105 protein-coding genes and 1 tRNA gene (1 of these 106 cut by a window edge) are annotated in these 101,127 nt (G+C 69.8%); 45 read left to right on the top strand and 61 right to left on the bottom strand.

Features of this window, described 5'->3' with window-relative positions:
* Positions 1 to 141: 141 nt before the first annotated feature.
* From PIJ49_RS02655 to PIJ49_RS02635, 5 genes are all read right to left on the bottom strand, one after another.
* On the bottom strand, positions 142 to 1,731 hold the full coding sequence (locus tag PIJ49_RS02655) for a GMC family oxidoreductase (protein ID WP_271825646.1): 1,590 nt from the start codon (positions 1,729 to 1,731) through the stop codon (positions 142 to 144).
* Positions 1,728 to 3,065 carry an alpha/beta fold hydrolase gene (locus PIJ49_RS02650; protein WP_271825645.1) on the bottom strand — a complete coding sequence of 446 codons (1,338 nt, stop codon included), beginning with the start codon at positions 3,063 to 3,065 and terminating at the stop codon, positions 1,728 to 1,730. The genes PIJ49_RS02655 and PIJ49_RS02650 overlap by 4 nt, the downstream gene beginning before the upstream one ends.
* A 73-nt stretch (positions 3,066 to 3,138) precedes the next feature.
* Positions 3,139 to 3,735 (bottom strand): TetR/AcrR family transcriptional regulator, encoded by a 597-nt coding sequence (locus tag PIJ49_RS02645; RefSeq protein ID WP_271825643.1) that lies wholly within the window; start codon positions 3,733 to 3,735, stop codon positions 3,139 to 3,141.
* A 38-nt stretch (positions 3,736 to 3,773) separates the two neighbouring features.
* Positions 3,774 to 3,977 carry a hypothetical protein gene (locus PIJ49_RS02640; protein ID WP_066653993.1) on the bottom strand — a complete coding sequence of 68 codons (204 nt, stop codon included), beginning with the start codon at positions 3,975 to 3,977 and terminating at the stop codon, positions 3,774 to 3,776.
* The gene (locus tag PIJ49_RS02635) at positions 3,974 to 4,171 is read right to left on the bottom strand and encodes a hypothetical protein (protein ID WP_066653991.1); all 198 of its coding nucleotides are present in this window, start codon (positions 4,169 to 4,171) and stop codon (positions 3,974 to 3,976) included. The genes PIJ49_RS02640 and PIJ49_RS02635 overlap by 4 nt, the downstream gene beginning before the upstream one ends.
* Positions 4,172 to 4,412: 241 nt before the next feature.
* Between PIJ49_RS02635 and PIJ49_RS02630 the strand changes: the two genes are divergently transcribed.
* Positions 4,413 to 5,381 carry an AraC family transcriptional regulator gene (locus PIJ49_RS02630; RefSeq protein ID WP_251160079.1) on the top strand — a complete coding sequence of 323 codons (969 nt, stop codon included), beginning with the start codon at positions 4,413 to 4,415 and terminating at the stop codon, positions 5,379 to 5,381.
* Here the strand turns inward: PIJ49_RS02630 and PIJ49_RS02625 are convergent.
* From PIJ49_RS02625 to PIJ49_RS02610, 4 genes are all read right to left on the bottom strand, one after another.
* Positions 5,369 to 6,379 carry a putative endonuclease domain-containing protein gene (locus PIJ49_RS02625; RefSeq protein ID WP_271825638.1) on the bottom strand — a complete coding sequence of 337 codons (1,011 nt, stop codon included), beginning with the start codon at positions 6,377 to 6,379 and terminating at the stop codon, positions 5,369 to 5,371. The genes PIJ49_RS02630 and PIJ49_RS02625 overlap by 13 nt on opposite strands.
* A gap of 54 nt (positions 6,380 to 6,433) precedes the next feature.
* A complete protein-coding gene (locus PIJ49_RS02620; RefSeq protein ID WP_144411287.1) occupies positions 6,434 to 7,402 on the bottom strand; it encodes a helix-turn-helix transcriptional regulator in 969 nt (322 codons plus the stop codon).
* 156 nt (positions 7,403 to 7,558) lie between these two features.
* The gene (locus PIJ49_RS02615) at positions 7,559 to 9,043 is read right to left on the bottom strand and encodes a reverse transcriptase family protein (RefSeq protein WP_066653981.1); all 1,485 of its coding nucleotides are present in this window, start codon (positions 9,041 to 9,043) and stop codon (positions 7,559 to 7,561) included.
* Between the two features lie 82 nt (positions 9,044 to 9,125).
* On the bottom strand, positions 9,126 to 10,088 hold the full coding sequence (locus tag PIJ49_RS02610; protein ID WP_066658122.1) for an SDR family NAD(P)-dependent oxidoreductase: 963 nt from the start codon (positions 10,086 to 10,088) through the stop codon (positions 9,126 to 9,128).
* Between the two features lie 98 nt (positions 10,089 to 10,186).
* Here PIJ49_RS02610 and PIJ49_RS02605 point away from each other — a divergent pair, with 98 nt between their 5' ends.
* From PIJ49_RS02605 to PIJ49_RS02595, 3 genes are all read left to right on the top strand, one after another.
* Complete coding sequence (locus PIJ49_RS02605; protein ID WP_066653980.1) at positions 10,187 to 10,450, top strand: hypothetical protein; 264 nt, start codon at positions 10,187 to 10,189, stop codon at positions 10,448 to 10,450.
* A gap of 138 nt (positions 10,451 to 10,588) precedes the next feature.
* Positions 10,589 to 11,899 (top strand): PP2C family protein-serine/threonine phosphatase, encoded by a 1,311-nt coding sequence (locus PIJ49_RS02600; protein ID WP_271825634.1) that lies wholly within the window; start codon positions 10,589 to 10,591, stop codon positions 11,897 to 11,899.
* A 132-nt stretch (positions 11,900 to 12,031) separates the two neighbouring features.
* Positions 12,032 to 12,910, top strand: a complete 879-nt coding sequence (locus PIJ49_RS02595; RefSeq protein ID WP_271825631.1) for a glycoside hydrolase family 16 protein — start codon at positions 12,032 to 12,034, stop codon at positions 12,908 to 12,910.
* A gap of 55 nt (positions 12,911 to 12,965) precedes the next feature.
* Here PIJ49_RS02595 and PIJ49_RS02590 read toward each other — a convergent pair whose 3' ends face one another.
* Both PIJ49_RS02590 and PIJ49_RS02585 read right to left on the bottom strand, forming a co-directional pair.
* Positions 12,966 to 13,175: a hypothetical protein gene (locus PIJ49_RS02590; protein ID WP_058729470.1), complete on the bottom strand. Its 210-nt coding sequence runs from the start codon at positions 13,173 to 13,175 to the stop codon at positions 12,966 to 12,968.
* 46 nt (positions 13,176 to 13,221) lie between these two features.
* The gene (locus tag PIJ49_RS02585) at positions 13,222 to 13,563 is read right to left on the bottom strand and encodes a DUF3140 domain-containing protein (RefSeq protein WP_066653974.1); all 342 of its coding nucleotides are present in this window, start codon (positions 13,561 to 13,563) and stop codon (positions 13,222 to 13,224) included.
* A gap of 150 nt (positions 13,564 to 13,713) precedes the next feature.
* On the opposite strand from PIJ49_RS02585, the gene PIJ49_RS02580 reads away from it, so the two are divergent.
* From PIJ49_RS02580 to PIJ49_RS02560, 5 genes are all read left to right on the top strand, one after another.
* Positions 13,714 to 14,937, top strand: a complete 1,224-nt coding sequence (locus tag PIJ49_RS02580; RefSeq protein WP_209682923.1) for a zinc-dependent alcohol dehydrogenase — start codon at positions 13,714 to 13,716, stop codon at positions 14,935 to 14,937.
* Positions 14,934 to 15,842, top strand: coding sequence for an SDR family oxidoreductase (locus tag PIJ49_RS02575; RefSeq protein WP_271825628.1), 909 nt, complete (start codon positions 14,934 to 14,936; stop codon positions 15,840 to 15,842). Before PIJ49_RS02580 ends, PIJ49_RS02575 begins: the two co-directional genes overlap by 4 nt.
* 106 nt (positions 15,843 to 15,948) lie before the next feature.
* Positions 15,949 to 16,089: a hypothetical protein gene (locus tag PIJ49_RS02570; RefSeq protein WP_158407748.1), complete on the top strand. Its 141-nt coding sequence runs from the start codon at positions 15,949 to 15,951 to the stop codon at positions 16,087 to 16,089.
* Positions 16,090 to 16,227: 138 nt separating this feature from the next.
* Positions 16,228 to 17,145, top strand: coding sequence for a methyltransferase family protein (locus PIJ49_RS02565; protein WP_066653968.1), 918 nt, complete (start codon positions 16,228 to 16,230; stop codon positions 17,143 to 17,145).
* A 191-nt stretch (positions 17,146 to 17,336) separates the two neighbouring features.
* The gene (locus PIJ49_RS02560; protein ID WP_158407747.1) at positions 17,337 to 17,492 is read left to right on the top strand and encodes a hypothetical protein; all 156 of its coding nucleotides are present in this window, start codon (positions 17,337 to 17,339) and stop codon (positions 17,490 to 17,492) included.
* Positions 17,493 to 17,511: 19 nt separating this feature from the next.
* On the opposite strand, the gene PIJ49_RS02555 is transcribed toward PIJ49_RS02560, so the two are convergent.
* Entirely contained in the window at positions 17,512 to 17,805 is a 294-nt protein-coding gene (locus tag PIJ49_RS02555; protein ID WP_209682927.1) for a hypothetical protein, read from the bottom strand.
* A 141-nt stretch (positions 17,806 to 17,946) separates the two neighbouring features.
* Between PIJ49_RS02555 and PIJ49_RS02550 the strand changes: the two genes are divergently transcribed.
* Genes PIJ49_RS02550 through PIJ49_RS02540 form a run of 3 tightly spaced genes read left to right on the top strand, consistent with a single transcriptional unit; the run spans position 17,947 to position 19,548 of the window.
* Complete coding sequence (locus tag PIJ49_RS02550; protein WP_066653961.1) at positions 17,947 to 18,504, top strand: RNA polymerase sigma factor; 558 nt, start codon at positions 17,947 to 17,949, stop codon at positions 18,502 to 18,504.
* Entirely contained in the window at positions 18,501 to 19,079 is a 579-nt protein-coding gene (locus tag PIJ49_RS02545) for an Asp23/Gls24 family envelope stress response protein (RefSeq protein ID WP_144411286.1), read from the top strand. Before PIJ49_RS02550 ends, PIJ49_RS02545 begins: the two co-directional genes overlap by 4 nt.
* Positions 19,080 to 19,137: 58 nt before the next feature.
* Positions 19,138 to 19,548 (top strand): hypothetical protein, encoded by a 411-nt coding sequence (locus tag PIJ49_RS02540; protein ID WP_271825624.1) that lies wholly within the window; start codon positions 19,138 to 19,140, stop codon positions 19,546 to 19,548.
* Positions 19,549 to 19,778: 230 nt separating this feature from the next.
* Here the strand turns inward: PIJ49_RS02540 and PIJ49_RS02535 are convergent, their stop codons facing one another.
* The gene (locus PIJ49_RS02535) at positions 19,779 to 20,072 is read right to left on the bottom strand and encodes a hypothetical protein (RefSeq protein ID WP_271825623.1); all 294 of its coding nucleotides are present in this window, start codon (positions 20,070 to 20,072) and stop codon (positions 19,779 to 19,781) included.
* Positions 20,073 to 20,097: 25 nt separating this feature from the next.
* Between PIJ49_RS02535 and PIJ49_RS02530 the strand changes: the two genes are divergently transcribed.
* The gene (locus tag PIJ49_RS02530) at positions 20,098 to 20,703 is read left to right on the top strand and encodes an HD domain-containing protein (RefSeq protein ID WP_066653955.1); all 606 of its coding nucleotides are present in this window, start codon (positions 20,098 to 20,100) and stop codon (positions 20,701 to 20,703) included.
* A 46-nt stretch (positions 20,704 to 20,749) separates the two neighbouring features.
* Positions 20,750 to 21,718, top strand: a complete 969-nt coding sequence (locus PIJ49_RS02525; protein ID WP_066653953.1) for a helix-turn-helix transcriptional regulator — start codon at positions 20,750 to 20,752, stop codon at positions 21,716 to 21,718.
* A gap of 9 nt (positions 21,719 to 21,727) precedes the next feature.
* On the opposite strand, the gene PIJ49_RS02520 is transcribed toward PIJ49_RS02525, so the two are convergent.
* A tRNA-Val gene (locus PIJ49_RS02520) sits at positions 21,728 to 21,814 on the bottom strand.
* Positions 21,815 to 22,154: 340 nt separating this feature from the next.
* On the bottom strand, positions 22,155 to 22,865 hold the full coding sequence (locus PIJ49_RS02515) for a hypothetical protein (protein ID WP_066653951.1): 711 nt from the start codon (positions 22,863 to 22,865) through the stop codon (positions 22,155 to 22,157).
* 637 nt (positions 22,866 to 23,502) lie between these two features.
* On the opposite strand from PIJ49_RS02515, the gene PIJ49_RS02510 reads away from it, so the two are divergent.
* The gene (locus tag PIJ49_RS02510) at positions 23,503 to 25,707 is read left to right on the top strand and encodes a phospholipase A2 (protein ID WP_066653949.1); all 2,205 of its coding nucleotides are present in this window, start codon (positions 23,503 to 23,505) and stop codon (positions 25,705 to 25,707) included.
* A gap of 489 nt (positions 25,708 to 26,196) precedes the next feature.
* Complete coding sequence (locus tag PIJ49_RS02505) at positions 26,197 to 26,841, top strand: hypothetical protein (protein ID WP_144411285.1); 645 nt, start codon at positions 26,197 to 26,199, stop codon at positions 26,839 to 26,841.
* Between the two features lie 1,178 nt (positions 26,842 to 28,019).
* Here PIJ49_RS02505 and PIJ49_RS02500 read toward each other — a convergent pair.
* Both PIJ49_RS02500 and PIJ49_RS02495 read right to left on the bottom strand, forming a co-directional pair.
* Positions 28,020 to 28,235, bottom strand: a complete 216-nt coding sequence (locus PIJ49_RS02500; protein ID WP_271825619.1) for a hypothetical protein — start codon at positions 28,233 to 28,235, stop codon at positions 28,020 to 28,022.
* Positions 28,236 to 28,857: 622 nt separating this feature from the next.
* Positions 28,858 to 29,487, bottom strand: a complete 630-nt coding sequence (locus PIJ49_RS02495; protein ID WP_271825617.1) for a DUF4145 domain-containing protein — start codon at positions 29,485 to 29,487, stop codon at positions 28,858 to 28,860.
* Between the two features lie 919 nt (positions 29,488 to 30,406).
* Here PIJ49_RS02495 and PIJ49_RS16965 point away from each other — a divergent pair.
* A complete protein-coding gene (locus tag PIJ49_RS16965; RefSeq protein WP_442874587.1) occupies positions 30,407 to 30,922 on the top strand; it encodes a GntR family transcriptional regulator in 516 nt (171 codons plus the stop codon).
* On the opposite strand, the gene PIJ49_RS02490 is transcribed toward PIJ49_RS16965, so the two are convergent.
* Positions 30,919 to 31,665 (bottom strand): hypothetical protein, encoded by a 747-nt coding sequence (locus tag PIJ49_RS02490; protein ID WP_271825615.1) that lies wholly within the window; start codon positions 31,663 to 31,665, stop codon positions 30,919 to 30,921. The genes PIJ49_RS16965 and PIJ49_RS02490 overlap by 4 nt on opposite strands.
* 209 nt (positions 31,666 to 31,874) lie before the next feature.
* On the opposite strand from PIJ49_RS02490, the gene PIJ49_RS02485 reads away from it, so the two are divergent.
* A complete protein-coding gene (locus PIJ49_RS02485) occupies positions 31,875 to 32,591 on the top strand; it encodes an SDR family oxidoreductase (protein WP_271825614.1) in 717 nt (238 codons plus the stop codon).
* Positions 32,588 to 33,700, top strand: a complete 1,113-nt coding sequence (locus tag PIJ49_RS02480) for a hypothetical protein (RefSeq protein ID WP_271825613.1) — start codon at positions 32,588 to 32,590, stop codon at positions 33,698 to 33,700. The genes PIJ49_RS02485 and PIJ49_RS02480 overlap by 4 nt, the downstream gene beginning before the upstream one ends.
* Position 33,701: 1 nt before the next feature.
* Here the strand turns inward: PIJ49_RS02480 and PIJ49_RS02475 are convergent, their stop codons facing one another.
* The 4 genes from PIJ49_RS02475 to PIJ49_RS02460 all read right to left on the bottom strand — a co-directional run bounded on the left by PIJ49_RS02475 (position 33,702) and on the right by PIJ49_RS02460 (position 37,678).
* Complete coding sequence (locus PIJ49_RS02475) at positions 33,702 to 34,682, bottom strand: 3-oxoacyl-ACP synthase III family protein (RefSeq protein ID WP_271825611.1); 981 nt, start codon at positions 34,680 to 34,682, stop codon at positions 33,702 to 33,704.
* 195 nt (positions 34,683 to 34,877) lie between these two features.
* On the bottom strand, positions 34,878 to 35,630 hold the full coding sequence (locus PIJ49_RS02470) for a hypothetical protein (RefSeq protein ID WP_271825610.1): 753 nt from the start codon (positions 35,628 to 35,630) through the stop codon (positions 34,878 to 34,880).
* A 147-nt stretch (positions 35,631 to 35,777) separates the two neighbouring features.
* Positions 35,778 to 36,602, bottom strand: coding sequence for a hypothetical protein (locus PIJ49_RS02465; RefSeq protein WP_271825609.1), 825 nt, complete (start codon positions 36,600 to 36,602; stop codon positions 35,778 to 35,780).
* Positions 36,599 to 37,678 carry a hypothetical protein gene (locus PIJ49_RS02460; RefSeq protein ID WP_271825607.1) on the bottom strand — a complete coding sequence of 360 codons (1,080 nt, stop codon included), beginning with the start codon at positions 37,676 to 37,678 and terminating at the stop codon, positions 36,599 to 36,601. Before PIJ49_RS02460 ends, PIJ49_RS02465 begins: the two co-directional genes overlap by 4 nt.
* Positions 37,679 to 37,852: 174 nt before the next feature.
* On the opposite strand from PIJ49_RS02460, the gene PIJ49_RS02455 reads away from it, so the two are divergent.
* On the top strand, positions 37,853 to 38,416 hold the full coding sequence (locus PIJ49_RS02455; protein WP_271825606.1) for a hypothetical protein: 564 nt from the start codon (positions 37,853 to 37,855) through the stop codon (positions 38,414 to 38,416).
* 51 nt (positions 38,417 to 38,467) lie between these two features.
* On the opposite strand, the gene PIJ49_RS02450 is transcribed toward PIJ49_RS02455, so the two are convergent.
* From PIJ49_RS02450 to PIJ49_RS02430, 5 genes are read right to left on the bottom strand one after another with little or no spacing between them, the layout of a single operon-like run.
* Positions 38,468 to 41,128, bottom strand: coding sequence for a hypothetical protein (locus PIJ49_RS02450; RefSeq protein WP_271825604.1), 2,661 nt, complete (start codon positions 41,126 to 41,128; stop codon positions 38,468 to 38,470).
* Positions 41,129 to 41,140: 12 nt separating this feature from the next.
* Complete coding sequence (locus tag PIJ49_RS02445) at positions 41,141 to 41,767, bottom strand: hypothetical protein (protein WP_271825603.1); 627 nt, start codon at positions 41,765 to 41,767, stop codon at positions 41,141 to 41,143.
* 3 nt (positions 41,768 to 41,770) lie between these two features.
* Positions 41,771 to 42,142 (bottom strand): hypothetical protein, encoded by a 372-nt coding sequence (locus tag PIJ49_RS02440; RefSeq protein WP_271825602.1) that lies wholly within the window; start codon positions 42,140 to 42,142, stop codon positions 41,771 to 41,773.
* Between the two features lie 34 nt (positions 42,143 to 42,176).
* Positions 42,177 to 43,181 (bottom strand): hypothetical protein, encoded by a 1,005-nt coding sequence (locus tag PIJ49_RS02435; RefSeq protein WP_271825600.1) that lies wholly within the window; start codon positions 43,179 to 43,181, stop codon positions 42,177 to 42,179.
* 43 nt (positions 43,182 to 43,224) lie between these two features.
* On the bottom strand, positions 43,225 to 43,686 hold the full coding sequence (locus PIJ49_RS02430; RefSeq protein WP_271825599.1) for a hypothetical protein: 462 nt from the start codon (positions 43,684 to 43,686) through the stop codon (positions 43,225 to 43,227).
* A 65-nt stretch (positions 43,687 to 43,751) separates the two neighbouring features.
* On the opposite strand from PIJ49_RS02430, the gene PIJ49_RS02425 reads away from it, so the two are divergent.
* The 4 genes from PIJ49_RS02425 to PIJ49_RS02410 all read left to right on the top strand — a co-directional run bounded on the left by PIJ49_RS02425 (position 43,752) and on the right by PIJ49_RS02410 (position 46,224).
* Positions 43,752 to 44,618, top strand: a complete 867-nt coding sequence (locus tag PIJ49_RS02425) for a hypothetical protein (protein ID WP_271825597.1) — start codon at positions 43,752 to 43,754, stop codon at positions 44,616 to 44,618.
* Positions 44,619 to 44,710: 92 nt separating this feature from the next.
* Positions 44,711 to 45,214, top strand: coding sequence for a hypothetical protein (locus PIJ49_RS02420; RefSeq protein WP_271825596.1), 504 nt, complete (start codon positions 44,711 to 44,713; stop codon positions 45,212 to 45,214).
* Between the two features lie 55 nt (positions 45,215 to 45,269).
* A complete protein-coding gene (locus PIJ49_RS02415; RefSeq protein ID WP_271825594.1) occupies positions 45,270 to 45,692 on the top strand; it encodes a helix-turn-helix transcriptional regulator in 423 nt (140 codons plus the stop codon).
* The gene (locus PIJ49_RS02410; protein WP_271825593.1) at positions 45,682 to 46,224 is read left to right on the top strand and encodes a hypothetical protein; all 543 of its coding nucleotides are present in this window, start codon (positions 45,682 to 45,684) and stop codon (positions 46,222 to 46,224) included. Before PIJ49_RS02415 ends, PIJ49_RS02410 begins: the two co-directional genes overlap by 11 nt.
* A 274-nt stretch (positions 46,225 to 46,498) precedes the next feature.
* Here the strand turns inward: PIJ49_RS02410 and PIJ49_RS02405 are convergent, their stop codons facing one another.
* The gene (locus tag PIJ49_RS02405; protein ID WP_271825590.1) at positions 46,499 to 48,652 is read right to left on the bottom strand and encodes a DEAD/DEAH box helicase; all 2,154 of its coding nucleotides are present in this window, start codon (positions 48,650 to 48,652) and stop codon (positions 46,499 to 46,501) included.
* A gap of 9 nt (positions 48,653 to 48,661) precedes the next feature.
* Entirely contained in the window at positions 48,662 to 49,258 is a 597-nt protein-coding gene (locus PIJ49_RS02400; protein WP_271825588.1) for a hypothetical protein, read from the bottom strand.
* 39 nt (positions 49,259 to 49,297) lie between these two features.
* Here PIJ49_RS02400 and PIJ49_RS02395 point away from each other — a divergent pair, with 39 nt between their 5' ends.
* Positions 49,298 to 50,056, top strand: a complete 759-nt coding sequence (locus tag PIJ49_RS02395) for a helicase associated domain-containing protein (protein ID WP_271825587.1) — start codon at positions 49,298 to 49,300, stop codon at positions 50,054 to 50,056.
* Here PIJ49_RS02395 and PIJ49_RS02390 read toward each other — a convergent pair.
* A complete protein-coding gene (locus PIJ49_RS02390; RefSeq protein ID WP_271825586.1) occupies positions 50,053 to 50,436 on the bottom strand; it encodes a hypothetical protein in 384 nt (127 codons plus the stop codon). The genes PIJ49_RS02395 and PIJ49_RS02390 overlap by 4 nt on opposite strands.
* Before the next feature lie 132 nt (positions 50,437 to 50,568).
* On the opposite strand from PIJ49_RS02390, the gene PIJ49_RS02385 reads away from it, so the two are divergent.
* The gene (locus tag PIJ49_RS02385; RefSeq protein ID WP_271825584.1) at positions 50,569 to 51,654 is read left to right on the top strand and encodes a hypothetical protein; all 1,086 of its coding nucleotides are present in this window, start codon (positions 50,569 to 50,571) and stop codon (positions 51,652 to 51,654) included.
* Between the two features lie 8 nt (positions 51,655 to 51,662).
* Here PIJ49_RS02385 and PIJ49_RS02380 read toward each other — a convergent pair whose 3' ends face one another.
* The 18 genes from PIJ49_RS02380 to dnaE form a co-directional block, all read right to left on the bottom strand.
* Positions 51,663 to 52,457, bottom strand: coding sequence for a hypothetical protein (locus PIJ49_RS02380; protein WP_271825582.1), 795 nt, complete (start codon positions 52,455 to 52,457; stop codon positions 51,663 to 51,665).
* Positions 52,458 to 52,514: 57 nt separating this feature from the next.
* Positions 52,515 to 53,726 carry a WGR domain-containing protein gene (locus tag PIJ49_RS02375; RefSeq protein WP_271825580.1) on the bottom strand — a complete coding sequence of 404 codons (1,212 nt, stop codon included), beginning with the start codon at positions 53,724 to 53,726 and terminating at the stop codon, positions 52,515 to 52,517.
* 101 nt (positions 53,727 to 53,827) lie between these two features.
* Complete coding sequence (locus tag PIJ49_RS02370) at positions 53,828 to 54,244, bottom strand: SLOG family protein (RefSeq protein ID WP_271825578.1); 417 nt, start codon at positions 54,242 to 54,244, stop codon at positions 53,828 to 53,830.
* Positions 54,241 to 54,747 carry a phosphatase domain-containing protein gene (locus PIJ49_RS02365; protein WP_271825577.1) on the bottom strand — a complete coding sequence of 169 codons (507 nt, stop codon included), beginning with the start codon at positions 54,745 to 54,747 and terminating at the stop codon, positions 54,241 to 54,243. Before PIJ49_RS02365 ends, PIJ49_RS02370 begins: the two co-directional genes overlap by 4 nt.
* A gap of 237 nt (positions 54,748 to 54,984) precedes the next feature.
* Positions 54,985 to 55,278 carry a hypothetical protein gene (locus PIJ49_RS02360; RefSeq protein WP_271825574.1) on the bottom strand — a complete coding sequence of 98 codons (294 nt, stop codon included), beginning with the start codon at positions 55,276 to 55,278 and terminating at the stop codon, positions 54,985 to 54,987.
* Positions 55,275 to 55,595 carry a hypothetical protein gene (locus PIJ49_RS02355; RefSeq protein WP_271825573.1) on the bottom strand — a complete coding sequence of 107 codons (321 nt, stop codon included), beginning with the start codon at positions 55,593 to 55,595 and terminating at the stop codon, positions 55,275 to 55,277. The genes PIJ49_RS02360 and PIJ49_RS02355 overlap by 4 nt, the downstream gene beginning before the upstream one ends.
* The gene (locus PIJ49_RS02350) at positions 55,592 to 56,116 is read right to left on the bottom strand and encodes a GntR family transcriptional regulator (RefSeq protein WP_271825572.1); all 525 of its coding nucleotides are present in this window, start codon (positions 56,114 to 56,116) and stop codon (positions 55,592 to 55,594) included. Before PIJ49_RS02350 ends, PIJ49_RS02355 begins: the two co-directional genes overlap by 4 nt.
* A gap of 305 nt (positions 56,117 to 56,421) precedes the next feature.
* Entirely contained in the window at positions 56,422 to 57,201 is a 780-nt protein-coding gene (locus tag PIJ49_RS02345; protein WP_271825570.1) for an HNH endonuclease family protein, read from the bottom strand.
* 8 nt (positions 57,202 to 57,209) lie between these two features.
* A complete protein-coding gene (locus PIJ49_RS02340) occupies positions 57,210 to 57,629 on the bottom strand; it encodes a hypothetical protein (RefSeq protein WP_271825569.1) in 420 nt (139 codons plus the stop codon).
* Between the two features lie 78 nt (positions 57,630 to 57,707).
* Complete coding sequence (locus tag PIJ49_RS02335) at positions 57,708 to 58,376, bottom strand: hypothetical protein (protein ID WP_271825568.1); 669 nt, start codon at positions 58,374 to 58,376, stop codon at positions 57,708 to 57,710.
* Between the two features lie 26 nt (positions 58,377 to 58,402).
* A complete protein-coding gene (locus PIJ49_RS02330) occupies positions 58,403 to 60,178 on the bottom strand; it encodes a hypothetical protein (RefSeq protein ID WP_271825567.1) in 1,776 nt (591 codons plus the stop codon).
* A complete protein-coding gene (locus PIJ49_RS02325) occupies positions 60,175 to 60,636 on the bottom strand; it encodes an HNH endonuclease (RefSeq protein ID WP_271825566.1) in 462 nt (153 codons plus the stop codon). Before PIJ49_RS02325 ends, PIJ49_RS02330 begins: the two co-directional genes overlap by 4 nt.
* Positions 60,637 to 60,667: 31 nt before the next feature.
* Positions 60,668 to 61,468: a hypothetical protein gene (locus PIJ49_RS02320; protein ID WP_271825565.1), complete on the bottom strand. Its 801-nt coding sequence runs from the start codon at positions 61,466 to 61,468 to the stop codon at positions 60,668 to 60,670.
* A 248-nt stretch (positions 61,469 to 61,716) separates the two neighbouring features.
* On the bottom strand, positions 61,717 to 62,484 hold the full coding sequence (ssb, locus tag PIJ49_RS02315; RefSeq protein WP_271825564.1) for a single-stranded DNA-binding protein: 768 nt from the start codon (positions 62,482 to 62,484) through the stop codon (positions 61,717 to 61,719).
* 67 nt (positions 62,485 to 62,551) lie between these two features.
* The gene (locus tag PIJ49_RS02310; protein WP_271825563.1) at positions 62,552 to 63,349 is read right to left on the bottom strand and encodes a hypothetical protein; all 798 of its coding nucleotides are present in this window, start codon (positions 63,347 to 63,349) and stop codon (positions 62,552 to 62,554) included.
* The gene (locus PIJ49_RS02305) at positions 63,346 to 64,170 is read right to left on the bottom strand and encodes an exonuclease domain-containing protein (protein ID WP_271825561.1); all 825 of its coding nucleotides are present in this window, start codon (positions 64,168 to 64,170) and stop codon (positions 63,346 to 63,348) included. Before PIJ49_RS02305 ends, PIJ49_RS02310 begins: the two co-directional genes overlap by 4 nt.
* Positions 64,171 to 64,344: 174 nt before the next feature.
* Positions 64,345 to 65,532 carry a hypothetical protein gene (locus PIJ49_RS02300; protein ID WP_271825560.1) on the bottom strand — a complete coding sequence of 396 codons (1,188 nt, stop codon included), beginning with the start codon at positions 65,530 to 65,532 and terminating at the stop codon, positions 64,345 to 64,347.
* A gap of 44 nt (positions 65,533 to 65,576) precedes the next feature.
* Positions 65,577 to 69,431, bottom strand: coding sequence for a DNA polymerase III subunit alpha (gene dnaE / locus PIJ49_RS02295; protein WP_271825559.1), 3,855 nt, complete (start codon positions 69,429 to 69,431; stop codon positions 65,577 to 65,579).
* A gap of 472 nt (positions 69,432 to 69,903) precedes the next feature.
* Here dnaE and PIJ49_RS02290 point away from each other — a divergent pair, with 472 nt between their 5' ends.
* Together PIJ49_RS02290 and PIJ49_RS02285 are read left to right on the top strand one after the other, a co-directional pair.
* Complete coding sequence (locus PIJ49_RS02290) at positions 69,904 to 73,068, top strand: hypothetical protein (protein WP_271825558.1); 3,165 nt, start codon at positions 69,904 to 69,906, stop codon at positions 73,066 to 73,068.
* A gap of 69 nt (positions 73,069 to 73,137) precedes the next feature.
* Positions 73,138 to 73,536 carry a hypothetical protein gene (locus tag PIJ49_RS02285; protein WP_271825557.1) on the top strand — a complete coding sequence of 133 codons (399 nt, stop codon included), beginning with the start codon at positions 73,138 to 73,140 and terminating at the stop codon, positions 73,534 to 73,536.
* Positions 73,537 to 73,558: 22 nt separating this feature from the next.
* On the opposite strand, the gene PIJ49_RS02280 is transcribed toward PIJ49_RS02285, so the two are convergent.
* Positions 73,559 to 73,945, bottom strand: coding sequence for a hypothetical protein (locus PIJ49_RS02280; RefSeq protein ID WP_271825556.1), 387 nt, complete (start codon positions 73,943 to 73,945; stop codon positions 73,559 to 73,561).
* Positions 73,946 to 74,050: 105 nt separating this feature from the next.
* Here PIJ49_RS02280 and PIJ49_RS02275 point away from each other — a divergent pair, with 105 nt between their 5' ends.
* The 3 genes from PIJ49_RS02275 to PIJ49_RS02265 are packed head-to-tail and all read left to right on the top strand — an operon-like array spanning position 74,051 to position 75,007.
* Positions 74,051 to 74,353: a hypothetical protein gene (locus tag PIJ49_RS02275; protein ID WP_271825555.1), complete on the top strand. Its 303-nt coding sequence runs from the start codon at positions 74,051 to 74,053 to the stop codon at positions 74,351 to 74,353.
* A complete protein-coding gene (locus PIJ49_RS02270) occupies positions 74,332 to 74,655 on the top strand; it encodes a hypothetical protein (protein ID WP_271825553.1) in 324 nt (107 codons plus the stop codon). Before PIJ49_RS02275 ends, PIJ49_RS02270 begins: the two co-directional genes overlap by 22 nt.
* Position 74,656: 1 nt before the next feature.
* Entirely contained in the window at positions 74,657 to 75,007 is a 351-nt protein-coding gene (locus PIJ49_RS02265) for a hypothetical protein (RefSeq protein ID WP_271825552.1), read from the top strand.
* A gap of 8 nt (positions 75,008 to 75,015) precedes the next feature.
* Here the strand turns inward: PIJ49_RS02265 and PIJ49_RS02260 are convergent, their stop codons facing one another.
* From PIJ49_RS02260 to PIJ49_RS02250, 3 genes are all read right to left on the bottom strand, one after another.
* Positions 75,016 to 75,291 (bottom strand): hypothetical protein, encoded by a 276-nt coding sequence (locus tag PIJ49_RS02260; protein ID WP_271825551.1) that lies wholly within the window; start codon positions 75,289 to 75,291, stop codon positions 75,016 to 75,018.
* A 182-nt stretch (positions 75,292 to 75,473) separates the two neighbouring features.
* Positions 75,474 to 75,866: a hypothetical protein gene (locus PIJ49_RS02255; protein WP_271825550.1), complete on the bottom strand. Its 393-nt coding sequence runs from the start codon at positions 75,864 to 75,866 to the stop codon at positions 75,474 to 75,476.
* 8 nt (positions 75,867 to 75,874) lie between these two features.
* Positions 75,875 to 76,015 carry a hypothetical protein gene (locus tag PIJ49_RS02250; protein WP_271825549.1) on the bottom strand — a complete coding sequence of 47 codons (141 nt, stop codon included), beginning with the start codon at positions 76,013 to 76,015 and terminating at the stop codon, positions 75,875 to 75,877.
* A gap of 103 nt (positions 76,016 to 76,118) precedes the next feature.
* Between PIJ49_RS02250 and PIJ49_RS02245 the strand changes: the two genes are divergently transcribed.
* Positions 76,119 to 77,237 (top strand): hypothetical protein, encoded by a 1,119-nt coding sequence (locus PIJ49_RS02245; protein ID WP_271825548.1) that lies wholly within the window; start codon positions 76,119 to 76,121, stop codon positions 77,235 to 77,237.
* A 27-nt stretch (positions 77,238 to 77,264) separates the two neighbouring features.
* Here PIJ49_RS02245 and PIJ49_RS02240 read toward each other — a convergent pair whose 3' ends face one another.
* From PIJ49_RS02240 to PIJ49_RS02210, 7 genes are all read right to left on the bottom strand, one after another.
* On the bottom strand, positions 77,265 to 77,735 hold the full coding sequence (locus PIJ49_RS02240) for a hypothetical protein (protein ID WP_271825547.1): 471 nt from the start codon (positions 77,733 to 77,735) through the stop codon (positions 77,265 to 77,267).
* 35 nt (positions 77,736 to 77,770) lie between these two features.
* Entirely contained in the window at positions 77,771 to 78,076 is a 306-nt protein-coding gene (locus PIJ49_RS02235) for a hypothetical protein (RefSeq protein ID WP_271825545.1), read from the bottom strand.
* Positions 78,077 to 78,106: 30 nt separating this feature from the next.
* Positions 78,107 to 78,646 (bottom strand): hypothetical protein, encoded by a 540-nt coding sequence (locus PIJ49_RS02230; protein ID WP_271825543.1) that lies wholly within the window; start codon positions 78,644 to 78,646, stop codon positions 78,107 to 78,109.
* Positions 78,643 to 79,053 carry a hypothetical protein gene (locus tag PIJ49_RS02225; protein ID WP_271825540.1) on the bottom strand — a complete coding sequence of 137 codons (411 nt, stop codon included), beginning with the start codon at positions 79,051 to 79,053 and terminating at the stop codon, positions 78,643 to 78,645. The genes PIJ49_RS02230 and PIJ49_RS02225 overlap by 4 nt, the downstream gene beginning before the upstream one ends.
* A complete protein-coding gene (locus PIJ49_RS02220) occupies positions 79,050 to 79,235 on the bottom strand; it encodes a hypothetical protein (RefSeq protein WP_271825538.1) in 186 nt (61 codons plus the stop codon). Before PIJ49_RS02220 ends, PIJ49_RS02225 begins: the two co-directional genes overlap by 4 nt.
* 99 nt (positions 79,236 to 79,334) lie before the next feature.
* Positions 79,335 to 79,784, bottom strand: a complete 450-nt coding sequence (locus PIJ49_RS02215) for a hypothetical protein (protein ID WP_271825535.1) — start codon at positions 79,782 to 79,784, stop codon at positions 79,335 to 79,337.
* 101 nt (positions 79,785 to 79,885) lie between these two features.
* The gene (locus PIJ49_RS02210) at positions 79,886 to 82,696 is read right to left on the bottom strand and encodes a PspA/IM30 family protein (RefSeq protein WP_271825533.1); all 2,811 of its coding nucleotides are present in this window, start codon (positions 82,694 to 82,696) and stop codon (positions 79,886 to 79,888) included.
* Positions 82,697 to 82,901: 205 nt separating this feature from the next.
* Here PIJ49_RS02210 and PIJ49_RS02205 point away from each other — a divergent pair, with 205 nt between their 5' ends.
* Positions 82,902 to 83,225 (top strand): cytidine deaminase family protein, encoded by a 324-nt coding sequence (locus PIJ49_RS02205; RefSeq protein ID WP_271825531.1) that lies wholly within the window; start codon positions 82,902 to 82,904, stop codon positions 83,223 to 83,225.
* Between the two features lie 33 nt (positions 83,226 to 83,258).
* Positions 83,259 to 83,768 (top strand): hypothetical protein, encoded by a 510-nt coding sequence (locus PIJ49_RS02200; RefSeq protein ID WP_271825529.1) that lies wholly within the window; start codon positions 83,259 to 83,261, stop codon positions 83,766 to 83,768.
* Between the two features lie 30 nt (positions 83,769 to 83,798).
* Here the strand turns inward: PIJ49_RS02200 and PIJ49_RS02195 are convergent, their stop codons facing one another.
* A complete protein-coding gene (locus PIJ49_RS02195) occupies positions 83,799 to 84,443 on the bottom strand; it encodes a hypothetical protein (protein ID WP_271825527.1) in 645 nt (214 codons plus the stop codon).
* Between the two features lie 114 nt (positions 84,444 to 84,557).
* Here PIJ49_RS02195 and PIJ49_RS02190 point away from each other — a divergent pair, with 114 nt between their 5' ends.
* From PIJ49_RS02190 to PIJ49_RS02150, 9 genes are all read left to right on the top strand, one after another.
* On the top strand, positions 84,558 to 85,274 hold the full coding sequence (locus PIJ49_RS02190) for a hypothetical protein (RefSeq protein WP_271825525.1): 717 nt from the start codon (positions 84,558 to 84,560) through the stop codon (positions 85,272 to 85,274).
* Positions 85,275 to 85,374: 100 nt separating this feature from the next.
* A complete protein-coding gene (locus PIJ49_RS02185; protein ID WP_271825523.1) occupies positions 85,375 to 85,842 on the top strand; it encodes a hypothetical protein in 468 nt (155 codons plus the stop codon).
* A gap of 950 nt (positions 85,843 to 86,792) precedes the next feature.
* The gene (locus PIJ49_RS02180) at positions 86,793 to 87,530 is read left to right on the top strand and encodes a hypothetical protein (RefSeq protein WP_271825521.1); all 738 of its coding nucleotides are present in this window, start codon (positions 86,793 to 86,795) and stop codon (positions 87,528 to 87,530) included.
* A gap of 532 nt (positions 87,531 to 88,062) precedes the next feature.
* Positions 88,063 to 89,970 carry a type IV secretory system conjugative DNA transfer family protein gene (locus PIJ49_RS02175; protein WP_271825519.1) on the top strand — a complete coding sequence of 636 codons (1,908 nt, stop codon included), beginning with the start codon at positions 88,063 to 88,065 and terminating at the stop codon, positions 89,968 to 89,970.
* Positions 89,967 to 91,358: a hypothetical protein gene (locus PIJ49_RS02170; RefSeq protein WP_271825517.1), complete on the top strand. Its 1,392-nt coding sequence runs from the start codon at positions 89,967 to 89,969 to the stop codon at positions 91,356 to 91,358. The genes PIJ49_RS02175 and PIJ49_RS02170 overlap by 4 nt, the downstream gene beginning before the upstream one ends.
* 510 nt (positions 91,359 to 91,868) lie before the next feature.
* The gene (locus PIJ49_RS02165; protein ID WP_271825516.1) at positions 91,869 to 92,030 is read left to right on the top strand and encodes a hypothetical protein; all 162 of its coding nucleotides are present in this window, start codon (positions 91,869 to 91,871) and stop codon (positions 92,028 to 92,030) included.
* Entirely contained in the window at positions 92,030 to 92,623 is a 594-nt protein-coding gene (locus tag PIJ49_RS02160; protein ID WP_271825515.1) for a nuclease-related domain-containing protein, read from the top strand. Before PIJ49_RS02165 ends, PIJ49_RS02160 begins: the two co-directional genes overlap by 1 nt.
* Complete coding sequence (locus PIJ49_RS02155; RefSeq protein ID WP_271825514.1) at positions 92,623 to 96,630, top strand: hypothetical protein; 4,008 nt, start codon at positions 92,623 to 92,625, stop codon at positions 96,628 to 96,630. The genes PIJ49_RS02160 and PIJ49_RS02155 overlap by 1 nt, the downstream gene beginning before the upstream one ends.
* Before the next feature lie 74 nt (positions 96,631 to 96,704).
* The gene (locus PIJ49_RS02150) at positions 96,705 to 97,460 is read left to right on the top strand and encodes a metal-dependent hydrolase (RefSeq protein ID WP_271825513.1); all 756 of its coding nucleotides are present in this window, start codon (positions 96,705 to 96,707) and stop codon (positions 97,458 to 97,460) included.
* Between the two features lie 562 nt (positions 97,461 to 98,022).
* Here PIJ49_RS02150 and PIJ49_RS02145 read toward each other — a convergent pair.
* A complete protein-coding gene (locus tag PIJ49_RS02145; RefSeq protein WP_271825510.1) occupies positions 98,023 to 98,337 on the bottom strand; it encodes a hypothetical protein in 315 nt (104 codons plus the stop codon).
* Between the two features lie 226 nt (positions 98,338 to 98,563).
* Here PIJ49_RS02145 and PIJ49_RS02140 point away from each other — a divergent pair, with 226 nt between their 5' ends.
* Together PIJ49_RS02140 and PIJ49_RS02135 are read left to right on the top strand one after the other, a co-directional pair.
* Positions 98,564 to 99,202: a hypothetical protein gene (locus tag PIJ49_RS02140; protein ID WP_271825508.1), complete on the top strand. Its 639-nt coding sequence runs from the start codon at positions 98,564 to 98,566 to the stop codon at positions 99,200 to 99,202.
* 608 nt (positions 99,203 to 99,810) lie between these two features.
* On the top strand, positions 99,811 to 101,127 hold the 5' portion of the coding sequence (locus PIJ49_RS02135; protein ID WP_271825506.1) for a RecB family exonuclease. Its footprint extends 426 nt past the window's final position; only the first 1,317 of its 1,743 coding nucleotides appear in the window; its start codon is at positions 99,811 to 99,813; the stop codon falls past the right edge of the window.

Here is a 101,127-nt window from a genome sequence, read left to right as displayed (position 1 = left end):
GGGGGGGGGGGGGGGGGGGGGGGGGGGGGGGGGGGGGGGGGGGGGGGGGGGGGGGGGGGGGGGGGGGGGGGGGGGGGTGGGGGGGGGGGGGGGGGGGGGGGGGGGGGGGGGGGGGGGGGCGCCCCCCCCCCCCACCTCGGGTCAGGCCGCTGCGGCCGTCGCGCGCTGCCGGTCTGCTGCCGGGTCGTCCCGCAGGAATCGGTCGGCGGTGCGCAGGGACAGCGCCATGATCGTGAGCGCGGGGTTCGCGATGACGGCACTCGGGAACACCGAGTTGTCGCACACCCACAGGTTCGGCACGTCCCACGACCGCCCCGCCGGGTCGACGACGGACGACCCGGCGTCGGAACCCATGCGCGCCGTGCCGATCGTGTGGGCGGTGCGTTCGAGCACCCGGACGTCGGTCCCGCCGGCGGCCTCGACGATCGCGGTCATGGTGCGGACGGCGTGGGCGCGGATCGCGTCCTCGTTCGAACCCGGCGAGAACGTCACGCGGGCCCGGGGCACGCCGTGCTCGTCGAGGTCGTCGGAGAGCACGAGCCGGTTGTCGTCGTACGGCAGGCACTCGGCGTTGATCCCGACGCCGGCCGTCCGCGGGTAGTCGCGCATGGCCTTGACGAGCTCGGCACCGCGCAGCCCTCCGCCGCGGACCAGCGTGGTCGCGAAGGTCAGCGGCTGGACGCCGAGGCTCTGGATCAGGTACCCACCGGCGAAGTCAGCGTCCGCGGGCCGGACGAAGTCCTCGGTGATGATCGACGACGGGTAGCCGCGGTACGACCGCATCGACTCGTCGAAGGTCGCCCACACCTGGGTCGCCCCGTGCGCCGTGAAGTTCCGACCGACCTGGCCGCTGCTGTTGGCCAGCCCGGTGTGCAGGAGCAGACGCGGCGTCTCCACCCCGCCCGCGGCCAGCACGAGGGACCGGCACCGCTGGCGGCGCTCACGGCCGTCGCGCGTGTAGAGCACGGCGCACACCCTGCCGTCGGCGTCGAGCTCGATGCCGTGCACGAACGACTCCGGACGGATCTCCGCGCCGAAGGCGACGGCGGCGGGCAGGTAGGTCGTGTCCATCGACACCTTCGCCCCGTTGCGGCAGCCCTGGTGGCACGACCCGCAGGACACGCACGCCTGGCGCAGCCCGTGGTGCTCCTGCACCCGGTCCTCGGTGGTCAGGGCGACCGGTGCGTCCGTCGCGGTGATGCCGAGCGCCGCGGTGCCGCGCATCATCATGTCCGACGAGGCGTTCCGCGCGGGCGGACCCATCCGGTACCGGCGGTCCGGGTCCCACGGGTAGTGCGCGGGGCCGGCGACGCCGACCTCGTGCTCGACGCGCTCGATGTACGCGGTGAGCTCGGCGTGGTCGATCGGCCAGTCCTCGCCCTGCCCGCTCTCGGTGCGCAGACGGAGGTCGTGCGTGCTCGGGCGCGGGGTGAAGGCACCCCAGTGCAGGGTGGAGCCGCCGACGCCGGTCCCGCTGTTGTTCGGACCGAAGGCCGTCGGAGCGGCACCACCGCTGATGCGTTCGTCCATCCAGTTGATGTCCGCCGGTGCCTCGACCTCGTCGGGCGTGTGGTCGCCGGGCTCGGTGTTCCGACCAGCCTCGAACGCGACGACGCTCAGGCCCTCGCGGGCGAGGCGAGCGGTCAGCGGGGCGCCGCCGGCACCCGTCCCGACGACGACGACGTCGACGACCTCGTCGTCCTGGTGGTGGCGCTGTACGTCGAGTCTCATCGTCCTGCTCCCTCGGGTTCCCACGCTTCCCGCTGCCCGGCTCCGAGCAGCTGGAAGCCCTGCTTCCGGACGCCGTCGCCACCGTTGGCGAAGCCGTCGTAGTCGATCTCGGACATCGTGGCGGGGTGGGCGAGCCACTGCTTCACGAGGTCCACGCTGGCGTCCTCGAACCAGACGCGCAGCTGTTCCGCCCCGAGCGGGCCGTCCGACCGGTACCGGCCGGCGGCGACGTCCTCGAGCACCGCGGGCAGGTCGTCGGAACCGACCGTCGCGAGCACGTCCAGCGCGCCGCGGTAGGCGTCGGCGTCCTCCGGCATCCCGTCGGGCCGCCATCCGTCGCCCTGCCCGGCGGCGAGCTGACGGTCGACACGGAGCGCGACGTCCACCTCTCCAGGCCCTGCCTGCGGGACGACGATCCGAGCCACCGCCCGGAGCACGTCGAGCTGCTGCGGGGACAGGGCGTCCGGCGTCGCGGCGGGGTCGTCGGGCAGCGCACGCACCGCGAGCACGCCCCGGGTCCGAGCACTCACCCGCGGCGAGGCGATCACCCGGGCCTGGTCGGCGGGGACGACCGGTCCGTGGGCGACACGCCGCTCCCAGAAGCTGCGCACGAGCGCGGCGACCTCCTGCGGGCGCTCCCACGGCAGCAGGTGCGCGGCGCCGAGTACCTCGTGCAGCTCGGCGGCGGGCCAGTGCGGCATCGTGAGGCGACGCTGCGCTCCGGCCGCCAGGTCGCCGTCCTCGGCGCCGGCGAGCACGAGCGCCGGGACGGGGTTCGGCTCGGCCGTGGTCGACCAGTCCTCCCGACTACCGCGGAGCAGCCAGTCGCGCCAGGCGCGCGGGTCGGTGCGGCGCACGTCCTGGACGGCCTGCTCGTGCCGGTCCGGGGGCAGCACGTCGGCGGTGTTCGCGTCGACGAACTCCGCCGCGTGGTCCGGCTCGATCGGCCCGTCCGCGGCCCACGAGAGCATCCCGTCGCGGCGGTCCTCGTCCATCGGCTCGGGAGCGAGGGGCGAGGCGGCGAGGAGGACGACGGCGCGGAGTCCGAACAGGCCGTTCGCGCCCGAGACCGTGCGGTCGGCGACGACCGTCGCGACCTTGCCGCCCATCGAGTGGCCCACGATCGCCCACTCGGTGGCGCCGCTCGCCCCGATCGCCCGCTCGACGAGCACGGCCATCTCCTCGACGGTCGTGCCACCGGAGGCGGGGCTCCGCCCGAAGCCCGGCAGGTCGATGCCGACGAGGTCGAGGGTGCCGGCGAGCTCGGAGCGGAGGAGGGCGAACTCCTCCGAGCTCGAGCCCAGCGCGTGCAGGCAGAAGGCGGTCGCTGTCATCCTTCGTTCCTACCGTCCGGATCGCGCGGGACCCAGGCTCCTGTACCCCTGCGACGTACCCCGACGGGCGGTGTCAGGAGGACGTGCGCGGTTCGTAGACCGAGAGGAGCATCGCGGCACCCAGGCGAGCCACCCGTGCGGGCTGCGCCGACCGCTGCACGGCGGACTCCACCCGGGCACCCTCGACGAGCAACGAGAGCGCCTGCGCCACGTGCGACGGCACGCCGGCACGCGCGCAGAGCTGCGTCAGGTGTGCCTCGACGTCGGCGAAGTGCGCTCGCGCGAGCTCGGCGATCGCCGGGTCGGTGCGCCCGAGTTCCGCGTGCCCGTTGATGAACGCGCAGCCGCGCCAGCCCTCGTCGGCGAAGCACTGCTCCAGGTACCCGAACACCCCGAGGACCTCGTCCCGCGGATCGTCGGCGTCCCGAGCGATGCCGTCGAGTGCCCGTCGCCACGCGCCGTGCCAGCGCTGGAGCACGGCGATGACGAGCTCCCGCTTCGACGGGTACGCGGCAGTGAGCTCGTCGCGCGTGAGTCCGGCCTCGTCCGCGACGTCGTCGAGCGTCACCGGGGTGACGCCGTGCCGTGTGAACAGGGTGTCCGCCGCGGTCGACGCCCGGCGTTGTGCCGGGGACTCACGGACGGTGGGGGTCAGGGTGAGGAGGGTCATGTGCCTTCTGCAGGGTCGGGACCGCGGGTGGCGCGAGCCTACTGGCCCGACACGCGAGCGGCGTCGAGGGCCTCGGCGAGCAGGGCTCGCATGTCGATCGGCTGCGTCGGTGCGTCGGCGGCGGCCGACCGTCGGACCGGCAGCACGGTGTCGGCGACCGAGTGGTCCGCCCCGGGCAGCGCGCGGGTCCCGCGGGAGAGCCGCGACCCGCGGATGCCGAGTTCGTTGCGCGGGATGCTCATGCGGACAGTCCCAGCAGGATCGCTGCGGACGCGGCGACGGTCACCGAGAGCAGACCGGTCGACACCGCGGCGATCTGGAGGCCACGCTGTCGGCGGGCCTCCACCACCTCGGCGAACCGCGGGGTCGTGCGACCGATCCCGGCGGCGCGGGCGGTGGTGGGTCCGGTGTCCAGGTCGGTGGCGATGATGGTCACGGTCGTCGTCCTCGGGTCTCCGGGGGGCCGGCCGATCCGGCACCCGTCCACCGAGGACGCTAGGAGACCGCGGCGCCGGGCGGACGCCGACCGGGCGACGACGACGAAAGACGGACGTCCGGCAGTCCTCGTCCGACGATCTCCGGACATCCCTGCTGTGCGGACCACGTCGTCCACCCCCGGACCGGGGACACCGGTGTCCGGACAGCGCCGCGTCCGGCGGACAGAATGCACGGGACCCATGAACCCGATCACGCCGCCACGCATCGACGTCGAGACCCAGAGCTCCGACCTCGACGAAGCCCGCGACTTCCTCGCGACCGCCTACGCGGGGAACGAGTGGAGCGCCGACGCGACCGGACAGCCGTTCGCGTTCCGCTACTCGGCGGTGGGGGACGCCGCGATGTCGCTGCGGTCGATCCGCTTCGACGGCCACCTCGAGGGCGTCATGACGCCGTCCGACGACTTCGTGGTGCAGTGGACGACCCGCGGCACCGCTGCGATCGGGTCGGGAGACGCCCGGATCGTGATGGAGCCCGGTCGACCGCAGCTCTGGCCGCAGCAGGGCGCCGCGTTCTCGTACGACGACTACGACCAGCGCATCGTCCAGGTCAACCGGAGCGCCCTCGAGGAGGTCGCCGGTGAACGCGGGACCGCGCCCGGGCAGCTCGTGCTCGACCACACCGTCCGACCGGACGAGCGGGCGATGCGCGTCTGGCGGAGCAGCGTCCAGCTCATCTCGCACACCGTCCTCGACCGCCGCGCCTCCCCGCTGCTGCAGGCCGAGATGGGTCGGCTCGGGGCGCTGGCACTGCTGGAGCTGTACCCGATCGTCAGCGCCTCGCTGCCGGACGAGCTGCTGCTCCCCCGCAACGCGCACGTCCGACGAGCCGTCGAGTACGTCCACGAGCACGCGCACCTGCCGATCACGAGCACCGACCTGGCGCGGGTCGCGTCACTCAGTCTCCGCGCCCTCCAGACGGCGTTCCAGCGGACCTTCGAGCTCTCGCCGAACGCGTACATCCGACAGGTCCGGCTCGACCGCGTGCGCGAGGCGCTGCTCGCCGGCGACCCGGCGACGACGAACATCGCCGAGGTCGCGCGCGAGTGGGGGTTCGCCCACGCGGGCCGCTTCTCCGCGACCTACCAGCAGCGCCACGGCGAGTACCCGCGTCAGACCCTGCGCCGATCCGGCCGTCAGCGCGCGTAGGCGTCGACGAAGAGCGCTCCGCGGAGGTCCCGCAGGGTGTCGACGAGCCGCTCGATCGTGCGCCCGGAGATGCCGGACACCTCGAGGTCGTACGGACCGAGCGCCGGCAGGCGGCCGGTGCGGATCCGTACGACCTCCCACCCGACGGCGCGGACGGCACGGTCCTTCCGCCGGTCGGTCTCCTGCCGGGGTCCGACGTGCTCGAGCCCGTGTCGGCCCGTGCTGTCGTACTCGATCGCGACGCGCAGCTCCGGGAGCACGATGTCCGGCCAGGCCTCGACGTGGTCGAAGAACGGGCGGTCGAGCCGGATGGCCGTGTGGTCGAACGTGAAGGCGAACCGGTCGCGCAGCGCCTGCCGCAGGTCGGCCTCGACCGCCGACGCCGGCGCGGGGGCGCACACGCTCGTGAAGGAGTCACCCGACGGGACCCTCGGGGTCTTCGGGCAGATCGACCGCGGGACCGGCTGCGACGACCGTGCACCGCTCGCCCGTGTCGAGCGTGCGCCCGACCGTCCCGCAGCACGAGCCCCCGATCGGGACGACGCCACCGCACCGGTCGGCACCCGGCCCACGCCGGGGACCGGGCCTCGCCCCGGAGCCGACGGGAGCGTCCGGCGGCCGCTGACCCGCTCCGCCCGCTGCGGCGGCGGGACCGCTGCCGGCCAGTCCTCGGGGAGCACCGGCCACCGCTGCGGTGCCGCCTGCAGGTGGCACTCGGGGCACCAGACGGACCGTCGGCGCTCCCGCCCGGGTCGCGACCGCTGCTCGGCAGGCGTTGCGACGAAGACGTGACCGACGTCGCACTCCCACGTCAGCAGCACCTCGGCCGCGGGCGGCACCTGCGTGAGCACCACGCCGTGGTTCCACTCCGGGTGGTACTGCCGCACGAGCACCGGGTACGACGCCCACGCCGAGCGGAACTCGCCGACGGCGTACGGTACGGCGGTGCCCCGCGACCACTGTCGCCGTCGCCACCACGCGTCCACCGGTTCGACCACGCCGTCACCGTAGGGAGCACCACCGACACCGGCACGTGCTCGACGGCCGTGGCCTCAGCGGAACCCGTCGTCCCGCCGGCTGCGGTGCAGGGTGTCGCTCGGGTGCTCGCCGAAGCGGTCGGCGTACGCGGCGGCGAACCGACCGAGGTGCGCCCACTGCCACCGGCGCGCGACGTCGGCCACCAGGAGGTCCCCGCCGGACGTCTCGAGCTCCCGTCGGGCACCGTCGAGCCGCTCCGCCCGGAGCCTGGCCATCGGCGACTCCCCGAACCGACGGTGCATCGCGTTCTGCAGTCCCCGCTCGCTGATCCCGACGGCGTCCGCGATGTCCCGGAGCGTGACCGGCTGGTCGGCGTGCGCGCGGATCCACTCCGCTGCGCGCGCGGCGGAGCCACGGCCGGTCGGCGCGACGGCCGGCAGGACCGGGAAGGCCGCCACGACGGCGTCGGCGATCTCCGCGTTGATCGTCTGTCGGACGGCGTCGGCGAGCGCGGCGTCCATGACCGGTCCACCGTGCGCACGGATCACGGCACGCAGGGCCCGCCGCGCGGACTCGTCCGGGGACTCCGGCGCGAGGACCACCGGCCCGGTCGGCAGGTGTCCCCTGCGCACGAGCGCGCGACGGAGCACGCGGTCCGACAGGTGGACCATCGTGATCGTGCGGACGTCCGCCGTGAAGGCGTAGCGACGCGAGGCGGTGAGCAGGACCGGTGCACCCGGCTGCACGGCGAGCGGGTCGCCGCCGTCGAGGTCCTCGATGGTCGCACTGCCGTCCCCGATCCAGAAGACGATGTGCTCGTCGCGCGGCTGCATGACGCCGGCCCGCGTGCCCTGGACCTCGGCCCGGCGGACCGAGACCTCGGCGTCGCCCGCGCCGAGGTAGCGGAAGGTGTCGAGCGCGCTGTCGATCCCGCCGGCGGTCCCGTAGATCTCGTCGAGTTCGTCACCCCGGTGCTCGCTGACCGCCTCCACCCGGAAGCGTCGGAACGTGGGGTGCTCCGTCCCTCGTGCCTGCCCAGTCACGATCGCATGGTCTCAGGACCGGCGGCCGGTGTGCGCTTCCCGGACAGCGTGTCCCGGTGTCGGAGTCGCCGTCCGTGCACCTCCGGACGGCCGAGGGCGGACGGCGGACGGCGGACGGCGGACGGCGGACGGCGGACGGCGGAGCGTGCGGACGGGTCACCACCGGATGCGGGCGAACTCCTCGCGCAGTCGCCGCGCGCGACCGGGGTGCACCTGCTCGACCCAGCCGATCCGGCCGAGCAGGTGCGCGCGGAGGTCGGGGTGCCCGGCGCGGTCCTGCGATGCCGGGCCGTGGACGACGCAGTTGTGCAGGACGGCGTGCAGCCGGTCGACCTCACGGCGACCGGGCGACGGCCGCTCGTTGACGACGACCCCCGTGACCGACTGCCGGCTCCCCCGCCTCCGGACCCGGCTCTTGCGGGGGTTGAGCCGGTACCCCTGCTCGGTCACGATCCGCTCGACGCCGCGCAGGAAGGCGTCGGGTCGGGCGGCCAACCGGTGGTCGCCGCTGAAGGTCAGGTCGTCGGCGTAACGGGTGTACCGGGCACCGGTCGCTCCCGCCCAGCCGGCGAGGCGGGCGTCGAGGTGCCGCAGCGCCGTGTTGGCGAGGGCCGGCGACGAGGGCGCGCCCTGTGGCAGGTGGGCGACGGCGAGGGCCTCGCGCAGCGCGGCTCGTTCCTCGGGACTCCCGCCGGCGGGCATCGCGGTGAGGACGTGGGGCGGGACCCGGTGGGTGCAGAGCCCGGTCAGGACGTGCGCGAGCGGTTCCGCGTAGCCGGCGGACCGGAACACGCCGTAGACCGTCGGGGCGGTGACGCTGGCGAAGAACGTGGTCAGGTCGGCGCTGAGCACGACGTGCTGCCCGGTGTGCACCGCGGCGCCGGTGACGACGCTCCGTCCCGCCACGAACCCGTGGGCGGCGTCGTGCACCGGGAGCCGGACCAGCAGGCCGTCCAGGACGGTGCGCTGCGTCCGGCGGAGCAGGTCCATCGGCTTCTCGAGCAGGCGCGGTACCCGTCCGGGCCGGACCACCCACTCGTGCCGGACGTGGTGGAGCGGACTGCCCGCCGGGGCGTGCCGGTTCCACGCCCGGGTGTCGGCGAGCCAGAGCAGCCGACCGACGGTGACGTCGAGCGCCCGGGCGAGCTCCGGGAGCGTGTCGACGAGCAGCGGGCTCTCGGTTGCGGGGCGTGCGCGGACGGCGGTGACCGGACGGGCGAGCACGCGGACCGGACGCCGGGCCTCGCGGGAGCGGTGCAGGGCGGCGAGCCGGGGCGCCGCGGCGAGCACCCGGGCGAGCTGGCGGGGTGCGTCGACGGGCGGTCGCGGGTAGGTGTCGAGCGCCGCCCCGACGGCTCGTCCCACGTAGGCGCGGTCGACGCCGACCACGGCGTAGCCGGCGGCGGTCAGGTCGTCGACGGCCCACGAGTCGGCGGTGAGGAAGGCGTCGGCGAGCGCCGTCGCCACGACCTCGAGGGGCGTGGGGTTCCCGGAGGACCCGTCGGTGCCTCCGTGCGGCGTCGCGCGCGGAGCGCGCCGTCCCGCTCGGGGCGTGTCGTCCTGCTGGTCCTGCGTGCCCCGGGGTGACCCCGGAGAGGTCGACGCGTCGCGCGCGTCGGCCGCCTCCCCCGGGAACTCCACGCGGTCACCCTACGGTGTGCGACCGACGGACGGGAGGCGCGCGGCCGGACCGCCACGCGCCTCCCGTCCGGCTCCGGTCCCGCTAGCGACGTGGGCGGCCGAGCAGGACCGTGCCGACCACCGCGGCGATGCCCGCCCAGACGAGCGGACGCGTCACGCGGCGGCGCTTCGCCACCCAGCCGCCGTCGGTCGCGTTGTGGGCGTCGGCGGGCTCGTACAGGTTGCCGTCGCTCGGCACGCCCTTGCCCCGGAGCGCGAACGTCTCCACCATCGGCTTGGTGATCTTGTGGAACAGTCCCGGGAACACGTACTGCAGCGGCACGAGCGACGCCTGGATCCGCCCGACGAAGCGGTAGCGCTTCGGGTGCAGCGCGGCGCGGACGACGGCCCGACCGGCGCGCTCGACCGACACGGTGGGCGGCAGGGGGTGCGAGGTCTTGCCGGTGTAGTTCGCCCCGTTCTGGTAGATCGGGGTGTCGATCGTCGAGGGGAGCAGGGCGGTGAACCGGATCCCGGTGCCCGCGTACTCGTCGCCGAGGACGTCGACCAGACCGAGTGCGGCGTGCTTGCTCGTCACGTACGCCGACTGGTACGGCGCGGAGAGCAGCGACTGGATCGACCCGACGAGCACGTACGTCCCCGTGCCGCGCTGCTTCCAGTGCGGCAGCAGCGCGGAGATCGCGTGGAGGTGCCCGTACAGGTTCGTGTCGACGACGCGCTTGAACGCCTTCGTCGGGGTCTGCTCGAAGAGCCCGTAGACGAAGAGCGCCGCGTTGCCGACGAAGACGTCGATCCGGCCGAACCGTGCGGTGGTGGTGGCGACGAGGTCGCGCACGGCGTGCTCGTCGGCGACGTCGGTGGGGATCGCGACCGCCTCGGCGCCGAGTGACCGGCACTCGGCTGCGGCGGCCTCGAGGCTGTCGTGGCTGCGAGCGGCGAGCACGAGGGTGGCCCCCTGTCGGGCGAACTCGTGCGCCGCGGCCCTCCCGATGCCGCTCGATGCTCCGGTGACGACGACGATCTTCCCGCGGAACCGTTTGGTCATGACCTCGTTGCTACCCGCGACCGGCTGCGACGACGCCCAGGCCGGGTGCGGTCGCCCCACGGCTTCCCGGACGTGCCCGGGGGTGCGACGATGGGCGCATGCCGAAGGACGAGCTGACGGTCGAGGAGGCGACGGCGATCGCCGAGCACGCCCGGTCCGGGGCGCTCCCGCTCGAGGACCCCGAGGTCCGCCGCGTCGTCGAGCAGGCGAACCGGACGCTGGTCCGCGCGCAGATGTGGGGCGAGGACCGCAGCCCGAGGCTCCGCCGTCGTCGGCGGTGGCTCGCCGCGGGCGCGCTGGTGATGGTGCTCGTCTGGGTCGCCGGGCTGCTCGTCCCCCTCGCCTTCCGTCTCGGCCTCTGAGACCTGCGGTCGACCGTCGCGCGAGCGCAGGAGCGACGACCGATCGTCGTGTGAGCCGCGTCGCGTGAGCGCGGCTCAACACGCCCGGCCCTCGGAGTGGGGTTGCCCGGAACACCCCGTCCGGGTTGACTCGACCGCGTGACGAGCACCGCGGACCGCCCCTCGTCGACGCCGACGTGGACGATCAGCGTGCGCGACGACACCGGTCCGATCGTGCTCGGCGGCCTCCGGACGTCGTGGGCTCCGCTGGCGAAGCAGACCATCATCGCCGCGCTGATCGTCGGGGCTGCCGTGGGGAGCACCTTCTCCCCGTGGCTCGAGGTCACCGACGCCCCGCTGATGTGGAGCGGGGTCGCGATCGCCCTCCTCGGCCTGGTCTTCGCCGCCGTGGCCGTGCGCTCGTCCGCGGCGATGCGGGTCGAGCTGCTCGTCCCCGCGATCGACTTCTTCGCGGTCGGCTTCCTGCGCTTCGGCACCGGCGACGCCGCCTCGGTCTTCACCGCGATCGTGGTGCTGCCCGTGGTGTGGGTCGCCGCGAACCCCGGGCGACGGCACGTGGTGTGGCCGGTGCTCGGCACGACCGGCACGCTGCTGCTGTCCTACGCGATCTCCCCGACCGAACCGCGGCCGAGCGAGCTCGTGCGGCTGTTCATCGTCGTGTTCGTGTTCGGGGCGACGGCTGCCGTGACGAACGAGCTCGCGCGGCAGGCCGGCCTCCAGCTCGCCGCGGTGCAGCGCCGGCGTCGGGTGGCCGAGGGCGAGATCGACCGCGCGGCCCTCGTGCAGCAGTCGCTCCTGCCGACGACCGCCGCGGGGCTGCCCGGGGAGCTCCGCGCGGTGGGCGTGTGCATCCCCGCGCGGACGGTCGGCGGCGACTTCTACGACTGGTTCCCCACCCCCGACGGCGCCGCCTTCACCCTCGGCGACGTGATGGGCAAGGGCGTCGGCGCCGGCATGATCGCCGCCGCCGTGCGCTCGCTCATCCGCAGCACCGTCGACGAGTCCGACCCCGCGGTCGCCGTCCGCCGCGCCGCGACCGGGCTCGCGACCGGGACGTCCGACCTGACCAGCGGACAGTTCACGACGTGCTTCCACGTGCGGGTCGACCGTGACGGGCACGCCCGGTGGGTGGACGCCGGGCACGGGCTGACGGTGCTGCGGAGCGTCGACGGCACCGTCCGCCCGCTGCGGTCGGCGCACCTGCCGATCGGTGTCGGCACGAGCTGGACCGCCGAGGACACCTCCCTCGAGCCCGGCGACGTCATCGTGGCCGTGAGCGACGGCGTGCTCGACCTGTTCGGCGGCGACCTCGACTCGCTCGACCGCTTCGAGGCGTGGGTGGCGGAGCGGGACCACCCGCAGCAGGTCGTCGACGGCATCGCCGAGCTCGCGCACGCCGACGAGCACCCCGACGACGTCACCGTGCTGTGCGTCGGCTACGTCCCCTGAGCGGACCGACCCCTCGTCGCGACCGCGGTCCGGCGCGCGTGTCCCTCGAAGTGTGGACTGGTCACCGGACCGATCACGGGGGATGATCGTGCGTCCCGTCCACCGACGGGCACGAGGACAGGGATCCCCCGGATGCTGCACGACCACACGCCGACCGACGCCGCCCACACCGTCGACCGACGCCGCTTCCTGGCGCTCGGGCTGGGCAGCGCCGCAGCCACGACGGCCGCCGTCGGAGCGGCACTGACGCCGGACGACCACGCCGCGGCGGCCACCACGACGTCGTCCGGAGGGGTGCTCCTCGCCGCTGACGAGTTCGACGGCGCCGCCGGCAGCGCCCCGAACCCGGGGATCTGGCGGTTCGACACGGGCGCCGGCGGGTGGGGGAACGCCGAGCTGCAGACCTACACCGACTCGCGACGGAACAGCGCGCTGGACGGCGCGGGCAACCTCGTCATCACCGCGCGACGCGAGGCCGACGGCACGTACACCTCCGCGCGGCTGAAGACCGAGGGCACCTCCACCGCGCAGTACGGCCGGATCGAGGCACGCATCCGGATCCCGCGCGGGCAGGGGATCTGGCCCGCGTTCTGGATGCTCGGCGCGGACATCGGGCAGGTCGGATGGCCGGCCTGCGGCGAGATCGACGTGATGGAGAACGTCGGGTACGAGCCCGGCGCCGTGCACGGCACCGTGCACGGACCTGGCTACTCCGGAGCGCAGGGGCTGTCGGCCGCTGCGACCCTGCCGAACGGTGCGGCCTGGGCGGACGCCTACCACGTCTTCGGGGTCGATTGGCGCCCGGGATCGGTCACGTGGCTCGTCGACGGCGTCGCGCAGCGCACGGTCACCCGGGCCGACGTGGGGACGTCGCCGTGGGTCTTCGACAAGCCGTTCTTCGTGCTGCTCAACGTCGCCGTGGGCGGCACCTGGCCCGGGTCGCCGGACGCGACCACGCGGTTCCCGCAGCAGATGCTCGTCGACTGGGTGCGGGTCTGGCAGCAGGCCTGACGGCGAACGGGACCCGCGGGGCGAGCCCGCCACGCTCCTCCCGTCCGTCCAGTGCTCAGCGCCTCGCGCGTGCCAGCAACCAGAGGTACGTCGCGTGGCCGACCAGCGCCAGGCCGAAGAACACCGCGGCGACCGCGTAGACGCGGTCGAGCTTCCCCTGGCCGATGACGAGCATCACGACGCAGAACACCACGGCCGCGGCGAGCACGCCGACCTGGATCGTCGACCAGATGCGGCGGAAGCGGGGCATGCCGGAGTCGTCCACGACCCCATTCTGCCCGACCGGCATGACGGTCCCGGGTCGCCGCGGCCTACTTCTCCGGGTCGTGGCCCCAGTTCATGAGCGAGTACCGCCACTTCGAGTCGTGGGAGTCGCCCTTCGGCTCCTGCTTCGAGTGCCGCGCCACGTAGCCGACGACCTTCCGCATGTGGGCGTAGTCGTCGTCGGTGTAGTCGCCCTGCTTCTTCTCGAGGATACGGACGATGTGCCGCCCGCTCTCGTGTCCGGTGGACTCGCCGCCGCCGTCGGACTTCTGTCCGACCTCCTTCGACTCGTCCGTGTCGAGCCACTTCCGCAGTTCGGACGCGGTCATGTTCACCGCGTCGGCGAAGTCGTCGCGCGTCTGCTTCTCGTCGTGCTGGTCGTCGCTCATGGCGGCCAGCGAACGCGCCGGGCCTGGGTGTCCACGCAGCGCTGCGTGTCCCCCGTTCCGGTGCGCTGATCGGACGCCGCTCCGCGTCCGTCCAGCACTGGTCGGGTTGTGTGTCCCCCGAACACCCCCACGACAGGAAGCGAGAGCAACATGCGCGCAGTGGTCTGGCACGGCATCGGGGACATCCGTCTCGACGAGGTCCCGGAGCCCACCATCCAGCACCCGGAGGATGCGATCGTCCGGATCACCCGCAGTGCGATCTGCGGCACGGACCTGCACTTCGTCCGCGGCACCATGGCACCGATGGAGGAGGGCACCATCCTCGGGCACGAGGCCGTCGGCGTCGTCACCCAGGTCGGTGACGCCGTCCGCGGGTTCAGCGCCGGGGACCGCGTCGTCATCAACTCGACGATCTCGTGCGGCGCATGCCGGTACTGCCGGATGGGCAAGACCGCGCAGTGCGACGTCGCGAACCCGAACGGCCCGCAGGCCGGCACGAGCTTCTTCGGCGGCCCGCAGTCGACCGGGCCGGTGAACGGTCTGCAGGCGGAGTACGTGCGCGTGCCGTACGCCCGCAACACGATGCACCCGCTCCCCGAGAACGTCAGCGACGAACAGGCGATCCTGCTCTCCGACATCTTCCCGACCGGCTGGTTCGGCGCCGAGCTCGCCGGGGTCACCCGCGGCGACGTCGTGGTCGTGTTCGGCGCCGGCATCGTCGGCCAGTTCGCCGCCGCCTCCGCCTACAAGCTCGGCGCAGCCCGCGTGATCGTCGTCGACGGCGAGGAGACCCGGCTCGCCGCGGCGCTCGCGCAGCACTGCGAGGTCGTCGACTACAACCGCGAGGACCCGGTGCAGGCGATCATGGACCTGACGAACGGCATCGGCGCGGACGCCGTGATCGACGCCGTCGGGGTCGACGCGGAGCGCCCGAAGCAGGGCCCCGCAGCAGTGTCCGACGAACAGGCCCAGCAGTTCGACGCCGAGGTGCAGCAGGTCGCGCCCGACGCCTCGCCGGACGGCTTCGGCGAGCAGCAGCAGTGGAAGCCCGGTGACGGCCCGTCGCAGGTCGCACAGTGGGCGGTCGCGTCGGTCGCGAAGTACGGCCGCATCGGCATCATCGGCGTCTACGGTCCGACCGCACAGTCGTACCCGATCGGCGAGGCGATGAACAAGAACCTGACGATCCGGATGGGCAACTGCGACCACCACTCGGTCACCCCGCCGCTCATCGACCTGGTGGCATCGGGGCAGTTCGACCCGACCGCGCTGATCACCGAGCACGAACCCATCGGCGACGCGATCGCCGCGTACGAGGCCTTCGACCGCCGCGAGCCCGGCTGGGTCAAGGTCGAACTGGAGGCGACACGATGACCACCGCACCGAGCGACCAGTACGCCTTCGGCGACCCGCGCAGCCGCTACCCCGACGTCTCTCCGGAGCCGCAGACCCAGGACGAGCCAGGCCTGCAGTCGCAGATGACCCCCGTCCCCGACCTCGGCGAGTCCAGCTACCGGGGCACGGGGCGCCTCGAGGGCCGGAAGGCCCTCATCACCGGAGCCGACTCGGGCATCGGCGCCGCCGTGGCGATCGCCTTCGCCCGCGAGGGGGCCGACGTCGTCCTGGCCTACCTGCCCGAGGAGCAGTCCGACGCCGACCACGTGATCGAGCAGATCGAGGCGGCCGGGCGGAAGGCGGTCGCGGTCCCCGGTGACCTGCGCGACAAGGCCTACGCGGGGCAGCTCGTCGAGCGCGCCGTCGCCGAGCTCGGGGGCATCGACGCGCTGGTCAGCGTCGCCGGCAAGCAGCGGTGGCAGCCCGACCTGCTCGACATCACCGACGACCAGTTCGAGGCGACGTTCGACGTCAACGTGTTCGGGCTCTTCCGCCTGGTGAAGGCAGCCCTGCCGCATCTGCAGCCGGGGTCGACGGTCACGACGACCGCGTCCATGGAGGCCTACCAGCCCGCGCCGGACCGCCTCGACTACGCGGCGTCGAAGGGCGCGATCAACAACTTCTCCAAGGGGTTGTCGCAGCTGCTCGTCGAGCGCGGCATCCGGGTCAACATCGTCGCCCCGGGTCCGACCTGGACCGTCCTGCAGCCGAGCGGCGGCGTCGACCCGCAGTCGCTGCCCGAGTTCGGCAGCAGCGAGTCGCCGATGGGCCGCGCGGCCCAGCCCGCCGAGCTCGCGCCGGCGTACGTGTTCCTCGCGTCGCAGGAGTCGAGCTTCGTGGCCGGCGAGACCCTCAACGTCAACGGGGGCATGGTCACGCCCTGACCCCGGACCGCCTCGGCTCGTGGAGCGGACACGCTGCTCCCCGAGCGGGAATGCCCGCGCAGCCGCCGACGTCGAACCATCCACACACCACGCGAAGGAGCACACCATGACCCTCGACCTCCACAAGGGGAACAGCGTCGACACCGAGCGTCACTGCCTGCCGACCAGCACCCTGCACGCCCTGCACGACGACCAGCAGGAGCAGACGTTCGGACGCTGGCTCGGCCAGATCAACGGACAGCGCTGAGCGCGTTCGCTGCGCGCTGACGGACGGGAGGCGCGGTGCCGGCTGGCACCGCGCCTCCCGTCCGTTCGTGGTCATGCCGGACGCCGCCGGTCACGGCGAGACGCCGTCACGTCGGCGCGGCGCTGCTAGGTTGCAGCTGTGTCGTGGGGTCGGTGGTGGTTCGCGCTGCAGGCGTCGGGCGGCGCCGTCTGGTGGCTGCTGGTCCCCACCGTGCCGATCGTCCGGACCGCGACGCTCGGCTCGCTCGACCCCGTGCCGGTCGCCGCACTCGACGTCCCGCTGTTCGTCGTCGCCTCGGCACTGGCCGCCGCGGGCCTCCGCTGGTCCGCCGTCGTCGCCACGGGGTGGACGGTGCTCGTGCTGCTCGGGACGGCCGCCTGGGCGACGGTCACCCGTGAGGCGGGCTGGGGTGTCGTCGCGATGACCGCAGCGACCGTCGGCTCCGTCCTCGCGCTGTGCCACGTGCTGCTCGGGCGGGTGCCGACCGAACTCGTCACGTCGGGTCCGCTGCGCTTCCGGACCGCCGACCCGGACGCGGGACCCGTCCGGCACCTCCTCGGGACCGCGGTGCAGATCGTCGTGTTCTGGGGGCTCTTCCTCGGCGTCCTCCCGCTGCTGATCGCCGCCGCCGAGACCCGGTGGCGGCTCCGTCCCCCGCTGCCCGACGCCGTCGTGCAGGTGGTCAGCGGGACCGGTCTCGTCGTCTTCGTGCTGGCGAGCCTGCTCGGCCTCGCCTCGGCGGTGTCGATGTCGACGCGTGGCGGCGGGACCCCGTTGCCGTCGGCGATGCCCAACCGGCTCGTGGTCGCCGGCCCCTACCGGGTGGTGCGGAACCCGATGGCCCTCGCCGGGCTGACCCAGGGCGCTGCGGTGGGGCTCGTCGCGGCGTCCTGGACGGTGCTCGTCTACGCGGTCGCGGGCTCCGTCGTGTGGAACTGCGTCGTGCGCCCGCTCGAGGAGCGCGACCTGGAGCAGCGGTTCGGTGATGACTTCCGCCGCTACGCCGCAGCCGTCCGGTGCTGGGTGCCGCGGTTGCGCCCGGTACCGCGGAGCTGAGCGCGCGCCACGGGACGCAGCACGAGCGCGCGAACCGGATGGTCCGCCCGTCCGCGTCCGGAACACGACCGGACCCGCCGGGTGCCCCGGAGCGCGTGCAGTGTGGACGGAGCCGTCCGACCGGGCGGCACCCCGCTCGCGCAGACCCGCCGGCGAGGACGGCCGGCGGGACGACGCGGGAGGTGCAACGGGTGCGATCGAGACTCTCCGACCTGCACGAGGAACCGGGCGAGTGGCACCGGCGTGGGCTGCGTCACCCGGACGAGATCGCGTCCCTCGTGCACACCCGGCTGCTGGAGAACGTCCCGGCCGACCCCGCGTACCGCGACTTCTTCTCCGCCGAGTGAGCGTCGTGCGTTCCTCCGCTCAGAGCTCCCGGAGCATGCGGCCGGCGACGGCGTCGTTCCAGGACGTGGTGGCCCCGACCTCGGTCGCGGTGTGCAGTCCCCCGTGCCCGTCCTCCAGCCCGCACCGCCACCGGTCGAACACGCTCATGCAGAGCGTCCGTGCCGTGCGCACCGCGCCGGCGACGGGCCGCTGCGGCGCTGCGTGGCGGAGCGGACGCTGCGGCGTCCTGTCGCCGAGCGGGTCCGTGGTCGCGTCGTCGGTCGGCTCCGGTTCGACAGCGGGCAGGGGGGTCGTGGTGGTGTCGTCGTGCATCTCACCAGTGGGACGTCACGAGCAGCGGATCCGTCACGAACTGACACACCCGACACCACGCGGGCACTCCCCGCGCTGCCGGTGCATGCTCGGTGGAGACCGGTCCACCGACCGGCAGCCCGAGTCGGACGGAAGGCGGGGATGAGCGACGGCACCGCGCTGCAGCACGCATCCGACGCGACGCTCGTCGCCCGCGCGGCCGACGGCGACGTGCTGGCCTTCGAGGTGCTCGCCCGCCGGCACGGACCGCTGATGCGCGTCTACGCGGAGCAGGTGCTCGGCTCCAACGTCGAGTCCGACGACGTCGTGCAGGAGGCATTCCTGACGGGGTGGCGGAAGCTCGCGGACCTCGAGGACGCCGAGCGGTTCCGCCCCTGGATCATGCAGATCGTCACCCGCCGGGCCCTCGACCGTCTCCGGCGTCGACGTCACCACGACGACCTGGACGACCATGACGAGGCGGCCGACCCGTCGCAGGCCCCGGAGCGTACCGTCGAGACGCGCATGCAGCTCGACGCGATGTGGGCTGCTCTGGACCGGATGCCGATCGACCAGCGTCGGTGCTGGCTGCTCCGGGAGACCGCCGGGTACAGCTACCAGCAGATCGCCGAGGAACTCGAGCTCCCGACGTCGACGGTGCGGGGCCTGCTCGCACGGGCACGACGGTTCCTCGCCGCGGAGATGGAGGGATGGCGATGACGACCGACGACCTCCCCCTGCCCGACGACGACCTCGACGGCCACACGATCGAGGAGATCGCGGACTACCTCGACCGCGGTCGGGACCCGATCGACCCGTCCATCGAGGGCTCGGCGGTCTGCCGACTCGCGATGACGAACATGCAGCGCCTGCGCGAGCTCTCCCTCGGCGCGCTCGAGCAGCGCGCCGGTGCCGAGCCCGACCGGGAGACCGCCTGGGTCGACCGGTTGCTCGGGGCGATCCGCGCCGAGGTGCGGCCCGGTCGCGACGTCCCGGTCGCCCACCCCGATCCGCGCCTGCGCCTGGCGGTCACCGAGGCGGCCGTGCGCGGACTCGTGCGCCGTGCCGGCGACACGATGGGCGGCGTCGTGATGGGCCGCTGCGTGCTGCGGGGCGACGTGGAGGAGCCCGGAGCCGCGGTCAGCATCGACGTGACTGCCGGGCTCGTGTACGGCGGGTCGGCCCCGGAGACCGCCGAGCGCCTGCGGGTCACCGTCGCCGAGGCCGTCGAACGGCACACCGAGCTGCGCGTCGAGGCCGTCGACGTCCACTTCGACGACGTCTACCTGCCCTGACGACCACCGCCTGCCCGACCGGCGGCGAGACGACCCACCAGCAGCGAGGAGCGCGACCATGGACGACGAAGCGATCTCACGCACGGTGACGGCCGGCATCCGACACGTCCCCGGGGTCACCGGGGTCTACCCGCCCCGACCCGTCGCCGCCGCGGCCGAGACCGTGGTCGACGCGGTGGTGCCCGTACCGCTCCGTCTGCACGACCCCGACGTCCTGGTCGACGTGGACCGACGCGGCGGCCGCGTGCACGTCGTCACCGGCATCAGCGTCGACGGCGGCCGTCCCGCCGCGGACACCCTCCGCGCGGTGGGCGAACGGGTCCGCGACCTGCTCGACGCGGACACGACCGCGACGGCGGACCTCATCAGCGTGACCGTCCGGCTGGTCGAGGACCCGGTCGACGCGGCCGTGACGCCTCCCGAGGGCGGGCCGTCGGACGCGACCGCGCTGCCGACGAGCGATGTCTGAGCGCTTCCGCTCGGAACTCCCCCACCCGTAAAGTCGTACCGACGCGCCGGGACCGTACACGCTCGTGGTCGGCGAGCACCAGCTGTCGTCCTGGGACCTCGGCCCCACCGGCAGGGCCGGCAGCGCACCGGACGGGAGGCGCGTGGCGGATCAGCGCCACGTCGCGCGTCCGACGCCGCGCCGGTCCGGAGGCACGTGGCCGGCCGGCACCGTGCCTCCCGTGGGTCGCGTCACCGCTGCGAGCGTCCGCCACCCCGACGGCGACGAGCGCGCGCCGCCTCGGCGAGCACCGCAGTGAGCGCCACGGACGCGACCAGGGCGAGCCCTGCCCAGACGGACCGGAAGTCGACTCCACCGCCCTCCGGGGCGAGCAGCACGAGGGCCACGCCCCAGCACGCCGCGGCGAGTGCCCCGACCCCGGCCGCGACCGCGAGTGCGGCGAACGCCGCCGACCACGGGTCCCAGCGCGCGGGCGGGTGCGGCGGCGCGGGGCGACGGTCGCCGTAGGGCGGCTGCGGGTCCATGCGGTGAGCATGCCATGATCCGGAGGTGCGCATCGACGACTTCCCCGTCCCGGAGACCCCGGCCGCCCGAGCGGCTGCGTCGCTCGCCACGCGCTACCAGTCGACGGCGATCACGGCGCACGCCGTCCGGTCCTGGTACTGGGCAGCGGGCTTCGCGGCGCTCGACGGGCTCGACGGCGTCGACCACGAACTGCTGTGGGTCGCGGCCGTCCTGCACGACATCGGCACCGTGACCGAGTTCGACAACCACACGGTGTCCTACGAGCACGCCGGTGGGCACGTCGCCGTCGCCCTGACGACCGGGGCGGGTTGGGCCGTCGAGCGGCAGCAGCGCGTGCTCGACGTGATCGTGCGGCACAACTGGCCGGACGTCGACGTCCTCCTCGACCTCGAGGGGCACCTGCTCGAACGCGCGACCGGGCTCGACGTCTCCGGTGCGGGGGCCGAGCTGCTGCCGGAGTCGTACCTGCGCGAGGTGCTCGCACGGCACCCCCGCGGCTCGCTGGCTGCGGAGTTCGGCGCGTGCGTCGCCGACCAGGCCGCTCGCAAGCCCGACACCGCAGCGCGGCGCCTGGTCGACGGCGGTGTCGTCCGGAAGCTCGCGCAGAACCCGCTCGAGGCGCTGTCCTGACCACGACGCGCGCGCGAGGCTCAGCCGGACGTGTCAGCATCGGATCATGACCACCGCCGAACCCGACGTCCGTCACGTCGTCGAGGCGTCCGGCGACGACCTCGACGCGGCCCGAGCGGTGTTCGAGTCAGCGTACGGTGCCGCCGGGTTCCTGCCCGAGCGGACCGAGCGGGACTTCGGCTACCGGTTCCGATCGGTCGGTGGCGAGGGGATGTCGCTGGACTCGAAGCGCTTCGACGGTCGGATGGCCGGCGAGGTCGACGCGACGAGCCACTACTTCGTGACGTGGGTCAGCGACGGCGGCGGACTGCTGGACATCGACCGCGACGAGGTGGCGCTCGCGCCCGGACGCCCGATCGTGTTCCCGAGCGAGCGCCCGTACCGCTTCGACCTCGCCGACGTCCGGCAGAACGTGGTGCAGTTCGACCGCCGCACGCTCGAGCGCACCGCCGCCGAGCTGCACGGCACGGAGCCGGCGCCGCTCGTGTTCGACCACGCCGCGCTGCCCCGACGGGAGGACGTCCGGACGTGGAACGCCGAGCTGCGGGCCTCCGCGCAGGTCGTCCTCGGTGCCACGCCGCTGTCCCCGCTCGCGATGGCCGAGGCCACCCGGCGCACCGCGCTGGCGATGCTCCGGACCTTCCCGCACACGACCCTCGCGCCGGCCGCGCCGGTGCCCGTCGGCGCACGGGGCCGGGTGCAGCAGGCGATCGAGTACATGCACGCCAACGCCGACGTCCCGATCACCACGACCGACGTCGCCGAACACGTCGGGCTCAGTGTCCGCGGGCTCCAGCAGGGCTTCCAGCGGCAGGTCGGGATGTCACCGAACTCGATGCTCCGCGGGATCCGCTTCGACCGGATCCGGACGGAGCTCCGGTACCACTCGGTGGGCGAGACGACCGTGGCGGACACCGCACGACGGTGGGGGTTCGCACACGCCGGGCGGTTCTCCTCCGCCTACGCGAAGCGGTTCGGGGAGCTGCCGAGCGAGACCCTGCGCGCGCGTCGCTGAGCGACTGCGTGGGCCCTGCCGGGATCGAACCGACGACATCCACGGTGTAAACGTGGCGGACCGCGCAAACGTCCGCAGCGATACGCAGCGCTTCCCAGTGATGGCGCGGAAGTAGCTTGCGGACAACTGCGAACAAAAGCACCCGGCTGCGCGTGGTCACCGGCAGCACACCGGCAGCTTGTGCCGGTCGTCCTCGAGTTCCCCGCCGTGGCGCCGGCCTCCCCTACGCCGACGACACGCACCGCTACCGCCTCGGCCGCCGATATCGCCGCCCAATGAAACGGCGGCTGCCTGGCGACGCTCGGCAGGCGGCGCGAGCACGGCGTACTCCCCCCCCGCGGCAAACCGCTAACGTGTGTCGCGCCGTGCACGTAAAGGTCCGCCGCCGAGCAGCTGCTGATGCTTCCGGCCGAGACGACAGGCGCCCACCTCGGAACTACTGGCCGAGCTGTCCGAGCGCCGCTGCGACACCGTCATAGCCGAGAGTGGCCGCGTGTGTGATGGCACCCGTGACCGCAGGGACAATCAGCTTGGCCGCGGCGTCCCGCCATCGGGGACTACGCTCCTCGTCCGCCTGTCCGGCTGCAGCCTGCATGGCAACCCAGAGCCGCTCAGCAGCGCTCGCATAGTCGAAGCCCCCAGCGAGCGTCTCATCCTCCATCGCATCGCGAATCTCGCGCACCAGCTTCACCAAGTAGTAGCGAAGCTCCGCGCTGATGGTCTGGTCTTCCTCAAGGAGGCCAATCGCTTCGTCGACGACGGCACTGAGCCGGTCGAGTCCGCCCGGCGCGATCCTCCCCTTGGTCGCTTCAATGAGGGTGCCCAGCATCTGCAGCTGCCCCATCGCTGCTGAAGGGAATGCCGCGCCAGGGTCGGACTGCTGACCCCAAGTGGTCCCCGCATTGGCCGCCATGCGGCCCCATTGCGGGAACGACTCCCTCGAGACGTAGACGTTGAGACCGTCCGCCTCCATCTCGCTGAGCGCACGATCGATAGCCGTGAGCAGAGCGCTGGTCTCGAGCATCTTTGTAGTCGCAACCATCGGGTCAGCGTTCCAGCCTCGGGCGTCATTTGCGACCACGCCGGCTGCGGCCGCCTCGCGCCACTCAAGGAAGATGTCGTACAGCGCGTATGCGGCGTTGATCATGAGAAGAGCCTAGGTCTCGCGTGGAAGAGAGGCTCGATCGCCGGCATCGGCTTCGGCGCTTACTTCAACATCAATGTTGTCGAACCCGCCGGCTGTGACCCGGACACGATGGGTCGTCACTCCTTGCGGGCTCGTGGGTCTTGAATCTGGAACCCACTGGTACCGGGTCAGGCCTTGCGATGGTGCGCGTCCTTGTGCCCTTGATCCGCGTCGTTCCGCGGTTCTGGCTGGTGTGGAGCATCGTAGCGTTCGCGTCGCTACGCCCTTGATGTGCCCTTCCTGCGCATCGTTTTAGGACCCAAAACGGACCCTGCGGCCCCCCGGCGCGTCGCGGCGTTGTGGCTGTTCACGCTGACTTGCGTGAGAATGCCCCACCCTCTCTTGCGTTCGATCAGCCCAGAGCTCCAACTGGACAGCTGTTCGGCGCTAGCCATTTGGCGCTAGCCGACTGGCTGGGATCATCAGCTCGCAGGTTGACATAGACTGAGAGAACGCTCAGCCCATTCCGGAACTATTACCTCTGAACTGGGATTTTTCTGGCGAGCCCCTCTTCGGGGGACCTGTGCCGGTATTCAGACTTCTTCTAGCCTTCGCGAACTGACGGCAACCCGTGCTGTCAGCTGACCTAGGGGGTCTCGTGCGCACGCTGCTGCACAGGCCGCGCCAGAGGAAGCGCAGCATCGCTGCCGCAACCCTGAGCGCGCTCGCAATCCTTGGCTCGCTGCTGGTCGCAACGCCAGCGCAAGCCCTCAACGACACCGGAACCGGCGGCGTATTCGTCCCGGCAACCGGACGCTTCCTCGACACGGGGAGAAACATCGGCGGCTTCGACACCCCGATGCCTGCCAAGGGCTGGCGCACCGTCCAGGTGACCGGCAAGAACGGCGTCCCGGACGACGGTTCCGTTGGAGCTGTATCCGTCGTTGCGACCGCGGCGAGCATCTCGCATCAGGGCATCCTCTACGGGCGCCCGAACGCAGCCGCGAAGACGACGCTCATGGGTATCTACGGTGGTGAGAGCGAGCAAAACACCTCGTTCTCCGCTGTCCTCGCGGTGAATCCCGACGGCACGATTCAGGTGCAGGCCGAGACCAGCATCCGGCTCATCCTCGACGTGCAGGGCTACTACACCGCCAGCGACGACGGTACTGCCGCCGGCGGCTTCGTCCCGCTGAACGGCTCGCGCATCGCTGACACCCGCTCCGGGCTCGGCTTCCCACAGCAGACCATCGGCGCCGGCGAGCGTGTCGACCTGCAGGTCTCCGGACGCGGCGGCATCCCGAAGGGTGCTTCCGGCGCGATCATCAACATGATCGCCGTCAACCGCACCGCCTCCGTCGGGTACCTCACCCCGTACGCCACGGGCGACACCCGTCCGTCGAACTCCTTCAACTACGCCGGCAACGTGCCGACCTCGATGCAGGCGCAGGTCAAGCTCTCCGCTGACGGCAAGATCACCATCTACAACAACAACAGCACCACCGACCTCGTCGTCGACACCCAGGGTTACTTCACCGCCGCTGGGAAGGGAGGCGCCGTCTTCACTCCCGGTGCTGGCCGTGCGTACGACACCCGCTCCAGCGGCAACACAGTCATGGGAAAGAACGAAACCCGTTCCATCCAGATCGCCGGCAAAGCAGGCGTCCCCGTCATGGGCTCTGGTATCAAGGCCGTTGTCCTCTCGCTCACCTCGCTGAAGTCGACCGCTGGTGCCGGCAATGCGACGGTGTGGGCAGACGGCACAACCCGCCCGAACACGACGTCGATCAATTTCGACGAGACTACGATCCGCACGAACACCATTACGGTACCGCTCGGCGCGAACGGCAAGGTCGCAATCAACAGTGTCGCTGACCCGACCGACTACGTTTTCGACGTCCAAGGCTGGTACAGCAATCCTCAAGCCCCTCGTCTGACTTGCGCCGCTCCGTTCGGGGCTGGAACATGGACCGCTACCACGGGAAGCGATGATATTGCGGCGTCTTGCACTGTAAGCGCGCCTGCTGCAGTCGAGGCTGGGCAAACGGTCGACGTGTACCTGAACGACCTTCCGCTCGAGTCTTATTCACTGAATGACACTACGACGTCCTCGTTCACCTTCACGACTCCACCCTTGTCTGGGCTAGTGAAGCTGCGTGCAGAACTGTCCAGCAGCACGGGGTTGGCGCCCTCCGTGGCCTACGAATTTGGGGTTGGTCAGTGGCAGAACGAGGCATTACAGCCAAGTCTTGCGAACGGGGCAGTGGTGAACCCGGAAGTGGTTTCCCTTTACCCGCTTCCCCAGTCAGGGCTCCTACCTGGCGATGCTGCGATCGCTTATGAGCTCCGCGACCTGACAACCGGCGTCACGCAGGCGACCACTACTGGTAACGTCCCGCTCGGCCTTTACGACCTTCCCCGAGGGCACTCCTACTCATGGAAGGCGAAAGTTTCGGCTGCCACCGCATGGGACGAACGAGGCGATATTCAGACCGCAGATTGGTCGTTCCGAGTCGCGAACGAGGGGGAGGACGTTCCTGACGCCACCGACCCCGAGCCGACCGCGAGTGGGGAGATGACCACTTTCGCTGCACCCAACGGTTGTAGCTATTCGCCCGACACGTGGGGTAAGGCGAAGTTCAGGCCCGCTTGCGACGCCCACGACATCTGCTATGGCAATAAGAAGAAGATTAACCGCCTGACCTGCGACGTCGCGTTCCTCGGTAACCTTACGTATGCTTGCAACAAGGCTTACCCCAAGGGTGCTACGCGAAACTCTTGTGCTGGTGTCGCTGGTGGCTACTACACCGCTGTTCGTGGCGCTGGCTGGGCCTTCTATAAGGGAAACGGACGTAATAACTGATGAGAATGCCAGGGGTAGTCGTTGCTGCAATCGTTCTTCTTGCGGTCGGTTTCGTTGCAACTGCAATCGGCTCTGTATGGACCATACTGAGTCCTCCCGGTGGGGGCGTTAACTTCGCTGCAGGATTGATTTACAACGGAGGAATGCTGGTCGGTCTAGCTGGCCTCGGTTTTGGAGTTGCCGCTGCTGTTACTGCACGTCGTAGGTGAGGTCGTAGGCGCTGATCCGGACGGCGACTAACGACAGGTACGCGTAGATCCTCGAGCATGCCCGATCTTTTCGTAAGTCCCCTCAATACAAGCACCCTCAGCCACTGGACTGAGGGTGCTTGCTTTGAGGGGTGTTCGGTGGACCTAGAGGCTCTTCTTCACTGGGGAAGACAGCGCGATGGCAAACCTGCTGCTGACCTGATCGACCAGAGGCCTACCGGCGCCCCGGACGGCGCGGTCGTGATGCCGATCGACGGCGGTCGATGCAAGACTCCCACGCATGACACTTCCTCTATGGCTGCAAATCGTCACCCTTGCCGTCCCCGTCGCCGTCGCCGTGATCTCCAGCATTCTGGCGTCGCGGGCCGCGGGCAGAGCGCAACACGCAGAGGCGGAGGCTGCACGTCTTAGAGCGCTTGAGGAGCGCACAGCGCAGAAAAAGTTCGAGCTGTATCAGCCCTTCCTCACAACGCTAAACGACCTTCTCACTCCGAATCGGAGCGCGGCCGCTCTGGCCGGTATGGAAGACGTCATTACGAACTTTCAGGGCTTCGTGACGGTTTGGGGTTCGGACGAAGTGATCGAGACATTTTACCGGTGGCGCACTTCAGCCAACTTGAATCCGCCGAACTTGGTGACGATGCGACTCATGGCTGATCTTCTCGTGGCAGTGCGTCGCGACATCGCTTGGCCTGATACCAAGGTGCCGACGCTTTACATGATCGGTCACCGAATCAAAGACATTCACGAACATCCCGAGATGGTAAAGGCGATGACACTGCCACTAGATCAGTTTTTGGCGAGCCAAGATTGGACGCCGCCGTTCACGGTCCCGACAGGCACGGCAGGAAGAAGCCAGCGGTCAGCAGCTAACCCCAAGCGTCTGACTGTTCACGAGTCCAGTAGTGGTCGGGACGAACAGTGAGCCGGCGCTGGCCAACGAAGGAGACGGGGCCTTGCGTCCAGCGGAACTGCACTCGCCAAGACGAACGAGCTGGCTCCGACGCTAACGCGGCGTACTCCTCTTCAGTAAGTGGCACCCTGTGGCCGACCTCACTCTTGGCATCCAAGACCGGAGCGAGGCTCGTCCAGGGCGTCCATCGGGCCTTGCCCTGTCGAGTTCGTACCTTGACGTGCCGCGCTGACCCTGCCCCGAGGTTACGGAAATACAGCGACCAGTAGGGCTTTCCGTACTCGGCCGACACATCGTTACGGATCACGTGCATAAGCGGCACTGGCTCTTTGAAGTAGTTGAACAGCAGCGCGAAGGTCGCAACCAAAGCCGCATAGATGGAGAGAACGAGGGAGAGCATGCCTAGATTCTGGAGGTTGTAGGGTCAACGCAAGGGGCGCCGCTCCGATGCATCATCTGTCGAACCTGACCTTAGCGCGGCTTGCACGGTGAAATTCGATAGGGCCGGGATTGGACCAAGGTCTAGCCAGTAGACCGCCTGTATGACGCGGCTCACCGTCATGGAACTCGATTGTCGACGTACTCGCCCGACTTACACTCCAAGTTCGGCGACTCTTCGCTACCCCTGGCTTGGCACAGCGTCGCTGCGAAGAGGCCATCAGCGTGCAGTCATTGGAGGGCACGATCGCGGCACAATCTCAGGCACCACTTCAAGCGGGCCGAGCGGCGTGCATGCTTCTCCCAGCGTCAACCGCGGCGCGCACACCTCAATCCCCCAGCTCCCAGGTTAGACACCGGCAGCTCACCGGCAGCTGCCCGGATTCTCCTCCCGCCGGCCACACATTATTTCCGCATGGTGGGGCCTGAACTGGGTTTTTCTGGTGGGCCCTGCCGGGATCGAACCGACGACATCCACGGTGTGCACGTGGCGGACCGCGCAAACGTCCGCAGCGATACGCAGCGCTTCCCAGCAATGGAGCGGAAGTAGGCTGCGAACGCTTGCGGACCACAACGACTGCGGAGGCGTGGTCACCGGCAGCACACCGGCAATTGAGCCCCGTGATCCTCGAGCTCCTGCGGGCTCAGCTCTGAGTGAACATCGCCCTCCCACTCGGCTCGAACGAGAGCATAGGCCCGGTTCGAGCACCGCAGCAGTCGAGCAGGCCCGCTCGCGCCCGGCGGCTCGTCGGCTAGCGCGACGCGGGGTGGCGCGGGAGCCCGACGGCGTGGGCGAGCTGCCGGAGCAGGATCAGGAGACGCTCGCGGTGCCACTGCAGGTTCCGCGCAGCGAGGTCGCGCTCTTCCTCGATGTCGCTCGTGGCGCAGCGCTCGAGGTCGATGAGGAGCGGGACGAGGATCGCGAGCTCCAGTCGCGGGTTGTGCGGCAGCAGACGTGCTTCGTGCATGATGGGCCTTCCGTTGTCGATTGATGACCGAGTGTCGTCGCTTGGAACTATCGACCGCCGTCGTCACGACCTCCGTCGAGCGCGCAGCAGCATGTCCTCTACTATCGGCTCGCGCTCCCTCCGCTGAATCGGGCGAGACCGCGCCCGCTGTTGATCTCGCCCGGCGGGCCGCACGCTCCGCACCGGCGAGGTGCTCCGACGCCGATCCCGCAGCCCGGAGCCCGGAGCCCGACACAATCGATCCCGCCTCCGTCTACCTCAAGCTCGACCGACGACCCCATCCTCACCGCGCACCACACGAGGAGCAAACGTAAGCCCGAACTGCCCCTGCACCCCGACACCGTCGCCGAGATCGAATTACACGCGGGCGGAGGCGAACCACGACAGGCTCGAGGCGGCGACGTCCAAAACGCTAGCTCGCGACGAGGGTGGCGCTGCGCACGTCGACGAGCTGGACTTCGTCCCACCCGAGCATTAGCGGGCGCTCGTCGCGACGATCGGTACCGCACTGACGTCCGCCGCGAAGCTCGAGCTGAAGAACGGCGGCCAGAAGGCCGACAACGCAAAGTCGCTGCTCCGCGAGCCCGGAGCCGCGCTGCTGCTCGTCCCCAACGCAGAATAGCTACCCGCCGGTCCGCTTCGCTCTGATTCGCTCCAAGCGGGCAGGGTCCTGAAACACCTCAGTCAACACCGAGGCCATAAGCGCGAGAATCTCCTCTGAGTCGACGGCATCGGGTATCAAATCGATGTCCCCGTGTGCCATGTCGTTCCCGGCGAAGCGGACTTCGTGGGCCTGCTCAGCGATCGCCGGTCGAATGAGCTGCGCATCGCGCATCGCGTTGATTTTCGAGGCGAGTACGCCGTTGCTGATGCCCTTCGTCTTGGCGGTCGCTTCGATCACCGTGCGGGCCATCAGGATCGCTGCCATGTGGTTGCCGATGGAAGCGCTGCGATAAGCCTCCTTCGCGGCTCGCTCAATCGGGGCAGGAACGTCAGGCACCTCCGGCGTTTCTGCTGACATTGGAAGCCAAGTCACACTCGAGCCTGCCCTGTCGAGCACTCGCCCCACGCTTCCAAGGTCAAATCCCGGACTCGCGCTGGCCGACGGATCGCGCCCTTCAACAACGGAGAGCCGACTGCAGAAATCGCAGCTGGCGGCAGCCCGAACCTGTGCACCACTGTCGAACACCTGGCCCCACCGAAGAGTCACGTGGCTGTACTTGGCGCAGTAGGGACACAGGATCGTGGGCATGCGACCATTCTGACCGATCCTCGGAGTTGAGTAAGCCCGTCGACGCATTCGTCCGGTCCCTGTTCTCCGTGGAGCAGCTCCGGGCATCCGTGACTGCACCGCCTCAAGGAACATCTGGGACAGCATCTTCCGTGCCGGCGGATGGTGGTGTCCCTGTTCGCGTAAACAATCTTCAGCGCCGACGCCCCGTCCATCCGGGATGTCGACACGATCGACTGCACCCGCGAGGCGATCGCCCGCGACATCTTTGGCGCGACAAAGGACCGCACCTTCTTCGATAACCCCGCCGGCCAGGTCGACTACACCTCTGCGCCCCGACCGCGTACATCCTCGGCCGCCGCGTTCACGTTATGTGAGTGTGCTACAGCAGGGCCGAGAAGACGATTCGAGGCATGACGTCGCCGTGGCGTACGTCGACGGGATCACCGTCCTCCCCGAGGAGTTCTTTACTTAGCTACTGGACGGCATGCCGGTGAACGGTGCCCACCCGTGCCGGGCCACGCGGTAGGCATGCGAGCCCGCAGCCGGCAGCGCCCCCCCCCAAGTATTCGACGAGGACCTAGGTCTCATCGATGCATCGCATCGATGTCGGGCAGTCCGAGGCAAACGTCGGATGGCGAGTGATGCCTCTGTCCACCGTTCAGCGAAGGAGGACGCGACCTGACTCCGGAACCCACTGGTACCGGGTCAGGCCCTGAGATGGTGCGCGTCCTTGTGCCCTTGTTCCGCGTCATTACGCGGTTCTGACTGGTGTGGAGCATCGTAGCGTGCGCGTCGCTGAACCCTTGATGGCCCTTGATGCGCGTCGTTTCTGGGCCCCAAAAGGACCCTCGAAGCACCATCCAGGGGCGACAGCGCCAGGCGGCCAGGCGCCACTCCTGCCCGGTCACAGGGTCCATGAAGCCTGATATACGGGATCATGGCATTCCGTCGGCACCTCCTTTCATCGCACTGTCGAGATGAGCTCACGCGCTGGGCACTCACGAAGGGCGCCCAGACGATGCGACTCGACGATCTCGCGACGCAGCTGCGTGTCTCGCGGACGCCCGTCCGTGAAGCGGCTCGAGACCTGGAAATGATCGGTCTCGTCCACAACGTCCGGTACGTCGGCTTTCGCCCTTCGTTCCTCGGGCCCCACGAGATGCAGCAACGAACACTCATCCTTGGATCCGCTCTGCTTAACGGCTTCCCGCCAGCTGGGCTCGACCTGCACGAGCGAATCGCAACCTGTGCCCACGGGAGTTGGGCGGCGTACAGCTGGGACGCGCTGCAGGCCTGGCCTGAGTGCGCGCACCAGTGGGGCATCGACCTGCGACCGCACTCGTTAGCGTTGGCAAGGATCGTCGCGAAGGCGGAGCAAGCGGAGACCCCGGAGGAGCTTGGGTCGGCGGTCCTAGCGTTGCACGAAGTGTTACTCGAGGCTCGGCGCAACTAGGAGCCGTGGGATGCGGAAACGAAGGAGAGGAGGCGGTACGCCCTCCGAAGGACGAGCTGTAGTGACGATACGTCCTCCATCCCACTTGGGGTGGACGCGTGCCGGAGCGCCGCCACGATCGCCCGCGCCTCGTCCGCCACTGTGCCGATGCCCTGGGCCGGAAGCTCACCGAACAGGTCGAAGACGACCTTGAGCGTTGTCTCGAGTAGCTCCGCTTGCTCGTCGTCGTCGGCGCGCTCGAGGTCGCGGTGCAGCCATTGCGCGGTGACCTGCCGCTTCAGGGGAAGGACCGAGCGGAGCATGTCCTCTGCATCATCGACGCTGGCGTGTGCGCACACGATCGCCTCTACTCCTCGGCGTACTGCGTCGAAGCGTTCAGAGTGACCGCCGCGGATCCACCGTTCCGCATGCCGAAGGTGGTCTGGCTGGTTGAGATCAATGGCGAACGTGGCGAGCACGTCACCCTGCGGCGACAAACCGGCCGAGGACAAGGCGAGGGCGAAAGTCGTCGCCTGGAGGCGGGAGTGCCGGGTTGGCCAAGTTGGTCCGGGCAGGCTGCGGCGCTCGGGGGTGAAGACTGCTGGGATCCACGCGAGCGGCGAGCGTAGACCCTCCACGAAGAAGACCGGGCGCCGACCATGGACGATGGGGATTCCGCCAGGGAGCAGCAGATCGATGCGGATGGAGCGCCGATCCAGGCCGAGGACGTCAGCAGTAGCGAGCACATCGGCTTCGAGTGCCACGGCCAGCGGGACTTTGCGAGCTGGGACGTCGTTTGCGACGGGTCGGGCGAGCAGAGATGCGGGCATGATCACACCTATCAGAGCTCGGACGAGCTCGGAGTGTGGACGCCTGACACTCGGACGCCGAGTGCTGGCACGGTCCGCGTTGGTTGGGAACTCAGTAGACGTCGCGCCTACCGATCGATGAACATGTAATATACACTACCCACATGCAGCACCTTGACACCTTCACTTCAGCACCTCACTCCGTTGCCCTCGTGATCGGGGCCTCCCGCGGCATCGGGGCCGCTGTAGCGGCTCGATTCTCGTCCCTCAACTACACGGTGGTGGGCACTCATCGCGGTACAGGCGTTCCAGCCGGCATCACTGGCGTCGAAGTCGACGTCACCGACCTCGAAGCCGTGACACGCACCGTTGAAGAGGTCGCCGCGGCTCACGGACGATTGGACACCCTCGTCTTCGCCGCGGGGATTACGCGCGATGCGCCCCTTCTCCGCATGCCCCTCGAGGCGATGGAGGCTGTTCTTCGCGTCAACACACTTGCACCCATGGTCGCGAGCAAAGCGGCTCTGCGCCCGATGCTCCGACAGCGCTCTGGATCGATCGTCTTGCTCTCATCGATGTCTGTGAAGTACGGGGTGGCCGGACAGAGCAACTACGTCACGTCGAAGAGTGCCGTAGAAGGGTTCGTACGCTCTTTCGCTCGAGAGTACGGACCGCGGCACATCAGAATCAACGCAGTCGCCCCGGGCGGCACCGATACGCAGATGGTTGCAGACATCAGCGACGAGGCTCGGAAGAAGATGATCGGTGACACCCCCTTCGGCCGTCTCGCCAGCGCCGAAGAGATCGCAGATGCCATCGTCAGCGTCTCCGAATTGACGTACATGTCCGGAAGCGTCGTGCCGGTGAGCGGCGGAGCATGAGCAGCGTAGGCGCACCCCCGGCTGGTGAGGCCGCTACGAGCGATGGTGCGCAGTGGCTCCTCCTGACCGGACAGGATCTCGATCGGGTGGTTCGGATTGGGCGCAAGCCGGTCGGGCCGGTGAGTCTTCGTCGGCAGTCGAGCATGCCAGCCCGCTTGGCGCTGATGCCTGCGTTGGAACGTGTCGTCAAGCAAGACCTGCGTCGCGTCGTGCACGAAACTGCCCTCGTTCAGGGCCAACGGTGGCAGGTCATCGTGCATCCGATTCGCACGCCCTTCACGGACACGCTCATCGCGGCTCACGCCATTGTGGCACCGGAGCACCAGCGGCTGCATCCACCAGAGCCCGCAGGATGCTGGGAGTGGCTCATCGAGCGAGCACCGGACGGATCGCCTTCGACACGGCGCAAGTCCTACTGGAATCGCGACCTCTTCGATGTGTACCGAGTGGACGCGGCGCAGCCAGCTCGCTCGCTAGGCGCCTGGGATGTGTCTGATTGGCAGAACGAGCTGGTCTACGAGGGCGATCGAGCGCGGATCGCACAGGCGGTCCGTGATGCACTGGATGGCGCGATGGGCCAGCTTTCGTCGCTGACCTTCCGCATTTGGTCAGGACTCGGCAGCCCGGACAGAGCACTCACTAACGTGCGCATCGTCGCGAAGCTGGGCACTCCGCTCCCAGACGGCACCCTCATCATCTCCGGGATCACCTACCGTGTTCCAGAGCAGTTCAACGAGCGCACCTTGCCGCTGGCGACGTCCGATATTGACGACATCATCCGAGGGCTGCAGACCCTAGATCCGTCGCCGACCGCGTTGGTGCACCCCGAGACCCTGGAAGTTTTCCTGTCCTCGCCACCGTGGACGCTTCTGTTCGGCCGCGGTGCAACCTCGTTGACTGACGCGATCAGCGCTGACGGGAGTCACCTCCACGACTTCCTCCTGGCCTGTGCCCAGGACACTGTCGCTCGAGAGTACGACGACACGGTCTCAGCAGCACCTCAGGAAGGGGACATGCTTCAGGCCCGCCTCACGGCGTGCGGGGTCGAATCACGCAGAGGCGTGGCGCTTCGCGACGTGCTCATCAGAATCACGCCGCTGCCCGAGTAGGTCACACCGCGTCAACGACCGACAGGAAGGCGCGCGGTGCTGCGAAGGTCTGTGCGGCGGCAGACATGCCCGCACCGAACCCAGCAGTCAGAACGCGAGCGCCGGGTTCGACGCGGCCGTCGGAAAGCGCTCTCGCGAGAGCGATGGGCACCGAGGCGCTCGACGTGTTCCCGGAACGCTGCACGTCACTCACGATCCTCTCCGATTCGAGACCGAGCGCACTCCCGAGGGCCGTCACAAGTCGCCCGTTTGCCTGGTGCGGAACAAACGCCGAGACGTCCCTCGGCTCGAGTTCGGCCCGAGCAAGGGCCTCGCGCAGGATGCGGGGCACGTTCGTCAGAGCCCAGCGGTACACAGCGGTGCCGTCCATCCGGAACAGTGGCGACGCGCCCTGCAAGACGGCGGTCGACCAGGAAGGCGGAGTCATTCCTATCAGCCCTGCTGCACTGGCGTCGGAGTGCGCGACCATCGGGGTGATGGATGCGCCTTCGCCTCTCACGACGAGCGCCGCGCCCGCACCGTCGCCGAAGACCGGGAACGTGCCCGGGTCCGCCGGGTCTAGCCATCCACTCATGCGCTCCGCGGCGACGACGACGACACGTCGAAAGTTGCCCGCGTTCACGAACGCCGAAGCGACCCCGAGCGCGTAGTTGAATCCGGCGCAAGCGGCGCCGCAGTCCAGGCCGGCCACGCCCGACCCCAACTCGTTAGCTAGTTGCGCTGCAATCGGTGGGACCTGAGCGTCGTGCGTCTGATGCGATGCGATCACGAGATCGATGGGGCTGCTCTCGAGGTCAGAAAGAGAGGAAAGCGCTCGGAGGGCGCGCCGTCCCAGCTCGGGAACACTGAGACCACTATAAAACCGGGTCTGGACACCGGTTCGTCTCGCAATCCATTCGGGTGCGACCCCGAGCTGAAGGTCAGCGTTACTGACTACCCGGCCATGCTGATACCCGGCGATCGCTTCGAGGACGGCTCGCATTCTGATATCTTAACGTGCTACGGCGACGACCGTGAGGTGCAAGCGAGTCCGAAAGCGCGTGCCACTGAGCTGTCCATTCGACTCACCGCGCGTGGTCGGTCGCTTCCCGTGCGCCACACGATGCCCGCTCCGTCCGGCTCGTTCGCAACAGTCAATCACGCGCACACGGCAGCGTGGCGTTCGGCGGACTCGACTCTAGGAGCCGTCGAGGGCAGGAAAAGAGGTGCCATCGAGGATCGCGCGGACGAGCTGCTCGAAGGACGGGTCCAGCGCGATCGACAGCTCGACCCCGGCGACGGTGATCACGTTCCGGCCCTCCGGCAGACCGGCTGTGAAGTCGGGGTCGGCGTCGTCACGACGGATCCCCGCGTCAAGCAGCGCTCGAGCGGCCGCGTCTTGTCGGTCCGCGCTGAAGTCCCGCCAGGTGGAGGCGCCGTAGAAGGCATACCGGACCGCAGCTCCGTCCGGGTCGGACTGGACGCCGGTGTGGGCGATGGCGACCTGCTGTACTTCGGCTTCGGTCGGCCCGTCGATCCAGTTGATCGTGAGCCATCGACCCCAGGAGTCGGTGCGCTCCCCCAGCTGCAGCTGATGGCTCGGGAAGCGAGCACTCAGCTGCTCGGCTGCACGCTCGAGGGATTCGGCGACGGTGAGGTCGCGGACGGGGACGCCGTCGTCCCAGCGCGCCGCGGCAGCTTCGAGCTCTGAGGCGATGCCCGCGCTGTCGCCTCCGTTGCCCGACATCGCGCTCCGCAGCGCAGCCTCCCACGCATCCTGGCGATCGATGTTCCAGCGTTTCGCGAGCTCGGACTCGGCGACGGTTCGGGCGTCGTCGCCGACCTTGCCCGCGAGCTGCGCGGCAGCACGGGACTTCAGGAAGTCCTCCACAATCGCGCGGCGACGCTCGGCGTCGTCGTGTTCGTCGCGTGCGGCGTTCGCATCAGCCATGGAGTGTTGTCAGGCCCTTCCGTGCGGCCAGGTGAGGCCGGTCGTCGGCCGACCGCTTCTGAGCATGCGGGACCGTCGTCGCCTTGGAGATTAGCAGCCCGCTGGCAGGGCGCTCGCGTGCTCGGCAGAGCCCCCCCCCCGTCCCGGTCATGCTGCATGGCGGCGGCCCGCAACCGCGTCGAGGAGGCGCTGCAGATCCGTGACAGCGTCGTCGAGGAGCGCCGGGTCGACGTCAACGCCACCGTCCGGCTGGATCTCGCTGAGCAAACCGAGCATGACGTCGCCGACGCGGACCGGACCGTCGAACGGATGGTCGCCGAGCATCTCGAGAGCGATCGCGAGGTGCCCGACGAGCGCTTCACGGGGATCAGTGGCAGCGGCGAGCGAACGCTGGAGGCTGTCCGCGATCGCAGCCTGCTGCGTCTTGAGCATCCCCATCAGCGCGGCGGTGCGGGCGGGTGCTGCTGCGCTGAGGATCTTCCGGTGGAGGTCCGCGCGGATCCGGTCGAACAGCTCGTCGCCGCGCGACGGATCGGCGCACCAGGCTTCCGCGCGTCGCCGGGTGGCGGGGTCGCTGAGGTCGAAGCCGTACCACTGCTCGAGGTCGGCGAACCCGCGGTCCCGGTCGAAGAGTCCTGTGGCGCCGAGCGCGAGCACGACGGTGGCCGCCCAGACGCGGCTGGCGATCGTGGGGACCGCCGTACTGGTCTCGGGCGGCGCAGCGAGCGGTTCGGGGAGCCACGCGAGGGGGCACCAGAGGAACGAGACGGACCCGTGCCAGGCCTGCTGCTGCCGGATCGGCAACGGGAAGGCGACGAGCGGGTCGGTGTGCACGTCGGCGTCTGCGAGGCCGGTGACGGCTTGGAACGCCCAGCGGCGCCGGAGGAGGGCGTCGAGGTCGTCGGGGAGGACTGGCGCTTCCCCGGCATCGAGGAGGAACGGCCGGTACGCGTCCTGCAGGGTGGCGGTCACTTCGTGGCTCCTTCGAAGATGTGCTCGAGGTCGGCCGCGGCGGCGCGCTCCGACGCCTCGAGGTCGGTCTCTGCAGTGTCGAACGCCGAGCGGACGCGCTCGAGCTCGGCGGCGAGGTCGGTGGCGGCGCGCTGGACGACGTCCGGGGTGGGGGCGTGCTCTTCCGGGTCGATGCACGCGCCGATCTCGTCGAGTCGTTCTGCTGGGGTGAGTTCGTCGCGGGCGTCGAGTGGCGGGAGGTCGCGCAGGAACTGGCTGGCGACGGCGGCGGTGCGGAAGACGACGGCGGCGAGCCCGTCGGCGGACCGGACGGCGGCGGAGGCCTCAGCGAGGTCGTCGGCGAGGGTGTGTGCTGCGACGTGCCAGGCTGCGGACTGGTAGGCGAGGAAGGTCTGGCCGACGCGGTCGAGGGCCCACTCGTCGTCGTAGAGCGCATCGGCGGCGGCGAAGTAGGGCTCGAGGTCGATCCTGTCGAGGACGGTGTCAGCGCCGCCGGCGACCCACGCTTCGACGCGCGCGAGGCCCGCGGGGGTGTCGATGCGAACGTCGTGCAGCGCGAGGACATCGACCCATCCGCTGGCGGGGTTGTAGAGCCCGGTGGCGGTGAGCTCGAAGGCGAGTCGGAGCGCCCATTCGGCGTCGGTCTCCTGCACCTCGATCCCCTCGTCGTCGGGGTCGGCATCGTCGTCGCGTTCGACGTACGTCAGGGGCATGGCCTGCCGTTCGGGCAGCCAGGCGAGGGGGTGCCAGTAGGCGGCGGCGTTCGGTGCGCCGAACCGGACCGCCCCGTCGTCGTCTTCGCGGTACTTCGGCAGCGGCACGGTGACGATCGGATCGAAGTACACCTGGTCTGGGTCGAGGCCGGTGTCCTGGATGTAGCGCTCGGCGCGCTGCACGGTGTCGCGCGCGTGCGCGGCGACGACGAGGCTCTCCTCCTGCGGCGCGCCGTCGTCGCCGGGCAGGCTGGCGTAGGTGAGGTACGGGCGGTGCAGCGCCTGCTCGAGCTGCTCGAAGCGCTGCAGCGCCTCGCGGGCGTCGATTGTGGGCGCCGTCTGGTCGGTCGGGGTGTCGGTCACGCGTGCTTCTCCTGCCGTCGGTTGGCTGCTTGATGCGTCTGCCATGCACCCTGCGACGACCTGCTACACCACCGGCGATCTTCTAAGATTGCGGATATCACTGGCCACCGACATCGCGCGCAGCGAGGCCGGCACGCTCGCCCCGGGCGGCGGCCCCAGCAGAAAGGTCCGCTCGTGCTCCACCGACGCCTGCACGTTCGCCTCCTCTCCTCCGTTGCCGCAGCCGGCCTCATCCTCACCTCGGCCGGCTGCGCGAGCTCTGCCGGGAAGACCGGCCCGATCCCGGAAGCGCTCACCGGCACCTGGACGTGCACGATCGACGCCGAACAGGGCAAGCACGTCGGCTCCGTAGGCGATGCCGACGACACAGCGCTCTGGTACTACGGCGGCGACCGGTACACGGTCACGATCGCGACGAAGACCTGGAAGCTCGAAGGCAAGCAGAACGGCAAGGACGTCACCGCGGAGGGCAAGTGGGGGCGGCAGCAACTGCTCTGGGCGCCGAAATCGGATGCGATCGACTACGAGTTCACCTCGCGGGACGAGCACGAGGGGACGTCGGTGACGCTTGGCCCTGAACTGACCGATGAACCGACGGAGGTCACGGAGGACTCCTACGGAGACTCCCCCGACTTCCTCACCTACGACGCGAAGGTGACGGTGAGCGCCACCCGGATCCACGCCCAGGTCGACGGCAGCGTCTACGCCGAGAAGCACGGGGTCACGTGCTCGAGGTGACACACGAAGGGCCCGCTCTTGCGCGGAGCGGGCCCTTCCCGTGCGCTCGGATCAGCGCTTCATCGGGGGCGTTCGGCGACGGCCGGCGATCGCCCGAGTCGCTCGCGTCGGACCAGATCGTGCCGCCTGGCCGCGGCGCATCTGGCTGTGAACGCTGGGCCGCCGAACCGCCGCCCGCACGGGCGCGTCGACGGCCGGAACTGCAGACGCGGTCTCGGCGCGCTGCATGTACGTCTGGATGAACTGACGACGCTCGACGACGTTGCGGCGGTGCTGACGTACCATCCGGGTGCCGACAACGGTCGCCGCGATCCCCGTCCCAATCGGACCCGCCGCAAGGCCGCCGGCGACGGCGGTGGCGTTGCCGAGCGTGCGCCCGGTGCGACTGGTCGTGAACGACCGGGCAGCCCGAAACGCGGTAGCGGAAGACACGGCACCGGAGCGAGCGGCGCGCCCGAGCCGGCTACGCGCCACCTTCGCGCCGGACGCGCGGATCGCGTGCCCGGCCTGCCCTGCACCGGACCGGAGCGCCGCACCGATGCCGGTCTGCCCGGCACGGCGCATGAGCCGGCCCTCCCAGCTGCTGGCGTTGCGCTTCCTGCGCTGGGCAGCCCACGCCTTCTTCGCATCCGCCATCCGCTGCCGCAGCCCCGAGCGAGCTCGCGCGGCTTCGTCGCGCTTGCGCTTCGCCGCCGCGCCCACAGCGGCGGCACCTGCCGTAGCGCCGCTCCCGGACTGGCCACGGAGCCGGTTCCCGGCTGCGGAGGCGGCACGACGGGCACCGGTGCGTCCGAGCGCTCCTGCGCGCCCGGCCATGCTCTCCAGCATGCTGTTACCCGCCGACGCGGCGCCGGTGCGTGTGAGCATCTTGCCCCACGCGGCCGCACCGGTGACCGTGACCGGGGACGGCAGCCCGGCGCGCTTGCAGAGGAGGTGGAGTCCGATGACGGCGATCAGTGGGGTGAGGCCCGCCCAAGCGAGCGCGACCGGGTTACCGGCTCCGCCGAGGAGCGCGTTGCCGGACCAGATGAGAGCAGTGACGATCAGCTGCAGCACCGCGAGCACGAGCGAGAGCGCCGCGCCGAAGACGAGCACACCGATCAGCGCCCGCAGGTTCAGCAGCACCCCCTCGAAGTGGCTGCCGCGCGAGATGAGCGCCCTGACCAGCGCGATGAATGCCGACAGCACGAACAGCACCGCCATGAGCGCGGCGAGGATGGCACCGCCGGAGAGCCCGCCGAAGACGACGAGGTCGATGACGCTGCCGATCGCGCCCACGACCACCGCGGTACTCCCGAGAGCGAGGGTGGTGTCGTCCGACCCGCCGAGGCTCGCCAGGAAGGACCGCACGTTCTCGTCGTCGACCTTCTCGGAGATGTCCTGCGGGGACCAGCTCGTGACGTCCTTGAACACCTTGCCGTCCTTGTCGAAGGCCTTCGCAGCCGGGCTGCTCCACCAGATCGAGCATCCCTTCTGGTCGATCTTGAGGTCCTTCCAGGCCTTGTCGATCGCGAAATCGACCTTGTTGCCCTTCACCTCGGGGTGGCAGGCGGCCCAGGCCGCAACGTTGGCGGCCCAGATCTCGTCGTCATCGCTCCCCGCGCCGAACGGCGCAGCTGCGGAGATGTCCTTGTTCTTGTCGGATCGCGCCGTGCCTGGCAGGAACCCCGTCTTCCCGGACGTGTCGCCTTCGGAGGCCTTCCAGCCGGCGTAGGCCGTGTACTCGGCACTCGTCGCGCCGAAGGAGGTCGCGTTGGCGTCGAAGCCGCGGCACCAGGTGTACTCGGCGTACGGGTTGACGCCGTACTGCGCGACGACGGCCGCTGCGACCGAGGAGCGCACGTACATCGAGTTCACGGTCGAGACCGCCGCCTTCGTGTTGGCGTTGCTGTTCGCGGCTGCCTTCGACGCTTTGAGGCGGGCCTTCATGCCTTGCAGCTGCGCGTTGCAGGACAGGTTGCTGCGGTCTGAGCCGATCTCGCCGTTACCGGGCGCTGCGCTGATGACGCTCGAGGCTCCCCCGATGATCCCTGAGACGATGCGCGAGCTCTGCTGCCCGAACCAGACCGGGCTGCCCGGCGCGGCGCGGTACACCTGCGTCTTGCCGTTCCACGTGCCGGCGCCGGCCTGCGCGACGGTGACGGTCAGGATCGAGACGACGATCGCCGTGGCGCCGAGGCGCCGCAGCAGCAGGCCGACGTCGTGACGCGCGGACCGGACTGTGACGACCGCGCTGACGATCAGGAGGCCGAGGAGGATCAGCGGGCCGCGGCCGTCGGTGCCTTGCAGGATCGCTCGGCCGAGGGAGCTGACGGCGCCGTCTATCGTGCGGCCGAGCGGCCCGTCGAGGACGTTGAAGCTGGAGGCGAAGGAGATGAAGCTCTGTATGACGCTCCAGCAAAAGCTGGAGACGCTGATTCCGAAGGCCTGCGCACCTCGTGTGATGCCGTCGAGTGCCGTCTCCGCCCATCCGCCGCTGAAGTTGCTGTGCAGCTGCATGGCACCGTTCCAGCGGGAGATGGGACTGGACGCCGAGCCCAGGAACTTCGCGATCGCGCTGTCTTCGTCGGATGCGGCGTACGCGGTCTGCACCGGGAGGAGGATCAGCGCAGCGGTCAGGACGCTCAGCCAGGTGCGGCGCATCCGGCTGAGCCGGCGGCCCGCGGCGCGCCGCTTTCGAGCGGGCACGTCGGGGTTGGTGGGGATGGGCACAGTGCGTTCCTTTCAGCGGTCGGCGGACCAGCGGTCGGGCACCGCGGTGGGGGCCGCAGATTCGGCGGGCTCGTCCCAAGCGGACGGCACGGCCGTTGCGGTCGGGGCGGACCGATGCGCGAGGCGGTCGAGGATGGTGGGGCGCGCAGGCTGCTGCTTCGTGTCGTCGAGGGCGCGGAGCATCGCGATCGGGGTGTCGATGACGACGGGGATCAGGATGTTGACGGTGGCGGGCTGGACGGCCTTCGTGCCGACGAAGAGCCGCCCGCGGCTGCGAGCGGCTCTTCGTCGATCGACCAGTCCCTGGTAGCGCAGGAGACGCAGGCCGCGTCGTTCTCGGCCGACGAACAGCCACACCGACGCCGACCCGGCGAGGACGATCGGGATGAGGCTGAGGTAGAGCTGCTGGTAGAGCCCCACCGTGGCGAGGATCCACGACATCGCGCCGCCGAGCGGCAGACCGACGAGCGTCGCGCCGCCGAGCCAGGCGATAAGGGAGCGCTTGCCGACTTCGACGCCGACGACGTAGGTCGTGACTTCCCGGTCCTTCTTCCTGCCGGTGAGCTCGGTGAGCGCGTACACCTTCGGCAGCGACGCCTGCCACTGCTCGAGCGCCTCCCTCGACAATGGCTTCGCCATCGCCTACGAACCGATCAGGCGGAAGAAGCCTTCGATGATGCCCGCGAAGATGCGGAACAGCACGTTGGCGACGGTGAGGATGATCGGGATGATCCACTGCGGCGACGCGCATACGAGACCGATCACCAGCATCGCCCAGGGAAGGCTCTTGAAGGTCTTGCCGCCGCCGTGGCGGGACTTATAGAGCCACCCGCCGATGCTGAGCACGATGATGATGATGCCGATGATGCCCAGCGCGACGCCGAGGCCGCTGGGCCACAGGCTGAGGAAGTTGTTCCAGGACGTGGTGAGGTCGCCGGTGCCCGCTGCGGAGACCCGGGTTGGCGGCGCGGCGGTGAGGTGGGCGGCGGGCGTGGTGCTGATCTCGATCGACATCAGGGCTGGGTCCTTTCGTTCGGCGTTGCGTTGGTCACCCTGCGACGACTTGCGAAACGGGCAGGCCGGCGTCGTCTCCGCCGCGGGCGGTTGCGACGGTCATGGCGCTCGCCCAGAGGTCGTCGGCGTACTCGGGGTAGCTGGTGAGGACGGCTGTGACGCTGGCGAGGTCACGGTTCGTGGCGTGCGCGCCGAACGGAGCGAACAGGGCCTGCTCCCCCGCGTCGTCGAGCTCGCCGGCCTCCCATGCGCGCGCCGCAACGAGCACCCCGCCGACCTCCGCGACTGTCTTCCTGGCCTTCGTCGCGGCGGCCGGCAGGATGGACGACGGGGCGGTGAGGGCTGCGTCCCGGGTCAGCGCGATCGCATCCCAGACCTCGCGGCGCGCGTCCGTCTGGCTCGCCTCCTGGTTGAGGCGCGCCGCGAGGAGGCTCGCCGCCGGTGACATGTCCGATGCGTGGCCGGCGTCGGTGTTCTCTGGCGCGACAATCACATCCGCGAGCGTGTGGCCGTCTTCGTCGATCGGGACCTCGAGCGAATGCACCTGCGCGGGCTCGTGGAAACCTTCCTTGGGCCGGTCGCCGGGCTTCGCACGCCGCCGGATGTCGTCGGCGAGCTGGTCGCGCACACCCTTGTCGATGGCGACGCCGGCGAGCTCGAGCTGCGCGATCTCCTCACGGAACACCCCGAGGGCCTTCTGGTCTCGGTAGTTCATGGTCGGGTCGGAGCCCTTCGACATCACGGTGCGGGTGATGTGCTTGATCAGTGCGGCGTCCTCGTCGACGGTCAGCGGTCGGCCGCCTCGCCGCTTCTGCGCGGCGAGGATCCCGATCATGACTTCCTGCCGGGTGTCTTCGACGTCCTCGGGTCCGAGCCGGTAGCGGCCGGCGCGCTTGGCGATGCTGGAGTGGACGAGGCGCGACACGTCGCGGGTGTCCTGTGCGGTGGTGTCCAGGCGCTGCTCCGGCTGGCTGGACTTGTACTCCGCCCAGCGCCCGTCCACCTCGCGCGGCGGCTGAAATGTGTCGTACGGGGTCATGTTGAGGATGTGACCCGGGAACGACGGCGGTTCGGTCGCCCGCTTATGAGGCGTTGTTGTCGGGCCGTCGCGGCGATCCGAACAGCATCCGGTACTGGTGGTCGAGGGCCTGCGCGAGCGCGTCGTCCGTCACGTCGAAGCGTGCCACCGGCGTCACGCTGCAGCCCCAGTCGACGTCGCCGTGCCGGTAGGCGCGGCCGCAGCTCGGGCAGATGATCGTGTCGTCGTCGTGTGCACGGCTGACTGCGTCCATCATGACCGTGCCGTCTGCAGCGCCGGCGGCCCACCAGCCGGACTGGGACCCGTTGCCGCAGGTGCAGTCCTGCTCGAAGCCGTCCTCGTCGATGGTGCACGAGCCGCCACCGGTGGCGACGGTGCGGTACGCGTCCGGGGCCGGCGCTGGTGCTGTCTCGAGCACGAGGCGACCTTCCGGCGCGCTGCCGAACATCTCACGGAAGGTGCCGTCCGCGGCGCGGTCGTGCTGTGCTTCGTTCCACTCGCTCATGTGGACGATGTGGCCCGGGCCACCGGCCCGCCGGTGCGGATCCGGCAGGCCCCTATGCTCTGGCTGTGGGGATGAAGGACCGGCAGAGCCCGGCGAAGAAGATCGTGATGGCGGCGGCTACAGGAGCCGCACTCGGGGGCGGGTTCGCCGTCGGCTGGCGGCTGCTGCGAGGCAAAGCAGCAGGAGCGGGGTCACGAGCCCAGGAGCAGGATGCGACGAGCGCCGGCGGGCAGCCCGGCCACGAGACCCAGGCGACGAGCGGCGGCGACCAGCCCGGCCACGAGACCCAGGCGACGAGCGGCGGCGGGCAGCTCAGTCACGAGATCCAGGCGACGAGCGGCGGCGGGCACGCAGAGCCTATTGAGGAGCCGCGCTGGACGGACGACATCGAAGTCGTTGGCCGGTTCGTCCTCGTGGTCGTGTTCTTGTTCAAGACTGTGCAGATCCTCTGCTCAGCGTTCGCCGGTTGGACGTGGGGCGATGCGTCCGCGAAGCAAGCGACAGCCGCGGCCGTAGCACTCCTCGCGGTGCAGTTCAGCGCGTCCGCTCTGGTCATCCACAGGCGCTGGGGCTGGCTCCTGTGCGATGTCGCGTCGGCTGGCCTCGCCATGGCGTCGCTCTTCTCACTCGTCCCCGAGACGGGCATCGGCAACTCGCGCAGCGTCCTGTTCGCCTTCCTCGCCATCGTCCCTTTCGTTGTGGTCCGCTGCGCCGAGTATTTCGGCGCGACGGAATCGGTCCCGGTCTGGGACTACTACTCCACTGACTGGCGGAGGAAGCAGATGCGGGCAGAGCACGCGAGAATCGCGCAGCTCGACGCCGATCGCAAGGCGACGTGGAGCCGGAGGCGACAGGCGGCCCGCAGGGCGCTGGCAGGCCTTCGCGATCGGCTGCTGGGCCGTCTGAGGCGCAGCGGCTCGAGGAGGCTGTAAGTGCTACGGCCGCTGGGCTTGCTCTGGTTCCGCTCAAGTCCGCTCGGACTCGTTCCTGAGCGTCGTTGCAGATCCGTAGACTCAGCCGGGTGATGAGTGACCCCGAGGATGCGCGCGACGGCTCCGCGTCGATCTGCACGCGCGAGGAGTTCGCTCCGATCACCTACCACTGGTACCCGCACTCCGGGGAGACGTTCGCGGTAGCGGTCCGGCAGCTCCTCGCTGCATCGGACCTGTCCAAGGACGCGCAAAGTCACGTGTTCTCCGAAGTCGGCGCGCGCATGAAGCTGCTTCGGAAGGGGCGGCTGCGCGAGGTGGACCACGTGAAGGGTCCGATCGACACGGTGACGGGCCTTGACCTCTTCGAGGTGCGTGTCCGTGGCGAGGTCGGTGAAGACGACGACAGCGATGTCCTCGTGCGGATCTACCACGCCGAACCGACGAAGCTGCGCTCGCTCGGGGGCTCGACCGTGATCGGCCTCCACATGCACATCAAGGACGTCTCCAATCCGGCGAAGGTGCGGGAGCGTCAGGACGAGGAGATGCAGAAGGCGCGGCAGCGGTTCTTCAAGGGCCGTCCGACTTCCTGGGCGTGATGCCCTGAGCGAAACATGTGCACTCAACTGCAGAAAGGGATATAGGGTTTGGCCTATGACCACGAACGAGTTCGATGACGGACTGGGCTTCGAGGACGAGGAGACCCCCGCTGAGCGTCTCGGTCGCGAGCTTGCCGAAGCCGACCTGGAGCTGATCAACACCATCCGCACGAAGCGCCTCGAGCGCGGCCTCTCGCAAGCCGAGCTTGGACGCCTCATCGGCGTCTCGCAGGCGACGGTGTCCGAGTTCGAAAGCGGCGCCACCGAGCCGCGCCTGCAGACCATCCGCCGCTACGCGCGCGCGCTCGGCATCATGATCGAGCACCACGTCCGCGACGCTGACCTCAGCTACGCGCGCGGCACGATCACCCTTCACACGCAGGTGTCGGCGACCGTACACGTTCAGCGCGCCGGCCAGGTGGGCTCCTACAGCGCAGACGCGAACAAGCAGCGCACGGATTTCGCTCTTGCTGCCTGACTCACCAGCCCCCGAGGCGGACGACTTCACTAAAACCGACGAGGTAGCTGAGGCGCCGCGCGAGGTTGATGACATCCTCGAGATGGTCAGCCTCGTCGAGCTGAGCGACGTCTACGTCTGGGAGGAGCGCGGCCGCCGCATCGACGAGACCGCCACCGAGGAGGACCGCGAGCCGCGGATCCGCCAGGTGCTGAACGTCGGCGACCGGGATGACTTCCTTGGCGTCGCGTTCCGCTTCCGGATGAGCGTCGACGACCGGCAAGGCAACGAGTTCATCGCCGACTACCAGGCTCGGTACGAGCTCGCGGCGCCGGCCCAGTTCACCTCCGAGGTACGTGCCGAGTTCGCCGAGCGTGTGGCGTTCTTCACGGTCTACCCGTATCTGCGCGCGTCGATCCAGATGACGGCGTCGCGAATGGGCGCGCCCGCGCCGGTCCTTGCGATCGTCCGCGCCGGCGAGTTCAAGCTCGGCACGACGATGACGGACGAAGCCGTCGCGACGGAGTTCCGGGACACCGTACCCGAGGCCTAGGCGACACTTCCCGATGGACGCGGCGCTGACCCCTTGAGGTCGGCGCCGCGTCCGACGTCACCCGGCCGAGACCACGGCGACGCGCGCGGGCGCGTCGTCGTCTGGTGCGAGGCTCCGTGTCGGCTCCGTCTGCAGCGCCGTCGTCGCCAGGAGGCAGGCCGCAGCGACGCTGACCTGCTCGGCGGCGCAGGCGTCGGCCTGCTCGGCGGCGAGATCCAGGCGCGCGACGAGTGCGCGGAGCCCGTCAGACGCGGAGCCGGACCGGTACGGCAGGTCACCGACGATGTCGCAGGCGAGGACACGTGCCAGCTGTAGCGGACGTCACACCGACACCCCGTTGCTGGATCCGTTCGCCGATGAGCCGCTTCACCAGCCGCGCAGGGGTGATCTTCTCGTCCCTCTCGGCCCGGAACTGTTCCGCGCCGGCGTCGCCGAGGACGGCGGCGACGACTTCTGCCTTGTCCCCGAGGATGCGCACTGCGTGCTCGTCGAGCGTGCCGACCGCGACGGGGATGTGCGCCCGGACGGTCCGCAGCTGTCCGATGCGTCGTTGACGGTCCACCGCCTGCTGCATCTGCGCTGGCGTCCAGTCGAACTCCGCGAAGATCGCGTCGGAGCCGCGGGTGAGGGTGATGCCCGCGCCGACGGCCATGATGGAGCAGATCAGCAGCGGCACCTCTCCTGCCTGGAACCCGTCGATCAGCCGGTCCGCCGCGCGCTTGGACGTCGAGCCCGTCAGGGCGGGGGCGCCGCCGGTCGCCTTCTGCAGCGCGTCGATGACATCGGAGTGGTGCGCCCACACCAGTAGTGGGCGTTCCTCCCCCGTGCGGGATCCAGCCTCCTGGTGCGCACGGATCATCTCGAGAACTGCCGGCACTTTCGCCTTGCCGGCGGCGCGGCGGAGCCAGGAGACGAACTCGATCGCCGTGTCGACGTACTCGTCGATCTCCGTCGCGTTCGGCAGCCGGCCGGTATCGTCGACCGTCTTCTGGATCCAGCCGTCGATGCGCTCGAGGATGTCGCGGTGCGTCTGCTCGTACTGCTCCAGGTCCACGGTCTGGTCGAAGATGGTGATCTCCGGCTCCGGGAGGTCACGCAGCACCTGTTCTTTCGTCCGGCGGACCCAGACGTGCTCGACGAGCTTCCGGTTCAGCTCGCGGAGCGTTCGCTTGTTGGCGTGCCACTTCCCGTGCTGATCCTGACGGCAGTACCGACCGAGGAATGCCGACGAGCCGCCGAAGACGCTCGACAGGTGCCCGGTGAACTCCAGCAAGGACACCAGCTCCTGGGGTCCCGACATCACGGGGGTGCCCGTCAGCGCCAGCGTCTTCGCCGTCGGCACGTCAGCCTTCAGCCGCAGCATCGCCTCAGCTCGGGCGGAGGTGGGCGTCTTCAGCAGGTGCGCCTCGTCGGCGATGATCCACTGCGGGGACCAGAACGCAACCTGCGCGCCGATCGCCGGCCGCTCGGTGAGCATCGAGTACGGCACGACGATCACCTTGGCGTCGTCGAAGCTCGGCACCTTCCGGCCCGCCTGCACGACGACGATCTGGCTCTCGTCGGCGAGGCCGGTCTTCACCACCTCACGACCCCAGTGCGTTGCGACCTTCGGCGGGCAGGCGACGAACACCCGCTCCGCGCCATCTACCGCGGCGGCAAGGAGGCTCGTGAGCGTCTTCCCGACGCCGGGCTCGTCGGCGAGCAGGGTGTGACCGGCGGCGACAGCGAGGGCCCCGGGAATCTGGTGCGGCAGCGGCGGCATCTTCCACCATGGCGGCGAGTGGCCGACCACGCCGGCAACGGCGCGCACGTCGTCTTCAACGCTCTGACGGCTTGCCGCGACGCACAGGCGCGACGCCGCGGCCTCCAGCCCGGGCACGAGCGGGCTGGTGCTGCGCAGTGTGTACGCCGCGTCGACGGCCGCGGGATCCCAGAGGACGCCGTGCCGCGGGACGCCCGCGACGAGCACGTCGCTGACCGGCATGCGGAACAGCTTCCGCTCCCCGTCCCACAGCGCAGCCGGTCCGATTCGTTCGCGGCAGCCGTCGAAGCCGAGAAGGCGGTGGCGCACCAGGACGGTGCGCCGGTCTTCACTGAACAGCGATACCGGTGTCACCATCTGGTCAAGCGAGTACACGTCGGCGAACTCGCCGTCCCCGAGCCCGGTGATGGTGAACCCGGCCTCCGTCAGCGTCGCGGTCGGGGTCGGCCCGGTCCCGGTGACATGCCATGCTGCGCTCGTCGGGTCGAAGCGGGCCCCGGGCAACGACTTCACCCAGGCGATGAGTTGCTGGCCCGTGCTGGGGTGGGTCGCGCGGGGTGGGAAGCTCAGCAGCAGCGACGGCTGTCGCGGTGTGCCGAGCAGTCGTGCACGCAGGGCGGAAGCGGGCCCGTGCAGCTGTGGCTCAGCGAGGATCGGGGTGCTCATCGCCGCCGCTCAGTCGAAGAGCACCGGCGAGGGCAGGTGCGCGTCATCGAGCATCGCGGCGAGCAGCCCAATCGGATCGAGGTCGCTGACGATGTGCGTCCCGTCGCCGGCGAAGATCGCCATCGCCGCCACGTGCCCGATCCCCGTGAAGGTGCGGTCGAGGGTCGCGATGGCGACTGCACGGCGCACGAGGACGGCGCGGTGCCATGCAGCGTGCTCGCGGGTCTCCTGCGCGAGCGCGGCCGGCGCTCCGCTGCAGAGCGCGGCGTGCCCCGCCGCGGCTGCCTTCCGGTGGGCTGACGCGACCACGGCGTCGAGCTCGCCGAGGAGCGCCCGGCCGCTGTCCCAGTCGCGACGGACAGCGAACGCCTCCCAGCGATCCGAGTCGAGTCTCACGCTGGCTTGCAGGGCGGGCAGTACCGAGGCGAACAGCCAGTCGGTGGCGCGCTGCCAGGCACGCTGGTCACGGGAGTCGGATGTGCTTGCTGCCGCGACGAGCGCCTCCCAGTACGGGTCCTCGCGGGCGACCGGTGGTAAGGCCGGCGCGATGGCACGTGTCCAAGCAGCCAAGGTGTCGCGGGTGGCCCGTTCGTGCAGCATGTCCATGCTCTGTCCTATGCACCGCGCTCGGCTGAGGCCGCCTGCGTGGGCTGGCAGGATGACGAGGAGCCGACGGGGAGGGGCACCATGGCGGAGAGCGCGGCGGATGCTCCGTGGGCGACGATGCTCGCCCGCGCGAAGGAGATTGCCGGCCGAGACGGGGGCGTGGTGAGCGCGGCGGTCTCAGCGGACGGCCGCCAGGTCGGACAGTGGCTCGCTCGACAGCGCCTTCGGTTGCGGGCAGGAACGCTCGAAGCCGAGCGGATCGCCAAGCTCGACGACGCGGTCCCCGACTGGAGAGACGGGAAGCGCCGCGGCCGCCTACCAGACGACGACCGGTGGTCTCGCCTTCTCGCTGCAGCGGTTGCCGTGGCTCGTCGCACCGGCGGCGTGCTGACGACGGCGACGGTCGATGACCTGCAGGTAGGTCAGTGGCTGGCGACGCAGCGCAAGGAGGACCGGGCGGGGTCCTTGCGCTCGGACCGACGCCAGCGTCTCGACGAGGAGTTGCCGGGGTGGACTGCACGCGCTGAGCAGCGTCACCGGGAAGAGGCGTGGGCAGCCACACTCGTTCTCGCGGAGCAGGCGTACGCCGAGCTCGGGGCCGTGCCAGTGACCGCAGAGCGCGACGACGTGCGCGTGGGTATCTGGCTGAGCAACCAGCGGCAGCAGCTTCGCCGCGGTCGACTCGCACGCTCGCGGGTCGCGGCCCTGGATGCGGCGATTCCGGGGTGGAGCGGGACGAAGGACACCCCGCGGCCGGAAAGCAGCCGCGGGGTGTCCGACGTCGTTGATGGCGCCTAGGCGGCGGCCTCTGCGTCGCAGAGGTGGTTGCGGAGGTCTTCGGGGTCCTCGAAGCTCTCCTCGCAGGCGCTGCAGTAGCGCTCGTCGGCGTGCGTGCCGCAGAAGCCGTCCTCGCCTTCGCCGTCGTCAAGGCTCGCGAGGCACTCGTCGACGCGGCAGACGTCTTCACGGTCGAAGTCGATGTCGAGGTCGATGGCCAGCCGCCGCCAGGCCACGCGAACAGCCTCTGCGTCGCTGCCGACCGGGCGGCCGAGTTCGCGGTCGCCGACCTCGGAGATCGCTGCGAACTCGTCGCCGCCCCAGCTGGGCGAGGTGCCGAGGATCGCGGCGACGCGCTTGCCGAACCGGGCGAACTGGGCTTCGGTGATGTCGTTCTCCATGCTTTCCCTATGCACCGTGCCAGACCGTGCGCGTTCGCCGAGTGTCAACGCCCAAGCACTGCAGCGCAGTAATATTCTGATATGTCTGGCTCTTCGGCGAAGCGGTACCGACAGCGCGCCCGGTCATCAGGCGTGGCCTCGGGTCCGTTCTTCCACGGTGGCTTCCCCGGGCTGCAACCCGGCGACCACCTGTTGACGTACAACCAGCAGCGGCGCACCGGAACGGCCACACTGCATCACCTGCAGGCCGGCTACGCGGATGGCACGACGGATCCAGACATGGTGTACCTGTCGACGGATCCGGAAGTCGCTCGCGCCTTCGCCGCGCTGATCCGGCAATCAGATGAGCAGACCGGCGTGATCTTCAGCCGCGGGGCGCTCTACGAGATCGAGCCGATCGGCCGAGTCTTCCCCGATTCCGACTTCCGTCCGGACGTCGCCGACGCGGCCGGCCGCACGGCTGGATCGTGGAGTGCGCGCGGCGCGCGCATCGTCCGCGTCCTCGAAGATCAGGTGCATCTCGACAGCTACTCCGCCGCGGCGAGGACAGGCCCCTTCCGGGCCTGGGCAGATGGGTCACCAATCTACGACGCGCACGGCTTCTTCCTCGCGACCCCTGTGCTCCGCGAGCGCGGCTACGACGATGCGCGCCTCCGACGGGAGATCCCCAGGTGGGCGCCCATCGAGCTCGTCGACGCGATGCTCAACCGCACTCGGTCCGGCCAGCGCCCTCGATCCTCAGTGTGCCCGTCGATCCTCCGGGAGGCGGCGGACTGCTGGCAGGTATGGGAGAGGCGACGCCGGCCGCTTGCTGCCGGCGTCACGGTGCGAGAGGTGCCTGGGGCAGAGTCCGCCGCGGACGACCTGGTCGTCCTGCGAGCGGCCATCGGCGAGCAGGTCGTGGGTGAGGTTCGGTTCCGGCCGCGGCCGATCGTCTGCGGAGTCGCGTGGGAGGTAGCGGCGCTCGAGGTCGAGCAGGCCTGGCGCGGGCGGGGTGTGTCGACGTTGCTGTTGACGTCGACCGATGCCCGCGGATTCGACTGTGTCCCAGCGTTCGTGTTCGGTGAGTGCGCACCCGACGACGCCGCGGTCTTCGCCGCCGCCGGGTGCGTGGTGCTGCGTCCGGACGCGGACGCGCCGTTCCCACTCGAAAACAGCGTCCCCTTCCCCGTCCCCGCGCCGGGCCGGTGCTGGTTCTTCCGTCACGATCGGTACTGACCCGTCGGTCAGCGGGTCATCGACCTGCCCGCGTTGATGTGCTCGAGGGCGCGGTTGCGGAGGCGGGTCGCGGTGATCGGGTTCGTCTCTTCGAGCATGCGACTTGAGGCCGCCATGGCGAGGGCGTCTGTTGCACGCCGTTCCCGGCCGTCGCAGGGACCGTCATCGGTCGCAGCGTGCCCCCAGCGCCCAGGGACTCCGTCGAGCCCGTTGCCGATCGGCTCGTCGCAGTGCTTGCAGCGCGCCACCCCCGCCCCGACCTGGTCATAGTCGTCGAACCAGTTGTCGTGTGGCTCGGCGGTCGTCACGTCCGGACGTCCCGCGCGGATGCGTTCTGCGGCAGCAGGATCCGCCCACGGGAACGTCGTCTGGATCGCCGCCGTCATCTCCGCAGCCGTGCGGCTCCCGTCCACGGCGAGGACGGGGTAGGCCTCGTCCTGCAGGTACGCTTCCGTGGCCGCGGCGAAGTCCAGCCGGGCTGCGCGGGAATCGCCGGGGCTGCGCGCGTCGCGGACGGCGCAGTCGTAGCGATCGACGATCCGCCGGGCTCGCTCGTCGTCACGTGCACGCAGCACGGCTTCCGCTTCGTCCGCGAGCATGTCGTACCGTGCGATTGCGCTGCGCCTGCCGGCGTGCACGGCGGGCGGTGGCGTCCGGTTCATCTCCTCGAGGAGCAGGCGAGCCTCGTCGCGCCACGTCACCTCGCTGTGCGGCGTGAGGACAGCTTCGGGGGCGCTGCCCGGCATCTCGGTGAAGCGGCCGCTGTGGTCCCTGTCGTGGAGGGCTTCGTTGAAGGTGGTCATGCTGAGGATGTGGCCCGCGGGACGCCGGTCCGGGCCGGATTCCCGCGGGCGGTGGGCTCAGTGGAGTTCGAGCAGGTAGCGGATGTTGATCTGGTTGAGGTCCCAGACGATGGTCTCGTTGTTCCGGACGCCGCAGGTGCCGCCTCGGACGTCGATGGCGTTGTAGCGGCGGTGAACGTCGGGCCGGAGGGCTTCGTGACGAGCAGCCGGCCGGAGGGTGCGGCCGAGTGCGACGTCGGCGAGCAGCAGGAAGTGCTCGCGGTCGCGGCCGCCCCATACGCCGGTGCCGGAGTAGCCGGTGGCCTTCGAGGACTGGTCGGTGAGGTAGACGCCGTTGCCGAACATGCGGCCGTTCTCGGCGACGTCGCTGATGACGAGGCCCTTGGACAGGATGGAGAGCACGTTGCCGGCCGCGGTTCCGTGCCAGAGGGGGCGGACGTTGCCGAGGGTCTTCGCGGCCGCGGCGGTCGCCGCGCTTCCGTCTGCGCTGTCGGTGAGGGCGTACACAGCCTTGACGCGCAGGTCGCTGGCCGGGTGGCGGTGGATGCGGGTTCGGTGGAAGAGCGCCGCGACACGCTCGTGCTCAACCCGGTCGGTGACCTTCGCGATGCGGTAGCGGAACGTGGCGTCCGCGTCGATGGTGGTGGCGGTCTGCAGCGCGTCGAGGAGGCGGTACTGCTCCCGCAAGCTGCCGCGGGCGTCGAAGAAGTGTTCAGCCCATCCGGCTCGCGCGGGCACGGCTTGCGGGACGAGCGTGAGGTAGCGGTCCAGGAGCGGCGTCCACAGCTCGTTCGCGGCTCGGTGGCGGGAGATCGAGTGCAGCAGTGCGCGCGCCTGGTCGACTGCTGCGGGCGTGATGGCGCCGAGCGCTGTGCGTGCCCCGCTCGTGCTCGTACTGATCCGGCCGCCCGAGGTCGTCTCGATGGTGTGGCGGTTCGCTCGTGCGATGCGGGCGACGAGGTCTCGTGCGTCGCTGTCGGCGTCGGCAACCTGCATCGCCGTCGCGGCGATCGTCGCCATGGCCAGCGGGGCGATCGGTGCGGTGTCGGTGCTGGTCGGCACGACCTCGTAGCCCTTGCGGCACTTCTGGTCGATCGTGGTGTCGTAGACGCGCCGGCCACCGCTGACGCGCTGATGCTGCCCCGTCGCGCCGACGCGGCCCCACCGCTTGTCGACGGTGCCGTCGTCGTGGAGGGTGAGGCTGTAGAACTTGTTCGAGTTCTGGTTCGACGCGACGTACACCAGCGTGGTCTCTTCGATGACGCTCATGCTCTTCCCAATGCGCCGGGGAGAGGAGGCAGCGAAGCGCACGGACGGCATCGCCTGCGGCAGCGGTCACTGCTCTGCGTGACCGCGGCAGCTGCGTGCGGTCAGGGCGCGCCGCGCTGCCAGAACTCGCGCACGGGGATCGCTGCGGCGCGCGCGATGCGGACGCAGCCGGCAGTGCCACGGTTGCCGGCGCCCTCTCGGTAGAACGCCAGGCAGACTGATGCGCCGGCTGCCACCATGTCGGCGTTTCGACGATGGCCCGCGGAACGATCCGTGGAACCGTCGGCGGCTCGCCACTGCGCAGGGTGAGGCTCGTCGACGGCGAGAGCGTCCGGGACGTTCCTGGTCAGGTCGCGGGCGATGCGGTCCGCACCTCGAGCGTCGCCGTGCACGATGGTAAGCGGGCCGCCGAACTCGACGCGGATCTGGTTCAGCGCCGCACGGACCTGTTCGACGTCGTCGAAGTCGCGGCTGCCGGTGATCAGCACCCTGCTCCGCGGTGGCTGCGGCAGCGTCACACGCCCTCCTCTGCGTCGCGCGGCGCAGGCATCGCGATCGGGTCGTCCCAGCCTGGGACCACGGTCACCGGGATCTGCTCCGAAGCCCAGAGCGCGATCACACTCGGGTTGTCGTCGTAGGCGTGCGTCACGCGGTAGCACCTGCGGATCCGTTCGAGGATGTCCCACTTCACGTCGGCGTCCAGCCGTCGATCGTCGTCGTCTCGCATGAAGAGCTTCGCGAACGGGACGTCGTGCTTGGTCAGCCGCGCTCGCGTGAACCGCTCGTAGCGGCGTCGCCGCGCGGTGACGACGAGCACGGAAACCCCACCGTCGTGCAGCGCCCGCGCGGCGCTCACCACGTCCGTGTGCGGGTTGCAGAACACGCACACGCGGTGGAAGGCATCGAAGTCGCGGAAGGCGCGGTTCGGATGCAGGTAGTGCCGGATCGGCGCGACGTCAACGAGCGTGCCGTCGACGTCGAAGATCACGGCATCACGCAGAGCGACGGGGGAATCGGTCATGGTTCTGTCTATGCACCGCGACGACGACGCCCCGCGGCCCATCCCGGCAGACGCTCGTCGAGGGCTGCCTCGCCACGGGCGCACGGTTGATGGTGATGTGTTCGCTTCCGGGCAGCGACATGAGGTTCTCCAGATGTCGGCTCGTTGACTACTGGGAGTCAGCACAACAAGCGTGCGCGATATGCGGAGGATCAGTGTACCGAGCGGCTACTCCGTTCCAAGGAGGCGCGACACGTCTCATGGGCGCGGAAGCACATCCTCCAGGTAGGCAAGGAACTCGTCGTCGGCGGTGACTCCGTCGCGGTAGCGGTTCGCGATGTCGACGAGGCGCTGCTCCGCTGTCGCGACCTGCGCACGGCGGAGCGCGACTCGCCGCTTCATCGCGTCGATATCCGCGTCAGCGGCAAGCTCGGCGAGTAACTCGCTGACCGTGGAGCCACAGAGGTCCGCGAGCTCGGCAAGACCCCACCAGACGCCCGGCGGGACGTCGAGCCGCATCTGACCATCGACGAGCGTCGCGCGGGAGCTCACCGGACGCCCTTCGAGGCCCGTGGTGTGGCTGTTCGGGCGGCTCGCTCCGCGGCGAATGCGCGACCAAGCGGTGTCCGTTCGAGGAGGGCGTGGCCGTTGCGTTGCAGCAGCATCTCGTGGGTGAGCGCCAAGTGCCCGGCGCTCATGTCCGCCAGCCGGATCGAGCGCCCGTCCTTCGCTACCCAGACGGCGTCGCCGGGGGTGCCGTAGTCCCAAGCGGCGACGTCCAGACCAGGCCGCCAGGGCGTCGCATGCGTCCGCGTCTCCTCGCGGTCGCAGACTGCCGCGACAAGGTCGTCCATCAGGCGCGCGGTCATTTCGCCGCCTCCGACCCGTTGTCAGCCGTACCACGCGTGCACCGGAAGAGCAGCGTCTCGAGGCTGCGCTTCACGACGAGAGCGCACGCGCGATTCGACGAGCCTTCGGCTACAGCCAGGCAGGCTGCCCTGATGGCGTTGATCCGAGCAGTGTCGCGGCATGCGGGCGCCGTGTCGAGCGCATCGATCGCAGCAGCGAGGACCTCGCCGTCGGAGGCATCGGCCACGACGTCGAGCAGGACGGCCAGCGCTTCCCGCGCTTCGTCCGCTTCGGACCCCGTCACCTCCGCGACGTAGAAGGAGCCCTGGGCGCCGTAGTCGCGCTTGACGACGAGACCGTCACGGGCGAGGCGGTCGACCGCGCTGAGCGCTGGGGTCCTGCTGCAGCCGGCGGCGGCGGCGATGTCGTTGAGCTGAATGCGTTCTCGGGGCTGCAGGAGCCCGCCGAGGATGGCGTCCCTGGTGAGCTCGTAGGCGACGTCGACCTTCGACGGCGGCGGAGCGAGCGGGACGGCGGGCATGGGGATCGGCATGGGTGCTCCTCAGTAGGTTCGGCTGCCGGCAGGGGGCCGGATCTCGGATCGGGGGACGTCGCCAAGGATGACGGGCACCGGGAGGTGACCGACGTGGAACTGGTGGCATGCGTCGCAGCGGTAGGCACGGACGCGAGGCTCGTTGCTGGTGCGCGCTCTGGCACGAGCGGCCTTGCGGGTCCAGTAGGCGCGCTTCCCGGTCGGGCAGCCGTTGTGCACCCACTGGTCCGCGTCACGGATCTCCGTTGCTGCCGCCACGATCCGGCGGTGCGCTGGGCGAGCGCGGCGGTACATCAGCGGCACCCTTCGAGCCCGCGGCGGAGCGCCGCGCGGTCATCAGCCGACACCGTGAGGCGGTAGCGCTTCAGCAGATTGATGTAGGCCCGGTCGTACGCGCAGCGGTAGGCGGCGTTGGGCGGTGTCCACTCCCCCGGGCCCGAGTCGCTCTTGGCGGTGTTGGTCGGCCCGTCGACCGCGACGAGGTTCGCAGGGTCGTTGGCGAACGCTGCGCGCTGCCGGTCAGTCCATGCCCAAGCGCCGCTGCGCCACGCGAGCGCCAGCGGGACACGGTGATCGATCTGCACGGCAGCCGAGGTGTCCACGCCCCGACGGAAGTCGATGCGCTTGCCCGTGTACGGGTCGTTGAGCACTCCACTGAGGACGGTGCAGCCGTCGGGTGCGCGCTGCACGTCGGTGAGGTCCCGGGCGAGGATGTCGTTTCGCGTGCTGCAGCCGTTGCCGTCGACGTCTTGCCATGTCGGTCCGAACGCTATGCGCCGGTACTCGGGGATGCGCTTCGCCGCGGTCGCCGGGAGTTCGTCGAGGATCGCGAGGGCGCGGTTCTGCTCCGAGCCGGTCTGGCCGGAGCTCGGCGCGGGATTCGACGTGGACGTTGGCGCGGCAGCATCGCCGACCAGGAGTTCTCCATGCAGCGCGTCGCCTACGGATCCGGCGATGACGGAGACAGGACGGACGACGCCGCCGTCCCATCGGCCGGTGAGCGCCACGGCGGCGAGGACGATACCGATGCAAGCGGCTCCGGCGATCGCACGCGAGGTTCGTGTGTGCAGCATGCTTGTTCCTATGCACCGGGCGTCGGCTCGAGCGGCATCGTCTGCGGCCGGAACCCCGTGGTGCTCGCCTTCACGGGCGCGCCCGAACAGCCGAGACGCAGCGTGCAGCGCGCCCCGGGAGCGCTCTTGCTGTCGGCGAAGACGTAGCGGCCGCAGACGCTGCAGGCGTGCACGGTGATGATCGCGCCGCGTCGCACGAGGTACGGCAGCACGGCTCGCTCCTGCTCGAGGATCCGCTGCTGCTCGTCGGTGAGCTCGACGACCCCGGCGAGGGAGCTGTGCTCAAGCGCGGCCGCCCAGGTGTCGACCTTGGCGACGGCCATCACCTTGAACGCGATCTGCGCGGCCTGCACCGGCCGGGGTGCGAGTGGGTCGTGCTGCACGAGCACGACGGCGCGCTTCTTCGAGCTCGGCCGCGGTTGCCGCATCGACAGTCCTCCTGCTCGGCGACGCTGGATGCGCCGCGTTCAGGAGTACCTATGCACCGTGCACGGTGGCGAGCGACTTCAGGGGGCGTTGTCGAGGAGGGGCGTGCTCTCGTCCACATCTGTGACTCGTCCGGAGGCGGGGTCCATGGTGACGGTCCAGGTGCCGGGGATCGACCAGTTGGACGCGGTGCCGGTCGCATCGACGTAGCGGGCTGTGACGGTGGCGTTGATGGTGAAGCGCCAGGAGCCGGAGCTGTCGGTGCCGTCCGGGTAGGCCTGTACGGGCAGAGCGGGGTCGAGCTTCGCGCTGGCGTTCAGATCTGCCAACGCGCTTCGCGAGCGCGCGACGGCGGTGAGCGGCAGGTCGGAGTCCGAAGCGACGTAGGGGCTGAGGCGCTCCCGCCAATGAGCGACCCCGGAGGCGGTGTTGTAGTCCACGTATGCGGCGACGAAGGAGCGAGCCTTCTCGGTGGCGGCGACCTGCTCGGGGCTGATCGTCTCTGGCGGCAGCAGGTCGTCGCAAGCTGTGCCGGGGGGCTGGTTGAGGCAGCCCGCGGCAGCCTCCCCGCCGTCGTCTCCGTCCATCGGCTCGCCGGGCGGAGCTGCGGTCGGCGTCGGTGCGCCGGTAGCGACCGGCGCGCTCGTGACGGAAGCCACTGGATCGTCGCTCCGTTTCTCGGTGGGATGCTGCGCTTGGCAGACGACGATGACGGTCGTGGCGATCGCGACGACCAACGCGGCGATCACGGTCCAGATGATTGTTGCGCGGCGCATCATCGTCCCTTCAACTGGCCGTCTCCGGTGTTGCCGAAGTCGACGTGTACGTGGTTGCAGAAGTCCTTGAACTGGCGGATGCCCGGCAAGCTGACGCTCGTGCCGGCTCCGGCCCGGCAGTTGGCCTGGCCGAAGCCGAGGACGTTGCCTTCCGGAGCGAACGGCGCGACGGCGTTGAGGTACTTGATGGCGTTCGCGTCGGCGCCGGTCGTCGCGCGACCGCCGAAGCCCGAGTAGTCCACCGCCCTGCCGCCGCCGTTGGCCGAGTGAGGGCTGGTGCCGAAGTTGGAGTTGCCGATGGCGCCCGAGCACGCTCGGTTGAGACTCGACACCTGGACGGAGCCGAAGGTGCTGACGGCGATCTGGATCGTCTGCAGGGCGCCGAGGTGCACCGTGCAGTTCGCCGGCGACGTGCCGGCTGCCGCGTCGCGGATCTGCGCCGCCGGGCCTTTCGGGCCTCGGTCGAGGAAGGTCAGCGAGCCGGATTCGATCGCCGGCAGGAGCGCTGCGGCAGCGCTCTTGACGTCGCCGGAGACCTCCCCGACGGTCCCACCGGAGGCGGTCGTGCAGGTCGTGTCCGCGGCCTCGTCGGCCGGCCGGCCGGCTTCCGCCGCTCCGTCCGACGCGCCAAGACCGGACTCTGCCGGTGCCGCTACGGGCGGGGCGGACTCCCACAGGGCCGACACGGCGGCCGACGCCGTGCTCTCCCACTTCGCGTAGGCGTCAGGGAAGGCGCTGATCTGCACCTTCTGCGCGGCCACCGTGACTGGGAGCTGCTGCCAGCCCGGGACTTTGCGCAGCGCGGCGTAGAACTTGCCGGCCGCGTAGCTGGGGGTGAGCCGCTGCTCAGCGGAGCCCCAGTTGGCGCGCTGCTGGAAGAGCCCGAGCGAGTCTCGGTCCCCGTAGCGGATGTTGCGAAGGCCCGACTCCTGCAGCGCGGTCGCGAGCCCGACGACCGCGGCCTGGCGTGCGTCGTCACCGAAGGCGCTGCGGGCGACACCGATGATGATGCGAGCGTTCTCCGACTGCTCGTCGGTCAGTGCCTGCGCGCCGCCGGACGACGATGAACCACCCGACGGGCCGTTCGACCCGCCATCGACTGCCGCCGCACCGGAGGCGCACGTGTTCGCCGCGCCGAGCGCCCACTGCCTGGCGGTGGTGAACACCTGCGTCGCAACGTCCTGCGCGAGCCCGTAGCTGGTGAGCGCCGCGACGAAGCGCGACTGCGTCTGCTCAGCGACCGCCTTGTCCGCGTTCGACTCCCCCATCGCGATCGTCCCGTCCGCGCGCGGTACGGAACCCGCTGCCGGGTCGTTGCTGTCCGCGGTGATTCCGGATGAGACGAGCGCCTGATGCAGCTTCGGGACGTCGGGCTCGTCGCCGGTGACGCGCTGAATGGCGAGGAAGATCGTCTGCGGTATGACAGTGCCGCTGGTCCGGCGCAGCGCGCCGACGACGTCGGCCTGGTCGATGCTCGAGGCGGCTTCGGCGTCCGAGGTCAGCTGTGCGCGCTTGGCGCCGTGCGCGGCGTTGATCGAGGCGACGCCGACTATGCCGCCTCCGACGAGGAGCGCGGGGAGAAGCGCAAGTGTGGTGACCGTGCCGATGACGCGTCGCCTGGTCCGGCGGTTCGACAGCGCTGCCTTCGCGGCACCGACCGCGGCGCCCTGCAGACCACCTCGGGCGGCGCCGAGCGCCGCGGACTTCGCGAGCGTCGCGGCGCTGACGCCCTTCTCCTCCGCCTTGCCTTCCGGCTGCTGCGGTTCCTTCGTCATCGGAGCGCTTCCGCCGGTTCGCCGTAGCGTGCGCCGACCTGCCTTGAGGTGCTCAGTCCGCTACGACCGCGCCGCACCCTCCGGCGCATCGCGCGAGACGGCATCGTCGCGGACTTCCGGAGGTTGTGCCGCGCGCAGGAGGCCACGGCGTTCTCGAGCGTGGATGCACCTCCCTTCGACCAAGGGATGAAGTGGTCGGCGTGGGCCGCCGCCGCCCGGCAGCGGAGGAAGGGCAGCATCCCGCTGTACTCGCACCGACCGCCGACGCGTTCGAAGCAGGCCCGCCGGATGTGCGCCGGGAACGCTCGCTGCGGGTCGCGAGCCGTCGTCCGGCGCCGCTGCGATTTGCTCGTGATGCCGAGGCACGCGAGCGCGACGAGGATGACGGCAGCAGCGACGAGCTCTGCCGGGTGCGCTGCGACGAGCGCGATCAGTTCACGCAGGGGAATCGGGACCATGCCCTGCACCCTGCGACGACTCGCGTCGACGCTACGAGCAGGCGCCCTGCGACGAGAACGAGATCCGTACCGATCCCGACGCGGAAGCCGACGCGGACAGTGCGCCCGGACCGCCGGAGACGGTGATGGATGCTGAACCGGCGCCCGAGGCTGAGCGGCCGCCGGCGGTGATGGTGACCGTGCCGCCGCCGGTGGCGGTGAAGGTCACGGTCGCGGCTGTCGAGCAGTTCGCGGTCACCGCTGTCCGGGCGGTCGCTGGTTGCGGGGCCGGCGCGGGGGCGGGGGCCTGAGGCGCCGGGGCGGGCTGCTGCGGAGCGCTCTGCGGCGGCTTGGTCTGCTGTGGCTTCGACTGCTGCTGCTGCTGCCGCTGCTGCCGCTGCTGCGCCTCCTGCTGCGCACGTTCGGCAGCGGCCCGCTCCTCGGCCTGCCGCGCCTGCTCCGCAGCTGCTTCCTGCTCGTCCCGCGCCTTTGCCGCATCTCGTGCACGCCCCGGCAGGTCTCCGGTCGCCGCCTCGAGCCGATCGGCTGCGGCGCCGAGCTCACGAGCGCTGGTTGAGCGCTCCTGGGTCGCCTTCGCTCGGTCCACCTCTTCGAGAAGCTTCGTCCGGGACTCGGCAAGGTCAGGGAACGGTTCGGCTGCGGCTGCAGCGTTCTCGGCTCGGCGGATGACGTCGGCGAGGTTGCGCTGGGCCTTGAGGATGCCCTTGACGTCGGTGGTTGGCGCAGGTGTCGGCGTTCCGACGATGTCGAAGGCGACGTCCCGGGTCGTGGCCGCGGCCCAGCTTCGGATCGGTGTCCAGAGCATGAGGACAATGAGGGTCGCGGCGACCACGGCCGAGATCAGGAATCCGACGATCCCCCATCGTGAGCGCGCCCACCACCGGAGCGTGTCGCCACGCGTCCGGAGAAGCCGAATCTCCGGCTGGTCGGTGGTGGAGTCCGCGGTCCGCATCGTGCGTATGCCCTTCGCTGAAGTGGAATTGGATCCGCCCCGGCATGGCCGATTGGCCGCCGGGCGGGTTGGCGGCGAGCCGAGGACGCGGAGAAGATGCGTCGCTCGGCCCGCCGCCGTGGTGCGGTCTAGAAGACCGCTTCGGCGGCGACGCCGGCTCCGACCTGCGCGACCTGCTGCGTCGGCTGCGCGCCCTGGAACTGGAAGGTCGGCTGACCCTGCTGGGCGGGCTGACCCTGCGGCGCCTGCTGCTGGAACTGCTGCTGCTGGACCGGCTGGCCCTGCGGCGCCTGCTGCTGGAACTGCTGCGGCTGTCCGACGGCCTGGCCCTGCGGAGCCGGCTGCTGGAACTGCTGGGTCTGCGGGAGGGGCTGACCCTGCGCGGCACCGTTCGGCGCGGCCTTCGTGAAGACCGTCGTGCCCCAGCGGAGCGTGGGTCCCACCTCCGCGACGTCCATGTCGACGGAGAAGCCGCGCTGCTGCTGCTGGTTCGTGTAGCCGCGCACGTACACCCGACCCTGCGCCAGCACCGTCATGCCCTTCGTCAGCGAGGCGGCGACGTGCTCGGCGTAGGCGTCCCACACGGTGCAGCGGTAGAAGGTCGTCGTCCCGTCGACGTACTCGCCGGTCTGACGGTCACGGACGCGCTCGGTCGACGCGATCGTGAAGTTCGCGACGGGCTTGTTGTTCTGGGTGTACCGCAGCTCCGGGTCGGCGGTGAGCTGGCCGCGGGCGAAGCCGAACGGCGTGATCAGCTGCTTCTCGTTGTTCGGCTGCTGCCCCTGCCCCTGGCCCTGGGGCTGCTGGCCCTGCATCTGCTGGGGCTGGCCCTGCATGGGCTGCGGCTGCTGGAACTGCTGCTGGGGAGCCTGGAAGGCGGCGCTGGTGTCGGTCATGATGTGCTTTCGTTCGTTGGGAGGAGCGCCGATCCGCTCGGTGCGGGTCGCGCGGCGGGCTCTGCCGCTACCTGTTCCTATGCACCGGATCGGAAGGGTCGCGCAGGGCTTCGCCGGGCTGCACGCCGATCGCTGTCGCGATGGTCGCGTGGTCGAGGGCTCTGCGGACCTGCAAGGCACCTACGAGCTCGTCGACCGCGGTCGCGTGCATGGCCAGGAGCCGATCGGCTTCCTCAGCGGCGGCACGGATGAGGTTCGTCACCGTCGCCTCGTGATCGCCGTAGCGGCCGCCAGCGGCAACAAGCTGAGCGGCGAGCCCTGCCGCCTCGATGACGTCATCCCGGCAGGTCCGCCTCAGGCGACGCGAATCGTCACCGCCGAACGCCCGGAATCCTGCGAGGCAGGTGACAAGATCGACCCACAGGGCACGATCGACGTCCCCGACAGGGACGACGAAGGTGACGTGCCCGCCTGAGACCTGCGTTTCCATGGTGGTGCACTCCAACACGACGCCGCCGAGAGCGACGGCAACGACCGCATGCGCCACCTCGTGCCGAGCTCGTTCCACGAGCGACGCCGGGCTCGTCGCTTCGCGAGCCGCAACGATCTCGGGCTGGTACGGGCCCGGCGAGGGCAACAGGAAGCGTGATCGGCCGGGAGGGCACCATCGCGACACTGCTGCGGAGATGCTGCGAGGCAGGGCGATCAAGGTCGTCACCATCACGCCCAGCGTGATGGCCACGATCCCGTAGAGCCGAAAGCGCACCGGGACAGGCAGGAAGAACGACACGGGGAGCGACAGCAGGCCAAGCACGATGATGAGGCGGGCGGTGGAACGAACCGTGCGCTCGATCTGTCGAGTCATCGGATGCTGCCCGCGGCCCGTTCAACCACGCCGCGACGGAGTCGGTCGATGATGACGTCTGGACGAACGCCTTCGAGTTCGGCCGCAGCGTCGAGCAGCATCGCGCCGGCATCGACGAGGCCGGCGACGTGCTCCTGGTCGGGCATGACTGCGTACAGCTCGCTCGTGGCAGCGACCTCGTCAACGCCGGCAAAGGCACCGATCATGCCGAGTGCGAGCAGCGCCCGCTCCTGCGCAGTCGTCGGATGTATGGAGGCGCGTCGATAGGCCGCGTGCAGTCGGTACGCTTCCTGTGCGGCCCTGGCCGCCTCGAGGGCGTTCTCGGTGTCCGCTTCGGCGCGGTGCGCTGCCGTCGAGTGGTCATCGCCCTCGACAAGTTCGCCCCCGGTCGCCTTCCGGTAGTGGCGTCGTTCACACCCGGAGTCGATCACCCAGTAGGTGAGCAGGCGGTCCAGCTCGGGCAATTGGGCGCCGATCACGCGGCGGTCGAACGGGCCGACGCCGGATCCGGCGACGCAGACCGTTGCGTCCGGCGCCGCGTGAGCCTGGAGGAACGCGGCGAGGAGGTGGTCGAGCTCGGCGATCGTCGGTAGGGACTCCATCGGTGCTTGCATCAGGTCGTGCAGTAGCCCGGATGCGACGTGCATCTTCAGCACGACGGGCCTGTCGTTCAGCTGCTGCAGGAGATCGGCCGGCGGCCGGACGAGGGTGACGAAGCGGCCGACCTCTCGTAGCCGGTCGTCGGTGACGATCGCGGCGACTTCGAGGATGGAGGTGCGGTCGGCGTCGAGATCGGTCGTCTCGAAGTCGATCCAGAGCATTGTGCCGGCGGGCGGCGGGGGTGCTGATGAAGTCATGGCGAGCGGCTTCCTTCCGAAGCGAGGCGCTGTGCGATGTGGTCGCTACCTCCTATGCACCGCGGTGCGGGCGCCTCGCGGGCGCACGAAGCAGCCCGCCGAAGCGGGACGCTCCGGCGGGCTGTGACGGCGCGGCAGCTACTGCTGCAGCATCCGGCGGCCGATCGACGTGAGCCGCCGTTTGATCTCCTGCTGGTAGGTGCTCTCGGTCTCCGGCGCTTGTCGTGGCTTGTGCTCGGACGCGCACCGGTGCTCGTCGCCGGCGCGGTAGAAGCGGCCGCACGCGTCGTGTCGAGCGACGGCGAACGTGCCGTGCTTGCCCTTCACGAGCTTGTTGTACACGGTTCCGGCGCTGAAGCGGTCGTCGCGCGTCGGGTTCCGAAGCCGCTCGACGGTGTCAGGTGCGACGTTGCGGTAGCCGTACATCTTGCCGTTGATCTGCACGAACATGTCGCCGGTCGACCGGTTGTAGCCGAGGGACCGGATCCAGTCCGAGTGGTAGAGCGGCTTGGTCGTCGTGCCGGTGGCGCTCAGACGCTGGGCGCGCCGCTCGAGGATGTCGGGGATGTTCCGCAACGCACTGGTGACGCTTCGCGCTTCCAGGACTGCCTGCACGCTCTCCGAGATGTACGCGTTCGCCCGCGGATCCATGCCGAGCCCGGAGACGCTCCACTGCCCGGGTCCGTTGTTGGTCACGCGGACGTAGCCGGAAACGCTCCCGCCGGGGTAGGTACCTTCCACGGGCACGTCGAAAGTGGCACCGCGGTTCTCCGCGGAGAAGCGACGGATGGCGGTCGCCGACGGCATGCGGACGGCCACCTCCGAGTTCGAGTACGACATGCGGTGGGTGCGGCGGTTCCCGGAGATGGCGCGTCCGGTGGTCCGACCGGGCGTGTAGTCGTCGGGCATGACCTGGTAGACGCCGGCTCCGGTCGCTCCGGCCTGCTCCGCGGTGGCGTAGTGGTTCTGCCAGTACAGGTCGATGCCTTCCCGCGAGCGGGGGTCGGTGAGCGCTTCCGTGCTCGATGCCGGCAGGTACCCGCGGGCGAGCAGCTCCCGGCACCTCGCCTGGAACCGCTCGCGCGCTGCCCGCAGGCTCATCCGGCGGTCGTTCGCCGTCTCACTCTCAGCGACGGGAGCTTCCGTCGCGGCATCGGCGACCGGCTGGTACGCGGCGGCGGACTCATCGGCGTACCCGGGCTTGCCGAGCGCGGATTCGGGCTGGCTGGTTCGGTACTGGACGAACCTGCCTGCTGCGTCGCGCGGCGGCTCGAAATCCGCTCGCACGGCCTGGCCCAGGTTCGGCGTGCTGGTGGTCTCGCTCATGTGAGGGATGTGGCCCGCGAGCCCGCCGAGCGCGGTCGGGAGCGCTACACGATGTGAGCGACGACCTCGTCGGTGTCTGCGACGACGGCGATCGGTCGGCCGCCCTTCCAGAGCAGGCGGGCGCCCTCGACGGGGCTGCCGGCGAGCAGGCGCGTGACCGTGTCGCGCAGCTCCGGCGCGCTGGCGTCGTCGCTGGCGATCCAGCCCGCCGCTGACAGGTGGACAACCGGAGCCGCACCGACGTCGGCCGGCAGCCGGTCGCCGCCGAGCTGCTGCGGGAAGTCGGTCTGCGATGTGTCGCAGGCAGGAGGGGCTGGCGGCGCCGAGTCGGCGCCGAAGAGCGCCTCGATCTGCAGGCCCGACGGCTTCTCCTCCGCGTCCGCTTCGGCAGCCCCAAGGTGTGTCTGAGCGTTGAGCGTGACGCTCGAGGAGGTGAGCTCGGGCACCGGGACGTCGTCGGGTAGGCCGCCTCGAACCGGATCCTGGACGGGGACGGGGTGGAGCGTGCCGACGGTGATCTCCCGCAGCCTGCGGGTGACGACCTCGCCGTCGTCGTTCTCGGTCTCCAGCTCGCGAACCTGGATGCGACCGGTCGCGCCGATGAGCGAGCCGACCGGCGGGACCGTGCCTGCCTCTCGCGCTCGAGCGAGCGCTTCGTCCCACATCACGCCGCGGATGCTCGCCCCTGTGCCTTCAATCGTGAGGCTCGCCATGGTGCCGCCGCGGTACGTCCGGGTGGCGAAGGCGGACAGGACGCCGATCGTCGTGACGCTCGCGCCGTCCTGGTCGGGCAGCATTCCCACGGGTGTGCCTGGTGCGTGCAGCACTTCGCCGTTCGGGCCGACAGGGCCCGGCACGTTCCAGGCGCGCAGCGTCGCCTGGAATGTCGCCAGCGGGTTTTCACCCACCACCGTGAGCAGGCGGTTGCGCTGCCGCGAGGTGCGTTCGATCACGCCCCATTCGACGTCCGGGATCGGCAGGTCGACTGTCCTGGCAGTCCTGGCCATCATGAACAGGCCCATCCGCGGTCCGAGCGCATCGAGCGCGCCTGCTTCGATGAGCGCGACGAGGTCGGACGCCTTCACCGCTTGCTCGGCGGAGTCGTCGCTCTTGCGGACCCGGAAGACCAGGTCGTGCATGGAGGTGAACGCTCCGGCGGCGCGGGCGGCGACGATGCGCGCCGCGACTTGCTCGCCGGTGCCCTTCACCTCGGCGAGGCCGAGGCGGACTGCGCGGGAGCCTTCCGGACGGGTTTGTACGCCCGAACTGTTGACGTCGGGCGGAAGGACATCGATGCCTTCGGCTGCCAGCGAGTGGAGCGCCTCGATGCGCTTGTCCTTGTCGTCGGTCGCTCCGAGGATCGCCGCGCCGTAGGCCGCCGGCCAGTTCGCTTTCAGGTACGCCGTCTGCCACGCCAGCCTGGCGTACGCGGCGGAGTGCGACTTGTTGAACGAGTACTCGGCCGCGCCCTTGATGGCGTCGTAGAGCCGCTGAACGGTGGCGCGGCTGACCGATGGCGAGATCACCTGACCGCGGTCGTCGCGGAACTCCTGCTCGGCTCGGTCAAGCAGCATCTGCCCGACTTCGGCCATCTGATCCTTGAGCTTCTTCCCGACCGCCTTGCGCAGCTTCGATCGTTCCTTCGCGTCGAAGCCGGCGACCAGGCCGGACAGCTGCATCATCTGCTCCTGGTAGACGATGAGCCCGTACGTCTCTTCCAGGACGCTCGCGATGAGGCGCTGCTCGTCCGGGTCGTCGGTGAGCCAGTCGTAGTCCACCGGCTCCAGACCGTTCTTGCGCGCCGCGTACATCGTGTGCATGCCGGCCGAGAGCGGCCCGGGCCGGTAGAGTGCGATCACCGCGGACAGATCGTCGATGTGTGTCGGCCGGACGTCGCGGGCGAGCTGCGCCATCGGAGCGGACTCCATCTGGAACACCCCGGCGGTCCGGCCGTCCTGAAGCAGCCGCCAGGTGGCCTGCACACGCGGGTCGGTGGTGTCGGAGCCGTCGGGGATCCCCGCCAGGTCGATGCGCTCCCCCGTCTGCTCTTCGATCAGCGCGATCGCATCGGCCGCCATGTCGAGGTTGCGCAGCGCGAGGACGTCCAGCTTCACACCGCCGAGCTCTTCGATGTCGTGGCTGTCCCACTCGCTGATCCAGCGGCCGGTGTCCTTGTGCTGGCGCAGCGGAATCAGGTCGAACAGGTCCCGGTCGGCGACGAGCACCCCGCATGCGTGGATGCCGAGCTCTGCGGCGGTGTCTTCAAACGCGCGAGCGAGGGTGAGGACTCGGTCGGCTTCGACGCCGTGACGCTCGAGCAGTCTGCGGAACTCGCCGGTGGCGGGGTTGGTGTCGTCGGTGACCAGCGCCAGCGGCATCGGCTTGCCGCCGTCGACGATCGGGACCGCCTTCGCGAGGACGTCGCCGGTGTGGCTCATGCCGAGTACGCGGGCGGCGTCGCGGAGCGCCCGCTTCGATTTCGCTTTCGCGAACGATCCGATCTGCACGACGCGGTCGGCGCCCCAGAACTCTGCGAGGTGATCCAGGATGTCGTCGCGCCGGGTCTTCTGGAAGTCGGTGTCGATGTCGGGCCAGTCGGATCGGCCGGGCTCGAGGAAGCGCTCGAAGAGGAGGTTGTGCTCGAGCGGGTCGAGCTTGGTGATGCCGAGGCAGTAGCCGATGAGGCATCCCGCGCCGGATCCACGGCCGGCGCCGGCGTAGCCGCCGTCGCGCTCCTCCCAGGCGATCATCTCGGCGACCATCAGCATGTAGGAGTCGAAGCTGAGCTCCGGCTTGTCGGGACTCGGACGGAGGATGACGCTGAGCTCGGTGTTCAGCCGGTCTCGGACGGGCTCGGGCAGTGGGTCGCCGAAGATCCGTGCGGCGCCGTCGCGGATCTGCTTGATCAGGTAGTCCTTCGGTGAGGCGAACTCCGGCGGGACGGGAAACGTGGGCAGCATCGGCTCGGAGCGTGGGAGTACACGGTCGGTGACGCGGTCGGCGACGAGCGCGGTGTTGCTCACTGCGTCCTGCCACCACTGGTCGGGGCGGACGGCACGCATCTCGGCCTCGGTCTTCACGTGGTACCCGCTGCCGGTGAACCGGTAGCGCTTGGTGTCATCGACGGTCTTCTTCGTGCGCAGGGCCAGCCAGGCATCGTGGGCAGCGGCGTCAGCGGCGTCGAGGTAGTGGCTGTCGTTCGTGGCGACCAGCGGAAGCGCGTACTCGTCGGCGATCTCGGCAAGTCGGGGCAGCACGGCGTCTTCTGCGGCGATGCCGTGGGACATCACTTCGACGAAGAGCCGGTCTCGGCCGACCGCGGCGAGGAGGTCGTCGAGGTTCCTCCTGGTGAGCGCCTCGTCGCCGCGCGCGAGGGGTCCCAGTACGGGGCCGCCGAGGCAGCCGGTGAGCACGACGATGCCGGTGGCGTTGGCCGCAAGGAGTGGGATGTCGATCAGCGGGTAAGGCTTGCCGGCGACCGTCACCTTCGTGCGCTCCGACTCGTTGCGCAGGCGCACGAGGCTTCGCCAGCCGTCGGGGTTGGTGGCGATGACGGTGAGGTGCTGGTACCGGCGGGTCTTCACTCGTCCGGTGCTGGCGTCGTCGGAGTCGTCGCCGTCGTCGGTGGGGACGTCTTCGCTGCCGGGCTCGAACCGGGAGCCGTACGCCAGGTAGAACTCCTCCCCCGGGGCGAGCTTCACGCCTGCTGCGTCGGCGGCCTTCTGCGCGAGCCACAGCCCGGAGAGGGTGCCGTGGTCGGTGACCGCGCAGGTGCGTTGCCCGATCGCGGCGACTCGCTCGAACAGGGACTTCAGCTTCGACAGCCCGTCCAGCGGAGAGTGCTCGGTGTGCACGTGCAGGTGTGCGAACGTCGACGGCGTCTCGGGAGCGATGGTCACGTGTACGTCTATGCACCGTGGCCTGCCTGCGGCGCACCAGTGGGTCTCGTCGACGGCGTCTCGACCACTTCGAGCGGGCTGAGCCAGGAAACTTTTCTGGTCGGCCAGATCGCCAACCGAGGTCCCCTAGGCGCCCTGATCTGGGCTTTTCCCGCTAAACCAGCGAACCGAGAAATTGTGCGCACTCATAAGCCTCTTACACGTGAACACGTACACACGATCCGTCCATCCATACGCCTGCATGGATGGACGACTGACAGTACTACGTACGTACATACATACTTTTCAAAAAATTATCTGGTTATTTGGTTAGAAGGGGGTCGAGAGGCGGAGTAGAGCCGATCCGAGCCGACCAGATTCCTCCGGAGCCTTCTGGCAGGACCAGAGAACTTCTGGCCCCTGACCGAGGCGATCCGCTGCCGGCGTGACACGGTGCATAGAAGCAGGTGACCGCAGCCGGAAGGACACCTCCATGACCGACCCCACGCCCGTGCACGGGGAGCCCGTCGGACGCTTCACCGCAGCCGACTTCCACCCGCACGTCAGCGGATCGGGCGCGCGCAAGCTCGCGACGAGCGGCGTTGCCCCGCTGGTTGCGGCCGCCCGCGGCTACACCAGCGTCAGCGACGACACCGGCGTCCGCCAGCTCGCAGATCGAAGCCCCGCCGCTCGACCCGACCGGGTCCGCAAGAAGCTCCTGCCCCTGGTCGAAGCCGACGACGCCGACCTGCTCGTGCTGCCCTGGTTCTCCCTCGGCGCAGTCGGCACGGCTGCGGCAGCCGCGATGACACCCGACCCCGGCCCCGTGCAGCTTCGCCCGAGCCACCCACGGCTGGACGCACAGGACCGACCCCGCAAGTACGAGTTCCTCGCCGGCGCGAACACCGTCATCGACATCCACCCCGCCACGCCACACGACTGGATCCTCGGAGCCCCGACGCTCCTGCTCACCGAGGGCATCATCAAGGCCGACGCAGCCCTCAGCGCACAGCTGGCGGCCCACTTCGACGACGACGAGCTGCGCTTCCAGGGAACCCCGGAGCAGGCGACCGCACGACTGCGCGCGCTCCTCGAGCAGATCCCCGCGCACGAGCGGTGCGCGACCCTCGCGATCGCCGGCGTCAGCAACTGGCACAAGAACCCCGAGTGGAACGCCTTCCGCTTCGACGACCGCACCGTCCTCGTCGCCTTCGACGGCGATGTGCATACCAATCGGCAGGTGCGGAAGCAGGCAGGTCAGCTGTTCGACTGGCTCTCAGGCAACAAGAACGCCACCCCCATGCTGATCGACCTCGACGCGCCACTGATCGCAGAACGCGCCACCCAGCGCGGCCTCGGCGCGGTCGGCAAGGTCGGGCTCGACGACTTCTTCGCCGCACTCGGCGACTGGAGCGACCTGCCCGCCATCATCACCCCGGCCCTGCCAGAGGAGCCTCGGCGAGACGCTGCTGCGGCGCCCGCTTCGAGCACCGACGAAGGCACCATGCGCGTCGCGGAGGACCGCCCGTGGGTCACGCAGGAGCTGCTCCGCCTCGAGCCCGGCGCGCCCCTGGTCTGGCGGGACTACACCGTCGGCGGCGCGTACGTGGCCGGCCGCATCCTCAGCGCCGAGACCCGCCGCCGGCCCGGCGAATCGGAGATCGCCTCCGGCACGATCTCCCCGGATCTCGACGCGGAGACCGCCACGACGAGCATCCGACTGCAGGTGACCACCTGCGAGGTCGGCTCGTCGGACGTGGCCTCACACGTGGTCACCGGACCGCAGAGCATCCTCACCATCAGCCCCAGCGACTGGCACGCCACCTCCGCGCACGTCCCCGCGTCGCTCGCGCTCAGTCCGAGCTGGCCGCCGACCCGTGGTTCCCGGATCCGCGGCGCCGAATGGCTCAGCGCCATCAAGGCGCACCAGGCCGACAAGACGAGCACCATCCGGTCATGGGAGACCATGGGCTGGGTACCGGATGACACCGGCTGGTGCTCGTTCGTCATCGGCGAGCAGGTCATCTCCCGTCAACCCGACGACGTCGTCGTCGCCCCCGGCGTCACGGAAGCCGTCCTCGGCGGTGCCAGCAAGTTCGGCGTCGCCGATCACTACGGCGAGCTCCCCTTCGACGTGTGGCGTGAACAGTTCATCGCGGACGCGCGCAGCGTCTTCGACGCGTACGTGACCAACGGCGCGTGGGCGGACCCGGCGTACGGCATCCTCGGCATCGCTGCGATGCTGCGCCCGACGCTGCCGCTGCATCCGACCAGCGTGATCTACGCGTACGGTCCGCCGAACAGCGGCAAGAGCCACTGGGCGTCGTTCGTGATGAGCGGCTGGCAGCGCGAAGGCGGCACGTGGACCGGTGACAGTCTCCCCGGTAGCGCCAACGACAGCCTCGCGGCGATGGAGGACTCGATCGCGCGCGTGCCGATCTGGGTTGCGGACGACCTCGCCCCATCCCCGTCCCGAGGCCGTCAGGAGTCGCGGGAGTCGGCGCTGACGGACATCATCCGGTCGGTCCACAACCACGCCTCCCGTCGGCGCATGGACGGCGTCAGCGGCCGCCAGCGCGTCACCCACGCGCCGACGGCGCTGCTGGTGATCACCGCGGAGAACGAGCTCGACTCCGCCAGCGCCATCCAGCGTGCCGTGCAGCTGCCGTTCCTCCGCGGTGTGTTCTCCACCGACCAGGCCCGCACGACGGCCGCCGTGCAGGCTCGCGATGCTCATGAGCCGGCTGCGAGCCGCCTCGTCGCCGGAATGATCCGGTACTGGTTGATGCCGACGCTGCCCGGGGCGGTCTTCGCGGACGACTGGGCTGGGCGCGTGGAGATCGCCGAGCGGATGCGCTCGATCAACCTGACCCTCGTCCGCCGCAACCTCGAGGATCGCCACGGGATCTCCGGCGGTGAGATCGACCGCCAGGCGAAGAAGCTCGCCGACCTGACGCTCGCTCTCGCGGTGCTGCGCACCATGCTCGATCAGCTCGGCGTACCCGAGACCGATCCGCTGATGACGCAACTTGGCTGGGGCGAAGGTAGCTACATGCAGCGCCTCCTCCGCTTCGCCGTCGACGGAGCCCGGTACGCCGCGGACACGACGCCCGGACGAAACATCATCACCGCGGTCGCGTCCGCGCTGAAGGCGCACCGGGCGCACGTGGCGAACCCGGTGCAGCCCGGCAGCGAGCCCGTCATCGCCAGCGCCGAGTCCGGCGTCAGCCCAGAGCACGCCGCGTTCCTGAACACCGCGCTCGGGTGGAAGCGCGACCCGCACTCGAACGGCTGGATGCCGACCGGCGACCGCATCGGCGTGCTCGTCAACCGCGAAGACGGGTCCCGGATCGTCGTGCTCGACTCGCGCGCCGCGTTTCACACCGCTCAACGCCTGCACCCGGACCTCGTCCTCCCCGGGCAGAAGCAGTCGACAACCTGGAACTCGCTCTACGCCGACGGGCTCCACGACCGCGGCATCGAACGCCCAGTCGGCGGTGGGCACCCGCGAATCCGGTTCGGAGCGGACGTCACAGACCGGGTCAGCGGCATCCCCATCCCGCTGTCGACGATCATCAACGGCCCCGACGACGACGGCGCCGCCGACTACGACGCGAGCGGGTCCTCTCGAACGCCCGTCGTGCTCGGCATCGAATGACGAAGCGAGGGCGCGTGCGAGGATGATGGTGACGTCGGTGAGCTGCCGGCGCTTGGATCGGGATGGGTCGTGACCGACGACGACGTGTTGACAGCGCACGATGTGCTTCGCCGTACCGCGCATGCGAACCGTTCGACGGTGTCGCGCATCCTCGAGCACGTCGACGTGTCGGCGTTCCATGAGAAAGCGACCTACGTGCGCGCCGACCGTGCCGACGGCTATCCGCCGCTTCGCATCGCGTCCGGTTGGGTGAACGGATTCACCGACCGAGATGAAGCGATCGCTGCCGGCGGGCCGGGGCTCGTCGTCTGGCAGAGCGACGAACGCGCGCCACTGTGGGGGCTGTGGATGCCGGAGAACAGCGCCCGCGACGGTGGCACCGTGACCGACCGCCGCGCCGCGCAGCAGCCGTGCCCGGACTGCGGCGATCTGATGCCGTTGACCAACGTTTGCGACACCTGCTCCTGACCGCGCCCGCAGCGGTCGTTGCTCAGCTCGAAGTGGACTGGTACTCGCCGCCGAGCTCACCAGCAACGTCTTCGGCGTCGTCGGCGAGCAGCGCCCATCGCTCGCCGACGACCGCATGCATGTCGGGCTTGTCGAGCACGTCGGCGAGGTAGCGGTTGTTCTGCTCAGGAGTGTCCCAGACGACCATCACGGTGACCGTGTTGCCGCCGCACAGCAGTCCGTGCCCGCCCTTGCCAATCAGTTCTTCTGGCACCGGCAGGGCGTCCGGGCAACGGCCGCCGGCGTCCTGGTAGGCGTCGCGCAGCTGACTGGCGCTCGAGTAGGACTGTTCACTCGCACAGCCCGTCAACAGCGCCGCCGCCGTGGCGCCGGTTGCAAGGGCAGCGACGATGGTGTGAGGACGGAGCATGAGTGGTACCTCCTGGCTTGGCGCCTCTCATTGAGGCTTAGTCAGCCTAGAGGGGCTCGACGAGCCAGGAGAACGCGGTACTCGAAACTTTGTTCTAATAGTCGCATGGGCGAGAACAGCCGGTACGGCAGCGACCTCACGCAAGGAGCCATCAACGAGTTCCTGACCAGGCCGCGACCAATCTCCCTCAACACCGATGAGCTCGGCGGTCAGGACGTCGTCGAGGTGACCGGCGGTGACGAGGTCAACGCGTGGGTCCGCTACCCGGAAGTCCCCGTGCAAGTCACCGGCCGTGTGGTCGCGTACACGGATCGGGCTGTGCAGGTGGAGTTCACGCAGCGTGACGGCGCGACGCATCGCGTCTGGGTGTGGTCGGGGGCGGTGACGTGGCCGACGACGCATTCCTGACCGCCCTTGGCGGCGATCGCCCCGTGCACCGATGGCACCCACCGGAGCACCCTGATGTCACGCTGTACACGCCTGTGCAGGTGCCAGAAGGTGACCGCGGGGACGTGCGCACACTCGAGCGGAAGATGCCCGTCTGGGTAGACGTCGAGTACGCCGAGATCGGCAGCCTGCACACGCACGGTTTCGCTGCCGCCGCGTCCGAGACGGTCGTGCTGGTCGAAACTACCTGGCAGGGCCGTCTCCAGGCCGTGTGGGCCCGACGGGAGGACGTGCGGCATCGGGAGCTGCGCGAGCGGCGCTGACATGGCACCGGTGTTACTGCTGCTTCAGAACTTCAGCGACGAGTACCATGTGCGCGTGCGCCTCTCCGTCACCGTCCGCAGCCTCCACACCGAATGCGTCTCCGCCGAAGGTGTTGACCGGGACGACGCGCGCGCCCGGATCTTCGACGTCGTCCCCGACGGCTTCGAAGTCGTCACCATCGGCTACATCGCGCTCGAAGACTCTGTCCGCGCGACCGCGATCGTCCGATCGAATGAGACGGAGACCCTGACCGCAGATGGTCGGGATCTCGACGAAGCTCGCTCTCGGCTACTCGCGCTGGTGCCCCCGCCGAGCCGCCGGCTTGCGGAAGCGCACATCACCGCCGGCTGATCGGCAGGTCAGGCTGCGCGGACGTCGAGCACGGCGCCCTGCAGCTGCACGATCTGACCGTCTGCGAGCTCGAATACCGGCGTCATCGCCTCCGCGACGACGCGCCGCTGCGCAGCAGAGTCCATGGCCCATTCGGCTCCGGCGACGACGCTGAGGGTCGCGGCGCGCGCATCGCGCTGGAATCCCAGCAGCCTCGTAGCCCCGTCGAACCCGCTCACGATGGGCAGCCCCGGAGCTTCGTCGACCGCGCACTCGATGACGCTGCCGGCGACCTCGACGATCACGCTGGGCCGATCGCTGAACCGATCCGGGACGGCTGTCCACCCGAGCAGATCGTGCTCGGCAACGCGACGCTCCCGGCCTCGTTCGTCACGGCAGAAGACCACCGTCCCGCGGCGGCCGCGCTTGACGTCGACCACACTCATCCGGACGCGTCGATCGTCGAGGAACGTCTGCCCCGCGACAGTCACAGCGTGTCCCCGAGCCCTGCGGCGCGCACGGCCCGGTCCATCAGGACGTCGTGCGCAACCCGGCAGGCCTGGCACACCTCAAACGCGCTGCCGTCGGCGGCGCCGCTGACGATCACCATGCGCGCCTCGGGGCCGGTGACGTAGGTCACGATCTCGCTTGCGCACGGCTCCCCGCAGAGCACCCGGTACTCCGACAGCGGTCGGAAGCGCAGCGGAGGAGCGTCAGTGCTGAGATGCACGAGCGCACCACCCTCAGCGTCCGGGACGCCGTACAGCAGGGGCCAGAGTGCGGGCATGAGCGTGAAGGGGTCGCCGTCGGCGAGAGCCGCGGCGTCGACGTGGTGCCGCGGCTGCGGCTCGCCATCCGTCGAAGGCAGGTCGAAGGTCATGTCTCCTTCTATGCAACGGGCCGGTCGCGCTGAACGTCGGGGGTGTGCAGTACGCGGGTGCAGACGTCGTTCTGGAGCTCGAGGTCGAAGCGCGCTGCCCACCAGATTTCAGCTGCTACGAGTGCGACAGTGACGATGGCTGCGATCATGGTGGACCTCCTCTGCTCCAGCGGGCGGCGGTCGCCCGGCTTCACCTCCTCCTATGCGCCGGCGCCACGCGTTCGGGTCGGCGCGGTCGGCTACGGTCGGCGCATGGGTTTCAGCACGACACCGGGCGACGCCGAAGGACCGAGCGATGTCGGCACCGAGCCGCACGTCGAGGGCGCTCACCGCGACGACGAGCACGGCGACGACGCTTCGAGCGCCCGACGGCTCATCGTGCCGAGCGCCGCTCAGGGCACCGGCCTGCCGGGGATCGCCAAGGGCACCGGCCTGCCGGGGATCGCCGAGGGCACGGGGCTGGCGGGCACCGGCGCGAATGTAGCCAAGGGCGTCGATTTCGCGAGCATCGGGCGCACCATCGGCGGGTGGAACTTCTCGCCGGCCTTCGTCGCCAACCTCGGCTCCCTGTACAAGCCGTCCTTCGACCTCTCCGGTCTCGGCACATGGGCGCACGCTCCGGCCGTCTCCGAGATCGGTCGGATCATCGCTGAGCAGACGATCAAGGGCGCCCCGCTGATCTCGCCGTCTTGGTTCGACCCGATCGTGGGCGCGCTCCGGAACAGCCTGCTGCATCTCGGGTTCCCGGACCCCGATGACCTCGAGCCCGGTGCGCTGCCTGCGAACCTTGCCGCGGCGGACATCGACTACGACCCGGACGAGTGGCTGCTCTGGATCGCTGAGGGGCTCGTCGTCGCCGAGGTTCCGGATCCGAAGACGCTCGAGCTCATCGCCTCAGCGGCGGATCCCGCAGCACGCCGTGCGGCGATGACCACTCGCTCCGACGACGTACTCGACTGGTGCGAAACGCTGCTAGACGATCTCACTGCCGCGGAGCTTCAACGCTTCATCGAGCCGGCGCGCAGGTCGATCGCCGGGATCCGCGCCGGCTTTGACGACCTCGCGCAGGCCTACGCCGCGAGTACCTTGGAGACGATGCAGCTGCTGCTGACTGGACAGGGGCACTACAAGTCAGTGAAGCGCGACCTCGGCCAGGCGGAGATCGTCAGGGAGAAGCTGCATCTCGCGCAGCTCGAGCACGCGTTCCGCTCGTACAAGGACGATGTGCCGACCACCTTCAACCGGCACGGTAGCTCGCACGGCGTCGGGCTCGGCCGGCAGTTCTCGCACCTGAACGCGGTGCTGGGAGCCGCGCATCTGGTCAGCGCCATGCGGCAGCACGAGCGCAGCATCCTCGACGCGCACCGCTGACCGGCCGGAGCCGCGGAGCTGCCGCGTTCAGCGTCCGGTTGGGAACAGCAGCGGAGCCTGCCGCTCGAGCAGGTACTGGTCGACGTCCGTCTCGATGATCGGGACGCCGTCTCGCTGCGGGATGGAGAGGTCCGTGTACCAGTAGAGCCGGCGGGCGCCCTTCTCGGTGTGCTGCTGCGCCGTCGCGCGCGCCTGCGCCCGGGTGAAGAGCCAGACGAGGTCCCGTTCGAGGAGCACGAACGCCAGAAGCTGCGCCGGGGTGTCGTGCGGGAAGTTCCACCCGACCGCCAGTCGTCCTGTCCCGCCAGAAGGCGTGGCCCGGTCAACTGCCTTCACCTGCACCGTCGTCGCTTCCTGCGCGCCCGGCGCGTAGACGACGAGGTCGATCCCGGCGTCGGTGGTCATGCGTGCCGAGTCGAGCCCGAGCTTCAGCAGGCGGTACTGCACGAGCAGCTCGCCGCCGGCGCCGATGTGCAGTGGGTTCCGAGTGAGCGCCATGCCCGCAGCGTAGTCAGCGGGCGGCGCTGAAGCGGTTACCGCCCGATCTCCCCGTCGTGCTTCGCCCGGTCGAGGTCTGCCTGCAGCGCGGCAACGGCGAGACGCTCGAGCCGAAGATCGGCGACGCGCGTATGCATCTCGTCGGCAGCTGCGACGCAGACGCCGACGTAGGACCGCGCCTGCGAGCGGCTGCCGACCTCGTTGAGGTCGGCAGCCCGCTGCCGGAGCATGGCGGCGATGTCGGCAAGCTCCCGAGCTGCCGCGCCCAAGCGTGTCTGGAGGTCATCGCGCACCATCCTCTCGACGCTGAGGTCCGGGGTCCCGTTCATGTCGTTGCTCATGCTCACTCCTATGCACCGTGCGGAACAGGATCAGCCGCTGGCTGAGCGTCGCGCTTCCCACAAGTCGTCGCTGTCACAGAGCCAGAGAGCGAGGAGGTTCTCGAAGTGCCGCTCGACACGACCGTCATCCAGCCCGACCGCACGCACGGTGCTGCGAATAGCGCCCATGGAGGCTGCGTCGGAATCGAACTGGATCACCACAGTGACGGAACGGAACTGGAACTCGACCGCGACGAAGGCCGCGAGCGGCTCGATGCGGGTGCGTACGTGCCCGCCGTAGCTCCTCAGCACGAGCCCGAGCACCTGTTCGGCGCAGAACATTTCGCGGTCGACGGACCACGCTGCGATGCGCTCTTGCACGGCCACGGGCCCCAGTTCGCCTCGCCGAGGCGTCGCGGCGTCCAGCCAACTCCGCAACGCCCGCAGGGCCGACACGAGTTCGGCGGCCCCTTCGCAAGAGGCACGGCTGGGACGCGAGTCCCCGAGTCGCGGGTAGCGAATCAGAAGATCGATCTCGTCGTCCGGGAGCTCTGTCGCGTATCGCGGGAGGTCGGCCGCGGTCTCACTCATGCCGGTGCGCCGTGCAGCGCGTCCCGCATCCAGGGCGACCCCAGGATCGCAGTCGCGAGGCGGTCCGCACCTTCGCCCGACAGCGGCGCAGCTTCCTGCGCGCCGACACGTCGGATCAAGTCAGGCAACTGCTCATCCGAACCGAGCACCCGAGGCTGGGGTCGGCCGAAGTGCCGGTGGGCGGCGAGGAAGCGCGAGCGCTCGATCATCGCCGCGATCGCATCGGCGTCTCGATCCGTGTCGAGCCCGCGGTGGCGCGCGCACCACAGCACGTGCACGAGGGCGGTGTGGTCCGCCTCCCACGGCAGGAACGGTCCCTCGGTGCCGTACGTGATCGTGTCGAGGTCAAGACCCCGAGCCTGCGACTCGTGCTGGGCGACGGACGCCTGCTGGCGCCGAACGGTCACGACGCCGGCTCCAGCGCGTCTTCGCCCTCAGCGCCGCAGCGCACGCACACCCACTGCCGAGCGGTGCCGTCCTCGAACGTGACGGCCGGGTCGTGGTCGTACGAGAACCCGCACTGCTCGCCGGTCTCGGCTTCCAGTGCCGTCGTGGTTGCTTCGTTCTCGCGGGTCAGTGGCTCATCCATGGTCAGGCTCCTCCTGCATTTCGTGGTTGCACCCGTACCTATGCACCGGCAACGCAGTGCTGCTGCGACGAGCGTGATGCGGCCCGACGATCCCCGCAATCAGTCGTCGGTGAAGTCCGAGCCGCCCTCCGCATCCAGCTCATCGCCGACCGCGTCACCGCGCGCCGCCGCAGCCCGCCGGTCGGCGACCACCAGCTGCCGGTACCGGAGGGCGATCCGTCCGACGAGGACCGCTCCGGAGATCCCGAAGACCGCCAGCTCGGTCTTAATTGCTGCAGCGCGGAGCGTACGGGCACCGCCATCGATGCCGCCGCCCCCGGTCGCCTTCGAACCGCCGGCCACCCCAGCCAGGCCGGCCTTGCCGCGTGCAATCCCATGAAGCGCCGAGATCGGAGTTCCCGTGCTCGCGTCACCCGCGTGCGCCCTCCCGAGCAACTGGCGCTTCCTCGCCTGACCGGCGGCGAACGCGATGACTCCTCCGCCACCAAGCGTCGTCGCTCCGCCCCGCTCGAACACGTCGTTGATCGCTTGCCTCAACCTCGGGTCCATCCCCGCTCCCTACATCCGATCCGCCGTGCGTGCGGACCGATCGGCCGCACGCGGATCGTAGCAAGCGCTGCATCAGCGCCCACAGCCGCCCGCATTCGTGCTCAGCACTCCGCCCCGACCGTCTCGGACTCGACGACGACATCACGATGCTCCTGCAGCGCGCGCACGGTGTCCTCGCGAACCACCTTCCGCTCCGCGGCGAAGTCGATCATCTCCCCCAGCGTCCGCCCCCACGGTGACCGCCCGGCACCCCGCCAGAGCTCCACGACGTCACCGAGGACCGACTGGTGCACGGGGCTGTGGAGCTGCAGGGTGCGGAGGTGCTCCGGCCACAAGTCGCCTGCGCCCGGGAAGTCCTCATCGAACCGCTGCTGTGCCGCCGCCTCGAGGCGAGCGACGACGCCGGCCTCGAGCGCAGCCGCGATCCGCGCGTTCACCCGGCGGTCCGCCGCCGCCTCGTCCAGGTGCTGCTGCGCGAGCGCGCGGCAACGGGCCGCCCAGACAGCGGTCCGGTCCAGCAGGTCTTCGTCCGCCCACACCAGCCGCGCCCGAGCGTCGCCGTACTGGCGCTCGGTCCGCGGCCACCACGGCACACGTCCCCACCGGGTGTGCGCGCTGTAGTGCCCGAACGACTCCGAGTTGACTGGCCGACCGTCGATCGGCGCGAGGCGGACCCCGTCGCGGTCGCGCACGACGAGACGTTCAACCATCCGGACCGGCGCCTCAGGAATTCGTCGAGCACCCCAGAAGCCGGAGGGACGATCAAGCGGTCCGAGCTGAGGCAGCACGGGCGAATCCTCAGGGGTCGCGCCATCCCAGAAGTACACCGCCATCCGGCGCCCCACCTCCGGCTGCTTCTCGTCGTAGTACTCCACCACCGCAAGCACCGGCCCGGTCGCCTCGCCACGCATCGCTTCCGCCAGAGCTGCGCGCTCGTCCCCGTCGAGCACGTCGGCACGGCGCACGGTGAACCGCCACCGCAGCCAGACGTCGTCGTGCCACGCGACCACCAGCGACGACACGGCCCGCTGCGACAGCACCACACCGCGCTCCGTCCGACCCGCCGTGCCGTCGCGGCGGAGCGTCGTCACGTCCAGGAGCACGTGCTCGTCCATCGCTTCCGAACCCGGCGTGTCCGGTGCCGGCGCGTACGCCTTCCACCGGCCCTGCCGGTCCCGAGCGACCGCGATCGTGCCGGGCAGGGCTCGCCCCGCGGCGACCATCGCATCGGTGCGGTCGTCCGCCGCCGCACGTTGCCGGCGCGTGAACTCGTCCAGGATCGCCGACCCCGCGCGTGCTTCATGCTCCCGGTCGCCGTTCAGCGGACGGCACCACAGGTTCGACGTCTTCCACCAGTGCACCAGCTCGTCCATCGTCCGGTCGACGTCCGCCTCGGCGGCGCCGGCGCGGATCAGCTCCTGCCGCAGAAGCTCGCGGAACGGGGCCTCCTCAGCGGCCTCCGCCCGCTTCGCTGCGATCGCCGCGCGCACCGTTGGCACCATCGACAAGAACGACTCAGACCGTTCGTCGCGGGATGCCAGGAACGCCTCCAGCTCGTGGACCTGGACCAGGTCGAACGGCAGCACCCACGAGTCCTCCGGGAACACCAGGCACGATGCGCGCCGGGTCGGCTCGACCAGCGCGGACCGGTACACGTAGCCGGGGCGGCCGGGTACAGGGACGTTTCGCCGCTCGACCTTCTCCGTCCTCGCGAACCTGATCAGCAGGCCCCCGTCCCGGCGCCCCTCGATCAGGTGCGGAACGTCGTGAGCGGGGAACTCGTACACCGACGTTGGGCTGATCCGCGGGTGGTTGCGGTGCCAGTCCTGCCGGAGCCGGCGGAACCCGTCGGCCCGGAAGTCGGCGATGATCCGCATCCCCGGTCGGAGCTGCGCGTTCAGCCTCCGCTGGTAGTCGCGGAACCGTTCTGCTCCCGTCCCCAGCAGGCGTGCGTCGTCCGCGTCATTCAGCAGCACGATGCGGCCGTCGTCCTGATCGCGGAGTCGCAGGAAGCTCGCCCCTCCCTCGGGCAGCGGCAGCAGCGCCGGCGTCCGGTCGAGAAGGCCCTGCAGCACCAGCAGCACCCGCATGAAGTGGCGGCGCTTCTGGTCAGCGGCACGCTCCATCGCCATCCACTCGTCGCTGCCGGGAACCACCGGCTCACCGTCGCGGCGGCCGAATCCGAACAGGCCCCGCTCGAACACGGACGTGAACTCGTCACGCCGCGGAAGCAGACGCTCACCGACGCGCAGCTCGGGGTCGACGGTGAGCAGGTACACGCGGTCGCCGTTGCGGATCAGCCAGTACGACCGCTCGTTCGCCTCGTCGCGGGCCATGTTCTCGAACACGTTCCCAGTGCGCGCCTTCGCCTTCGTCGGCCGCAGGACGACGACGCCTTTCCGCTCCGGCAGCACACGGTCCAGGTGCTCGTCGTCTTCGAGCAGCCACTCCACGAACTCAGGCACGTGGTCAGAGGTCATCCCGGTGGCGCCCCTGCCCATGTGCAGCAGCGACTCTTCCGCCATCACCAGCACCCGCTGACGCACGACGATCGGGGTCTCCCGCGGCGCCGGCTGCCCCTCGCGCACGAGCCGCAACGTCTCGTCGCGGCCCAAGTACAAGTCGACGCTCCACAACACCTCGGTGAGCTTCGCCAGCTGCTCCTTCAGCGGCGCCGCCATCGCTTCGAGCTCAGCACGCTGCTGCGCGAACCGCTCCTCCAGCTCCGCACGCTGCCGCTCGAGATCCGCACGAGCCTCCGCCTGCTGCCGCGCAAGGTCCGTCGACGCGCGGGTCAGCGCCGCGCGCGCCTCGCGGGCCTGATCACGGGTCGCGACTGCGTCACCGCCGGTCAGTGGCGCCAGGGCGCGGCTATAGTCGTCCTGCTCGGCGGCGTCCGTCTGGTGTGCCATCCGTCTGCTCCTTCATCGCGCGTCCGTCTGCTTCCTCCTATGCACCGGGGACCTCCCGGGCAGACGCAGCAGGAGGTCGGCGCAGCCGGCGCGTACGCTCTTCGCATGACGCAGCACCGCCTTCCGTCCGCGCTCCCGCTCACCGCTGCGGACGAGGCGCTGATCGACGCTGCCCGCGCCACCATCACCAGGTGACGAAGCCAACGTGCACACGGTCGCCGCGGTAGTCCGCCCAGCCGACGGGTCCGTGCATGTCGGCGTGAACCTGTATCACTTCCTTGGCGGCCCCTGCGCAGAGCTGGTTGCCCTCGGCGCCGCGCGCGCTCACGGAGCCACGGAGATCACGCACATCGTCGCTGTCGGGGACCGGGGCCGCGGCGTGCTGAACCCCTGCGGCCGCGATCGTCAAATCCTCTCCGACTACCACCCGAACGTCCGCGTCGTCGTCACCGACCGCGGCGAGCTCGTCACCGTCTCCGTCGCCGATCTCCTGCCCCTCGCGTACGACGCCGTCGCCGCGCAGGACTGAGCCGCGCCTGCCCGGTGCGCTACGGTCAGCCGCATGCCTGACGCGACGTCGCTGACCTACCTCGACATGCACGCCACGCCCCGAGTCGCTGACGTCGACCGCGCAGCGCTCCGCCCCGAGTTCGCGGACCTCCCCGAACACCTCCGACGTCCACAACACGTCAGCACCCGCGACGACCTCCTCGACCGTCTCCGCTCCAACGACGCCGTGCTCCTCCAATCCCACGGCTGGCCGGACCACGCCTATCTCGACGGCGCCTTCGTCTTCACACCCGACGACATCGACGAGCCGGTCGAAGGACTGCAGCTGCTGTGGCTGCTCTCCTGCGGACAGCAGAAGCAGCGCGCCGCCTGGCAGCGGAAGTTCCCGAACGCGCTCCTGGTCACCTCCGAGCACACCGTCTACCCGAGGACCTTCACCAAGGTCGCACTCGCCGTCGTCGCCGAACACCACCGGACCGGCGCGCTTCCCACTCGCGCGTCCTTGCAGTCGATCCTCGACCGATACCGGAACCGGCAGTGGGACCTCGACGCCGACGGATGAAGCGGTCAGTGACTTGAGTCCTGACCCGGGCTAAAGGTCTCGGCTTCTGGGCGATACGGCAAGCATTGCAGCAGCTCTACTCTGTCGCCCTTTCCTGTCCACCCGCAACTCAGCGCGAACGGCCCTACGAAGACCGGACATGAGCGAATTCAGCTCCAAGTGATGGTGCGCGCCCCAGCTCCTCGTCGGCTCAAGGGCGTCGGACTCGGTCTTCGCGCTGATCCACATTGAGGCTAGCTTCTGCTGAAGCTTGTCCACCGCCTCGACCACTCCGCGATTGGCAGTGATGTCGAGGACGAGGCGCGTCTGCCGAAGGATCGCAATGGCCTCCCATAGTCCTTCGCGCACCGGCACCAGATCTGCCTCTCCGGCCGATGCCGGCAGTAGGGCTAACGTCTTTTGTAGCGGTTCCAGCGACTCGATTATCCGAACGTAGTTGCCTCGCAGCTCCGCATCCCACTGCCGCTGGTCTTCGCGCCGCATCTTCCTTGTATCGCTGTAGTACAGCGATGCAACGGCGATGAGCGACGCGATAAGCACGAAGCCTCCCGTGAGGAGCGGTGCGACCAACACGTTGGGATCATGTTGCTGTACCAGTCGCACCGGAAGCGGCGTCGGTTGACTCAGCCAGACCAACCGCCCAAGAAGCGTCAGGCCGTCGTGATCGAAGAGCACTACCCCACCGTTTCTACCCAGACGGGCCGTTCCTACTCAGACGGGCCGTTCCAGCTCGCAGCCGGATCGTATCGCCCTTTCGATACCTCCTAGGGCGTCTCGTACGATCGATCTGTGCGCGATGATCGGAAAGACCAGATCGAGGACATCGGCGGCGCCGTGCTCGAAGCAGCCATCTCACTCGTGCCGATCGTCGGCGGTCCAACCGCCGTTCTCACCAACCGCATCCTCGGCTCAGCTGTTCAGCGACGTCAAGCACGCATCCTCGTCGAACTGCGCGACGACCTGACCCGTCTGCAAGATTCAGGTCTGGTCGTCTTCGACGAAGCCCTCGCAGAATCCGAGCCCTTCCAAGCCTCGCTGCAGCGCATCATCCGGCAGCTCCTCGAAAGCGACTCCGACGACAAGCGCACCCTGCTCCGCAACGCTCTTCTCAATCGCACGATCGGCGTCGACGACCCTGGCCGCTTCGACGAAGCCCTCGACCGGGTCCAGGCCGGCGACGTAGTACTCCTTGCCGAGATCGCAGATGACGTCCTCGCCTACGGTCTGATCTCAACAGTCCCCGAAGCCTGGGCCGAATCCGAGGACCTCATCCGATCGGAGCGCACCAAGCGACTCCTTCGCCTCGGGCTCATACAAGATCTGCAAGACCCCGTCGGCGAGATGAAGCACATCCTCGACGCCGCGGCTCAAGGCCGGCCGGCTAGCCACTCGACAACGTCCAAGCATGGGGTCTCTCCGCTCGGACGCAGCTTCCTCGCCTACGTCGCCGACCCAATCGTCTCGCCCGTACCGCCGACGACACCCGCCACATCTGACCTGCGCTGAGTAGCGCAGCAACGCCGCGATCACGCTCGGCTCTGAATCCTGCCGCCGCGGATCCGACGCGGCACTGTCAGCGACCCTAGGATCACGACGGAGGTCCTTCATGGCACAGCTCAACACCGACCAAGACGACAACGGCGACCTGGCGCTCACGGTCGACTTCGACGACAGCGACTACGAAGCGCCACGAGTGAGCGTTCGAGTGAACTACCGGCACGTCCCGGACCTAGCAGCCGAACAGCCGGACGTCGCCGACGACCCCACCTGGGACCCCGAGGACGCCGAAGCCTGGCACTTCCAGGTCGAAGGACGTGCGGTCGAGCACGACACCTGGTCGGTCCTCATGGAGGGGTACTGCGACGCCCTTCCAGAAGCAGCAGCCGTCGCAATCCACCTCATCAACCAGGAGCTCCCGGTACAGCCCTGGGGACCCGTGCAGCATCGCCTGGACGGATCGCAGGAAACGTTCGCCGACGCTTTCGCAAGCGCCTTCGACCTCGAAGTCGGCAACCCCGACCTCCTCCCCGCCGAGATGACGATCGACCGCGTCCGCGAGGACCCCTCGCACTGACGTCGCCGGCACCGCCCCGGCGATGAACCGCCGCGGTAGCGGCGCACCGGCCCCGCGATCGCGGCCCGTCACCCGCGCGCCCATACCAAGAGAAGAAGAGCCAAAGAAACCAGATCGGGTCCGAAGTGCGGGGCGCTCCGCGCCCGCCGCGGCGGCCACGTCTTGCACCATCTCGTACCGTCACGCCACGACTCGGACACCACGCCACGTCACGCCTCCGTCGCGCAACGTCACGCGCCTGCTCGCCGCACCAGTTTCGTCACCGCACGCCGCCTTGTGGAAGCCAGCCGTCTCGTTCCGACGCGTCACGCGCCGCGCGCGATGCAGCGTCACCGAAGTCAGCACCGTCACCGTCGTCGTCACCAGTACCTGAACGCACAGCCCGGGGTCACCTCACCGAGACAGGTCACCGAAGTCAGCGGGGCGCTGCGCGCGGCGTCCCCACACACGAAGGTGAACCAGGCCCCCGGAGGCGGCTCACGCGTCTCCGGGGTGCGGGACGAAGCCGGAGGGCTGCAGCCTGAATGTCACGTCACGCAGCGGGCGTCACGAGCGAAGCGTCGCCCGCGCACGGAACCCACCACCGGTGCGGGGCCGTGCCTGGCCGGCGAGCCCAGCGAGACGGCCGTCGTGGAGCGCAGCGGAACGACACGCGCGCAGCGCGCCGATGCCTGGTCCAGGGCGGCGACTGAGCACCTGGCTGAGCGGCTCCCCATCCGAAGAATGAGGGGAACCGTGGGGAGGTGGGAAGCGCTAGGGCGCGGCGTCTGGCGCCGATCGGCTTGTCGGCGCGCCCGACGCGGCCGATGATCGAGCCGGGATACCGGCGCTCGTTAATGTGTTTTCCCCCGATCGCTCCGGCGGCTGCTGGTGTCACGGCACTGAACGGTACCGTCGGAAATGGCCGGCGAAGGACGCCGGGCGGGTTGGGGGTTACGTTGGCTGCAGCGGTGAGCTGGGGAAAAATACCGGCCAACTGGGGCGACCCTGATCTCGACCTGCTGCGGCAGTCGGTGAGCCGCGATCTGCTCGCGGATGTCGGCCGGATCTCGAGGCAAACCACTGACGCAGTCCTCGATAGGGGCCTTGCACTTCCGCGCTGCGCGCGGGGCCCATGGCTGGTGCTGAGCAACGCCGTTCGCGGATGGTTGGCGATCGGGTACCAGACGGAGCGCTGGCTGACGGAATCGGTGAGCGGCGTCGTTCTCGTCGACGCTATTCGCGACCGTGGCGCAGGTGCCGCACCGCTCGTCCTTCAGCGTCTGGTCGACGAGCTGCCGCCGTTTTTCGACCCGGCCGAGCTATACCGGCTTCCGCTGCCGGTGCCTGACCGCTGGGACCTCGAGGACGAGCCAGGTCTGGTGCCAGCATCAACACCCATGATGTGGCAGCTGCTGCTGCGGCACCGCTGGGTCTGCGACGAGGCGATCGCCGCAGCAGTCGACGCGCCGCTTGATCGTGTTGCCGAGCTCGCCGTGGGCACGCAGCAGCCCTCGGAAGTGGAGGTAGCGCGCCTGCAGATCCTGACCGCCGTGTACTTGGAGTACATCACCCGAGCCGACGGCGCGACCATCGATGAGTGGCTGCTGCAGCGCTTGAGCCGTTGGGGTTCGCTCGCCGCGCACCTGATGCCTTGGGATCCCGACTCGATCGCTGCACTGCGCACACACCTGCCTCCGCGTCGCTGACGCAGCGGCGGCTCGGAGTCGTCGCAGGGTGCTGGGTATGGCTCCCCGCGCTTTCGCACTCACTCGTTCAGGTGCTCTCGACCAGTCGATGCTGCAGGCGGTGCTGCAGCGCTCACGCAGCGCGATGTCGAACGTTCCGTCGGGGACGACGTTCCTCGCGCTGCGTCGTGACGGTCAGCTGCATCACCTGGTCATCGTCCCGAACGGGCCTCGAGGGGCGAACGCCGCGTTCCAGTTCGCGCAGTCGGTGTCGGCGCGGTCCGACGAGACGGACCTGCCGGATCTGTCGTCGACTCGGTCGATCGCCCGGGTCGACTACGACGTGCACAGCGTGCCCGGCGCAGCGACGCAGGCTGGTGGCGACGTGCGGGTGGTTGCCCAGGCGATGGCGACGACGCTGCGAGATGACGAGTGGGTGGCGATCACGGTCCGGAAGCCGTACGCCTGGACGGAGCGGCGCTTCCACCAGCGGTGGATGCACTCGCGAGCGCAGACGCATCACTCCCTCGACCCTGCCGCTGTCGTCGCGACCGTGACGGCCGGCGCGGGCGACTTCGACTCCGCCGAGAACGCCGCCCGGCAGGCGGTTCTGGCGATGCCCGGCTGGGACTACCCGGTGCGGGTTCGGGGTGAGAACGGGCGCCGCGCAGCTGCGGTCCTGTCGAGCTTGGGCGCTCTCGCGGGAGTCGCCGGTTGGGCAGCGAGCACCGTCCCGTTCCTCGCGACTGCGGCGCTGCCGGCGGCGGTGCTCGCGGCACTGTTCTTCGCGATCGCGCTCGGCGCTGCTGTCGGCGTCGTGCCGATCGCTGGCGCGTACCGAGCTCGCCGGATCCGGCGCACCCGCTTCCCGGCGCCGCTGCTGCGCGTCGGGCTGGTTCCGAGGGCTCCGCACGGCTCGCACCAGATGGTCGCGCAGGATGGGACGGTCGCTCGAGTGCCGGAGCACGGCGGGGACTACCCGGTGAGCCGGACCGCGTTCGTGATTGGGCCGTTGCAGGCGATTGCGCTGGCCGCCCCGCACGCTGGTGCCGCTTCAGGTGCGGGGCAGTCGAAGCTGCGCGTCGCTCCGCCGGCGCTCCGAGAACGTGTCGGGCCGATGCTGGGTGTCAGCGACGGCGAGGCGGTCTATCTCAGCGAACGGGACCGGTACTCGGGCTGCTTCATGTCGGGTGGGCCGGGCAGCGGCAAGACACTGTTCCTGCTCACGCTGTGGGGGTACGACGCATTCAACCGAGCGCGCTGTTCCGGGCCTGCCGGCGGGAACGCGATGATCTGGTTCGACACGAAGATGGACGGCGAAGCGGCGACGGCCGCGGCCCGGCTGTCGAAGTTCGGCGGCGACAAGTTCGTGGTGATCCGTGTCGGCGACCCGACGAGCCAGTACGGCATCGAGATGCTCCCCCGCGTCGGGTCGGCGGCGCAGCGTGGCCGCGACTTGGCTGCGATCTTCAAGAGCGTGTTCGGCGAGCAGGCGATCGCGTTCCAGTCGCAGATGACCCTGCAGCGCGTCTTCACCGCGGGGTTCGCGATCTCCGAGTGCCCGGCTCTCGTCGCGCAGGTTCCGGGTCTCGAGCCCGGGCGTTCGCCGATCTGGTACGCGGATGTCCTGCTCAGCAACCGCGGCTCCCACATGGCGGTAGCGCTGTTCCAGGCACTGCAGCAGGCCGCGATCAACGGCGGCTACGGAGCTGATGTCGAAGAGGCGTTCCAGGTGCTGCAGCCGATGTTCGAGCTCAGTGAGGCGAAGCGCATCGACCTGTCGAGCGCGCCGCGCAGCAAGACCGACTCGCTGATGCTTGCAGAGCACTGGTGGTCGCGTCCGGTGCGCATCCCGTGGGAGCAGATCCTCACCCAGAAGGCTGCCGTGGTCATCGATTTCGGCGGCCTGCGGCCGGAGGAAGGCGAGACGGGAGCGGAGGACGCGCAGGCAGTGTTGAACACGGAACTCCGGGACGCGCTGGCTGCGATGATGCTGCACACGCTGCGGGTCGAGATCGAGCGGGTGTGCGCGGGCTGGTTCCGGACCGAGCAAGCGGTGTCGATCTACGCGGATGAGGTCAAGCACCTCGCTGGCGCGGACCCGGACACGATCGCCTGGTTCCGCAACGACGCTCGTGCGTTCGGGGTGCGCGCGTCGTTCGCGACGCAGTTCGCTGAGCAGCTCGTCGACCGTGTCCGGCAGACGCTGCTGGGGTTCGGGACGGTCGGCTCGTTCGCGCAGGGCGACCCGCGCATCGCCGGCAACATGGCGGCCCAGTTCGAGTTGGACGGCTCCGACTGGTCGGCGACGGACCTTGCGATGCTGGGCCGTTTCGAGGCGGCGGTGACGACGATGCTCGACAACGCGCGCCAGCCGACCTTCACCACTCGGGTGGCCGCCGAGGCTGCGTTCGCCTTGGACGCAGACGGCTTCGCTCGCCTGCAGGGCTTCGACCAGTGACCGCGCTCCTGCAGGCTCAGCCGAGCGCGGCACCGTTCGCGTGCGCGCCGAGCCGGACGCCGCAGTCGCTGTGGCGGACCGAGCAGCGAATTGACCCGGTGTTCGACGGCCTGTTCACGGTCTCGTCGACTGCGGCCTGGGACTCGAGGGCGACGCTCGCGCGCAAGCGGGCACGGGGCCTGGTTGGGCGGGTTCCGGCGATGTTGACCCGCGACCCTGGGACGGTCGACCTGCGGACGCAATCGATGTGGTGGGGTCGGCGCCTGGACGTTCTGGGCGCGCTGATGCAGTGGTGCACGATGACGACTGAGCAGCTCGCAGCGTGCACCTGCATCCCGATCGCCGGGGTGCGCCGGGCGCTGTCGGAGCTGTTCGCCCTGGACCTTGTCGAGTGCGGCCTCACCGTGCACCCGATGCTGTCGTCGCGCATGCTGCTGGACCGCGCAGCGCTGTGGCGTCCGGGGCGAGACCGGAAGGCGCTTCGACGCCTCGGTGGGATGCTGACGTCTGCTGAGCGGGTCAGCTTGACGGGGGGACGCGACATCGACGTCGTGCACCAGTACGACCGCCACAACGTCCTCACCGCCGAGCTCGCGCTTCGCCTCGCGGAGTTCGCGCCGGTCAGCACCGTGCTCGGAGACAGCTGCTCGAACGTGCGGCTGCTGACGGCGCTCGACGGCCGAGGGGTACCGGCGAACCGCGAGCACATGCAGGCCGACATGACGGTAGTTCGCCCGGACGGCCTGCGCATCGCCGTGGAGATGACGGTGAACTACTCCGAGTCATTCCGGCGGAAGGCACGTAACTGGGCGGCGCTGCTTTCCCAGCACCCGACGAGCGAGTCCGGTCTCGTCGTGCTGTTCGTGGTCGGACGTCGGCTCAACACGACCGGCCACTCGCTCGCAGGGCTCGAGCGGGGCGTCCGGAAGGCGGTGCGGGACGCGACGTTGGAGTTCCGTGGGCCGGAACACGATCCGGTGCGTGCGCGCATGGCGGTCGCGCGGTGGGATGACTTCTTCCCGGGTGCCGGCGCCGTCGATCTTGACCGGCTGACGTCGCTGACGGCGGTCCGTCCGACGGGGAACCCGGCGCTCGGCGACGACGCCTGGTGGGAGGAAGCAGGCCTGCTGGAACCCGCGTCCGTCCCGTTTGCGCCGTCCGACCCGTTCGCTCCGCTTGCGGTGATTGAGAACGCCCGGGCCCTGCGCAGCACGCCGCGCTGGTTGCGTGACGGCCGGCGCCCTGCGTTCGCGGACCAGCTGCTTCGCGAAGGAGGGTTCTCTGCCGGCGTGCCGCGGCTTGCGGCGACGCTCGACGGTCGCGCTAGGCAGGACGACCGGGAAGGTGCTGCTGGGGTCGCGGCCGACCCGGATCGCCTGCTGCTGTAGACGCCCGCGGCGTGCTCACTGGCAGGCAGGCGCTGCGGCCGCGGGAGCTCAACTGCCGTCGTGAGTTCGGCGCGGGAAGCCGAGGCGCGCTTCGGCGTCGTTCCACTCGGCGCGCATCCGGCCGCCGAGGTGACGATGCAGGCCTGGGTGTCCGCGCTTGAGCGAGCATCGAAAGCGCCACCAGGCCGACTCGCAGTCCGTGTTCGCCGTCACCGACGGAAAGTAGCGCGCCCCATCGCGCCCGTGCGAGTCCGCGAGATCTCGCGTGCGACCGGGTGCGGACGCCGGCTACGCGTCTGGTCTGAGGTCGTCGGGGCCCGCCAGACCGCCGACGAAGCCCTCGAGGAACGCGTCGACGTCGAAATCCGCCGTACCGGGGTCGAGTGGGTCGTTTCGCGGGGCCATCCTCAGCAGCGTAGGCCGTTTCGCTAGAGGGTCTAGCGGGTTGCGGACATCGGCTCTTCCCACCGGTCGCTAGCCCGTTCCTGTGGTCGTCGCAGGGTGCCTGGTATGAGCGAGAACAACGACCGCCCGGACCAGCTGAGGCAGCGCGCTGCCCGCGAGAAGCAGCGCATCGACTCGTTCTGGTCGGGCTCCGCTGGTCTCTACACGATCCTCACCGTCGGCGTCGCTGCGGTCCTTGGCGTCCTGGTCGCCTTCGGGGTGCTCTGATGCGCGGACACACGTACGGCACCGCGGCGGGGAGCCTGGATAGCGCGCACGCGGTGTTCGGGTCCTCGAGCGCAAACCAGGTCGGCGCCGCCGGCGAGCGGCGCACCGCCGCGCTCCTCGACCGCGTGGCGGCCGCCGAGAACGGTCCAACGGTCCTGCACGATCTGCGCATCCCCGGCGCCCGCGCGAACCTCGACCACGTCGTCGTCTCCGGTGCCGACGTGTGGCTCCTGGACACCAAGGTGTGGCGGCCGGGCTTCTACATGACCGTCTTCGGGAACACGTGGCGGCTCGGCGGCGCAGGCATTGCGCGTTTCGCCCCGGGCGACAAGCGCACCTTGCCGATGGCGGCGAAGGCGATCCAGGCGCATCTCGACGCGGCAGGTACTCGGGGACGGGTCCGAGGCTCCGCGCTCGTGATCTGGCCCTCGAGCACGACGCCGCGGTCGCTTCGCCTGTGGGCCTACCGCCCGAAGGAAGCTCGCGCACTCAGCGAGCAGGGACTCCGCCGTCTCCTGCGGACGACGGCGCGGCCGGCCGATCCGTTCGTGGTCTCAGCGCTGGTGCCGCTGCTGATCGTCGAGGGCCGCTGATGCCTCCCGCGAAGCAGGCCGTCGCGGCGCGGAGCACTGCGGGTGTCGCGTTCGCCGCCGGCATCGTCGTCACCCTGATCCTGTGTTGGCTGCGGTACCCAGGACTGGTCGCGCTCTGGGTCGCCTGCATGACCGCGGCAAGCTTCGCCGTCAGCCCGACGTACACCGGTGCGAAGGGTCCGGATGGGCGGCCGACGCCGGCCGGAACGGAGGAGCGTAAGGCGCTGCGCTTCCGCCGCTGGAAGGTGCTGCGGCGCATGATGTGGCCGGCGTCGACGTGGCTGCCGTTCGACGTCCCGTCCGCGCAGCAGCGCGACCGCCTCCGTCAGTTGCCGATGGTCGCGCAGCTGTTCGGCTGGGCGGCGACGATCGCGGGCACCACGCGCATGTCGGCTCTCGCCGCGGCGGGCGGCTCGGTGATCGCCGCGACGTTGCCTGTGGACAGCCTCCCAGTGCACCTGTGGTGGGTGAATGCTGCGGCTGTGTACGTCGTCGTCGTCGGCTTCGACCACGCGGTCCGGGCGACGTCGTACGTCGACGAGGTGGTTCCGGCGGTCACTGTCGGCTCGCTCCTGTCCGCGTGGGGTGAGGGCGAACCACGACGGCGACCTGTGCTGCTGGGCGCTCTCGCCGGCGGAGTCGCCGCAGCGTTCGGCTGCTACGTGGCGCTGCGCGCATTCCAGCTGACCTGGCTGATCGTCCCCGCCGAGCTCGCGGCTGCAGGGATGGGGGTCGTGGTCGCTGCGACCGTCGTGCACAGCGCCTATAGGCCTGCGGTGCACGCTACGATGGTCGCCCGCGCCGCGGCACGAGCCGAGTGGCAGGCGCGCTGGCGTGCCCTGAAGCTCGATGTTCGCCTGATCGACCACGTGACGCTCGGCGACGGCGCTGTCGAGGACGTCCTCGAAGCACCCGCGACGCTCGGCGCCGCCGGTGCGATGGCGCTCGGCCCGAAGGTGGCTCCCTTCATCGCCGCCGGGTCGCGCGTGACCCTCCTGCCGCAGCCGAGCGAGAGCGGCGCGCAGCACCCGACGCAGTTCCGCGCGCTGACGGTCGGACCCGACGCGCCGTCGCCATCGGAGGCATCCACGAACACGCGGCTGCTCGGCGCCTGGGTGGAAGTCACCGCCGCCGCTGCCGTCCGAGCGGCGGCCGGTCAAGGGGCGGCCGTGCCGACACTCGCCTCGCTCGTTCTGGCGACGACCGAGGCGAGCGAGGTCGCGGTGTGGGAGGCGCGCTTCGCGGGTGCCGACGGGCTTGAGCTCGCGGCGTCCGGGATCGCGGACGGCCTCGCGACCGACGCAGTCCCGTTGCCGCCGGACGGAGCCGCGCCGGTGGGACGGGTGCTGTTCGGCGTGCTCGACCTTGAGGCGGCGACGTTCGCCGAGCCGGGGATGCGGGAGCGGCTCGAGCGGCTGTCGTGGGAGTTGCGCTGGAAGCGCCGCTGGCGGGACATCTTCAAGACCACCGAGCGCAGCATCCCGGTACCTCAGTGGGACGCGAAGCAGGACGCGACCCTCGTGCTGCCGAGCGGCGACGCCGTGATCCATGCGGCGCCGCACCTGACCGCGCAGGGCGACAAGATCGGCCTGTACATGTCGCCGACGATCGCGGAGAACCTGCCGACGACGTTGGCGTCGGCGCCGTTCTGCACGGTGGTGGGCTGGCCCGACGGCGTCGTGCCGGGCGGGCGGAACCCTCAGGCGTTCACCGTGCTGTGGTCGGAGAAGCCGGTACCGAAGAACCCCGCGGAGATCCCGAGCAGCGCCTCGAAGCTCGCGGCGAAGTGGGCACTCGCCCGTTCCCTGAACGACGGTTTCGACGCGGCGAAGCTTCCGCGCCCCGAGGTCGCGGCAGCGCAGTGCATGACGAGGCCGGGCGGTCCGGGGTCGATCTGGAAGGTGTCGCTGCGCCTGTTCGGCGGCGTGACCCTCGATGCGGTGAAGCGCGCCCTTCCGAAGATGCGTGTCGCGCTGGAGAGCCCGTCGTGGTTCATCGTGTCGCCGAGCGACGTCGGCTGCGACGTCTTCGTCGGAGCGCACCCGAAGACGGAGGGGCTGCGCTTCGTGAGCCGATCTGCTCAGCAGTCGTGCACCGTCGCGGACCTCGAGGACGCGTTCACCGCCGCGAAGCTGGACTCACCCTTCGACGGCAGCTCCCCGACGCTGCTTCGTGTCGAACAGCTCGAGTCGAACGACGCGGTCACGCGCATGGAGTTCCAGATCCCGGCGCAGATGGGGCTCGCGGCCTTCCAAGAACCGAAAGCGGTCGACAAGCTGCGCACGGCGACCGGGAACGCGTTCCTCGAGATCCATCCGGGCAGCCTGCCGTCCGAGTTCGTGGTGCTCGCATCGGAGACCGACCCGATGCCGAGTCCCGCGCCCTTCCGGTGGGAAGAGGCGGGCGAGGACTATCGTCGCGTGCCCTTCGCCACCCGAGTCGATGGACGCAGCTGCGTGTGGGACCTCGACCTGGATTCCCACCTGCTCGTCCTCGGCCAGAACGGCTCCGGCAAGGGCATCGCGATGACGGCGATCGCCGCCCCGATGATCATGAACGACTGGGACCTGTACGCCGGGGATCCGATCAAGGGCTTCAACGACTTCGCACCCCTCGACCCGTGGCTTCGAGCACGCGCGACCACCTACGAGCAGACCGCTGCGCTGCTGAAGCACTTCGTGCTGCTGATCGAAGAGCGGAAGGATCTGAACGCAGCCCACGGCGTCTCGAACATCCGGGATCTTCCGGCGGACGCCCGGCCGCGGATGGCGGTGCTCTTCCTCGACGAGCTCACGTCACTCGTGATCCCCGAGGCAGCCCGCAAGCCGCCGGAGGGCGCCGACGCCATCGCGTTGCGCGAGTACGCAGAGGCCTGCCGGATCAACGAGTGCAAGGCGCTCATCGCCGCCGGGCTCGGCCGGATCGTGCGGGAAGGCCGCGCGACCGGCGCTGTCGTCGTCGCAGCCGGCCAGAAGCTCACCGCGGACCTGCTCGAACGGATCCCAGGCGGTAAGACGATCAAGTCGCAGTTCTCGCGCCTGGCGATGGGCAAGATGAGCTTCGGTGACCTGACCAGCGCGTTCAGCGACCCCCAGGCGGCGATGGGCCTTCTCGGCCAGACCGTCCCGCGCGGCCGGGGCATCTTCGAGTCGACGGCGGAGGCGCCCTTCGCCGTGCAGACGTGGTGGGGCGGCGGCAGCCAGACTGACCACTTCCGCGACATCGTCGACCGAGTGAGCGCGGTGCGCGCACCGCTCGCTAACCACGAGCGCCTCGACCTCTCGGAGGCGGAGCGGAGCGCCGACGAGTCTGTGGTCCCCGTCTTCGGGCAGCGCCTCGACGACGCCTCGGAAGCGCCCAGCCCCGTCGCGGAGCCAGTAGTCGACCTCGGCGACCTCGGCACCCTCGGGCTCGACTTCGGGGCCGAGCAGGAGCCCGCGCCGATTGCTGCGCCGCTCGAGGCGTCGATGGACGTCAGCGAGCACGAGCCCGCCGCCGCTTCTGGTGGTGATGGCGAATCCGTACCATCCGCGCTCGTCGCTGCGTCGTCGAGCGCGGCCCTCGCGGCGGAAGGCCTCGACGGCGTCCTGATGAGCGTCGAGGGCGCGCGCGTCGAGGTTGCTGCTGTCGTGGCCGGAGCCGACGTCGTGGCGGAGCTCACCGCGTTCCTGAGGGCACGACCACGCACGGAGCGCGCAGTCGTCGTGCACTGCCGCATCAGCGCCGACTGGTTGCCGGGCGTGCCTACGTCGGTGCTCCTCAACGACGCCGGCGCCCGAGCGGGCATCCAGGTGGTCTGCGCGGAACCGTCGGCCGCGGTTGCAGAGCTGGTGTCGGGGGCACGCCCGGACCCAGCCGGTTCGCCGCCCGCGCCGACGTCGATCGCTCCGGCGCCGCACGCACCGGCCGCTGTGCCGAGGCCCCTTCCCGCACCGGTGCTCACGGAACTGTTCGCGCCGCCGGCAACACCCCAGATCGTCATCGATCCGCGAGTCCGGTTCGACTGACCCACCCATCGAAGGAGCACGATGCACATTCACACACCGACCCCTCTGGTGCTCTCGAGGGAGGAGCCCGCACGATGATGGGCGGCCACCACGCGATCACCGGCGCCGCCGTCTGGCTCGCGATGACCGCGCCCGCCACCGTCGTCCCGACGCTCGGCGTTCTCGACGTCTCCCCCGGCGTCGCTGCTCTCGGCGCAGTGCTCGCCGCCGGCGCGGCCCTCGGACCGGACCTGAACCACCCGCAGGCAACCGCCGCACACTCCGCTGGTGCGCTGTCGAAGATCGGCACCGGCCTCGTCGGCGCAGCGTCTGGCGGACACCGCCACGGCACGCACGCGCCGCTCGTCGCGGCGGCGGTGGTCGGAGCCGCGCTGTGGCTCGCCGACGGTGGCTGGATCGAACCGGCTCGGTTTACCCCGTCGTGGTGGGCGTGCGCGGCGGTGATCTGCGGGTCGATGGCGTTCGCACTGAGGGTGCTGCGACTCATCCGCCGCTGGCCGGCCGCGTGGATCATCGGCGCAGGGACCGCGGCCGCCGTCTGCCTGTCCTGGCCGGGCTTCCTCGTGCACCTGCCGGCCGTCGTCGCCGTCGGTTGGTGCACGCACCTCGCTGGCGACATTCTGACCACTGGAGGCCTGCCGCTGGCCTGGCCGTTCAGGATCTCGGGCCCTGCTTTCGTCCCGGACGCGATCTGGAAGAAGAACGGGTACCTCGCCCTCCCGGTGCTCGGCAACGCCGGCTCGAAGCGCGAGTGGGTGCTCTGCTCGGCCGTGTCCGTCTACGTGCTGCTGGCGCTGTGGGCCTCGATTGACGCGCTGCTCCCGCAGTGATCCAACACGAGGGAACGACTGGGGCGCGACTGTCGATCCCAAGGACTATCGCACCAGCGCGAGACAGTCGGTGTTATGCCTCCCCAGCCCTGAGCTGGCAGGGGAAGCCGCCAGATTCGCTTCGTCGAGGCTCCCTAGGAGGAAACCCAGCACACGCGCCGAACGGCTCCAGGCGACGCGCTTCCACGGGCCGTGCGCTGAGCGCGTGTGCTGGGGACTTCGCTGGGCCTCACGGTCTCGAACGCCCGCCACGAGTTACAGTTACTCGACAGCTGACGATGCCTCATCACCTTGAAGCGGTCCGCTGGGCGGCCATAACGGGTCTCAGGGCCGGTAGTCGCGCCTGTCTGGCTTGTCGTCCAACGGCAGCTGACGAGGCCACTGACGCCCCGACAAGCCAGCTAGGACCGCTGTCACCGACCTGCTGGCAATGCTGACAGTGCGCCACAGCCACCCATGTTTGCGCGGGGCAAAGGCATCGTCGCCGTAGGGACGGCCCTCATCGCGATCACTCATCGCCACAACCCTTCAGTCCCCGGCAAAACTACAGCATCTGACGCCGCTAGGCGAACGTGCACTTCAGCGGCCCATTACCGGTGTGCCCGTACCAGCTCCACTTGCATTTGAAGGTGCCCTGCCGCTTCGAGAATGTTGAAGTGACGGTGCTCGGTCCGGAAGCTGTGCCGAGGTTCGGAATTGACTGCACGGCGATGGCGCCGTCGTCGCTCCAAGTCGTGGTCGTGTGCTTGCTGTAGGTGGCCGCGTAAAGGCCCTTGCTTTGCCAGGTCTCTGCCTTCGAGGACCCGTTGAACCACGTGAAGGCGGCTGCGTCCGCACTCGTGGCGCCGAAGGCCGCCCAAGCGACCGCAATGGTCATGACAGCACCCATGAGGCTACGGCGACCGAGCCGGAAGTGGCTCTGCTGATTAGTGGACATATTTCCCCCTTCGGAAACTTGATCCGGAAGCTAGCGAGTTTTCGCGACCGAAGTCAAGCTTGTTTTTCGGGGTACAACTCACGTCCCCAGAAGCGTCGACTTGTCCGCATAGCGCGGGCGCCAGGATGCTGATGACGTTCACAGGCTGCCGAAGGGGGCACCGCACATGGCGATACGAATCGCAAGCAAGAAGACGGCATGGGGATTGGCCGGTGCCGCAGCACTGGCCCTTGGCGCATTGGCGGTGGCCCAGGGATCACCGTCGCTGTCGGCACATGCGGAAAGCTCGGGCGACGTCCTTGCCACCGCAGAAGCAGAGAGCATCAGTCCGGTCTTCTCCGAAGCGCAGGCACCGGAGGATCGGCTTCCATCCTTCCTGCTCAAGGGTGAGCAGAAGATCGGCGACTTCGATAACGGGTCCTCTCGACTCCTCGGAGTCACAGACGGCACGAAGGCCTGGACGGTCCTCAACCTGAAGGGGGAAGCGTGCCTCGTGACCCTGCTTCCGGGCAGCGAGCAGTGGGCAAGCATGGCTTGCGCGACTCCCGAGGTGTTCGAGAAGCAGGCGCTCAGCCTCCAGTCAGCTACCGCCACCGCTGAGTCCCGGCTCTACTTCGTACCCGAAGGCTTCGCGGCGCCAGCGAAGCTCGATGAAGTGGCCCCGCAGCTCTTCTCGGGAGATCCGTCCGAAAGCGAGAACAAGCCGCTGACACTGACGGAAGAGTCGGATGCCAATGCTCGCTCGGCAACGAGCGAGACAGTCAAGATCCCGCCGTTCGAATCCGTTGAGGATCTGCTCGAATGACCCGCACTGCGAAATCAAGAAAGACCGCGCGCCACGGTGGGATGACTCTCGCGGCAACGGGCCTTGCGCTTTTCATGGCACTAGGCGCACCTCTTCAAGCATCAGCCGCATCGAGTGTCCTCTGGGATGGAAATGCGCCGAAGGGAAGCTGGGTGTCTGGCAGAACTGACGTCAGCACCAAAATCGTGGTTTATGCGAAAGCATCCGCCCTGACTCAGCGAGTCGGCCTTCGAGTCAACGGTTCGATCACGAACGGCACTACTGCCGCCACCGTCTCCTACGCGAAAAAGACAAATCCGAGCATCTGGTGCCGATGGGATCAGGGCCGAGGGGATGTCCTACCGATCCTCTGCACGAACTACTGGTAGAAAGCAAGTGGCCCCGCGCTTTGCGGGGCCACTTCTTTTTTCCCAGGCAGGGTTCATCCAACAGGCGATGCCTCTCGTGCCCTCTGCTGAGAGCTACGGCTGAACTAAGTCACCTAGCCGCGCCGCTCCCACCGCATTCGTTGCGAGACGTGCGCCCTCCCAGCTCGCCTCGCTCGCCTCGCTCGCCTCGCTCGCCTCGCTCGCCTCGCTCGCCTCGCTGCACGGTGCATAGACGTAGGCATGAGCAGTCACAGCGGCAGGTCCGCGCAAGCGCTGGCAGGGGCGCAGTGGTCCGGACGCACCCTCGTCATCGACGATCCGGCCGCGCTGAAGCGGATTCGCCGGAAGGAGATCAGCCCGTCGGCAGTCAGCGGGATGACGAAGTGCCCGGCGTCGTTCGCTGCGGACAGTGTGCTCCCCCGGTCGACGGACCCGTTCCAGCCGTTCCTCATCGGCACTGGCGCCCACGAAGCGTTGGAGCACCTGTTCCAGCGGGACCCGGACGACCGGACCGAGGAGTTCGTGCGCGCGGAGGTTCAGCGCATCGAAGAGGAGACCTGGGCGCCGCGGCACCTCGCGCTGGCTGAGCGCCGCCGCCTGCTCCTCCCCGACGCTCCCGAGGAGGTCGTCAACGGCGAGGAGGTCACGGACGAGCTCGTCGCGGCGAACGCCACGCTGGCGGCGCGCTGGCGGGGGATCGTGCTGCCGTGGACACTCGGCATCTTCACGATGACCGGCCAGCCCCACCCGCGCGACGTCGACGTCTTCGGCACCGAGCTCGCCGTCGGCGGCTGGAACTACGAGGAGCGCCGCGCCAACGAGGTCACGCTCAGCCTGCCGGGACTGCGCGGCCCGTTCCCTGTCCAGGGCAAGATCGACCGCACGGATTGGGTGACGCTGCCGGACGGGAGCCGTGGCCTCAGCGTCCGCGACTACAAGTTCCCCGCGAAGAAGCCTCGCGCGCTCCGCCAGGACAGCGACTACGCCCACCAGCAGCGTGGCTACCGGCTCTACTTCGGAGCGCTGCATCCCGACCTGCCAGTTGTTGACGCCGCACTCCTCTACCCCGGGTACGACAAGGTCGCCTCCGTCGATATCTCCGAAGGCGCCGTGATGGCGACGCTGCGCAGGTTCGAGAACGCCTACCTGGCGCTGAACCGTTCGGCTGACACGCACCAGTTCGACACCAGGCCCAGCAACCTCTGCGGCTGGTGCCCGCTGGTGAACGCCTGCCCGGTGGCGAAGGTCACCACGGAGAACGCCGCGATGAGCGCGGCTACGAAGCCGTCGGGGCCGGAACTCGGTCTGACCGTGTCGTCGAGGCCTGCACGGGTCAGCGTCTGGGCGGAGACGTCGGACTACTCCCGGCTTCCCGGCGTCGCGGCCGTGCCGCAGCTCGCGCCGCAGCCGGGGTCAGTACGCAGCGCGCTCGACGCGGTGCATAGGTACCAGCAGACAGTCACCAACGGATCCGACCAAGGAGCACCGATGCCCTCGAACACCCTGCTGTACCCAGCCAGCGAGCACATGGCGATCAACCTGTTCAGTGCCACCGAC

It is taken from the genome of Curtobacterium uvaldense, assembly GCF_028307415.1.
GTDB lineage: Bacteria > Actinomycetota > Actinomycetes > Actinomycetales > Microbacteriaceae > Curtobacterium.
This window is presented reverse-complemented; position numbering and strand designations above follow the sequence as displayed.

Coding starts and splice junctions, on each gene's coding strand:
- PIJ49_RS02605 (WP_066653980.1), top strand. CDS start 10,187: ATGCCGAAGGACGAGCTGACGGTCGAGGAGGCGACGGCGATCGCCGAG.
- PIJ49_RS02640 (WP_066653993.1), bottom strand. CDS start 3,977: ATGAGCATCCCGCGCAACGAACTCGGCATCCGCGGGTCGCGGCTCTCC.
- ssb (WP_271825564.1), bottom strand. CDS start 62,484: ATGACCGACACCAGCGCCGCCTTCCAGGCTCCCCAGCAGCAGTTCCAG.
- PIJ49_RS02570 (WP_158407748.1), top strand. CDS start 15,949: ATGACCCTCGACCTCCACAAGGGGAACAGCGTCGACACCGAGCGTCAC.
- PIJ49_RS02330 (WP_271825567.1), bottom strand. CDS start 60,178: ATGACGAAGGAACCGCAGCAGCCGGAAGGCAAGGCGGAGGAGAAGGGC.
- PIJ49_RS02505 (WP_144411285.1), top strand. CDS start 26,197: ATGACACTTCCTCTATGGCTGCAAATCGTCACCCTTGCCGTCCCCGTC.
- PIJ49_RS02525 (WP_066653953.1), top strand. CDS start 20,750: ATGACCACCGCCGAACCCGACGTCCGTCACGTCGTCGAGGCGTCCGGC.
- PIJ49_RS02220 (WP_271825538.1), bottom strand. CDS start 79,235: ATGGATGAGCCACTGACCCGCGAGAACGAAGCAACCACGACGGCACTG.
- PIJ49_RS02250 (WP_271825549.1), bottom strand. CDS start 76,015: ATGATCGCAGCCATCGTCACTGTCGCACTCGTAGCAGCTGAAATCTGG.
- PIJ49_RS02575 (WP_271825628.1), top strand. CDS start 14,934: ATGACCACCGCACCGAGCGACCAGTACGCCTTCGGCGACCCGCGCAGC.
- PIJ49_RS02345 (WP_271825570.1), bottom strand. CDS start 57,201: ATGCTGCACACACGAACCTCGCGTGCGATCGCCGGAGCCGCTTGCATC.
- PIJ49_RS02245 (WP_271825548.1), top strand. CDS start 76,119: ATGGGTTTCAGCACGACACCGGGCGACGCCGAAGGACCGAGCGATGTC.
- PIJ49_RS02305 (WP_271825561.1), bottom strand. CDS start 64,170: ATGCTCTGGATCGACTTCGAGACGACCGATCTCGACGCCGACCGCACC.
- PIJ49_RS02340 (WP_271825569.1), bottom strand. CDS start 57,629: ATGCGGCAACCGCGGCCGAGCTCGAAGAAGCGCGCCGTCGTGCTCGTG.
- PIJ49_RS02440 (WP_271825602.1), bottom strand. CDS start 42,142: ATGTCGATCGAGATCAGCACCACGCCCGCCGCCCACCTCACCGCCGCG.
- PIJ49_RS02310 (WP_271825563.1), bottom strand. CDS start 63,349: ATGACTCGACAGATCGAGCGCACGGTTCGTTCCACCGCCCGCCTCATC.
- PIJ49_RS02325 (WP_271825566.1), bottom strand. CDS start 60,636: ATGGTCCCGATTCCCCTGCGTGAACTGATCGCGCTCGTCGCAGCGCAC.
- PIJ49_RS02160 (WP_271825515.1), top strand. CDS start 92,030: ATGCGCGGACACACGTACGGCACCGCGGCGGGGAGCCTGGATAGCGCG.
- PIJ49_RS02290 (WP_271825558.1), top strand. CDS start 69,904: ATGACCGACCCCACGCCCGTGCACGGGGAGCCCGTCGGACGCTTCACC.
- PIJ49_RS02475 (WP_271825611.1), bottom strand. CDS start 34,682: ATGCGAGCCGTCCTCGAAGCGATCGCCGGGTATCAGCATGGCCGGGTA.
- PIJ49_RS02185 (WP_271825523.1), top strand. CDS start 85,375: ATGGCACAGCTCAACACCGACCAAGACGACAACGGCGACCTGGCGCTC.
- PIJ49_RS02420 (WP_271825596.1), top strand. CDS start 44,711: ATGAGTGACCCCGAGGATGCGCGCGACGGCTCCGCGTCGATCTGCACG.
- PIJ49_RS02145 (WP_271825510.1), bottom strand. CDS start 98,337: ATGACCATTGCGGTCGCTTGGGCGGCCTTCGGCGCCACGAGTGCGGAC.
- PIJ49_RS02400 (WP_271825588.1), bottom strand. CDS start 49,258: ATGGACATGCTGCACGAACGGGCCACCCGCGACACCTTGGCTGCTTGG.
- PIJ49_RS16965 (WP_442874587.1), top strand. CDS start 30,407: ATGGCATTCCGTCGGCACCTCCTTTCATCGCACTGTCGAGATGAGCTC.
- PIJ49_RS02365 (WP_271825577.1), bottom strand. CDS start 54,747: ATGACCGATTCCCCCGTCGCTCTGCGTGATGCCGTGATCTTCGACGTC.
- PIJ49_RS02555 (WP_209682927.1), bottom strand. CDS start 17,805: ATGCACGACGACACCACCACGACCCCCCTGCCCGCTGTCGAACCGGAG.
- PIJ49_RS02645 (WP_271825643.1), bottom strand. CDS start 3,735: ATGACCCTCCTCACCCTGACCCCCACCGTCCGTGAGTCCCCGGCACAA.
- PIJ49_RS02535 (WP_271825623.1), bottom strand. CDS start 20,072: ATGGACCCGCAGCCGCCCTACGGCGACCGTCGCCCCGCGCCGCCGCAC.
- PIJ49_RS02430 (WP_271825599.1), bottom strand. CDS start 43,686: ATGAGCGAGTGGAACGAAGCACAGCACGACCGCGCCGCGGACGGCACC.
- PIJ49_RS02350 (WP_271825572.1), bottom strand. CDS start 56,116: ATGCCCGCCGTCCCGCTCGCTCCGCCGCCGTCGAAGGTCGACGTCGCC.
- PIJ49_RS02230 (WP_271825543.1), bottom strand. CDS start 78,646: ATGAGTGAGACCGCGGCCGACCTCCCGCGATACGCGACAGAGCTCCCG.
- PIJ49_RS02235 (WP_271825545.1), bottom strand. CDS start 78,076: ATGAGCAACGACATGAACGGGACCCCGGACCTCAGCGTCGAGAGGATG.
- PIJ49_RS02595 (WP_271825631.1), top strand. CDS start 12,032: ATGCTGCACGACCACACGCCGACCGACGCCGCCCACACCGTCGACCGA.
- PIJ49_RS02300 (WP_271825560.1), bottom strand. CDS start 65,532: ATGAGCGAGACCACCAGCACGCCGAACCTGGGCCAGGCCGTGCGAGCG.
- PIJ49_RS02275 (WP_271825555.1), top strand. CDS start 74,051: ATGGGCGAGAACAGCCGGTACGGCAGCGACCTCACGCAAGGAGCCATC.
- PIJ49_RS02210 (WP_271825533.1), bottom strand. CDS start 82,696: ATGGCACACCAGACGGACGCCGCCGAGCAGGACGACTATAGCCGCGCC.
- PIJ49_RS02150 (WP_271825513.1), top strand. CDS start 96,705: ATGATGGGCGGCCACCACGCGATCACCGGCGCCGCCGTCTGGCTCGCG.
- PIJ49_RS02240 (WP_271825547.1), bottom strand. CDS start 77,735: ATGGCGCTCACTCGGAACCCACTGCACATCGGCGCCGGCGGCGAGCTG.
- PIJ49_RS02165 (WP_271825516.1), top strand. CDS start 91,869: ATGAGCGAGAACAACGACCGCCCGGACCAGCTGAGGCAGCGCGCTGCC.
- PIJ49_RS02415 (WP_271825594.1), top strand. CDS start 45,270: ATGACCACGAACGAGTTCGATGACGGACTGGGCTTCGAGGACGAGGAG.
- PIJ49_RS02470 (WP_271825610.1), bottom strand. CDS start 35,630: ATGGCTGATGCGAACGCCGCACGCGACGAACACGACGACGCCGAGCGT.
- PIJ49_RS02375 (WP_271825580.1), bottom strand. CDS start 53,726: ATGAGCGTCATCGAAGAGACCACGCTGGTGTACGTCGCGTCGAACCAG.
- PIJ49_RS02610 (WP_066658122.1), bottom strand. CDS start 10,088: ATGACCAAACGGTTCCGCGGGAAGATCGTCGTCGTCACCGGAGCATCG.
- PIJ49_RS02435 (WP_271825600.1), bottom strand. CDS start 43,181: ATGACCCCGTACGACACATTTCAGCCGCCGCGCGAGGTGGACGGGCGC.
- PIJ49_RS02265 (WP_271825552.1), top strand. CDS start 74,657: ATGGCACCGGTGTTACTGCTGCTTCAGAACTTCAGCGACGAGTACCAT.
- PIJ49_RS02140 (WP_271825508.1), top strand. CDS start 98,564: ATGGCGATACGAATCGCAAGCAAGAAGACGGCATGGGGATTGGCCGGT.
- PIJ49_RS02585 (WP_066653974.1), bottom strand. CDS start 13,563: ATGAGCGACGACCAGCACGACGAGAAGCAGACGCGCGACGACTTCGCC.
- PIJ49_RS02495 (WP_271825617.1), bottom strand. CDS start 29,487: ATGCCCACGATCCTGTGTCCCTACTGCGCCAAGTACAGCCACGTGACT.
- PIJ49_RS02630 (WP_251160079.1), top strand. CDS start 4,413: ATGAACCCGATCACGCCGCCACGCATCGACGTCGAGACCCAGAGCTCC.
- PIJ49_RS02380 (WP_271825582.1), bottom strand. CDS start 52,457: ATGACCACCTTCAACGAAGCCCTCCACGACAGGGACCACAGCGGCCGC.
- PIJ49_RS02485 (WP_271825614.1), top strand. CDS start 31,875: ATGCAGCACCTTGACACCTTCACTTCAGCACCTCACTCCGTTGCCCTC.
- PIJ49_RS02355 (WP_271825573.1), bottom strand. CDS start 55,595: ATGACCGCGCGCCTGATGGACGACCTTGTCGCGGCAGTCTGCGACCGC.
- PIJ49_RS02545 (WP_144411286.1), top strand. CDS start 18,501: ATGACGACCGACGACCTCCCCCTGCCCGACGACGACCTCGACGGCCAC.
- PIJ49_RS02540 (WP_271825624.1), top strand. CDS start 19,138: ATGGACGACGAAGCGATCTCACGCACGGTGACGGCCGGCATCCGACAC.
- PIJ49_RS02500 (WP_271825619.1), bottom strand. CDS start 28,235: ATGCACGAAGCACGTCTGCTGCCGCACAACCCGCGACTGGAGCTCGCG.
- PIJ49_RS02155 (WP_271825514.1), top strand. CDS start 92,623: ATGCCTCCCGCGAAGCAGGCCGTCGCGGCGCGGAGCACTGCGGGTGTC.
- PIJ49_RS02580 (WP_209682923.1), top strand. CDS start 13,714: ATGCGCGCAGTGGTCTGGCACGGCATCGGGGACATCCGTCTCGACGAG.
- PIJ49_RS02215 (WP_271825535.1), bottom strand. CDS start 79,784: ATGGACCCGAGGTTGAGGCAAGCGATCAACGACGTGTTCGAGCGGGGC.
- PIJ49_RS02200 (WP_271825529.1), top strand. CDS start 83,259: ATGCCTGACGCGACGTCGCTGACCTACCTCGACATGCACGCCACGCCC.
- PIJ49_RS02390 (WP_271825586.1), bottom strand. CDS start 50,436: ATGGAGAACGACATCACCGAAGCCCAGTTCGCCCGGTTCGGCAAGCGC.
- PIJ49_RS02405 (WP_271825590.1), bottom strand. CDS start 48,652: ATGAGCACCCCGATCCTCGCTGAGCCACAGCTGCACGGGCCCGCTTCC.
- PIJ49_RS02650 (WP_271825645.1), bottom strand. CDS start 3,065: ATGACAGCGACCGCCTTCTGCCTGCACGCGCTGGGCTCGAGCTCGGAG.
- PIJ49_RS02655 (WP_271825646.1), bottom strand. CDS start 1,731: ATGAGACTCGACGTACAGCGCCACCACCAGGACGACGAGGTCGTCGAC.
- PIJ49_RS02550 (WP_066653961.1), top strand. CDS start 17,947: ATGAGCGACGGCACCGCGCTGCAGCACGCATCCGACGCGACGCTCGTC.
- PIJ49_RS02445 (WP_271825603.1), bottom strand. CDS start 41,767: ATGGCGAAGCCATTGTCGAGGGAGGCGCTCGAGCAGTGGCAGGCGTCG.
- PIJ49_RS02480 (WP_271825613.1), top strand. CDS start 32,588: ATGAGCAGCGTAGGCGCACCCCCGGCTGGTGAGGCCGCTACGAGCGAT.
- PIJ49_RS02515 (WP_066653951.1), bottom strand. CDS start 22,865: ATGATCAACGCCGCATACGCGCTGTACGACATCTTCCTTGAGTGGCGC.
- PIJ49_RS02255 (WP_271825550.1), bottom strand. CDS start 75,866: ATGACCTTCGACCTGCCTTCGACGGATGGCGAGCCGCAGCCGCGGCAC.
- PIJ49_RS02280 (WP_271825556.1), bottom strand. CDS start 73,945: ATGCTCCGTCCTCACACCATCGTCGCTGCCCTTGCAACCGGCGCCACG.